We start from the raw sequence: 81,824 nt of genomic DNA, 5'->3' as shown, positions 1-81,824 counted from the left end.
AAATATCTCACCGGACAGATATGGAATGGTTCATGGAAGGTAGAGGAAAACCAGATGATTAAAAAACAAAATGCACTACTGCAAAAGGTAATCACAACCTTTGGTAAGGTATCCGGTGCATTGTCAATATGGAAGGAGTGGTTGAATGACATTAGAAGAAAGCAAAGAAGTAATTCCCATGATGGAAGCAATGATTACACAGATAGAGGAACAGCAGAATATCATGGCAGAGATGCTTCAGGAAATACAGGAAAAGGACGAGAAGCTGATGTGCTTTCAGGAGAAGGAAGAACGATTGCAGCAATTAGAGAGCGAATTATCAGAACTGCTTCAAATCTTGCCGGATACAGAAGAACTGTTGATACTTCTGGAAGAAAAGACAGACCAGATACAGAAGCTCACAGACGAAAATCAGCAATGGCAGGAATTGGCACAGAAATTAAACAGCGAGAACCGGCTATTGCAGAAACAGAACAGCGAATTACTGAACTTGAACAGCAATTAGAGAAAGGAAGGTCGATTGATGAACGAATTAAGAAACTCAAAGAGCGACGATCAACTGGAAGAGTTGCTTCTGCTGACAGAGCAGATGCAGGAAGAACTCGACCAGAAAGACAGGACTATCCGGGAACTGAAAGTGCAGCTCGACGAATCGCTGACCTTGAACGAGAGGTTAAACAGCGAGAACAGAGCAGGGAACATTCAAGCCTTAAAGAACGACTTGAGGAAAACAAAAGAATTGTTGCAGAGCGAGAAAGAGAAAACGCTTACCGCAAAGGACATGATAGAGGAATGTCGAGATAAGCTAAGGCAGGCAGAACAGGAACGGGATTATGCACTCTCCCATCAGAAAAAAATAGAGATACCGGTTGAAAAGTCGGTGCTCTATCAAAAGTGCAGGAATTGTAACCACACAGCTTATCTGAAAGCGAAGGAAAGGTATGATACGCAGAGAGAAAAAATGGCAGGCAGATATAAAGCAAAAACAGCTATGTATGAAGCATTGATGTTTCTGCTGATATGGTATTCCGCATCAACTACTCTTTTTCAGATGATACAGTCAAAGGTATTTGTTTCTGATTGCGGAATATTCTTTGATGCAATCGGAACTTTCACACAGACTATTGCTGGCTGGATTGCACTGATAGGAAAGAATGTGGCACAGATTAGTAATGGAATATCCAATCCTGTCATTGCCGGAATTATATACTGGCTGATAAGAATATTGATTTGCGGTGGATGTCTGGTGGGTGCGGGAATATTTTTGGCATTCATCGGAATAAAGATTGTAGGTCTATATAAGAAATACTGTTGGGACATGATTACCATAATGGTAATACTTATAAGCATGGCAACAGCTATCTACTTTGGGAATTGGATAAAGACAGCATTGCCAATCAATCTGCTATTTCTCTTATTATTCGTGCAACTGGTATATGTTGGAATCAGGTGGTATGTAAAGGGATGGCGGGAAGCAAGAGGATATTATTAAAAATCCGATTGTAAACACACAATTTTATGTGCTTAATCACATCTCTTTGCATTTTAATAAAATCCTACAAAATCCTTGAAAACAAAGGATTCATTGTAATGTGTTCGCTTTATCCCTTTATATGATTTCACACTATGTTCCCCTTGCCCTGACTGTTCATAATGGTAAAAGCAAGGGCTGGAAAAACGCATAACGCAATACAACAAAGTGTAGCAATTGGGATATTATGAACGAAGAAATCATCTTTTCATAAGCAGTCAATAAGGCTGAAGGAATTAATCTCTGCCGCCTTATTGACTTTCAGGTGGGCTTCAATTATAATTAAATCAGCTGATTTAAAACAAGCGATTTAGTAAAAGGAGAGATAAAGTATGCCACCAAAAGCCAAATTTACAAAAGCAGAAATTATTGAAGCCGCATTAAATATTGTCAGGGCAGACGGATATGAGGCTTTGACTTCAAGAGCGTTAGGAACATATCTCGGTAGTTCGGCAAGACCCATTTTTACTGTATTTAAAAATATGGAGGAGGTTCAGCAGGATATGATTAAATCTGCTAAAGCTCTGTATAAAGAATATGTCAATAAAGGACTAACAACAGAGCACCCGTTTAAAGGGGTGGGTACACAATATATTCTCTTCGCTGTTAATGAGCCTAAGCTTTTTCAACTCCTCTTTATGACGGAGCAAAAACAAATTCCTGACTTATCTGGTGTACTTCCGCTGATAGATGAAAGTTATGAGCAAATTCTATTGTCAATTCAAGATGATTACAAAATTTGCAAGGCAGCTGGGAAAAAACTGTATCATCATCTTTGGATATATACACACGGAATTGCAACGCTTTGTGCCACAAAAATGTGCCGATTTACAGACGAAGAAATCAGTACAATGATTACTGAGGTATGTATGAGTATTTTGAAAAAGCTGAAGGAAGGAGAAAATAATGATTAAAGCGAGAAATATAATAAAATCCTACCAAAACGGAGAAAGCCGATTCCAAGTATTAAAGGACATCAGTCTTGATATTGAGGATAATGATTTTGTGGTTATTCTCGGCGCATCTGGTTCTGGCAAGTCAACCTTTTTGAATGTAATTTCAGGTCTTGAACGCCCTGACAGCGGTAAAGTGTTTTATGACGGAAAGGATATTACAGCACTTTCTGATAATGAATTAACTTCATTTCGTAAGGAAAATGTCGGATTTATTTTTCAGCAGTATTATTTGCTACCCAATATGAGCGTTGATAAAAATGTAAAAATGGGTGCTGATTTAGCAAATAATAAAGATTATAAAAACGTCATTAGAGCGGTTGGACTCGGAGAAAAACTACATAAATATCCCAGCGAACTTTCGGGTGGCGAACAGCAAAGAGTATCTATTGCAAGAGCTTTGGCAAAAAGACCGAGAGTATTATTTCTTGACGAACCGACAGGAGCATTAGACGAACAAACAGGACGACAGGTTCTTGATTATATATGTAAACTTCAAAAGGAATATGGTTTTACGATTGTAATGGTAACGCACAATTTGAATATTGCGGAAATGGCAAACACAGTTATAAAAATGAATAGCGGAAAAATATCTGAAATTTACACAAATGAAGCACAAAAGACTGCTTATGAGATAGGGTGGTGATGGTATGCTCGTTGGAATAAAAAATGTTTCAAAACTCATCGGTATTTCCATTATAGCCTGTTGTGCTGTTCTTGTTTGTACAATGTTTCTGAACTTTTATTTTGATATTCGATTAATTGAGAGTGAAATTACATCTGAATTATCAATGTTTTTTTATAATGCTCAGGTTTCTACCGCAAAAGTCGTTTGCCTTGTAAGTGGCGGATGCTTGCTTTTAACTGCGATTGTTATGTTGTTGTTTTATATTAAGCATTATATTGACACGCATAAGAAGGAACTTGGGATATTAAAGGCGTTGGGATATTCAAATATCAAAATTGCAAAAAGCTTTTGGGTATTCGGAATTAGTATATTTATTGGAACTGTAACCGGATATGCAGGAGCATTTCTTATAATGCCGTGGTTTTACGCTCTACAAAATGAAGATAAAATGCTTCCTGAGATAACTATCAATTTTCATCCAAGCATTTTATTTTATTTTGTGGTATTGCCGACTGTGTGTTTTTCGGCACTTTCAGTTTATTATGCCTGGTACAAATTCAAAAAACCTGTGTTGCTGCTTTTGAAAGATAATATGCAAACTGCTTCTAAAACACCAAATCATAGAATCGAAAAAAGCAGTGAATTGTCGTTTGTAGAGTATTTGAAAAGGAATACCTTGAAATCTAAAAAGGCACTTGTATTCTTCATTATTTTTGCTTCGTTTTGCTTTTCAGCTATGACACAAATGTCGTTTAGTATGAAAGATTTATCAAGTGAAATGATGGGTGTGATGATGTTGGTCATCGGACTTGTATTAGCGTTTACAACTCTGTTTCTTGCTATAACTACAGTAATAAACGGAAATACAAAAACTATTGCTATGATGAGAGTATTCGGCTATTCACAGAAAGAATGTTGCAGGGCAATTTTAGGAGGATACAGACCGCTGTCCTATATTGGCTTTATAATCGGAACAGTATATCAGTATGGATTGCTTCGGCTTATGGTGGATATTGTATTTAAGGATGTCGAGGGTGTACCTACGTATAAATTTGACTTTCCTACTATGCTTATTTCTCTTGCTTGTTTTATCACGATTTATGAAATTATGATGTATATATATTCTGAAAAAATTAAGAAGATTTCTATCAAGGAAATTATGATTGAGTAACAGGGGAAAATACATACAAACAATATGGATACAGTGCCCTGTCTGGTGAAAAAAACTGAACAATGATACTGGAAAATACCAAATTTAAAAGTTTCATCTGCATTGTCAGAAGTGAAAAAATATAGAATAATAGGGACAAATAAATCTAAAAGGGTTATTTGTCCCTTATTTATCTTTGAATTAAATTTCTAAGGAATCTTCCGCATCTACCCACATTTGCATCGTTCCATCAAGATACAATCTTGCATATTCAAGTGGTTCATCAATAGCAAGTGCATTTAATGCACAATCTGATCCAGGTGTTGTTTTTAAATTCTTTTCTGCTTCCCAGCAGTCAATGCGGAGCATATAGCCAGCACTGGTATATACATCAATGCTGTTTCTGTGTGGATTGTATTCTGCAAATATCGTTCTCATCGTATCAAATCTCCTTATCGTTCAATCAATCATTTGTTAAAAAAATAGAAGCATTTCAATCAGTTCACCATGTCGTTTTAATTTTGTGTTATACTGTTTTATAGGATTTTCTTGCCCTTGTATTTGCCCTTATCAGAGTTCGTAAACACTGGTGGGACAATATAATACAAGGGAAACAATAAGGGAAAGCTCACCTGCGATAAACTTAGTGTTTTCAAGGGCTTGAGAGATATTTGATAATAAAATATAACAATTATTAAATTCCTTGGAATACATGAAATCTCAATTCCAGTTTATAGAGATATTATACATTTATTTTTACCCTATGTTTTATAAATTCTAAATTCTGAAGAAGAATCTATGCTTCAATGAATAAAGGACAACACAATACTTTTAAAAAGGTATCACCCGATTTTTTCAGTATAGAAAAGTATTTTCTTATTGTTGACTTTCTTATTGTCTTTGATTATAATATCAAATGCGACATGAGGTGAAGATCGTGAAATTTACGAAAAAAGACTTTTTAAACGCAAAAAACGGAATCATTGAAATTGATGAGTGGATTGCGGTTGAGGAGAACGATCTACTTCATCATACTCAAGTCAAGTCCATTCCAGAGGTACATGTTACAGGTACTTTACAGTTTGACCATAGATCTCTGGTTTTCTCAGATTTGGATTTGGACGGTGTGATGATCGTTCTAGATTCCATAACGATGGAAGACTTAGAGGTTGCATTTGACACAAAGTCGCAAGAAACGTATTCGTTTGATCCAATTAAGGAGAATGACGAAGATATCATCGTGGTAAAGAAAGATACAGTGGATATCAATCCGGAAATCTTTCAGGCCATTATCTATGAGGCTCCAATGAGCATTACTCGTTTGCCTCGAGATCAATATCCAAAAGGTGATGGATGGCAATTGTTATCTGATCAGGATAAAGAAGAACCAAAGATCGATCCACGATGGGAAAAGTTAAATGATTTCAAACTGGATGATGACTAGGAGGTGCTAGTATGGCTGTTCAACAGAGAAGAGGTTCAAAGACACGTAAAGCAAAACGTAGAACTCACTACAAATTAGTTAAACCAACATTAACACGTTGTCCAAACTGTGGTGAATACAAACTTGCTCATAAAATGTGTTCTTGTGGAGAATACAACGGCAAACAAATCGTTGAGAAATAAGTAAAATAACCAGGGGCACCTGGTTTTTTTCTTTAGAAAGAATAGAGGATTTAAAATGATAGAAATACTGAAGTCAATTCTTTACGGTATCGTAGAAGGAATTACAGAATGGCTTCCAATTAGTTCTACCGGTCATATGATTCTTTTAGAAGAATATATGCCAATGAATGTCAGCAAAGATTTCTGGGATATGTTTCTGGTCGTGATTCAATTAGGGGCGATTATGGCGGTAGTCTTGTTGTATTGGAACAAGATTTTTCCTTTTAGGATTCGTAAAAATGAAAAAATTAAGGTAAAGCAGGATATTTTGATCTTATGGTTAAAGATTATCGTAGCCTGTGTTCCTGCTGCAATCGTTGGTTTGTTGTTTGATGATTGGTTGAACGAACATTTATATAATGGATTTGTCGTTGCGGTTATGTTAATCGTTGTGGGGGTTGCGTTTATCATCATCGAAAACAAAAATGTGAACAAGCCTTCAAGAGTCAATACATTATCACAAATTACATATAAAGATGCGATCATTATTGGTGTTTTCCAGTTGATTGCAGCAATTTTCCCTGGGACATCACGCTCAGGAGCAACCATTGTTGGAGGCTTGATGATTGGAGTATCAAGAACCGTAGCCGCTGAATTTACATTCTTTTTGGCTATTCCTGTTATGTTTGGGGCAAGCTTGTTAAAAATTGTTCGTTTTGGATTAAGTTTTTCATTGATGGAATTTTTGATCTTGATTGTAGGAATGCTGGTTGCGTTTGTTGTTTCAATCTTAGTTATTCGTTTCTTGATGGGATATATCAAAAAACATGATTTCAAGATTTTTGGGTATTATCGTATCATTTTAGGAGCAATCGTTTTATTGACATTTATATTCTAATTAACCATGGAGCTTTCCATGGCTTTTTTAAAGGCAGCTTTTTAAGCTGCCTTATTCAGTAATGATTTGATATTTTGTGCTTCTTTTACATCGTGATGATAGATGTCAGAGTTAAAGTTTACTGGTTTTTTAGAAACATAAAGAGCAAGTTTATTGCCATCTTTCATTGTGATCTTTAATCCGACATAGAGTTGTGGTTCCATAGCTCCGCTTGAAAATGTTATACCACCTAAAACCTGGTGTAAGAATGGTTCCCCTTTTCCTTTGAAAGAAGCTTGTTCATTTAGAATGGATATAGTATCAATATCATCTAAAGAGTATTCACCAGTTGTTCCATCAATGATCTTAAATTTTCTTTCTTTAGGATCGATTACAATATTTTCAAATTCTTTAGTCATAGTTTTACCTCTTTTCAATGTTTCAATTAGTTTTCTAGCTTGTTTAACAGCGTCATGATAGTCAAGATTGTTTCGAACAACATATTCTTTATGGATAGGAAGCGTAATGGTTTCCTTTGAATTTAAGGTTATATTGATCACGACGAATACATGTTCGTCTCCATTCGCTAAACTTGAGGAAGCCATGGTTGCGATGCTGTTCAAGATAGTATCAAACGTATCTTTTTTAGCTGGTAAGATCTTTACTTCCAAATTCTTGATGTCATGGATGGCGATAGGTTTAGGCGTCATTAACTGTCCGTCTTTGATTTCATATTGGATGTAGTTCATAATAGACCTCCTTCTGGTATTATGTTTTCTTTCAATTTCATCATACGATATAATCAATTGAATCGATATTAATGTTTTATTAAGATTTATGCGTAAGAATATTCTTCTTGATATAGTTATAAATGATAAAGAAAATAAATAAATCAGCAGCTAGGATGAAGAGGAAAAAGCCAAAGTTGATCAAGGCATAATTGTATTGCCAGTATAAGAAAGAGGCAAAAGATATTATTATTACGACTAATTCTAAATAGTTTAAAAATATATCTTTATTCATATGTATGTTTTACCTCGTTTCCTTTTGTTTATTAGGTATATTATCTACTTAAATTTTATATCAAATATAAATGAAAAGATATAAGAAATGTAAAAAATTAAAATACACTTTTTAGAAAAATGGGTTACGTTCTAGAAGATGGAAAGAATGCGCCTCTAATAATTTAAATAGACTTTATAAGGCCATTCGTGTATAATTATTTTGGTTTTTACCGAAACTTGATAAGGAGGGAAGTAACATGGATTTACTTACAGTCTCTTTGTCTGGGGTCGCAGGACTTGTTATTGGGATACTTGCTATGGTGGCATATTCTAAAGCAGGATTAAATAAAGATCAGCAAAAAGCAGAACAGTTATTAAAGAAAGCCGAGACTGAAGCAGAAGCAAAGGTCAAACAAGCGGTTTTAGATGGAAAAACACAGGCGCATGATCTACGCGTCGAAGCTGAAAAAGAAATCAAAGAGAGAAAACAGGAAGCAATGGATTTAGAAAATAAATTATTGCGCCGTGAGGACAACTTGAATTTTCGTGATGAAGCTTTGACACAAAAAGAACGCCAGGTGTCAGAAAAAATGCAGAAAGCTGCTGATAAACTGTCATCTTTAGAGGCAAAAGAGAAAAAATTACAAGAAGAGATCGACAAACAGATCGAAGTGCTGGAAAATGTTGCAAAAATGTCCAGCCAGGATGCTAAGGCAGAATTATTCTCAGTCGTTGAGAAGAAAATGGAACACGAAACCATTGCTTATATCAAAGATAAAGAAGAAGAAGCAAAGGCAACGGCGCAGCAAAAAGCGCAAAATATCATTGCGTTGGCAATTGAAAGAATGTCTCAGACAGAAACACAGGAACGTACAGTGAGCGTTGTAAGTCTGCCTGGAGAAGAAATGAAGGGTCGTATCATTGGACGTGAAGGTCGTAATATTCGTTGTTTTGAACAGGCAACAGGTGTCGAGTTAAATATCGATGATACACCAGATTTAATTACGATCACATGTTTTAACCCGGTTCGCCGTGAAATTGCTCGTTTGGCATTGGAACATTTGATTCGTGATGGGCGTATTCAACCAGGGCGTATTGAAGAAGTTGTTAAAAAATACCAGCAGGAAGTTGATCAAGAAATCATCAAGGCTGGTGAAGATGCAGTATTCAAACTAGGTATTGGAAAGATTGATCGTGAGATCGTTAAGTTGATTGGTACATTAAAGTATCGTTATTCTTATGGACAAAACGCTTTGCAGCATTCAATGGAAGTTGCTTATTTGGCTGGTGCCATGGCTGCTGAATTAGGGTTGAACCAGCAAATGGCAAAACGTGCTGGTTTATTACATGATATTGGTAAAGCGTTGAATATTGAACAGCAGGATGGTTCGCATGTTGAACTTGGTTACAAATTCTGTAAAAAACATGGTGAAAAAGAAATCGTATTGAATGCGATCCAATCACATCATGGAGAAGTTGAACCTCGTTTCTTGACAAGTCATTTAGTTATTGCAGCGGATACGATCAGTGCAGCTCGTCCGGGTGCTCGTAAAGAAAGTGCACAGGCTTATATTGACCGCCTTGAAAATCTTGAGAAGATTGCTACAAGCTATGAAGGTGTTAACAGTGCATATGCGATTCAGGCAGGTCGTGAGATTCGCGTCTTGGTAAATCCAGATCAAGTAGATGATTTATCTTGTGTTAAGATTGCCAGAGAAATTCGTGATCAGATTGAGGAAGAATTAACATATCCTGGTCAGATCAAAGTCAATGTTATTCGTGAGATTCGTGCTCAGGAATTGGCTAAATAGTTTAAGAAATTGCTGTAAACAAACGATATGTTTGGATTCATAAATTAGTTGGTAAGCTAGTGCTAACTTATTGGGGTTGAAACACTTTGATTTAACGATTATACTAATATCAAGTTAAATTAAAGGAGGATTTTTAAAATGGCTGTTACTATTGATAAAGATGCTTGCATCGGTTGTGGTGCTTGTGTAGGTGGTTGTCCTGTTGGAGCTCTTTCATTGGATGACGAAGGAAAATCTGTTTGTGACGAAGGTACTTGCATTGACTGCGGTTCTTGCGTAGGTACTTGCCCAGTTGGCGCTATCTCTCAGTAATTGAAGATTCAAACAGAATACTAAAGCCAGGCCTATGTGCTTGGCTATTTTTTTTAGAAAAGGAGAAAATTATGAATAAACGTCCAGAATGGATCTTACCGAATCTTAAAAAAGCTCAGGTTCGTACAAAAAATACTATTGAACGTATTGACTCATTTATTATTCCAGAAAACGCAAAATTTATTGGAAACGGAAAGAAATATTATATTTCTACATATGGCTGTCAGGCAAACGAAAGAGACTCTGAAACATTAGCGGGCATCTTAGATTCATTGGGGTTTGAAAAATCTGAATCACCTGAAGATGTAGATGTCATATTGATCAATACATGCGCAATTCGCCAAAATGCGGAAGAAAAAGTATTGGGTGAAATTGGTAACTTTAAACGTCTTTATCGTGCCAATAAGGATTTAGTGATTGGTGTTTGTGGATGTATGGCACAAGAGGAAGGCTTGGTCAATACGTTATTAGAAAAGTATCCTCAAGTTCGTTTATTGTTTGGAACACACAATATCCATCAGTTACCAGAAATGTTATATTCTGTTATGTTTGAAAAGAAACGTGTCGTAAAGATCTATTCTAAAGAAGGGGAAGTTTATGAAAATCTTCCTGTACATCGTTTTGGCAAACATAAGGCTTGGGTAAATATCATGTATGGTTGTGATAAGTTCTGTACGTATTGTATCGTGCCATATACACGTGGTAAACAGCGCAGCCGTACCATGGATCAGATCTTATTTGAAGTAAAAGAATTATATGATCAAGGGTACAAAGAAATTACATTGTTGGGACAAAATGTGAATGCCTATGGAAAAGATATCGATCCAAATATGAATTTTGCGTGTCTTTTAGAAGAAGTTGCCAAGATTGGTATTCCTCGAATTCGTTTTACGACGAGCCATCCTTGGGATTTCAGCGATGATATGATTGATGTAATTGCCAAATACGATAATATCATGCCATTTGTCCATCTTCCTTTACAGTCAGGCGATGATGAGATATTAAAACGTATGGGACGTCGATATACAAGTGAATCGTATATGGAACTCTTTAATAAGATCGTAACGAAGATCGATCGTGTTGCAGTCTCTACAGATGTCATTGTTGGATTTCCAAATGAAAGTGATGAGCAATTTGAACATACTTTAGAAATCATGGAGAAATGTAAGTTTGATAATGCCTTTACATTTATCTTCTCTCCTCGTCCAGGAACACCGGCAGCTAGAATGGAAGATCCAATTGACTTTGAGACAAAGAAAGAACGACTTGCGAGACTAAACACATTGTGGAACAAATATGCTTTGGAAAAGAACAAGGCATATGAAGGAAAAGTTGTTAAAGTATTGGTAGATGGCTTTTCGAAAAAAGATGACCATGTATATTCTGGATATACAGATACAAATAAACTGGTTAATTTCACTGGTGAAAATATTCAGCCGGGCGATTTTGTAGATGTTCTGATCGAAACAGGTAAAACATTTTCCCTTGATGGAAGAGTAGTATGATATAATATTGAAAAACAATAAGAAAAATATAATCAATGGAGGAAATATGAAAGAAACAAAAAAAGATCTTTCACTGACAGAGAAAGTTCGCATCTTTGCCCTGGGGGGCTTGGATGAAGACGGGAAAAATATGCTCTGTATTGAAGTAGACGATCAGATCTACATCATAGAAGCTGGAATTAAATTTCCAGATGCCAAAGAATCATTAGGTATTGAGTTTATCATTCAAGACTTTTCTTATTTATTGGAAAATAAAGACCGAATCGTTGGTGTTATCATAACGCATGGTCATGATGATGTCATGGGAGCCTTACCATATTTATTAAAGCAGATCAAGGTGGATGTTTATACATCTCCACTAACTGCCAAAATGATTCAAAAGACATTAAGAAAAGAAAAAATAACAGGAATCAAGATTCATCCAATTAAGCGAAATGATCATAAACGCATTGGAAAACGCAAAGTCATCTTCTTCCCGGTAACGCATGCGTATCCAGGTACATTTGGAGTTGCAATTTCAACCACACAAGGATATATCGTTTATTCTGGTGAGTTCATTGAAGATTATGATGCATTGGATGATAAGTATCGTGGTGATTTCAGTACTATTACAGAATTAGGTAATGAAGGCGTATTTATCTTGTTGCAGGAAAGCAAGGGGGCAGAACGTACTGGTCATACATCACCAAATCATAGAATTGCCCCACGGTTGTCTCAGGTTTTAGAACAGCATGATCATTCCCGTATTTTTATTAGTGTATATACGCAAAGTGTTTATCGAATTCAGGAAATCATTGATTGTTGTATCGAATACAATCGCAGGATGTTATTCTATACAAAAGAGTTGCAGGAATTGGTCTCTTATTTAGAAGAACTTGGCTATGAGGTTCCAAAAGAATTGATCGTAGATCCAAAGAGCTTGGATAACGACATGCGAGATCTTGTTGTTATTTGCAGTGGCCAGGGTAAATCATTGTTTAAAATGATCAGCAACATTGCCAATAACGAAGTGGATGAAATTGATTTTGACTCCGATGATGTGATCGTGATTGCTTCTCCAGTCGTTCCAGGTGTGGAACAAGAATTCAAGAGCATGGAAAATGATATTTATAAAGAAGAAGGTAAGATCATCGTGCTTGATAAAAATGTATTGAGCATGCACCCATCAAAAGAAGATCTTAAGATGATGATCTTCTTGATGAAGCCAAAATATTATATTCCTGTCAAAGGTGAATATCGTTTGTTGCATATGAATTCAGAAATTGCATTGGAAATGGGATATTCTCCTAGCAAGATCTTAATTCTTGATAATGGACAGGTTGCAACATTTGAAAATGGTAAATTGAAATCTTGTTCGATGGAACTAGAACTTCACGATATCATGATTGATGGAAAAGAGAACTGGGATATGGCTGGTGTCGTATTGAAGGATCGTGAAATCTTATCTACAGATGGAGTTATGATCTTAGCAATCGGACTTGATGCCTTTACAAAGAAAATTATAAATGGTCCAGATATTCAAACTAGAGGTTTGATCTATTTACGTGATGCGGAATACATCACTAGCGATGTAGCGCAGATCATGGAAAAAACGATTGAAGAGGCGGTTGCCAATAAGACATATGATAATTTAACGACTCGTACAGAGATTCGTGATAAAGTCAGCAAATATTTGTTTAAACAGACCGCAAAGAGACCGATGGTTTTACCGGTTATCTTAGAAATCAATACAAGTAATTTAGGATAAGGGAGTGTGGTGTTCATGGCAGCTGCCAAGAAAAAAACGACAAAAAGGAAAACCACAAACAAAAATAAAAAAAGTAACACAGGCTTGATGCAATCTTATCTCTTTAAGATGTGCGCAAGCCTATGCGTTATAGCGATAAGTGTGATAGCACTATGTAAGTTAGGAATTGTCGGCAATTTTTGCTTTCAGTTCTTTTCTTATTTTTTTGGAGATGTAGTTTATGCGGTATTGATTTTGATGATCCTGGCATGTCTATATGTAATCATAAAGAAAGACATATCTTTGATTCCAAAAAAATATATTTTTGGACTTATATTTTTGCTGTTGGGATGGATGACACTAGAAGCCATTATTCAAACAAGGCCAGATCCAGTATGGAGCAATTTTTCAAATGTATTTGAAAATACCTTTGAAATCTTATTTGATTCAATGCCGGTACGCTCCGGTTTGATTGGTGGTTTGTTGTTAGGAATCTTTGGTTCGTTGTTTGACTATACAGGGACATATCTTGTAGTAGGGTTATTCTTTGTCTTGGCAATTTGTTTATTTGGTTATGATTATTTCATAAAGCGTGAAAAGAAAGAAAAACCTAAACAAAAAGAGAAGAAGAAAGAAACCAAGATTGAAGATGTACCGATTCATGAAGGAAAAACTGATTCTGTATTTGTAGATGTCGATAATGATTTTATTGATCTCGAAGAAAATAAACCTTCTTTTCAGATCATTGAAGCAGATGATCCGAAACCAAAGAAAAAAGAAACTTCAAAAAAACGTGCATCGAAACCTAAAAAAGAAGAAAAGTCAATTGAAGAGCATATTGATTCAGTGCCGGTTAGCTATGTTGATACGCAAGAGGATCCTTATGTGAATTACCGCTTACCTAGACTATCGATCTTAGATAGTGTTCAACGTAAATCACGTACATCAACAAATGCCACGGTTGCCAAACAACAAGGTCAAAAATTGATTGATATCTTGTATGAATATGGTGTAAATGCCAAGCTGGTTCAGATTCATATTGGACCGAGTGTAACCAAATTTGAGATTAAACCTGAACTTGGTGTTCGTGTCAGCAAGATCAGTAATTTAGCAAATGATATTAAAATGGCATTGGCCGCAACTGATCTTCGTATTGAAGCGCCAATTCCAGGTAAGAGTGCAGTTGGGATTGAAATTCCAAACGTGGAAAAAACACCAGTGCAGATGAAAGAATTGATGCAGTCGATCCCTAAAGAATTTGACAGCAAAAAACTGCTGTTTTGCTTGGGGAAGGATTTAACTGGAGATAATGTATATGGCGAATTGAATCGTATGCCGCACTTATTAATTGCCGGAGCTACAGGCTCAGGTAAATCGGTGTGTGTAAATTCCATTATTTGTTCTTTGTTGTTAAGAACGAAACCAGATGAAGTCAAGATGATCTTGATCGATCCGAAAAAGGTTGAATTTACACCTTATAATGATGTACCTCATTTATTAGCTCCTGTTATCACAGATGGTGATCTAGCAAATAAAGGCTTAAAAGTCGTGGTGGAGATGATGGACCATCGTTATGACCTTTTTGGAAATCTTGGGGTAAGAAATATACAGGCATATAACGAATATGTCTTAAATCATCCAGATGAGCATCTAAAACCATTGCCTCGTCTTGTTGTAATTATTGACGAGTTAGCTGATCTTATGCTTGTGGCCGCTAAAGAAGTAGAAGCCAGCATTCAAAGGATCACGCAGTTAGCTCGTGCTGCTGGTATTCATCTAGTTGTCGCAACGCAAAGACCGAGCGTGGATGTTATCACGGGTGTGATCAAAGCCAATATTCCAAGTCGAATCGCCTTTGCGGTAAGTCAGGCTGTGGATTCAAGAACGATCTTAGACCAAGCTGGCGCTGAACAGCTTCTTGGTAATGGGGATATGTTGTATCTTCCAAATGGAGAAACAAGTCCAAAACGTATCCAAGGTGTTTATATCAAAGATGAAGAAGTAAATCGAATTTGTGAATATGTAAAATCACAGGCTAAACCACATTATGATGATGCCTTCATTCAACTAAAAGATTTGCAGAATATGGGCAAAGAAGTAGCTAGTGAGTGTGCTGATCCACTTTATGAAGAAGTGAAACGATTTGTCATTACATCTAGAAGAGCCAGCACATCATTGATTCAAAGAAAATTCTCAATTGGATATGCTAGAGCGGCTCGTTTGATCGATGTTTTAGAGGAAAATCGTATTATTGGGCCGGCCAATGGTTCAAAACCTCGTGAGATCTTAGTGCAAAATACTTTGGAAGATGAAGAAGATTATGTATAATCTTTGTACAAGGAGGCAAGAGTATGAACGTATTTTTAAATTCGGGGAGTCTTCAAGAAAATGAAGATTGCGTTTCCAGCATTGTTCAATTAGGGGATTTCTTCTATTTAAGTGCTCAACTTGGAAAAGGTGATTCCATTACAGAACAGGCTGTATCGGTTTGTAATGAAATCGTGGAAGTATTGAGTGAATTTGATTTGCGATTTGATCATGTTGTTAAATTTACTGTATATCTTAAAAATCTAAAAGATAAAGAAGAGTTTTTATCTGTGTTTAAGAATTATCTTGAAAAACCATTTCCAGCGGTTTCTTTTGTGGGAGTAAACGATTTGGACGATGGTGCGATGATTGCTGTTGAAGGCCAGGGCATCAACACATTAAGACACGAACAGGCACATAAAAACTCAAGTTGTTCTCATGGCTGCTCAGGCTGTGATGGGAGCTGCGGGTAAATATTAAGTATATTTAAATAGCGATAGATTGCATGAATGCTTTCTTTGATTCGTTCAGGATTATTGCATGTAAGACATGTATCGTCATAGAAAATGATGGTACATGTTTTTTTATGGTATAGGATCTCTTTTATCGAAGAAAAATTCACCCATTTACAGGAAGGATCTTTGATAGGAGCAATGGGGAAGTAGATTCTTAATGGAGAAAGTGATATCGTTATAGGAATATATTTTTTCTTATGCACCAAATAAATAAATGAGCGTTTTCTTCCTTCTAAGGTCGATCCATTTTCTAAACATTGTTTATCGAAATATGATTTCATGCTTCTAGCATTTTCATACTCAATTTTATCTTCTTTTATTTTTGCGACTTTACTATTGGCATAGTCATAATACATATAATTTGTCATTTCATTCACCTATGTTCATTGTATATGTTTAAAGTGACAAAAACATGACATAAAAAAAGCACCCAAACGGGTGCAATCTTATAACCAGCTGACTTTGTTTTCAGTTCCTTCCTGGATACGTTTAATATTTGCGCTGTGGCGATAGATCACTAGAAGTGTCATCAACCAGCTCGCAAGGATAATGAATAAATTATTAACATCTAAAGATAACAATTGTGCTGTTATATAAAGACTTGAGCAAACAGAAGCACAGATGCTGCCTAGTGATACATACTTAAATAAATAAAGGATGATCAAGAACATAAATAATGGGACTAAGAAATAGCTGAATTCCTGAAAGATAAAAATAGATGTAGAAATCAAGAATCCAAACATGGTCGTAACAGCTTTTCCACCTTTGAAATGAGCAAAGATAGGATAACAATGTCCAATACAGCAGGCAAGACTTGTCCATATTGCAGCTGGTTCACTGACCAAGGATGCAAGACCTGCAGCTAAGACAACTTTTAAGACATCTAGAACGATAACCGAAATACCAGCTTTCTTTCCTAGAACGCGTCCTGCATTTGTTCCACCTAGATTTCCTGAACCATATTGGCGGATATCGGTCTTGTAGAAGAGTTTGCCAATTACCAGGGCAAAAGGGATAGATCCCAGTAAATAGCCTAATATAATACATAATACAGTCATCATAATCATTCACCTCGAACAGTCATATTTTAACAGAAAACAAGCGAATTATATAGTGTTTTTTATATGTCGAAGTCTAGTATACTGAAAATTCCAATAGGGATGTAAATAATTCCAATGCTAAAACAAATGATAATAATATAAGTTATAATAATAAAAAAGGAGACAGTATCATGAAACATGAATTTAGAAGTATAGTGATTGACACAGAGAATAAAACATTTGAAATACTTGATGGAACAAAAGGATCATATAATATAGCTGATATCAAAGAATGTGATGTTTTAAACGAACATGCTAATTTCAGAGGAGAAACCAAACCATTCCTCCATCAAATTGTTGAAGGTTCTACCGTAATTGGCTTATTTCAGCCTAAAATGTATGTTGGATTAAAGATTGAAATGAAAGATGACGCAATTCTTGGTGTATATGTAAGTTTAGATCCGGTTTTGATGCAAACAGATCAACAAAGTAAGGATCATAAAGAAGCATGTAAAATTAAAAAGCTTTTGGATGAAGTTCGTGGGAAAAGTGATTGATATGACGAACAATTATTATCGCAATCTGCGTATCTTTTTTGTGGTATTTGCTATTGTATTTGCACTGGGTACATTTATGAATTGGATTGATTCAAGAATAGGAATCAGTGTTGCATGGTTTTGTGTAGGGTTAAATTATTTAATTGCATATCTGTCAGAAAAAAAAGAAAAAGGATTTTTAAAATATGTTAGCTTAGTTACTTTCTTTATATGTGTTCTTTTAAGTTATTTAAGTTGGGTTTAAAAAAATAAAATAATAATTTAAATTTTCGATAAATGGAATTCAAAAAGAACTGAGTTCCATTTTTTTTGAAAACTACTAGTTTTTTCGCTATAATCTATCATTAGGTGAAAGGATTGATTTCATGCCAAAACAACAGTATAACGAAGAAAGTATCGTGATTTTAGAAGGACTGGATGCGGTAAGAAAGCGTCCAGGTATGTATATAGGTTCTACAGATTCAAAAGGTTTACATCATTTGGTCTGGGAAATTGTTGACAATGCGATTGACGAAGCATTGAATGGATATGGTAACCAGGTTCATATTACATTGAATAAGGATGGCAGTGTAACGGTTGAAGACCATGGTCGTGGAATGCCAGTAGGAAAACATAAATCCGGAATGAGCACATTGGCGGTTATTTTTACTGTGCTTCATGCCGGTGGAAAATTTACAAGCCAGGGAGGATATCGTAATGCTGGAGGTTTACATGGAGTAGGTGCCAGTGTTGTCAATGCGTTATGTACATGGTGTAAAGTAACTGTCCATGATGGAAAAGATGTTTGGTCTATGACTTTTGAGGATGGTGGACGAAAGATTGGTAAGTTGATTCGTGAAGGAAAAACAAATCGTACTGGAAGTACGGTTACATTTTTGCCGGATTCAAAGATCTTCAAAAATTGTACATTCTCTTTTTCTAAGATTTGTGAAAGAGCTCAGGAAGATGCCTTTTTATTAAAAGGTTTAAAGATGATCGTTACCGATCTTCGTAAAGAAAAACGTGAAAATGTATATCAATATGAAGACGGATTAAAAGCTTTTATTGAAGAGATCAACTCAGATCATACGCCAATGCATGATCCAGTCAGCTTTAGTGGAGAATATAACTCAATCAAAGTTGAAGGCTGTTTTCAATATACTGATGAATATCAGGAGAATGTTTTCTCTTTTACGAACATGGTTCGTACACGTGATGGAGGAAGTCATGAAACTGGAGCTAAGCTTGCGTTCACAAAGGTATTTAATGAATATGCGAGAAAAAATGGTTTCTTAAAGGAAAAAGATAAAGGATTTGAGGGAAATGATGTCAGAGAAGGTTTAACTTTGGTCATTAACTTAACAATTCCTGAAGAATATTTGCAGTTTGAAGGGCAGACAAAAGAAAAATTAGGTTCTCCAGAAGCTAAGCCGGCTACTGAATCGGTTGTCAGTGAACATTTGCGTTATTTCTTAGAAGAAAATAAAGAAACAGCGAATGCACTCGTGCGAAAGATCGTAAAGGCAGCCAGTGCTCGAAATGCAGCAAGAAAAGCTAGAGAAGAAGCTCGTAAAGGAAAAGGAAAGCAAAAAACGGAAAGAGTGCTTTCTGGAAAGTTAGCCAGCGCTCAAAGCAAAGATGCACGAAGAAAAGAATTGTATCTTGTCGAAGGGGATTCAGCTGGTGGTAGTGCTAAACAAGGAAGAGATTCTAAGTATCAGGCTATATTGCCTTTAAGAGGAAAGGTATTAAATACAGAAAAAGCTTCAATTGAATCGATTGAAAAAAATGAAGAGCTTAATACCATTATCCATGCATTGGGTGCAGGTGTTGGTCCAAGTTTTCAGGCAGAGGATTCTAATTACTACAAAGTTATCATCATGACCGATGCCGATGATGATGGGGCTCATATTCAAAATTTATTATTGACGTTTTTCTATCGCTATATGCGCGATTTGATCGAACATGAGATGTTGTATATCGCCTTGCCGCCTTTATATCGAATTGCCAAGGGAAAAGAAGAGTATTATTTATATACCGATGAAGAATTGGATGAAAAGAAACAGGAATTAAAAAATGGATATACGATCACTCGTTACAAAGGTCTTGGTGAGATGAACGCTTCTCAGTTATGGGAAACGACCATGAATCCAGAAACAAGAACTTTATTATGTGTTACGATCGAAAATGCTCGTATGGCAGAAAGACGAGTTACCGAATTAATGGGGGATAGAGCTGATCTAAGACGTAGTTGGATCGAAGATAATGTTGTATTTACTTTAGAAGATGATTATGTTAAGGAGGTGCGTTCGTGAAAAAGAAAGTAGAAGCTAAGCAGATGATCCTAAAAAATTCTTTGGAAGATATCATGGCAGATCGTTTTGCCCGCTATTCTAAATATATTATTCAAGAACGTGCTTTACCGGATGCAAGAGATGGATTAAAACCTGTGCAGCGTCGTATCTTATACGCGATGTATGAGAGTGGAAATACATATAACAAACCATATCATAAAAGTGCCAAAACAGTTGGTAATGTGATTGGTAATTATCATCCACATGGAGATAGTTCCGTTTATGATGCAATGGTACGTTTGTCTCAGCCATGGAAAATTGCCAATCCTTTAATTGATATGCAGGGAAACAATGGTTCAATTGACGATGATCCAGCAGCAGCTATGCGATATACCGAAGCTAGATTATCTAAGATCAGTAACTATCTATTGCAGGATATAGAAAAAGATACAGTTGAGTGGGCTCCAAACTTTTCGGATGAAAAGATGGAACCAACGGTTTTGCCGGCGCGATATCCAAACTTGCTGGTAAACGGAATCACAGGGATCGCAGCAGGGTATGCAACCAATATTCCACCACATAATTTAAATGAAGTTATTAAGGCAACAATTTATCGAATCAAACATCCGGGTTGTTCTTTAGATGAACTTATGAACTTTGTCAAAGGGCCAGATTTTCCAACCGGTGGAATCGTTATGGGAATTGATGGTATTCGTCAGGCATTTGAAACGGGTCGTGGTAAGGTGATGATTCGTTCAAAAGTCGATATTGAAGAAACTAGAACGATCAAGCAGATCATTGTTAAAGAAATTCCATATGAAGTCATCAAATCACAACTGGTCAAAAAGATCGATGATATTCGCTTAAACAAGAAGATAGATGGAATCTTAGATGTTCGAGATGAGAGCGATCGAACTGGTCTTCGCATTGTTATTGATATTAAAAAAGACAGTGCACATCAACAGATTTTGAATTATCTGTATAAAAATACAGATTTGCAGATTTCATATAACTACAATGTCATCGCTATCGTAAATAAAGCTCCTGTTCAGATGTCTTTAGCTATGGCATTAGATGCCTTTATTGCGCATAGAGAAGATGTTGTATTAAGAAGAAGCCGTTATGATCTAAATGCTAAACAAAAACGTGCTCATATCTTGGAAGGTTTGATCAAAGCTGTTTCGGTTATGGATGAGATCATTGCCATCATTCGAAAATCAAAAGATAAGCAGGATGCCAAGGTCAATTTGATCGAACGTTTTCAATTTACGCAGGAACAGGCAGAAGCTATTGTTGTCATGCGTTTGTATCGCTTGACCAATACAGATGTTAAAGAACTAAAAAGCGAATATAAGATCTTAAAAGAGGAAATCAAACAATTAGAAGCCATCGTATCGAATAAAGATGTTCTAGATGACTTGTTGATCAAAGAGTTGGAAGAAGTCAATCAGGAGTTTGTAACTCCTAGATTGTCTACGGTCGTTGATCAAGTTGAAGAAATCGTGATTGATGAAAAAGCGATGATTGCCAATGAACAAGTTATCGTTCCAATTACGCGCGATGGATATGTAAAACGCGTTTCTATGCGTTCTTATAATGCGTCAAATGATGTTTTAAGCATGCATAAAGACAGTGATAAACTTGTGACATATGGTTCAGCGAGCACATTAGATACTTTATTATTCTTTACCAATCGAGGTACATATGGATATTTGTCTGTGTATCAGCTTGAAGAAGCAAAATGGAAAGATTTGGGAAGTCATTTAAGCAGCTATATCAAGATGGATGCAGGTGAAAAGATCATTCAGGCATACCTTCTGTCTTCTTTTGATGAAAGTGTAGAGGTTTTGTGTGCTTCTCGCTTTGGTATGATCAAAAGAACAAATTTAAAAGAATTGCAGGTATCGCGTTCCAATAAGACCATGGTTTGCATGAAAATAGGTTCATTGGATGAGATGGTAAGCGTAGCTTTATCTTATAGTCCAGATGATGTGGTTATTTTATCTAGTGAACAAGGTTTTGCCCTTTCATATCTTGTAGATCAAGTTCCTCAGGTGTCTTGTCGTTCAAAAGGTGTTAAAGCAATTAACCTTGTTAAAGATGATCATGTAGCTGATATGATCGTAGTATCGAATCTAGATGGACAACTGGTTGTTGTTAGTGATACAGCTCAGATGAAACGCATCAAGGCAAGTGATATAGCACAGGTAAAACGACCAGCTAAAGGGAACAGGATCTGTAAACTTGTAAAATCAAATCCAGTTAAGATTGATCGTCTGTTGTCTAAACAATTGAATGATGTAATCGAATTCCAACATGATGAATTGGTTCGTTTTGCAGCTAAGGAAGTTTCTTTAATGTCATGTGATTCTACATTCTCTTCTCCTTTTGGAAAAGTGGAAGAATTTGAAATCCCATCATCTTTGGAAATGATTCATTCAGGAAGCTGGAGCAATACGGATAAAGACGAAATTGAACAGGTCAGTCTTTTTGAGGTAGAAGCATGAGCAAGCAAACCGCAAATTTGATTTGTCTATTAGTAGCTGCTATATGGGGTGGAGGTTTTCTGGCAACGGCAGGAGCTCTAGAAGCCTTTGATCCTTTCTCTGTTTTAATGATTCGTTTTATTGGAGCGGCTATCGTAAGCTGGATCGTAATTAAAGTAAAGAAATTAAAGGTAACAAAGGAAGCTTTGATCAAAGGTTCGATATCAGGTGTTTTGATGTATCTTGCCTTTGCCTTTCAAACATTTGGTCTTGATTTGACCAACACAGGACAAAATGCATTTTTAACTTCAGTGAATGTAGTTCTTGTTCCTTACATTAGCTGGTTTTTGTTTAAGCGAAAACCAATGGGAATTCAGGTGTTTGCCAGCTTTATCTGTTTAGCTGGAATTGCCTGTCTTTCCTTGTCTTCCGATGGATTTCATTTTTCCTTTGGTGATTTGTTGTCATTGATCTGTGCATTCTTCTTTGCTAGTCAGATTATCTCTTTAGAGTTTGCGACAAAGAATTGTGATTCCACAGTGATCAATACGATCCAGATGAGTGCAGCGGCAATTGTATCAATTCCTTTTGCCTTGATCTTGGAAGATTTTCCAACAAGCATTGATACTAATGTGATCTTAAGCTGTTTATATATGATTTGTATCGCAACATGGCTTGCTTTCCAGCTGCAGACATTGGCACAAAAATATACTGATGCTTCTAGTGCAAGTTTGTTATTATGTACAGAAAGCCTTTTTGCGAATATTTTTGGATATTTCTTGTTGCATGAAGAGAAAACTTTGACGATGGTATTTGGGGGCTTGTTGATTTTTATTTCTGTTATTTTAGTCGAATCTTCAGATCGTATAAAACCAGTTTTGGCAAAGTTAAAAAGAACGTAAAAGCTTTAATGAAACGATAAAAACAAGGGATAGTTAAGTTTCTAAAACTATTGCCAAAATGTAAAAATAATAGTAAAATATTCAAGTAGATAGAATGGGGTTGGCACATATGGATTTTTTACAGTCACTTATGTATACTGCTATTGGACTAGTTGTAGGTGGTGTAGCTACTTTCTTTTGGACAAAGAGAAAATTTGAAAAAGAATTGAAGGAAAACCCACCAATCAATGAGAAAATGATTCGTGCGATGTTCTTACAGATGGGGCGTAAACCAAGCGAAGCACAAATTCGTCAGATCATGAAATCAGTCAATCAGAATAGATAATTTCAAAAAGAGCAGGGGCCCCTGCTTTTTTTATTCTTACAGCATTGTAATGTTGTTTATGAGTTGTATATGATACACTTATATCAGGTGATAGAATGAAAAAATTTTTAATAAGATTAATCGTGTTCTTGTTGATTCTCCTGCTAGGCTTAGCTGGATTCTTAGGTGTTAGAGGATATTCAGGATATAGAGAAATAACTTCTCAAGCTCCAGTTGAAACCGTTGTGGAACAAGTACAGTCTAGTCCTACTTTTGTACCTTATGAAGATTTACCTTCTGATTTGATTCGCGCAACCGTATCCATTGAAGATAGACGCTTTTATGAGCACGGAGGAATTGATTATATTGGGCTTGCCCGTGGTACACTCTCTCAAGTAATTCCACAGTTAGCACAAAGTGGTGGTTCTACGATTACTCAGCAGGTAGCCAAGAACTTATATGGCATGTTTGAACAAACCCTAGATCGAAAATTAGTTGAGATGTTTATTGCCAAAGAGCTGGAATCTAAATACACGAAAAATCAAATTTTGGCTCTATATGTGAATATCATTAATTACGGTGATCATCATTTTGGAATCTATGAAGCTTCCACAGGATACTTTGGTGTTGAACCACAGTATTTGACCTTAGCACAAGCATCCTTATTAGCAGGGCTTCCACAATCTCCAGGCAATTATCAATTGTCAGATCATTTCCAACAAGCTAAAGCTAGACAGCATCAAGTTTTAGAGGCTATGGCTGAATGCAGTTACATTAATGAAAGTGATATTGAGACAATATATGCCCAGGATGTATATGCGACATATTAATTTAATGAGTTGATAGAATTCAGCTCATTTTTTTCTTGCAAAAGCGAATAATATTATATATAATAAGTAAGCAATTGCCCGGGTGGTGAAATTGGTAGACGCAGTGGACTCAAAATCCACCGGTAGCGATACCGTGCCGGTTCGAGTCCGGCCTCGGGCACCATTGCTTGAAAAAATAGAAAATATTTTGATTTTCTTAAAATATAGATTAAATTTAGTGAATCCACAAGGATTCACTTTTTTTATTTATTATCATCGATACTTAAATTTCATTTTATAAGTTGTGATTTTAGAAGTAACCATCGTTTATTGAATTGCATAAAATTTTCTTGTAAAATTAAATTAGAAAAATAATAAAAAGAAATATGCTTAATTTAGCTGAATTGAATGTTATCGCAAGTGAGAGGATTTATCTACCACTTGGTTTAAAAGATAATTTAGTAATTTAAGCCATAACTTATTATATATGGCAAAAGCTCCTGCGAGTTTTGAAGATATCGAACGTTTCTTAAATGAAATGCCATATCTTACAGCAAAACTTCATGGAAAGAAATATCGATTCATGTATCAGGCCTATTCTAGTCCTAAATATCGAGAACAAGGAAAAGAATTCTTTAAAGGCGTCAATGTCCGTTATAAAGAATATGCCAATGAACTATCAAACAAATTAGGAATGCCAGCTGATTATATTCAAGGAATGACCTATATCTTTGTTAGAGCATGTGTACATTATGCTTTATTCGAAGATGAAGAATATTTAAATCTTCAGCTAAATGCGATACGTTCATCTTTAAAAGCATACATAAAAGATAAGAAGGAGGAAAGAAAATGAAGAAACGAATATGGAACAAGGTAGTATCCATCTTTACAGCAATCCTATTAGTAGTAGGACTTGTACCTAACACTACTATCACGGCGCTGGCGGCGGCAGAAGGCGCGCCTAGTAGTCTTAATGTTGGCAATTACCAGATTACAAGCGGTGATACGCCAACCTACTTAAAAACAGGTTCAACAGATGGTAGCCTGATAGAGGGCAGTGACAACGATTGGACTGTTAAATACGACCCCAGCACCGTCACATTGACCCTAAAGAATGCGACCATTGAAGGAGTGTATAATAATGTAAACACATCTGGCGCCGGGATCTACGCGGCGAGTAGTTCAGGTCCCGTATCACTGAATATCGTTTTAGAGGAAGAAAACAAGGTTTCCGGAATGTATGGAATCGATGTTAGTAGTAGTGGGGGATCTGCTTCACTGAACATCAGTGGCTCCGGCAGTTTAACTGTGTCTGGTCACAGTGGTAATGGAATAGGAATATTTATGTCCTCCCAAAACAGTGCTAATTTGACGATTGAAGAAGCAAGTGTTACAGCGTTGGGGAGTCAGGTCGGCGGTTCTGGTGTCCGATTGATCACAAGTCAGACCGGTAGTCCGAGCCTCACCATTGAGGTCAAGGGCGGCAGTTTGCAGGCTAGTGGTGAAGCAAATGGAATTCATTTTCTTTCGAATGTAAATGATGCCACTGCAGTAGCTAATCTGAATGTCAGCGGAAACGCTATGGTCAAGGCTTCGAACATCATAACAACGAAGGACGGAACAGGCTCGGCTCCTGAATTGAAGCCTGAAGCCAGCGGGTCTGATGGCACCGGAGGCATCATTTGGGATGACAAGAGCGGCACCGTGTACGGCGATGTGACCTTGCAGGAGGACATCACCATCAGCGAGGGCGAGAGCCTGACCATCGAAGATGGAGCTAGCTTGAATACAGGAAACAATAAGGTAATTGTTAATGGCGGAACTCTCAATGGAGAGGATAAGATAACAGGTACAGTAAAATATACACCATCTATCACAACAGCATCTTTGCCAGAAGGAAAAGTAAATGAAGAATACGCTACTTCTCTTTCAGCAAATGGTTCTGAACCAATTACATGGAATGTTACTGATGGAAATTTACCTACAGGATTGAATTTATCAACAAACGGTAAAATTACTGGAACACCTACAGCTCCAGGTGAATATATCTTTACAGTAACTGCAAGCAATGATGTAGGAAGTGTAAGTAAAGAATTAACGATTACTGTTAAAGATGTAGATCCGATTTATAGTATCCAAAATAGTGGTGATATAAGCTTTGCGGATGCAATAGAAGGCTATACACCAGAAGTTAAGACTATTATGATCACAAATGATGGAAACCAACCAATTACTTTGGATCAACCATCAAGTACATCATTTGATGTTGGAACTTTATCTAAGGCGAAATTGAATGTTGGAGAAACTGCAGAATTTACAGTACAGCCTAAGAATGGTCTTTTAGCAGGTAGCTACGAAGAAGATATTGTAATCACTGGTACAAATAATGGAAAATCTGTTTCTACAAAAGTAAATGTGAAGTTCAATGTAAAACATAATGCTATCAAAGTGGAAAGAAAAGATCCTACTTGTACAGAAAAAGGTAATATCGAATATTGGTATTGTGAAGCTTGTAGAAAGTATTTCCAGGACGAAGCATTAACAAAGGAATTGAAACAAGAAGAAACGATTCTTCCAGCAACAGGGCATAACCTAACAAAAGTTGACGAGAAAAAGCCAACAGTAGATGCAGCTGGAAATGTAGAATACTGGTATTGTGAAGTATGCAATAAATATTTCAGTGATGAAAAAGCGGAACATGAAATTACTTTAGAAGATACGATCATTGCGAAACTTCCGAAATTTGTTAGTGGTGCAAACCAAGAATGGACAAAAGGAAGCAAAGAAGGATTGACTTTTAAAATTGATACGGATATCAAAGAATTCAAGAAAGTTCTTGTAGATGGAAAAGAATTAAAGGATACAGATTATGATATCAAATCTGGAAGTACGATCCTTACTTTAAAACCTTCTTTCCTAGATACTTTATCAGCAGGAAAACATAAAATTCGTTTTGAGTTTAATACCGGTAGTGTTGAAGCGTACTTTACGGTAAAAGATAAGGAAAACTCCAGTCAGACGGAATCCGCGAATACAGGGGTACAGAATAAATATGGATTATGGATCGTCTTATTACTGGTTGCTGCTGGAGGTTTAGCAGGATTTGGTATTTTATCTAAAAGAAGAAAAAATCATAAATAATGTTTAAAAGGTGGGTTATACCACCTTTTTATATAGAATTTTTTAGCGAATATATAATTTTAGGGAAAATGAAAGATTAATGTTTATGTTAATGGGTTAGATTAAATGGAAAAACATATGTTTTTGACAATTTAAATGTAAAGTTTGTTATAATACTTCGAGGAGATACAATATGAACATATTATATAAATCATTTCATTTAGTTGATGTAGATAATGAGCGTACAGTAAGAAATGATATCTCAGAAGATTTTGATAGTTTTATTAATGATTTTGTTGATTTTTCAAATCATAATGAAAAAGCCAAAGCATATGTAATCATGCATGAAGAGGATTTGATTTCAGACTGTATTCAAAGAATTGTAAACGATACGGATATAGAGTATCGTAATGAACTTTCAGATAAAATAGCTTTAAAGTTATTGGAGTCAGAAAAGTTAGCGCAGGCAAAAATTTATCCAACGGGATCAAAGGTTAAAAGAGGAAGTCTTGTACAAGCTCTTGTACAAAATTCTGATGATGAATATGAATATATCTTGACTAAAGTAGAACATAGTGAATGGTATGATGGAACAAGTCTGCATCGAAATAGTGGTTTTTCTTCGGAAAAAAAGAGTATCTGGAAATTTGCTGTTTATCATATGTATTCAATCAATGATCATGTTGTTTTTAATGATGTTTCTGTTTATACAGATACAAAGGCTAAATATTGGACTGTTTCTTTTTTAGAGCTGGAAGAAAAAAGAGATGATGCATTTAACACATATAATGCGTATAAGGCAATTGATAATGAACTAAAGAGTGCAATTAAGACTAGTTCGCCTAGGGATTATGTGGTTTTATCGAATGAAATTCAAAACACGATGAATACACCTCAAGATTTAAATTATTCAAATTATGTCGAAGAATTGATCGATCAATATGAACCGGTTTCTACTGAAATTGATAAAGAAGTCATCAAGGATTGTTTATTGGCTTTGCCTGAAAGAAAACATTTTGATACAGAATTTAAAACGGTACCATCCTCAATTGAAAATAAGCGAACCAAAAAATATAAAATTGCCGATGGTGTTGAATTGATGATCAAAAGCACATCCAATGATTTTTCAAGTCGTATTATTTCAACGATGAAGAATGGAAAAAGAGTCTTGGAAATCGTATGTGATGACGATGAGACATATAATGCCTTTATTGAAGAAAATGCTTAATTGGCATTTTCTTTTTTTCTTTCAAAAGCTATAATATGAGGCAGGAGTTGATACGTATGAAGGTACTAGTAGGATTAAGTGGTGGAGTCGATTCAGCTGTTGCGGCTTATTTGTTAAAAGAGCAGGGATATGATGTTACCTGTTGTTTTATGCGTAACTGGGATAGTTATGCCAACGGTGATATCGCAGGAAATCCTACGATTCAAGATGATACTTGTCCACAGGAGCAAGATTATCAAGATGCAAAGGCAGTGGCAGAGCATTTAAATCTTCCTTTGCAGCGAGTAGACTTTATAAAAGAATATTGGGATTATGTGTTTAAAACATTTTTATCTGAATACGAAAAGGGGCGAACACCAAACCCAGATATCTTATGTAATAAATATATTAAGTTTGATGCCTTCTTTGATTATGCGATGAAGCAGGGCTTTGATATGGTTGCCACTGGTCATTATTGTTCCAATATGACAGAAGATTCATTTACTTACCTTACTAGAGCAGCCGATACTAACAAAGATCAGACATACTTTTTATGCCAGGTTAGTCCTGCTGCATTGCATAAGACATTGTTTCCATTAGGAAAACTAACTAAGCCAGAAGTCAGAGAAATTGCTGCAAAACTAAATTTAGAAAGTGTTGCGACAAAAAAAGACAGTACGGGAATTTGTTTCATTGGGGAAAGAAATTTTAGACAATTCTTATCTAATTATTTACCAAGTCAGGATGGGAATATCGTAGATGTTGATACAGGCAAGGTTGTTGGTAGACACGTAGGTGTTCTTTATTACACGATTGGACAAAGAAAAGGTCTGAATATCGATCATGAAAAAGGGCCTTGGTTCGTAATTGGAAAAGATGTACAGAAGAATATTCTATTTGTCTGTCATCATACGCATAAAGAGTGGTTGTATTCTGACTCCTGTCTTGTCAAAGGAATTAACTGGATCGTTAAAGATAAAAACGAAATTCCTGAAAAATGCACATGTAAATTTAGATATCGTCAACCAGATCAGGACATTTATCTTAAAGTCCTTGATGAAACTACTGCACTAGTGAGATATCCGCAAAAGATTGCTAGTGTAACCATTGGTCAGGAAGCCGTATTCTATGATGGTTTTAAATGTATTGGCGGTGGTGTTATTGAAGAAGTCTATGTAGATGGACAGGATTTAAATGGAAAGATTTTGAGTACATACCAGGAGCGTATCAATGGATAGCGTTTTAGCAAAACTTGAATATATCATTTTTGAAAATAAGGAAACGCACTATGTAGTTGCCAGTTTTTCACAGACAAATACCTATCATTTATTTACTGGTGCTGGACGCATCGTTGATCCTATGGAAGATCAGGAATATGAATTAAGTGGAGAGTATATTCGTCATCCTAAATATGGTACGCAGTTTAAGATAGAATCTTATAAGAAGATATTGCCAACGCATGAAGATGCGATCATACACTTTTTATCTTCCGATGCATTTCCTACAATTGGTAAACAAACAGCCAGGCAAATTTATGAATTGTTAGGCGAAACATGTTTGGAACAAATTAAGGAAGATTATTCGATTTTGTATCAAATTCCAAAATTGAATCAAAAGCGTATCGATATCATAAAAAAAGGTATTGAAGAATTTGAAGGCTTTAATGATACCTATATTCAGTTGATGAAATTTGGTTTGGATGATCGAAAGATTCGCTTATTGGAAGATACTTATAAAGATAAGGTTTTAGATACATTAAAAGAGAATTGTTTTTTACCATATTATGAGATTTATGGATTTGGGTATAAATCGGCTTTAAAATTAGCAGATGGTTTTCAGATTGATAAAAATGATAATCGAAGGCTGGATGCCTATATTTATGAAACAGCTAGACAGCTTGCAATGATGAGCGGAAATACGTATATCACTTTAGTCAGTTTAATGGAAAGATGTAAAGGCGCCACAAATGAAGATATACAAGCTTCTTTAGAGCGGCTATCTGTTCAAAAAAGCATTCATATAGAAGAAGGGAAAGTCTATCCTTTTAGTTTGTATGATGACGAAATTTCGATAGCAAGCCATCTGTTTGAGCATATCTTTGAAGTTGAGTCAGTTGATGAAATGGAATTGGAACAAAAAATCAAAGAAGTCGAGTTTAGTTATGCGATTGAATATGATGAAGAACAAAAGAAGGCCATTCGTTTGTTCTTTGAAAAGAGTTTTTTTATTTTAAATGGAGGCCCAGGTACTGGTAAGACAACGACTGTAAAAGGAATCTTGAATATCTGTCGTTCTTTTTTTCCAGATGCAACGATTCAATTGTGTGCACCAACCGGACGTGCCAGCAAGCGTTTGGCTCAGCTGTCAAGTTGTGATTCAAGAACGATTCATTCTTTGTTGCAATGGAATAAAGATGATAATACGTTTGCCAAGAATGAGGACGATCCATTAGAAATTGATTTTTTGATTGTGGATGAGTTTAGCATGGTAGATACTCATTTATTCGCTCAGTTATTAAAAGCATTGCCACGATATTGTCGAATTCTTTTAATTGGGGATGAAGATCAGCTTGAAAGTGTAGGTCCGGGAAAGGTCTTTGAAGATCTAATTGCAAGCCATATTTGCCCAATCATTCATCTAGAGAAGATTTTCCGTCAAAGCGAAGGATCTGGAATCATAACCTTGGCAAGTCAAATTCGTAAAGAGGAAAGATGCTTCTATGAAGATGGGGTCACTTTTATTGAAAGAGATGCCAAAGATATTATGGAATGTCTGGATGAAATCGTTCGCAATAAAGATATGGATAATCTACAGATCTTGGCGCCAATGTATAAAGGTGTTGCCGGTATCGATGCGATCAATGTGTATATGCAGGCTTTATACAATCCACAATCGAATTCCAAAAGTCAGTTTCGTGTTGGAACTACAGTATTTCGTGAAGGGGATAAAGTCATGTTGTTGAAAAACTTGCCAGACGACGATGTTTACAATGGGGATATTGGATCCATTGTATCAATTGATACAGTTGATCGGGTTAATCATGTCATAAGCGTTGATTTTGGCAATACGATCGTCGACTTTTCCAGCGATTTTCTATATTATCTAAATCATGCTTATTGTATCAGTGTTCATAAGGCCCAAGGGTCTGAATATGAAAGCGTGATTTGTATTGTAGAACCAAACGCAAGATATATGTTAGAAAAACGACTTTTATATACAGCCGTATCACGAGCAAAAAAAGAATTGATCTTGATTGGAAATCAACCTTTGTTTGAAAAACAGGTAAAGTTAAAACAAAAAAGAATTCGTCAGACGACTTTAGTACAAAGAATCAAAAGTTATCAAGGAGGATTGGAAAATGCGTCGAAGAGATCGTGAAATCAAAGAATTTGATGAAATTGTAAAAATCATCAAAAAGTGCGACAGTCTGGTTTTAGGATTAAACGATGAAGGCTATCCTTATTTGGTTCCATTAAATTTTGGAATGGATATAGAAGATGGACAGCTATACCTATACTTTCATTGTGCCAAGGAAGGTAAGAAACTGGATCTGATTCAAAAAGATAATAGAGCTACATTTGAAATGGATCATGCGCATCAGCTCGTATTGAATGATGAAAAAATGTCATGTACGATGGAATATGAAAGTGTGACTGGAAAAGGATTCATTGAAATAGTAAGTGAAGATAAAAAAATAAAGGGATTAAAGATACTGATGAAACATTATCATGTTTCTGAATTTCCATTTAGTTTGAAGCCTGTTAAAAATACAACTGTATTTCGTTTAAAAGTTATAGAATTAAAAGGAAAGAGAAGGAAAGTATCCGTAAAATAGCCTTTAAACAACAGTGTTTAAAATTGAATTTAAAAGTTATAAGTGGTATATTTATTTCGATAATATGGAGGATAAAAAAAATGACAAAAAGACCGGTTATTTTAGTAGTTATGGACGGTGTTGGAATCAATGAATCCAATCTAGGAAATGCCGTAGCTTTAGCTAACAAACCAACATTAGATTATTTATGGGAAAATTGTCCTAACACATCAATTCGTGCACACGGACTTGCGGTAGGATTGCCATCAGATGGAGATATGGGTAACTCAGAAGTAGGTCATAACGCAATTGGATGTGGACAGATTTATTCTCAGGGAGCCAAATTAGTTAACGAGAATATCGAATCAAAAGAGATCTTTAATTCAAAGACTTGGAAAGAATTGGCTGAAAACGCAAAAGATCACAAGATGCATTTTATCGGATTGTTATCAGATGGTAACGTGCATTCTCACATTAATCATTTAAAAGCTTTGATTGAACAGGCAAAAGTAGAAGGAATCAAAGAAGTACGTGTTCATGCATTATTGGATGGACGTGATGTTCCAGAAACAAGTGCATTGACATATATTGATGATATTGAGAACTTCATGGCTGGATTAAATGATGATAATTTCCATGCATGCATTGCCAGCGGTGGAGGACGTATGCAGATCACCATGGACCGTTATGAAGCAAACTGGTCTATGGTAGAACAGGGATGGCATATTCATGTAATGGGTGAAGGCCGTCAGTTTGAAAGTGCAACAGAAGCGATTGAAACATATCGTAATGAACTAGGTGTTATTGACCAGGATCTTCCAGGATTTGTTATTGCCAAAGATGGTCAGCCAGTTGGAACAATTGATGACGGTGATAGTGTTATCTTGTTCAACTTTAGAGGGGATCGTGCATTAGAACTTTCTCGTGCATTTGATGGAGATGAATCATTTGATAAATTTGACCGTGTTAAGAATCCAAAAGTATTGTATGCTGGTATGTTACAGTATGATGCAGACCTTAACATTCCTCATAAATATTTGACAGAACCACCAAAGATCAAATACACATTGACTGAAGAACTTTGCAAGCACGGAATTCGTGAATATGCAATCAGCGAAACACAGAAATTTGGTCATGTTACATATTTCTGGAATGGTAACCGAAGCGAGAAATTTGATGAGAATTTAGAAACTTATGTAGAAATCAAATCAGATGTTGTTCCATTCGAACAGCGTCCTTGGATGAAATCTGCAGAAATTACAGATCAATTCTGTGCTGCAATCGAAAGTGGAGAATATGATTTCTTACGTACTAACTATCCAAACGGAGATATGGTTGGACATACAGGAAGCCTTCCTGCTACGATCATTGGTGTTGAATCTGTCGATTTAGCTCTTGCACGTGTCATCAAATCCGTTGATAAAGTAAATGGTATCTTATTGGTAACAGCTGACCACGGTAATGCGGATGAAATGTATGAAAAACCTAAGAAAGAAGGAGCTCCTTTAAAAGCTAAGACTTCTCATACTTTGAATCGTGTTCCATTCTTCGTATATGGTGCAGATGTTAAATTAAAACATGAAGACAATCTTGGTCTAAGTAACATTGCTGCAACTGTATGTGAGTTGTTAGGTGTTGAACCAAACGAACACTGGAATGAATCATTGATTGAAAAATAAGACACAAAAAAAGATAGTCACTTGATCAAACTGACTATCTTTTTATATGGAAGAAAGGTAAAATCAATCTTTAAGAAATTTAACTTCATAGAAGACGATCAATAAAACACAAATGAATAAAATAGGAAATAAAATGAAATTCTGCATCATTTCCATGGATTCATAGTTGTTATTCTGGATATAAATGAAAAGACCGACAGCTAAGATAATAAATAAGATCGAATAGATGAGCAGTTTCGTATTTTTGTTTTCAATGTTAATGAATGAAAAAATCAATGTTACGATAAAAGATGGAATAATTGAATATGTGCAGAATAATTGCGATGTTTGGATCAAAGTATCATTGCGTAATGACACACCACTTAGAATTCCAAATACGCCTAATGCATACATTAAGATAAACGTAATTGGAAGAACACGAACCATTTTACGAATGTTAAACATATAGAGACCTCCTTTAAAACATAAAATTCATTTTTTTTGTATATCCATTTCTATCATCTCCAATGTTTATATTTGTTCAAACTAAGTATGACACTAAAGCTGAATTAGTTCAATTTTTTGTCAAAAGACAGCCAATTATGCCAGAAAACTGGTAAAATTTGTCATTGCGCATCTTTTTTAGCAAATATGTAAAAAAACTAATGTAAAATAAATTTAACAATCATCAAATTTACTTAATGTTTTTGTCTATATATGTAAATCGTGTTAGAATATTTCTGCGAGTAGAAAGAGGAAGAAACATGAAATTTGTTCATTTAACAAAGGATGAATTTGATTCTTTTGAAGAAAAATGTCCTGACAGCACTTTTTGGCAAACAAGTGCAATGGGTATATATAAAGAAAAACAAGGATGTAGTTTACAATTTGTCGGTGTCAAAGAAGCAGACACGATCTTAGCGGCAAGTTGTATCATAGGTTATCCAACAATTGGAAAGATGTATATTTACCATGCTTTAAGAGGTTTCTTGATTGATTATACCAACGAAGATCTCTTACGTTTTTTTGTGACAGAGCTAAAAAAAGACCTGCAGCAGCAAAATGGTATATATCTACATTTCAATCCATATGTGCAATATGTTCAAAGAGATAAAGATGCCAACCTTGTTGAAAGTGGATTCAATAATCAAAAAATCATTGATACATTTATTGATTTGGGGTGTAGCCATAAAGGATTTAGTCGAGGCTTTGATATTACTACAGAGCCAAGATGGACAATGGTGCTGGATCTAAAAGACAAAGATGCACCGACCCTGTTAAAGGAAATGGATCAACAGACACGCTGGAGCATCAATCGATCTTTAAAATATCCAATTCATGTAAAGACACTAGAAAAGAAGGATTTCTACTTATTTAAGGACATGTTGGATGCTACATCAAAGAGAAGACATTTTGACAGTTATCCATTATCTTATTTTGAAGATATGCACGATTTGTTTGGGAAAGATACGATTGAACTGGTTATGGCATGTCTTAATGTAGAAGAATTGAAGGAAAGTCTTACAAAGGAAAGACAAGATTATATAGATGAAAAAACAGAGATTGAAAAAAAATTGGAAGAACTACCAAATTCTAAGAAATTTACAAAAAAGTTGAAGGTAGCTCAAGAAGGTATCGATCTTACAACGAAAAAGATTCAGGAAGCAAATGAGCTTAAAAAACAATATGGATCTGAATTATATTTAGCAGGCGCTATGTTTGTTTGGAAGAATAATGAAGCAATATATTTATTGAGCGCTTCAGATGAAAATCTGAAGAAATTTATGGGCCCATATGCGATCCAATGGAGACAAATACAGAAGGCTTTAGATAAGCATATGACAAGATATAACTTCTATGGAACAAGTGGCATTTTTGACAAGAGTGCCGATGATTATGGGGTTTACGAATTCAAAAAAGGATTCAACGCTCATGTCGAAGAGTTGATTGGAGATTTTGAACTTGTTCTAGACAAGAAACGAGATTTAGTATATCGGTCTATGAAAAAAGCACAGGCTGTATTAAATAAAGGTTAGGAAAGCTAAGAAGGGGAAAGTATATGACAATGAATTTATTGCAGGACATTATGTTGTTCTTTGGTGGACTTGGTATGTTCATCTATGGTATGCAGATCATGGCGGAGGGTCTTCAGAATTCGGCTGGTTCTAAGACACGTAAACTGTTAGGTCTATTAACTAATAATAGATTGTTAGGTGTCTTGGTTGGAGCGTTGATTACCGCAATCATTCAGAGTTCATCAGCAACTACGGTTATGGTAGTTGGCTTTGTTAATGCACAGATCATGAACCTATCACAGGCGGTGGGTGTAATCATGGGTGCCAATATTGGTACAACAATGACTGCATGGCTTGTTTCAATGTCTGAATGGGGAAGTTTGTTGAAACCAGATTTCTTTGCGCCAATTCTATTGGTTGTCGGTGTCGGAATGATGCTGTTTTCCAAAAAGGAAAAAGTTACAGATGGAGCAAACATCTTAGTTGGTTTTGGTATCTTATTCCTAGGTTTGAGTACGATGTCTGGTTCAATTGAACCATATGCAGATTCACCAATTTTCTCACAAGCATTTACAGTTATTGGAAATAATCCAATTTTAGGATTATTGGTTGGTGCAGGTGTTACCGGTATTATTCAAAGTTCTTCTGCTTCAATGGGTATCTTGCAGGCATTGGCAATGAACGGTATTGTAAACTGGGGTTCTGCAGTTTTCATTGCATTGGGTCAGAATATTGGTACATGTGTTACAGCCATCATTTCTTGTGTTGGTGCAAACAAAAACGCAAAACGAGCTGCTGTAATTCATTTGTTATTTAACTTTATTGGAGCTATTATTTTTGGAGCTATTTGTTGGTTTATATTTATCGCAAGACCAGATTTGGCTATGAGCAATGTGACCAGTACAGAATTGGCTATCTTTCATACTTGCTTCAATGTATGTACTACAATCATTTTATTCCCATTTGCAAATAAACTTGTTAGCCTATCTAAAGTTATCATCAAAGATAGTGTTGAAGGTGATGCAGCAAGTGAAAATGAAGGTGAAGTATTGGTTAAACTTGACGAACGTTTATTACAAACTCCTTCATTTGCATTGGTTCGTGTAAATCGTGAAATTGAAAAGATGGGCCAGTTAGCATTGGAAAGTATAGCATATACAAAAGATGCATTATTAGAAAAGAAAAATATTGACAAAATATATGATCTAGAAAAAAAGATCAATGAATATGAACGACAGCTCTCTGAATTTATTTCATTGATGGATCTTTCAACATTAAGTGAAAAAGAGCAGTTGCAGGTAAAACATGCTCTTTTAGCTGTCAGTGATGTAGAACGAATAGGTGATCATTGTCGTAATATTGCCGATATGGCAAAAGATCTTGAAGAAGATGCTTTTTCACAAAGTGCAAAAGATGATATTGAAATTATTAGCAATCAGTGTTATAAAACTTTAAGATGGGCACTTGATTTACGCGCTGATCTTGATGTCACTAAAATTGAAAAAGTTGAAAAACATGAAACGAAAGTTGACAAGATGCAAGATCAGATGCGCGAAGGTCATATTCAGCGCCTTATCGATAAAAAGTGTCAAGTTGAAGCAGGAATTATTTTCTTGGATTCTGTATCAGATTATGAACGTATCAGTGACCATGCAGAAAACTTGGCCAAGTATGTTGTAGAAGAGGAAGAAAAATTTTAAAAGGAGGCAAATAGATGCCAAAAATTTTGATTGTTGAAGATGATGAAAACATCCGTCAGTTATTAAAATTGACATTACAAAGTTATCAATATGATCTTGTAGATTTTGATAACGGTCAGGATGCTTATGATTATTTGACAAAAGAAGTGGTAGATCTTGCGATCTTGGATGTCATGTTGCCGGGAATGAACGGGTATGATATCTTAAAGTACATTCGTTCTATACCACGTCTTAAGGATATTCCTGTATTGATCTTAAGTGCAAAAGATAAAGAACTAGATAAGATCATGGGATTGGATCTAGGTGCAGATGATTATTTAACAAAACCTTTTAGCGTTTTAGAATTAGCTGCACGCATCCGCTCATTGCTAAGACGTAGTAAGAAAGATGAAAAAATCATCCAGATCGATAAGTTGTTTATCGATTTAGATAAGCGAATCGTAAAGATTGATGACAAGAGTGTTGAACTTACATTTAAAGAGTTTGAACTATTAAAATATCTTGCCAAAAATCCTGGCAGAGCTATTCCAAGAGAAGAGCTAATCAACCAGGTTTGGGGCTATGATTTTATTGGAGAGAGTCGAACATTGGATGTTCATGTCAACTCTTTAAGAAAAAAATTAGGTTCTGATTATAATAATTGTATCCAGTCTGTTCGTCAGGTAGGATATCGATTTGTAGCGGGTGAGCAAAATGCATCATAAGATCATCCGCTCTTTTTTGATTATTTTTTCTTTAAGCTTTGTGATTGGTTTTGGGATTTTATATGGCGTATTGTACTATGTTTCTTTAAATCAACAAACTTCGAATTTAAATGATGAATTGTCTATCATTGTTCAAACAAATTTCGAAGAAAGTCAACAGATTGGAGAAGAGTTATTTGATAAAGATACACGTTTGACCATGATATCATCCGATGGAGAAGTCTTATATGATAATTTTGATGATTCGATCAATGAGAATCATCTTCAACGTGAAGAAATTAAAGAAGCAAGTAAAAATGGAACTGGAAGTAGTGTTCGATATTCTGAAACGATGGAACAAAATTATCTTTATGTAGCTGAATACGATGCACAAGAACAAACTTATGTTCGATTAGCTATGCCATTTTCAGGTGTTTCTCAATCGGCGTTGATGTTATTGCCATCCTTTTTTATCGCTTTTGTGATTGCCTTTTTCTTTGTATGGCTTATGTCAAAACGTATGGCTGATTCGATTCTTAAACCATTACAGGAGATATCAGCAGTGATTCGTAAAGCTGATTTTGGAAAAGAAAAAATTGAGTTTCAAAACTATTCGTATTCTGAACTGCAGGAGATTACAGATGCTTTACAGACAATGAATAATCAAATTGCTAAAAACTTAGAAAATTTGGAGAGAGAAAAACAAATTCGACAAGAATTCTTTACCAATGCTTCACATGAATTAAAGACACCTTTAACATCAATACGAGGATATTCAGAGCTTTTAAGACAGCACGCGATTACAGATCCTGATCAAATTGATCATTGTTTAGATTGTGTCTTAAAAGAAAGTGATCATATGACCAAATTGATCAATGATATATTAACAATCTCAAAACTAGAAGCAAAAGATTACGTTGTACAAAAATCTCATATTAAATTAAAAGATTTGTTAGAAAATGTGTTGAATAGTTTAAGTGTACAGGCAAAGGCAATGAATTTAGATATTGATGCTTCCTGCGAGAATGTAACAGTATATGCTAACTTAGATCATATACAAGGAATTTTATATAATCTTATCAGCAATGCCATCAAATACAACAAGCCAAATGGAAAGATCATTATCATTATAAAAGAAAGGCTTGATAATATATTGATCAAAGTGATGGACACAGGCATAGGAATATCAAAAGAAGATCAGGAAAAAGTCTTCCAGCGATTCTATCGTGTTGATAAACAAAGATCTAAAATTGTAGCCGGAACAGGAATTGGTTTGGCTATAGTGAAACATATTGTTCAATTTTACAATGGGTCCATTTCGCTAAAATCGAAAGAAAATGAAGGAACATCTATTGAAATTTCCTTGCCTATCACGGTAAATGAGGAACCTAATAATTTAGACTAATTAAAAAAAGAAGATCACGACGATCTTCTTTTAATTTTCATCATCTTCATCTATATGAGTTGGTGATTCGATATGTAATAATGGTTTTAAACAGTAGAATAAGACACCATAACGAATCGCATCAACTAAAATAAACAGGATAAAGACTCGTAATGGATATTCTGGATCTTTGTCTACATAGTATCCAATGAATTTAGGTGCATAGAATAGAATGCAGAAGACTTCCAGGATCGCACATATCAAAACAATTCTTTTTGCATATGGGTGATCGTAATATAAATAGAATACTGGTACGGTCCATACAAGCGCAGTAAATATGCACAGCATGAACATATCCTGTGTCGCAAAGACCGTTTGTAAATCATAACTTGCAAAATAATTGGAGAATATCTGAATTAAGATAGGGAATACCATTAATGAAGCATAGATTCCAATACCTAAACGAATGGATACCTGAGGCTGCGTATAAGGTTCTTTTTCTTCCACTTCTTCCTCTTCTTCATAGATATACTCTGGTTCAGGTTGTCGAACTGGTTTTTTCTTGACTTGTTTTACTCTTATAACAGGTTGTTCAATAGTATCTTCCATTTCATCTTCATAAACATCTATCGTTAGATCAAAGAAGATGCGGGACCATTTATTGTGCTTGAGATAGGAACCAAGTTGAACTAAAAACATTGTTTTGATCAACATAAATCCAAGCATCGAAGCATATGTTAATATATGTGCCATATCCTGCATAGCAAATTGAATAGGAACATAAAACAAACATAATGTTAAGATGAATACAAGCCAGTAAAGGACACGGAAAATCTTTTTACCAAAACTCAGCAATAAAAATATGAAACCATATAGACATAATTGTGATATTGCCAAAACAATGATGACAGTATTTAAGTTGTTCGTCGTTTTCAAAAAATCTAGATTTAATACACTAAATGCGCCGATAAAATACAGGCATAATAAGATCCATGAAATGATCAAACGAGTAATAACTCGATTCTTTGCCTTTTTATATATGATTTGATCTTGATCATACATAATTGATAAGACCTCCTTTTTACAATGATATCCTTATTATAAATGATTTTTTATTTTTTTGACACTAAGTATATGTTGTATCTTTTCTGTATTTCATGATACCATTTAAAATGTGTTTGGAGGATTTTATTATGGAACAAAAAACAATAAAAATAGAACGAGTAGTAGAGAAACAACATCTTGCCTCAATCATGAAAAGTGGTTCTTTAGATGTATTGGCTACTCCACAGATGATTGCATGGATGGAAGAAGCCGCTTGTCTTTGTCTGGAATTAGAAGAAGGAAAGACAAGTGTAGGAACGTTGATGAATGTTTCTCATGATATGGCAAGTCCACTAGGAGCTACTATAGAAATTCATGCAACTCTATTAAAACAGGAAAATCGTAAACTTGTTTTTGAAGTTCAGGCTTTCCAAAATGGAAAATCAATTGGAAAAGGACAACATGAGCGTTTTATCGTTGATGCGAACAGATTTTTAGAGAAAACATACGCAAAATAGAACGTAATACATTTGTTGAAAGAGTGGATATGGCTTTTATAAGTTGTATCCGCTTTTTCTATTATTTGGCTCATTACTAATATTTCATGAAATTATAAAATGGATAGGTTTTAATGAAATTAATGATATATGAACTTAAAAAGTGAAGATTTTAATTTAATTTTGAATATCTGTGTATCAAACAAGGATGGAAGTTTTATATGGGGAAAAGAATAAAAATAGTTTTGGTTGTAATATTTATGATACCTATAGTTTTGATTTTGTTTATTATGATATCTTCTTCAAATGAGACAAAAATCAATTTTTACTGTAATGAGGACTATATAGAATTGGATTCTTTAATTCACGATAAAATTTATTTTCAAGATATTCAGGATATAAAATTATTATGTAACAATGATATGCATATTCAAAAACAAGGCATAGGATTTTTAAATAATGACTTTTTTTCAGGAGAAGCCGTAGCAGAAGATATAGGTAATTGTAGAGCATACTATTATTTATCAAATGATTCCTATATTTTGATTGATTCCAATGTAGATGTTTTATTAAATTTTAAAAGTAAAGAAGAAACAAGAGAAATATATGAAAATCTAAAAACATATTTGTTAAAAAGTAGATAATTAATTAGTATATGTTTGCAGATATCTATATTTCTAAAAATATTGGTTGAGATATTTAGGACAAATGATATTGATTTTTAGGTATTAAGTGAACGGAAAATGTTTTCTTTAGTTTCATGTTAGTTAAACCCCATAAAGATCTAGATTACCTTTTCCATCTTGATGTAGATCATGTTTATTTTGGATGGTGATTTTACAGAAGAAGATTTTAAAGAAATGATGATAACGATAAAGGTAAAAGAGTTTGATCCAAAATATTTTTATAAACAAGCTATTCAATAAAAAAGGATAATCCACTATATAACTAGGATTATCCATTCATTTTTCATTTTTTATGAAGCACTATCAATAAAACCATCTTTTCGCGGATCCAATATTTCTTGATCACCACTGCCAGCCCATACCATGTAACCTTGATAACCGGCTTTTTTAATACCGTTGATCTGGGCAACCATTTCATCAGGACCAAAGTCTCCATAGCCTTGGATCCATGTGCGATATATAGCTGGTGTTTCAATAGAATCTAGAGTTTTTTTAGTGATCAAAGAAAACTGATACAACGTTTCTTCTGGGTTGGCCGTAGGATCATCAATGCCCATGGCTCCCATAGAGAAGTGATCGGTGTAAGGCATAGGCGATACGATATCAACAACGTTGGCAATGGCTGGTAAGAATTGTCCAATGTCTTGATCATCCTGGGCAACTACAGGCCATGCGAATATGTCGGCTGCTACATAAACTTCATATTGGGATAGCTCTTCTTTAGCGTAGATTAAGAATCCTTGTAATGCGCTGGTCTTGCTTTCGTTATATGTGTTATGAAGGTCGATCGTTCCGTCTAAAGCTTTTGATAATGTGCCATCTGGGAAACGTACATAGTCAAATTGGATTTCATTGACATTGCATTGTGCGATTTCTTTAGCAATGTCTACATTATAGCTCCATGCTTTTCTTGAAAAAGCACTTGGCCAATATTCATCATTGTGTAATACTAGATTTCCGTTTTGATCGGTAAAAGAATCATCTGGATTCTGTGATGCAAAGATCGCATCTTTAAAAGTAACGACGCGCGCGATGACATAGAAACCATCATCTTGTAATTCTTTGAATAAACTAGAAAGTTCATCTTTAGACATCAGTGAACTACTGGTAGCTTCACTTGGGTTTGATAGATAATCTTCTGGAACATCACTGTCATAGAAGATGCTTCCACCATCTCCTTTGATTTCTATTGCTAAAGAATTAATGCCTGTTGTATCATTTAGATTCATATAGTAATCTTTATTATCTACTAGTTTTTCAAGTGATACATGGACGGCATTGATATCTTCCCGCAATGGATTGTTCTCATAATTAGGAACTTCTTGAGGCTTGTAGTCGATTTGATCGATATAAGCATCTTTAGAATAATTCTCTCCGTAATAGGCATCCCAATATGTAGAATAAGAAATAGAAGATGAATAGTCAGTTAGAGCCAGCTCTTTGCTGGTTTCTACATATTGACCACTAAGGTAGTATTTTTTCCCATCTTTTTCAACTTGATACCATTTCACGTTTCCTGTTGTATCAAGGTCTTGTGGATCAACTTTTAATACTTTTACTTTTTCTCCTTTGGTAACAACTTCATCACTTAACTTGCCACCTTTTTTCTCTCTTAGGTTAATTAGCCTTCTTGGATAGACATTCTCAATCTGGACACAGTTTTCTAATGAATCAACTAGATTTTCGTTTGGTATTGAAACCAGCTGTCCTTTATATTTGATCTGTGATGTTTCGGCTCCTTTTTCAGAGATATGAACTTGTGTTCCTCGTGGAATCTCAAGCGTTGTTTCATCCACTTCACCATTGATAATATAAGGAATACTTACAGTCAATGTATTTTCGCTTGAAGCAATGTATTTTATGGGGTGAATCACATTGTTGAGAAGAGGAACAAAAACAATAATAAGTGCCACGGCAATGATAAAACTAAGCCCTATTCTAATGGGTCGAGAGATCTTTCTATTGTGTTTATTCATTGTAATCACCAGACAAATCGTAGCATAATCGCCAAAACAATGTCAATTTTAGCCTGCATATGGGATAGTATCCCCCACTAAAAAGAAAAGCTGCTATTTTTTATAGAAAAAGCAGCAAGATAAAAAACTGGATATGAAAGCTCCCATAGTATCAATGAAAACGTCAAACACCTGTGGAGATCTTCCACTTGAAAATGATTGATGAAATTCATCACTGCAAGCATATAAAAAGCATAGAAGGATGCTGAATAGAAAAGCTTTACTTTTAGAATGGTCATAAGCAGAAAACATTTGAAAAGCACTAAGACCCAAAAGAAAATATATAGAAAAATGGGCTAGTTTACGTATGTAGAATTCAGCACTTTCTATATTGTTAAAAAAAGGTAACAACGAAAGGATAAAACCACTGGTTTTTGATGATTCTTCTCCACTTTGGGAAGAGAACAGGAAGATCAATATCATGATAGCAATCGTTAATGATGTATATAACTTTTTTTTCATAGGCTTTCCTGAAGTTTTAAGGCGTATCTAGCCTGATGATAATTTGCCTCATTAAAACATTGAGCAGTTTGTATGAATCGATATCCAAAATTATTACGCATATCAAAGTCATCAATAACAAGATATCTTTTTACATTATGAGTGTGTACATATTCCATGATAACATTGTTTCTAGGATTTCCATGAACTGTAAAATCGATAAAAGTATCTTTAATTCCGACAATTTCAAACATTCCTTCAATTTCTTCTTTGGTGTAATATAAGCGCCAGGAGCTTGTCAAGACAATCTTGGCTTCAAATTCTTGTGCCAGTTTTTTTATTAGTTCACAACTCTTTTTATCAAAGCCATAGTAAACTTGATTGACAAAATAGATGTTTAATTTCTTGATTGATGGATTATTTAGTTTTGCGGCTAACTTATCACTAAGTGCAAAATCAAGTTCATATTGAGGGCAGATAGGTGGATTTAAGACCCCGTCTATATCAAGAAAAAGTATTGGATTCATAATGATCCCTCCCTTATTTTTAATTTTATCAAAAAACAGGATGTATGTGATATAATTTGAAAAAGATTTTAAGCATGGTATTTTATAGAATCTTTTTTGATCATTGTAGAATAGGAAAATCTTATCTATTCTATGATATATAGTGTTATGATAAATATATATTGAATAAAGAAGGTGAACTAAATGAATGAAAATATCGTATTGGTAACTGGTATGTCAGGAGCAGGGAAATCCAGTGCAATGAATGCATTGGAAGATCTAGGATATTATTGCATCGATAATTTTCCTAAAGAATTATTGTCTGAATTAGAGAAATTGTTAGAAACCGAATCTCGTTATAAGAATATTGCGTTTGCGATCAGTGCCGTTGACTATGTTTATTTTGTGAATTACTTTCAGAATATATCAAAACACATGCAGATAATTTTTCTAGACTGCAGTGATGAAGAATTGTTGTTGCGATATCGCTTTACTCGTCGTCAGCATCCAATGATTTCAAACAAAATGGCAACAACGCTTGAAGAAGCTATTGAGATAGAACGAGACTATTTTGATCACTTACAAGAAAATGCCAAGAGCACGATTCATATTGATACAACAAAATTAACTACAGCTGCGCTTGCCAGCAAAGTAAGATACCGTTTTAAAAATATGGATGTTGGCAGTGAGTTCTCTATTACGTTTCAATCGTTTGGATTTAAACGTGGTGTTCCAATGGATGCAGATAGTGTGATTGATGTGCGCTTTTTGCCTAATCCTTTTTATGATCCACAGTTAAGAAATAAAACGGGAAACAATAAAGAAGTCTATGACTATGTCATGGAAAAAGAAGAAACGCAGCAGTTTATCAAATATTTGAAAGATTATTTAGATTATGTATTTAAGTGTTATGATGAACAGAATAAATCGCATATGATCGTTTCAATAGGTTGTACAGGGGGACAGCATCGGTCCGTTTCTATCTGTAATTGGTTGTTTGATCAATATAAAGATCAATACCAATGTTTTAAATCCCATCGTGATATCGGAGATGAAGAAGCATGAAAAATATCGTAGTTATTGGTGGAGGTACAGGTCTTTCCAGCATGTTGATGGGGATGAAAAAACTGGATGATGTCGATCTGACGGCCATTGTAACCGTGGCTGATGATGGGGGCAGTACCGGAAGAATTCGCGATATTTATAATGTACCGGCAGTTGGAGATATACGTCATGTGCTTTGTGCGATGGCAGCGGATGAAAATGAACATCTGTTTCGTGATATGATGAGCTATCGCTTTGAAGGAAGCAAAGATATCGGAGGACATAATTTAGGAAATTTGATCTTTCTATCTTTGATGGATATAACAGGTTCTTTTATGGGGGCTATTCAGGCAATCAGTCGAATTTTAAAAGTGAAGGGAACTATTTTGCCAAGTACTTTAGATACAGTGACTCTATATGCTATGATGGAAGATGGAACTTTAGTGCGTGGAGAAAACAATATACCAACTCTAAATAACTCTATTGATCATGTGTTTTATCAAAAGAGAGTGGAACCGCAAAAGGATGCACTAAAGGCAATTCGTAAAGCCGATCTAATTATTTATGGAATCGGTTCGCTTTATACATCAATCATGCCAAATTTGATCATTCCGGAAATTGTAGATGAAATCAAACGGAATCCATGCCAGAAAATTTATTTTTGCAATGCAATGTCTCAACCTGGAGAAACCGATGATTTTAGCGTGGAAGATCATATTCGTGCAATTGAAAAACATTCATTTAAAAATGCGGTCGATCTGGCGATCGTAAATGATTCTTATATTCCACAAAACATATTGGAAGCTTATGCAAAACAAGGAAGTTATCCTGTGAAGATCAAGGAACACGAACATTCTTATCGAATTATCGTTCGTAAATTGATCATGTTTGATGAAAAAGGTCGAATTCGTCATAATCCTGATGCAGTAAAGAAAGTGATCGAAGAAGTGATACAAACAATATAGAAGGAGGAATTGCATGTCATTTACAAGTGAAGTAAAAAATCAAATATGTAAAGATGAAGTCGATGCCAATGCCTCCAAGGCACAGTTATGTGCGCTTTTTCAAATACGTGCTAGTTTGCATATGAACTGGCAGGGTATGTATTTGTCTTTTCAAAGTGAAAATGCGACGATTGCCAAACACGTATTTCAACTTTTGAAACAAAATTATCATGTCGATCCACGATTAGCGGTATTAAAAAAAATGCAGTTAAAAAAGAACAATATCTATCGTATTCAAGTTTATGAAAAAGCTGAAGAGATATTGCAGGATCTTCAGATCATGACAGATACTGGACTTCATACAACACCTCGTTCCAAGATGATTCGCTCTGAAAAAATGGCAAGAGCCTATCTTCAAGGCTGTTTTTTAGCTAGTGGATCAATCAATGATCCCAAGACGACAAACTACCATATGGAAATTACTTGTACAGATGAAGACCTTGCCAAAACGATTCAAAAGCTCATGGAACGTTTTTATCTTCCAGCCAAGATCATTAAACGCAAAAATCAATTTGTCGTGTATATGAAGGCGGGAGAAAAAATTGCTGATTTTTTACGTTTGTGTAATGCATCGGATGCTTTATTTGAATTTGAAGATTCACGTATTCAAAGAGATTTCTACAATCAAATTACACGTTTGGATAATTGTGAAGTGGCCAATGAAATGAAGGCTATGAAAGCCGCTAAAAAACAATTGGAATATATCGAGATTATCGAAAAAAATGCATCGAAGCTTAAAATTTCGAAGAAGATCCAAAATGTGATTACGATTCGTAAGAAATTTCCAGAAGCAAGTATGAATGAGTTATGCGATGAAGTATATCGTGAATATGGAGATATTATTTCAAAATCCGGAATGAAGCATCGTTTGGCAAAAATCAAAGAATTGGCTATGGAAGTAATGGAGGATCCAAATGCGTAAATTATGGATTATATTAATTTGTTTGTTGGTCTGTACAGGATGTTCGAGCCAAATTGAACTTCAAAAACAGACATTTACGATTGAATTGGGAAAAGATGTCTATGCTAATCCAGCTCTATATGTAAAAGAAGATAAAAACTATGATACATCCAATATGAGTGTTCAAGCTGTTTCCAGTGGGATTCGAAAGATGGATAATCGATTCATTACAGGTGGTATGGATTATCTAGTTGTAGGGGAATATGATTTTAAGATCGTTGATGGGGATAAAGAGTATCCGTTTAAGATCAAGATCAAAGACACTCAACCACCAACAATAAACAATGCACCAACTGAAATCAGTGTTGCCAGAGAATCGATTATTGACTGGTCACAGTATTTTGATGCCAGTGATTTAAGTGGTGTTTCCTATAGTGTGAATCAAAATTTCAGTACTGCCCAGGCAGGCAGTGTGGATATCGTATTGAAGATTTCCGATCGCTATGGCAATGCGGTTGAGAAAAATGTACATGTGAATATTACTTAGAAAGGGTATTATGGACTTTAATGTGATGATTGGGGTCGTGGCTCCGTTTTTAGGTACGGTTTTAGGAAGTGCCATGGTATTTTTATTAAAAAAAGATTTTCCGGAAATTGTCGAGAAAGCTCTACTTGGATTTGCCGGTGGTGTTATGATGGCAGCTAGTGTATTTAGTCTTTTACTACCTAGTATTGAACAGGCAGACAATGATGGAAATATTGGATGGATGATCGCAAGTTTAGGATTTCTTGGTGGTATTGGTTTTTTGTTGCTGCTGGATGTTGTCATTCCGCATGTTCATGTGAACAGCGATGAAGAAGAAGGAATTAAAACTTCCTGGACGAAAACAACTAAATTATTTCTAGCGATGACATTACACAATATTCCTGAAGGAATGGCTTTAGGTATCGTGTTTGCATCAATCGTAGATCAAAGTGTTGCCATGAGTACGGGTGCAGCTTTTGCCTTGGCTCTAGGAATTGCGATTCAAAATATCCCTGAAGGTGCGGTTCTCTCTATGCCTTTGCATCAGGCAGGCATGAGTCGTTTTAAAGCTTTTTTATATGGTAGTGCTTCAGGAATCGTTGAACCAATTGGTGCGATCATAACGATATTTGCCAGTCATTTGATCAGGCCTTTGCTTCCCTGGTTATTGGCTTTTGCGGCAGGTGCAATGGTTTATTGCGTGGTAGAAGAGTTGATTCCTTCTAGTCAGCATGGCAAACACTCCAATATAGGAACGATCTTATTTGCTCTTGGATTTGTCTGCATGATGATTTTAGATAGTACGTTGGGTTAATTTGTTGTATAATTCATTTATGACAAAGGCAGATAAGGTTTTGATCGTTGTTATGATGATAGCTTCGATCTTATTATTCATACCTATCTTGAATAATGCTCCAGCTTCTAATACAGCGGTTGTTACCGTTAAGAATGAAGAAGTATTACGCATTGATCTAAGTCAAGATGAAGAGTATGAAGTTGATGGCACAAATGGAAAAGTACATATCGAAGTCAAAGATAATCAAATTCGCGTAACACAGGAAAACAGTCCGCAGCATATTTGTTCTAAACAGGGATTTGTCTCAGATCCAAACGTTCCTATTGTTTGCCTGCCAAATGATACGGTCGTTACCATAGAAGCGGATAATCTAGAAGAGGATCTGTTGATACAATGAAAAGCACTCGTAAGATTATTTTTCTAGCCTTGATGGTTGGATGTGGAATCATGCTGCAAATTATCGAGAGTTTTGTGCCTGTTGTCATCTTTGTGCCTGGGTTTAAGATCGGTTTTGCGAATATCGTTTCTTTATTGACATTAATGTTATGGGATATACCATCTATGTGGTGTGTCGCTTTGCTTCGTATCGTATTAGCTTCTTTGATGATGGGAACGATTTTTTCGGTCAGTTTCTGGTTGTCCTTATCCGGGGGATTCTTGTCTTTGATCATGATGACCATATTTAAAAAGGCAAAAGTTTTTTCAATTTATGGAATTAGTGTTATAGGTGCCTGCTTTCACAGCGTTGGCCAGGTTATTATGATAACATTGATATACCAGCAATATTTTATGCAGTTATTTTTGCCGATATTATTGGCTTTATCTATTGTAAGTGGCTTGTTGATTGCGATCATCAGCAATCAGGTTTATATAAGAGTACAGAAAGGAATGGTAAAATATGGAGAAGTTTAATTATCAGCCAAGCGGGGTATGTTCAAGATTGTTTGAATTTGAAGTAGAGGATGATAAGATCAACAATCTAAATGTCATTGGAGGATGTCATGGAAATCTTCAAGGAATCTCAGCATTATTAAAAGGAATGCCAATTGATGAGGCAATCGAAAAACTTGAAGGAATTCGTTGTCACAATAAACCGACTTCCTGCCCAGATCAAATTGCGAAGGCATTGAAGGCTTATAAAAAAGCGTAATTATGGCAGATCATTTTTTAGGAGCATTAAAAGAGATCGAACGACGCTCTCGAGATAATACTTTGATTTTTAGCGATGTATTGAGCGAGCGCCTTGATGGGATTGCTGAATCCATGATTTCTACAAAATTATCCGACAATGATTATATGAAACTGTTGGAGCTTTATTATCAAAAATATCACAAACAGGAAAAGAAAAAGGCTATGATGTATTGCATACTACGTATTCAACAAATGGCCGAATGCAAGAAAATGAAAAAATTCAACAAGAACATCAAAAATATTGAATTTAGTGATAGTTTTGATGAATATACATTGACATTCTTAAATAAAAAAAGACCATATTATAAAAATATGGCTTTAGATTTTAAGAAAAAAGCTTTGTTTATATCATTATTTATATCGATCATTTTTTTAGCTTTGATCGTTTTGGTTTGTAATGTTAGCTTTGTATTAAGTTGGATCCTTTCTTTGATCATGTATGTGGGTTCTTATATTACTTTGATTCGAGTAGGGTATCCTTATGTTTTTGAAAATCGATTAATGGTATTGCAGGAAGAGCTTGACCCATTGTGTTTAGCAGTCGATCTTTCTGTTCATCCAAACTCACATGAATAGTCATCGCAGGATGACTTTTTATTTGTTCACTATTTCACAAATATAAAAAAAGTGATAGAATAGGAATAGAACAGATGGAGATGTATTTATGACAACAAATAATGTACCTAAAGCCACTCTTCAACGTTATCCAGTTTATCTTAAGGCGCTTCGTCGCTTACAAAAAAACGGTGTTGAGAGAATTATGTCAAAGGAACTTTCAAGTTTTGTTGATATTGAACCAACAACGATTCGTCGTGATTTTTCTTTTCTGGGAAATCTTGGTAAACAAGGATATGGCTATGATGTGGACAAACTTATCGAAATTTTTAATGGTCAGCTTGGTGTAAATTTTGATGAAAAGATCATTTTAGTAGGAGCCGGAAACCTGGGCCGTGCCTTGATGAATTATAATAAATGGGATTATGTCGTTGGTGAAATTGAGTGCGCATTTGATATTGATAAAGCTAAATGCGGTACTCAGTTTGGTGTAGAGGTCTATTCTATGGATCTATTAGAGGAAAAAATTCCTAAGGGATGTCGTATAGCGATCTTAACGATTTCGCATAATGTTCAAGAGACTGTGGATCGTTTAGTCGATTGTGGAATTACAGGTATCGTAGATTTTACACATCAGCATTTTTTGGCACCTAAGGGGGTTGTCATTAAAAGTATTGATGTGGTATCATCTATTCAAGAACTGGTTTTTATGACCAATTCACTGGAATCAAAGACAAAGAAGCAGAAGTCTGGTAAATAAAGGCGTTACAGAGAATCTATCGTTGGTGAAAGATAGATCGTACTTGTTTTCTAAGGTAACAGCTGCTGAGTTAAACTGGAGAAATTAAGTAGACAGTTTCGGTTGAAGACCGTTATCTTTTCATTAAAGAGCATACTTTTTGTATGAAATCGGATGGCACCGCGGTTATTATCGTTCCTGATACAGGGACGTTTTTTTTATGGAAAGGAAAGGTATTATGTTAGTTAAAAAATTAAAAGAAACATTTGAGCAGTATGATCAAAAAGAAGTTGTATTACAAGGATGGGTAAGAACGAATCGAAAATCAAAAGCTTTAGGATTTATTGAATTAAACGATGGATCTTGTTTTTCTAATGTACAAATTGTATATACAGATGCTTTGAATAATTTTGATGAAGTATCTAAGATTACACTTGGCTCCGCTTTGGAAGTAAAAGGTACAGTGGTATTAACACCAGAGGCAAAGCAGCCTTTTGAAATTCAGGCAACGAGTGTTGAAGTTTTGGGATTGTGTGATCACGATTATCCGCTTCAGAAAAAACGTCACAGTTTTGAATATATGAGAGAAATTCCTCATATTCGTCCTAGAGCTAACACATATTATGCTATGTTCCGTTTAAGAAGTGTTTTAAGCATGGCAATCCACACGTTCTTCCAGGATCGTGGATTTGTGTATGTGCATACACCAGAAATCACTGGAAATGATGCAGAAGGTGCAGGAGAATGCTTTACAGTAACATGTCGTCAAGATGATGAATACGAAAAAGACTTCTTTGGCAAACATGCTCAGTTAACAGTTTCCGGTCAGCTTCATGTAGAACCTTTTGCCCAGACATATCGTAATGTTTATACATTTGGACCTACATTCCGTGCAGAAAATTCAAACACAACTCGTCATGCCAGTGAGTTTTGGATGATCGAACCGGAATTGGCATTTGCCGATCTTTCTGACAATATGGACTGCATTGAAGAGATGATCAAATACTGTATTAAATATTGTCTAGAACATGCTAAAGAAGAAATGGAATTCTTTGAAAAAATGATCGATAAAGACTGTATCAAACGTATTACAGAAGTAGCTAATTCGAGCTTTAAACGCATGACATATACTGAAGCTATCAAAGAATTAGAGAAGGTAAAAGATACTTTCGAAAATAAAGATATCTTCTGGGGCATGGATCTTCAAAGTGAGCATGAACGTTATATCTGTGAAAAAGTCGTTAAAGGACCTGTATTCTTGATTGACTATCCAAAAGAAATCAAAGCTTTCTATATGCGTGTTAACGATGATCAAAAGACCGTTGCAGCATGTGATTTGCTTGTTCCATATGTAGGAGAACTTGTAGGTGGATCACAACGTGAAGAACGTTATGATGTTTTAGAAGCTAAGATCAAAGAAATGGGCATTGCTCAGGAAACGCTACAGTGGTACTTGGATCTTCGCCGTTTTGGAGGATGCAAGCATAGTGGTTTTGGTTTAGGATTTGACCGTATGTTAATGTACTTAAGTGGTGTACAGAACATTCGTGATGTTCAACCATACCCAAGAACACCAAGAAACTTGATTTTCTAATCTATAAAAAAGTAGTGCCAGGCAGCTCTAAGTTAGAGTTACCTGGCATTTTTTAATGGCTTAATTTAGCTTGTTTCAGCAGTTGTTTTGTCACACTTTTAAAGCCTAGGATCATTTCATCTGTATATCCTTTTTCTAGCATTTCCTGAATAAATTGAAGAATTTGTTTTCTTTCGCCTTTTAACCTTCCTTCATTTCTTGCCTGTTTGCTGATTTCTTCTTCCCATTCCTCAATGGCCTTGCACATATCTATCTCATCTCCTTCTTCTTTGCTTATGATCAATTCCAGTCGTCTGGATCCTGTCAGGGCACATATCATCATCACGACTTCCTTGTCGATCTTTTGTCTGTATCTCTTCTTGATCGTTTCCAGATCCTTTTGAAACATCAGCTGAGCAATGTCGATGCACATCTGGATATCCCTGTTTCTATATCGTCTTGGATCATCTTTGCAGATCTGGACCAGGTTCATTCTGCTTTCCAGCATATTCGCATCGTTTATTTGTTTGTATCCGAACATATCCTTCAGGCTTTTATGATGCTTCCATTCTTCCTGCCCGTAATAGATCACAAATGTGATGCAGGGGATCAGCCTATCTTCTTTCTTGATCCTGGATATGGTTTCAAGAGGATCTTCAAGATCCCTGGTTTCCCTGTGGTTTCTTTTTAGTCTCCTTATCTGGGATTCATAGCTTTTCATATCATACATGGCATTGCGATACGGCATGGTCAGATCCTCGACCAGCTGGTTTTCAATGGCAAGATACATTTCCTGTTTGTCTGTTGTCCATTTCATGATGACATCACGGGTATAGTGATCATATCTGCGATCAACAGGAACAAGATCATCAGACTGTATGATATCTTTGCCTGCATATGGATTGGCGTTCATGAAAGAGGCAAAGCGAGCAGGATCATACCAGAAGCGGTTGGAAACGGTATCGAATCGATTCATAGGCAGGATCCATCCTTATCCTCAAGTGTACGATAGCACAGAATGAAACGGTTGTCATTGAACTGCTTATTTAAGATTACTGTATTCATCTTATAGTCCTCCTAATTATCTATCACACCTCAAATGATAAAAAGGACAAAAAAAATTTTAAAAAAATGTAATAATACCGTTATGGATGTTAGCTAAGCTATTTCCTGTCTTGTTTTTTTTTAGAGGCTTTGATATAAATATCGTATGAAAAAATTTGTGCGAGGAATTAGAAGATTTATTCAATTGTTACGTTCTTTTGGTCGAGCATTACATAATCCAAGAACCTGTATCTTATTTGTGATCGTGATTGCCTTAAGCTGCGTTTCTGTTTTTTTGTATGTCACAAGACCAACACAATTAGATAAACTGGGTATATCATATTTAGAACTTTTAGATAGAAGTGTTGTTCAAGAAAATGTTTCAGAGAAATTCAAGAATGCATATGAAGCCAATGATTATTTGATTTATGGTGAGAATATGATGTTCTATGCCAATAAATACGATGGCAATGTAGATCCAATGCAGGGGATGAATGTACTTCTTAGAAATGTAGAGACAGAAGAAGAAATCAGCTATACTTTTTCTGGTGGTGTAGATTCTGGGATTGGTTTAGCTTCTCTTTCACAAGGCTTGTATGAAGTCTATGTATATGATAACTATGTCAAAAAAAGATTATATTTCCAGGATGAAGAAGAATCTTTAAATTTTTCTACTATGCGCCGTAATGAAATGGTTAAAAATATTCAGGTTCATGCTTCTAAAGATTATTTAAAAGACTTTGGAGTCAATATGGATAAAAACTATGTTTTTATTTCTGTAGTGGATAATATACCGATGGTCAGGACCATTGACGTTTTGATCGATCCAGGTGGAAATGTATACAATGAAGCAGATAACTCCATTGATTATGGCGTTGGCAACGACTTGATCAATGAGGCATCGGCAAGTTTGGAATTAGCTGAGATGTTAAAAGAAAAATTAGAGGCCAAGGGTTTACGTGTGGAATTAACACGAGATGCAGAGTCAACACCTAGCTATTATGGAAAGAGCGGCAGAGCAGGTATTGGTTATGAGAAACAGGCTAAAGTATTTATTTCTTTAGGCATGTTTGTGGATGAAACACAAACTCGACCAATTATGATGATATCACCATATACAAGTGGCTTGCTGGCGAATGAAGTTTCATATACTTTGTTGCAGAATGGAATAGAATTGCCAGATATCAGTGCACAGGAGAATTTAAATCTAGGTATCTTATATGATTCACTTCGTGTGGATGAAGAAGGAAATAGTACGAAATTTGAATTATATCCTCAGTTAAGAGAAACAGGAGGAAAAGCTACGTTTGCTGGACAAGCAGAAAGCTCTAAGTCGAATCAAGCATATGCGGATTATTATGGAATGAATTCGATATATTTTCAGTTTGCCAATTTAGCCAGTACCGACAGCATTAATTATTATTTAGAAAACAAAGAAACGATCGCAACAAGTATTGCGGATGCGATCACAAATTATTATGAGATAGAAGGGGAAACGGATGAAACTACAACTGAATGATGTTGTGAAATCCTATGGAGCTGATGTCGTGCTCGATAGGGTGAACATTCAGATCAAAGATAATGAAAAAATTGCGCTTGTAGGGCGTAATGGGTGTGGAAAGACGACTCTATTAAAGATCATATGCGAAAAAGAGCCTATGGATTCAGGCTCAAGGTTTGTAGCCAATGGAACAAAGATTGGTTATCTTTCTCAAATTACCTTCTTAGATGAGACAAAAACGGTATATGAAGAACTGTTGGATGCCTTTAAAGAAGTTCGTTCTTTAGAAAAACAATTATTAGAACAGGCAAATCGCTTAGAATTTGATGCCAATGAGAAAGAATTAGAAAGGTATGATAAGCTTCAACAGCGTTTCGAAGCTTTAAATGGATATCAGTATGAAGTAGAACTTCAAAGTGTATTCTTTCATTTTCAATTTACAAAAGAAGATCTAGATAAACCATTAAACCAGTTCAGCTCAGGGCAAAAAACACGAATTGCATTAGTAAAACTTCTTTTAAGCAAGCCAGATATTTTACTGTTGGATGAGCCGACAAACCATTTGGATATGGATTCGATCGAATGGTTGGAAAACTATATCAAACATTATCCATTTGCGGTTATTCTGGTAAGCCATGATCGTATGTTCTTAGATAATGTTGTCGATGAGATCGTAGAAATAGAATTTGGCAAGAGCATGCGTTATGTGGGAAATTATACGCACTATATCAAAGCCAAAGAAGAATATTTAAAGAAAAATCATGAAGCTTATATTCGTCAGCAGCAGGAAATTCAACGATTGGAAACACTGATCGATAAATTTCGCTATAAGAAAAACAAGGCTGCTTTTGCCAAGAGCAAACAAAAATATTTGGATCGTATGGAACGTATCGAAGATTCTAAACAAGATTCTTCCAGGATCAAGGCCAATTTTTCATCGTATCGAAAAGGCGGAAAACGTGTTTTGAGCGTTGAAGATTTAAAGATTGGTTATGGTGATAACGTGTTATCAACTGTCTCTTTTGAATTGCTTCAGAAGCAGCGAATGGGTATCATTGGTCCAAATGGAATTGGAAAATCTACTTTGATCAAAACCTTGGTGGGACAGATTGAAAAAATATCTGGTGAATTTAAATTTGGTCATCAGATTGACGTTGGGTATTTCAATCAGGAAAGTGCTCAGATGGTCTCAAACAAGAACGTTTTGGATGAACTATGGGATGAAGATCCAAATGCGACACAAACGGAGATTCGTAATATTCTGGCAAGCTTTCTTTTTACGCAGGAAGAAGTTTTTAAGGATGTTTCTTCACTTTCAGGTGGAGAAAGAGTGCGTCTGGCTTTGGCAAAGTTAATGTTGGATCATGATAATTTATTATTGTTGGATGAGCCGACAAATCACTTGGATATTCCGGCTAAGGAAGCACTGGAAGAAGCTTTGATGAAATACGATGGTACGATCCTTTTTGTAAGTCACGATCGTATGTTCTTGAAAAAGATGGCTAATCGCATCTTGAAAATGGAAGCGGATAAAAGTTCTGTATATAATCTGACTTATGAAGAATATCTTGAAAAGGCCAAAAATGATGAATTGGTAGAAAGCGTACAGAAAGTTAAAGAACAACCGGCAACAAAAGTTTCTTTCCAGGATTCTAAAGCTCTAAAAAATCGTGTGGCTAAGTTAGAAAAAATGTTGGAAGAAGCTGAACTTGATTTAGAGTCATTGCGAGAACTGCGTTATGAACCTGAGTATTATCAAGATTATCAGAAAATGGAAGAATTAGATCAACAAATTGATGATAAACATAATGAAATCAATGCCCTAATGAATGAATGGGAAGAAAAAATGGCATTAATAGAAAAGGCAACCGCATAATGGTTGCCTTTTAGCTTAGATAGCTGATTTCACTAAGTGGCCATAATACAAGAAAATCCTTTGCGAGGATCTGTTCTCTTTTGACAGGACCAAAATCACGTGAATCTTGTGATAAGGGACGATTATCACCCATGAGGAAGTATTCATCTTCACCGAGTTTTACTTCACTGAAATTTTTTGTGAAGTAATAATTCTTAGAGACCCAATCATCTTTATACGAAGTGTTCAAATAAGGTTCGTCCAAGGGTTCGCCGTTAATGTAAATAACTTCATCTTTACAGGAAATTGTATCATTGGGCATTCCAATTACACGTTTGATGACTTCGGATGTTTCATTGTTTTCAATGATCTTTGCGACTACGATATCATAACGTTGAATGCCATTGATATTGGCATTTAACACATTTGTGACACCTTTTTGGTGATTCTGCAATGTTGGATGCATGCTTCGCCCAGAAACTTGTTTTGGTGAAAATAAAAAAGTATTGATAAAGATCACAATCAAAGAGCAGATTAGAAATGTTTTTATAAAATCTAATATATCTTCAATGAGAAGACGGTCATCTTCATCATTATATCTATATGTATTTGTTTTTTTCATGTCCCTAGTCTAGCACCAAAAGGATCAAATGTCTATTTGACAGAGTTTTGTTTATTTACAATTGCAATTTACATTCTCTTACATTTTCTTTCTTGACAAATGAATTTTGTTTCATTATGATTAAAACATAAATTTATGAAAGCGTTGATAAGGAAAAAATAAACATGAGCGTTCTATAGCGAGCTGTTGGTTGGTGGAAAACAGTGAACCTGTGTTTATGAACTCACCTTTGAGCTGATAGAGTGAAATCAAAGTAAGTCTATCCGGTTGCCTTCCGTTAACAAGGCAACGATTCGCAATATTGCCGATCGTACTGAGGGGTCGTGTTACGACAATAAGAGTGGTACCGCGGGTTTATTCTCGTCTCTTAAGGAATTTTTTACCTTGAGAGACGTTTTTTTTATCTCTTGAGGTTCTTGGCAAAAAGGAGGAAATAGAAATGATGGATGCCAGTAAATATTCAATCGGTTATTATGCACCGCCAGTCAATGAATACCGTTGGGTCAAAAAAGATCATATAGAAAAAGCGCCCATATGGTGTTCGGTCGATCTAAGAGATGGTAATCAGTCTCTTGTGATTCCAATGAGTTTGTCAGAAAAACTTAAGTTTTATCAACTGTTGTTGGAAATTGGTTTTAAAGAAATTGAAGTTGGGTTTCCAGCTGCCAGTGAAACCGAATATGAATTTTTACGAACAATCATTGAAAATGACATGATTCCTAGTGATGTGACTGTTCAAGTTTTGACCCAGTGTCGAGATCATATCATTCGTAAAACGTTTGAAGCCGTAAAAGGGGCTCCTAGAGCTATCATTCATTTTTATAACTCTACATCGGTTGCCCAAAGAGAACAGGTCTTTAAAAAATCAAAAGAAGAAATAAAACAGATAGCAGTGGAAGGTGCTAAGTTAGTCAAGAAACTATCAGAGGAGTATGAAGGCAATTTCTTATTCGAATATTCACCTGAATCCTTTACCGGTACGGAACCGGAATATGCATTGGAAGTATGTAATGCGGTTCTTGATGTCATGCAGCCAACGATTGATAGACCAATGATCATCAATTTACCGGTAACTGTTGAAATGAGCATGCCACATATTTATGCCAATCAGATCGAATACTGCAGCGATCGACTTCATTATCGTGATGCGGTGATCTTGTCGACACACCCACATAATGATCGTGGAACTGGTGTGGCCGATACAGAACTTGCCTTATTGGCAGGAGCACAGCGCGTGGAATGTTGTTTATTTGGAAATGGAGAAAGAACAGGAAATGTGGATGCGATCACTTTGGCTATGAACATGTATTCACATGGAGTGGACCCAAAACTTGATTTTTCAAATATGCCACATATTTGTGAAGTATATGAAGAAGTGACACGTATGAATGTGTCTTGTCGTCAGCCATATGCTGGATCTTTGGTCTTTGCCGCTTTCTCTGGTTCGCATCAGGATGCCATTGCCAAAGGTATGAATTATCGAGAAGGAAATCATTTGCATAAATGGAATGTTCCGTATTTGCCTATTGATCCTCATGATGTATCACGTGAATATGATGCCGATGTCATTCGTATCAATTCACAATCTGGAAAAGGCGGTATTGGTTATATTTTAGAAAAGAGTTATGGCTATGTCATGCCAGCCAAGATGCGAGAGGATTTTGGTTATCGCGTAAAAGACGTATCCGATAAATCACATGCAGAATTAAAACCGGATGAAATCTACTCGATCTTTAAAGAGGAATATTTAAATGTAAGTCGTCCAGTCGAAGTCCTGGAAGCTCACTTTGTGCAGGGCGATGAAATTGAAGCCCATGTGATAGCTCGTTTTGGCAATCAGGTGCATCAAATATATGATAAAGGGAATGGGCGCTTGGATGCAGTATCCAATGCCTTAAAACAAATGCTTCCAAACAGTTTCAGTCTAGAGACATATTCAGAACACTCTTTAGATGATGGTTCACATTCTAGAGCCGCAAGTTATGTAGGAATTGTTTGTGAAGATGGGCATAGAGCCTGGGGAGCAGGAGAAGATACTGACATTATTCGTGCTGGTATCAAAGCGCTGGTCTCGGCAATTAATAATCAGTAGGGAGGAAATGTATATGGCAATGACAATGACCCAAAAGATCCTGGCAGCTCATGCCGGATTGGAAAGTGTTAAACCAGGCCAGTTGATCATGGCTGATTTGGATGAAGTCTTAGGAAATGATATCACGACTCCAGTTGCGATCAATGAATTTGAAAAAGCTGGATTTGATTCAGTGTATGATAATGAAAAGATCAATATCGTGCTAGATCACTTTGTTCCTAATAAAGATATAAAGGCTGCGATGCAGTCAAAGGCGTGTCGTGATTTCTCGAAAAAACATGATATCAAAAATTTCTTTGATGTTGGGAAAATGGGGATCGAACATGCATTACTACCTGAACAGGGAATCGTTACAGCAGGTGATTGTATTATTGGTGCAGATTCTCATACTTGTACTTATGGTGCTTTGGGTGCATTTTCAACAGGTGTTGGTAGTACGGATATGGCAGCAGGAATGGCAACAGGAAAAGCATGGTTTAAAGTTCCAAGTGCCATAAAAGTTAATTTGATTGGAAAGCTTCAGCCATATGTTAGTGGTAAAGATGTTATCTTACATCTAATTGGAATGATTGGTGTCGATGGAGCTTTATATAAATCTCTTGAATTTAGTGGAGAAGGTGTTTCATCTTTAAGCATGGATGATCGTTTATGCATATGTAATATGGTGATCGAAGCGGGAGCCAAGAATGGAATCTTTGAAGTGGATGATATTACGATTGATTATTTAAAAAATCGCTCACAAAGAGAATATACCATTTATAAAGCAGATGAAGATGCTGAGTATGAAAAGGAAATTACAATTGATCTAAGTCGTTTAGTTCCAACTGTATCGTATCCGCATCTTCCTGAAAATACACATCCGGCAAGTGAAAATAAGATCAAGGTCGATCAAGTTGTCATTGGAAGCTGTACAAATGGACGTATGGAAGATATGAAAGCAGCTTACCAAATCTTAAAAGGAAGACAGATTGCTTCAGATGTTCGTGTGATCATCATTCCAGCCACGATGCAGATTTATAAAGAGTGTATTCAAAAAGGATATACGGAAGCCTTTATTGATGCCGGTTGTGTTGTTTCAACACCAACTTGTGGACCTTGTTTAGGCGGTTACATGGGGATCTTGGCAGAAAATGAAGTATGTATTTCAACGACAAATCGTAACTTTGTTGGACGTATGGGACATATTAGCTCTAGCATTTATTTGGCAAGTCCATATACAGCGGCAGCCAGTGCCCTTACAGGTTATATAACAGATCCAAGAAGTATAGGAGAATGAATATGAAAAACGTACAAGGAAAAGTATTTAAATATGGAGACAATGTGGATACAGATGTGATCATTCCGGCCCGTTATCTAAATACCCCGGATGCCAATGCACTGGCAGCACATTGTATGGAAGATATTGACAAGGATTTTGTCAAGCAGGTCAAACCAGGAGATATTATCGTAGCTGGTTATAACTTTGGATGTGGATCAAGTCGTGAACATGCACCACTTGCGATCAAGACTTGTCAAGTTGGCTGTGTGATTGCGAAAAGCTTTGCCCGAATCTTTTATCGTAATGCGATCAATATCGGTATGCCAATCTTAGAATGTGAAGAAGCCTGTGACAAGATCCAGGCTGGAGATGAAGTTCATGTCGATTTTAAAACAGGTGTCATCCATGATATTACACAAGATCTGCAGTGGCAGGCAGAACCATTTCCTGAGTTTATCCAGGATATCATCGATAAAGGTGGCTTAATGGCCTCATTACGTTCAAGGAGCAAATAAGATGAAAAAGAACATAGGTGTTATTTGGGGAGACTGTTCCAGTCCAGAAATAGTAAGAGAAGCATTGCGCATCTTAAATAAAATTGCCTTAAAGTATGATCACGAATTTGTGTATACAGATATTGCGATGGGAGGTGAAGCCATTGACAAGTATGGCGAACCACTTCCTGAACATGAACTTGAAAAATGTTTAAACTGTGACAGCGTACTGTTAGGTGCCATAGGAGGGCCTAAATGGGAAGGAATGCCAGGACATTTACGTCCTGAAAAAGGATTGTTAAAGCTGCGCAGCAAAATGAAATTGTATTCCAATCTTCGACCTGCCAAGATCTGGCCACAATTACAAGATGCATCTCCTTTAAAGAAATCCATTGTGGAAAAAGGAATTGATTTTGTGATCGTTCGTGAATTAATTGGTGGTGTGTATTTTGGAAACCATGAAACTAATGAAGTAAATGGTCAGCTTGTTGCCAAAGATACAATGTCTTATAGCGAGGAAGAGATTTATAGGATTGGCCGTATCGGCTTTGAAACGGCAATGAAGCGAAACAAAAAACTTTGTATGGTAGATAAAGCAAATGTATTGGATACTTCAAGATTATGGCGAAAAGTCATGGATGAATTGAAAAAAGAATATCCAGAAGTGATGTATTCAACAATGTTTGTCGATAATGCTGCCATGCAGATATGTAAAGATCCTTCACAGTTCGATGTCATTGTAACGGAAAACATGTTTGGCGATATCTTAAGTGATGAAGCGAGTGAAATCACCGGCAGCATTGGTATGATTGCCAGTTCAAGTCTTGGCAAGGGCAGCTGTGGTTTATATGAACCAATTCATGGTTCTGCTCCAGATATTGCCGGTAAGAATATCGTGAATCCAATTGCCTGTATCTTAAGTGCGGCTATGATGTTACGCTATAGTTTTGATATGGCTGATGAAGCAGATGATATAGAAAATGCAGTTTCTATGGCATTAGATCAAGGATATCGAACAGCAGACATCATGACAGAGGGCATGAAATTAGTATCTACCAGTGAGATGGGGGATGCGATATTAAAAAATATTTAATAATGTAAATTCTTTTCAAATAATGAAAATACTTTCAAAAATTACGGTGAAAGTCTTGATTTTATATTGAACAAGTGCTATAAAAATCTTATACACTATTGCGATAAAGAAGAAAAGGGTGAGAATATGTTACTGACGGGTGCACAGATCACGATTGAAACGCTGATCGAGCAGGGATGTAAAGTTCTTTTTGGATATCCGGGAGGGCAGGTCATCGATTTGTATGATGCTTTGTATGAGCGTGAAGACAGGATCAAGCATGTTTTGACAGCTCATGAGCAGGGGGCATGTCATGCCGCTGATGGTTATGCTCGAGCAAGTGGTCAAGTCGGTGTTGTCATGGCAACCAGTGGACCAGGTGCTACCAATCTTGTTACGGGGATTGCGACAGCTTACTTGGACTCTATTCCTTTGGTTGCGATCACAGGAAACGTTCCGAATTCATTAATTGGGCGAGACAGTTTTCAGGAAGTGGACATCACCGGAATTACTTTACCAATCACAAAACATAATTTTATCGTGAAGAACATTGAAGATCTTGCGGATACGATTCGTGAAGCTTTCAAAATTGCAAAATCAGGAAGGCCGGGCCCAGTACTCGTCGATATTCCAAAAGATGTTCAACAAAGCAGATTTGAATATACACCACATGATGTGGTCGAAAAAATTGAACAAAGACCGGCCAAGGAATATAAAATTGAAAAAGCAGCCAAGATGCTTATGGAAGCAAACCGACCATATATTTATGTGGGAGGTGGAGCCATTACAGCCGATGCGACTGAAGAAATCATTCAGCTTGCCAATACGATCGATGCGGTTATAGGATCGACCCTTATGGGGCTTTCAGTCATTCCTGGAAACAATGAGAGATTTCTAGGAATGGAAGGAATGCATGGGGATTATGCATCCAGCATCGCTCAGGATGAAGCTGATTTGATCCTAACGATAGGAGCTCGATTTAGTGATCGTGCTACTGGCAATGTCAGCAAATATGCAACGAAAGCTAAGATCATTCATATTGATATAGATCGTGCTGAAGTTGATAAAAATGTATCGGTCGATCTAGGTGTTGGCGGTGATCTTAAACAGGCTTTAAATGAAATATTGAAACTTGTCAAACCGAAAGAGAATATTGAATGGCAAAATAGGATCAAAGAATTAAAAGCGTTTAGTAAAAAATCCATTGATCAAAATATGCCAAAAGACGAATTGAACCCATATACTTTGATCAAGGAAGTATCTAAGCATACAAGTGATGATACAAAGATCGTAACCGATGTTGGTCAACATCAAATGTGGGTTGCCCAATATTATGAATTCAAAAAACCACGTACATTTATTACCAGTGGTGGTTTAGGTACGATGGGCTTTGGCCTTGGGGCAGCTATCGGTTCTGCTATGTATACCAACGAGCGAACCGTATTGTTTACTGGAGATGGAAGTTTTGGAATGAACTTAAATGAGCTTGCTACAGTGGCGACGCAAAATCTTCCAATTGTGATCATCTTAATGAACAATGGTGTTCTTGGTATGGTAAGACAATGGCAGAATTTATTCTTTGATAAACATTATTCGCAGACCGTTCTTGAACGTAAAACGGATTTTGTAAAATTGGCAGAAGCCTTTGGTATCAAAGGGTATCGAATCAGCGATGTGTCTCAAATGAAAGATGTCATAGATCAGGCGTTTAAGGAAAAGGGTCCAGTATTGGTTGATTGTTACATAGATAAAGACGAATTTGTTCTTCCAATGCTTCCGCCGGGAGGATCTTTTGAAGATATTATTACGATCAAGGAGGACGCATGATGGAAAAATTTGTAATAGCGATCTTAGTTGACAACCAGCCGGGTGTCTTAACACGTATTTCCAGCATGTTTACTCGACGTGGTTTTAACATCGATAGCTTGACTGTTGGAGAAACCGAAGATCCTAATCTTTCAAGGATCACGATCGTTACACATGGAGATGATTCGGTTCGCAAACAGATCATTAAACAATGTAAAAAGCTATACAATGTTATGGAAGTAAAAGTAATGGACGAAGAACAAAGCGTTAAACGCGAACTGGCGTTGATCAAATTAAGAAATCGTCCAGAAACAAGACAGGATATCTTATCAGCGGTCGATATATTCCGCTCTAAGATCATTGACTATTCTCCAAACACTCTATGTGTTGAAATAACCGGTGAAACATCAAAAATCAATGCATTTATTGCCGCGGTACAACCGATAGGGATTTTGGAGATGTGTCGAACGGGTATCGTTTCTTTAGATAGAGGATGTACGTATCTAAATCGAAATACCCGTACTACAGAAGATCAAAAGGTAGAATAGAAAAGAGGAGTATTATGTCAAAAATTTATTACCAGCAAGATTGTGATATTCAGAAATTGGATGGAAAAAAAGTAGCGATTATTGGATATGGTTCTCAAGGACATGCACATGCCTTGAACTTGAAAGATTCAGGTGTGGACGTTGTTGTTGGACTTTATGAAGGAAGTAAATCCGCTGCCAAGGCAAAAGCACAGGGACTTGAAGTATACAGCGTTGCCGAAGCTACTAAGATGAGCGATATCATCATGATCTTGATTCCGGATGAAAAACAAAAAGCTGTATATGAAAGTGAAATTGCACCAAATCTAAGCGAAGGGAAAACATTGGCTTTTGCCCATGGTTTCAATATCCACTTTGGATGCATCGTTCCACCAAAAAATGTCAATGTTATTATGATCGCACCAAAAGGACCGGGACATACTGTTCGTAGCGAATACGAAGCCCAAAAAGGTGTACCTTGTCTAATTGCGGTTGAACAGGATGCGACAGGAGATGCATGGGATATCGGTTTAGCATATGCAGCTGGTATTGGAGGAAGCCGTGCTGGTGTGCTTGAAACAACATTCCGTACCGAAACAGAAACCGATTTATTTGGTGAACAGGCAGTTCTTTGCGGTGGTGTTGTAGCCTTGATGCAGGCAGGATATGAAACTTTGACAGAAGCCGGATATGATCCAGTAAATGCATATTTTGAATGTATTCATGAAATGAAGTTGATCGTCGACTTGATTTATCAATCTGGATTTGCAGGAATGCGTTATTCAATTTCCAATACAGCTGAATATGGAGATTACATTTCTGGACCAAAAATCATCACAGAAGATACGAAAAAGGCAATGCGTAAGATCTTGAGCGATATTCAGGATGGAACATTTGCCAAAGACTTCCTATTGGATATGTCACAAGCTGGTAACCAAGTTCACTTTAAGGCAATGCGCAAGCTGGCTGCCGAACATCCATGTGAAAAAGTTGGTGAAGATGTACGTAAGCTATATAGCTGGTCTGATGAAGATAAACTGATCAATAACTAAAAAAATAAGGCAATCCTTTGGGATTGTCTTAATGTTTAGAAGTGAGAGGAATAATTATGGATAGCAAAGTAATGAAATCAGGGTTTGATAAAGCACCGCAGCGCTCTTTATTACATGCGCTTGGTCTAACAGAAGAAGAAATTGAGCGACCTTTGGTTGGAATCGTAAGTTCCTATAATGAAATCGTTCCAGGGCATATGAATCTGGATAAGATTTGTGAAGCTGTTAAGATGGGTGTCTCTATGGCTGGAGGAACACCTATAGTATTCCCGGCTATTGCGGTATGCGATGGGATTGCGATGGGACATAAGGGCATGAAGTATTCGTTGGTAACACGTGATCTGATTGCCGATTCAACTGAAGCCATGGCTTTAGCCCATGCGTTTGATGCCCTTGTTATGATTCCTAACTGTGATAAGAATGTGCCAGGTTTATTAATGGCAGCTGCAAGGATCAATGTACCAACGATCTTTGTTTCAGGGGGGCCAATGTTGGCAGGACATGTAAAAGGACATAAGACATCTTTATCCAGCATGTTTGAAGCTGTGGGTGCCTATCAGGCTGGTAAGATCAGTAAAGAAGAATTAAAAGAATATGAATTAAATACTTGCCCTACCTGTGGTTCCTGCTCGGGTATGTATACAGCGAATTCACACAACTGTTTAACGGAAGTTCTTGGTATGGGACTTGCCGGAAATGGTACAATTCCTGCTGTATATTCAAAACGTATTGAACTTGCCAAACATGCAGGTATGCAAGTTATGGAATTGTATCGCAAAAATATTCGACCACGAGATATCATGACAAAAGAAGCGTTTGAAAATGCTTTAACGGCAGATATGGCTTTAGGATGTTCAACCAATTCTATGTTGCATCTTCCTGCAATTGCCAATGAATGTGGTATTGAGATCAATTTGGATATTGCCAATGAAATCAGTGCAAGAACACCAAATCTATGCCACTTAGCTCCGGCAGGACCTACATATATTGAAGAGCTGGATGCAGCTGGTGGTGTCTATGCGGTATTAAATGAATTGGTAAAAAAGGATTTGATCCATACCGATGTTATGACTGTTACCGGTAAAACTTTAAAAGAAAATTTAGTAGGACATGTCAATAAAGATCTAAATGTCATTCGTCCAATTGATAATCCATATTCACAAACCGGTGGTATTGCGGTATTAAAAGGAAATTTAGCAGAAGATGGCTGTGTTGTTAAGCGTTCTGCCGTGGCAAAAGAGATGTTGGTTCATGAAGGACCAGCGAAGGTCTTTGATTCGGAGGAAGAAGCTATTCAAGGAATATTTGGTGGAAAGATAAAAGCAGGAGATGTTGTCGTGATTCGTTATGAAGGACCTTCTGGAGGTCCTGGAATGCGTGAAATGTTATCACCAACAAGTGCGATTGCTGGAATGGGATTGGATAAAGAAGTTGCCTTGATAACAGATGGGCGATTCTCTGGAGCTACAAGAGGAGCGGCTATTGGACACATTTCACCGGAAGCCGTTCAAGGTGGACTGATTGCCTATGTCAAAGATGGCGATATGATCTCTATTAATATTCCAGAACATAAAATTGAACTAAAAGTTTCAAATGAAATAATTGAAAAACGTAAACAAGAGATGCCAATCAAGGTCAAAACGGATGTGACTGGATATTTGGCTCGTTATGCAAAGATGGTTTCCAGTGCCGATAAAGGAGCTATCATTAATAAATGAATCACCAGTTTGTCATCTTCAGGGATCTTTTCGAAGATGAAGTAATTCAACGATTCTATAAGCTGATAAAGCATCCTTCGGAAACCAGGTATGCAAAATTTGTCAGTGCTTTATATCAACAAGATACGACTGATTGGACGCAATATTTGACAGATTGTATCTTGTCTTTAGAAAATTGTATGACGCGAATTGCCAGTTCAGGAAAAGATGTTCCTGAACTGATGATTCAAAGTGCTAAACATGAACTATCCATATTATCTTCATACGCAAAGATGAAACCAGATGATTTCTTCGAAGGCATGCATGCTTTATGGCAAAGTCATGAAGTAGATCTGGAAACAATTTACTTTGAAAGATTATCTCATATCGATCAATATGGGTTTGGTGATTTTGCTCGTTATACGATGTTTCAAATTCAGGAAAGTACAGACCATGATTTTTGTTTGGAACCAGTCAAATATCCAGATCCAATTCGCTTAAGTGATTTGATCGGATATGATTTACAAAAACAAAAAATCATTGCGAATACAGAAGTATTATTAAATGATCATCTTGCCAGCAACGTATTATTGTATGGAGATGCAGGAACTGGAAAATCGGCAACGGTAAAAGCCATTGCCAATGAATATTCGAATAAAGGATTGCGTTTGATCGAACTTGGTAAAAAACAATTGTATCTATTACCAAGATTGTTGGATCTTCTTTCCAGTAATCCATTAAAATTTATCTTATTTATAGATGATCTATCGTTTCAAGATAATGATGATGAATTTAGTGCTTTAAAGGCTGTGTTGGAAGGAAGTGTTTCCGTTCGTTGTCATAATACGGTGATCTATGCCACCAGCAATCGTCGTCATTTAGTAAAAGAAACTTTCCAGGCTCGCGAAGGAGATGAGATCCATCGTCAGGATACGATGCAGGAAACCATTTCTTTATCTGAACGATTTGGTATCAAGGTATATTTTGAAAAACCAAAGAAAGATTTGTATTTAGATATTGTTTATGGTTTAGCTAAACAGTACAATGTAAAGATGGATGAAAAGGAATTATCCTTAAAAGCAGAGCAGTTTGCCTTAAGAAAGAGCGGGCGCTCAGCCAGAGCCGCAAGACAATTGATCGAACAATTGGCGGCTTTATCAAAGGAGGATGAAAATGCTTAGTCTAGATAAGATCTATCATGCTCGTTTTGTATTGAAAGACGTTGCCAGAAAGACCGATTTGATTTATGCACCAAAGATCGATCCAGAATCCAATGTCTATCTAAAAACGGAAAATCTTCAAAATACAGGATCTTTTAAACTAAGAGGAGCTTATTATAAGATTTCTCAATTATCAAAGGAAGAAAAAGAACGTGGTGTCATTGCCTGTTCAGCTGGTAATCATGCCCAGGGAGTCGCATTGGCGGCTACTAAAAATAATATTCCTTCGATCATTTGTCTACCAGATGGAGCACCTATCTCAAAAGTTGAGGCAACTAAGGAATATGGGGCGAAAGTCTGCCTGGTTCCTGGAGTGTATGATGATGCCTACAATAAAGCCATTGAATTAAGAGACAAAGAAGGATATACATTTATTCATCCTTTTGATGATGAAGATGTCATTGCCGGCCAAGGAACGATTGGTCTGGAAATCTTAGATCAGCTTCCTGATGTTGAAGCTGTTGTCGTACCAGTTGGTGGCGGTGGCTTGATTTCAGGAATTGCCTATGCTTTAAAGTCTTTAAATCCAGCCATCAAAGTGTATGGAGTACAGGCTCAAGGTGCTGCCAGCATGGTTACATCTTTAAAGGAAGATGAGATTATCAAGCTTGAAGAAGTAGGAACGATTGCCGATGGAATCAAAGTTAAAGAACCAGGTGTAAATACTTTTGACATCTGTAAAAAATATGTCGATGATATCGTTACGGTTTCTGATGATGAGGTAGCCAGTGCTATCTTAGCTTTGATCGAACAGCATAAATTGATCACAGAGGGAGCTGGTGCAGTTTCTGTAGCGGCTGTCATGTTCAACAAGGTGCCTGTAAAAGGTAAAAATGTTGTCTGTTTATTATCAGGAGGGAATATCGATGTTACGATCCTTTCCAAGGTAATAGAGCGAGGTCTTTTGAAATCCGGAAGGTCAGATACACTTATGATACAGCTTGAAGATAAACCAGGACAGCTTCAGGGTGTATCAAGTACAATTGCCAAGTATGGAGCAAATGTAACAGGTGTATTCTATGAAAAAGCCAGTGAAGGCAGTAATATTACAGACTGTGTATTACGAATTAATGTGGAAACACGCAATTTTGATCACATTCATTCATTGCGTGAAGGTTTAAAATTAGAAGGATTTAAAATTATTGAGTGAAGGGAGACAGAACAATGATTACAGTACATACTAATAAAGCACCAGCTGCCATTGGACCTTATTCACAGGCGATTATTAACCAGGGGTTGGTTTATACTTCAGGACAGATTGCCATTAATCCTGAGACATCAAATATCGAGGCAACTACGATTGAAGATCAGACTCGTCAAGTGATGATCAATTTATCTGAAATCTTAAAGGAAGCAAATTCAAGTATGAAAAATATCATCAAAACAACATGTTTTTTGGCTGATATCAAAGATTTTGCCGCTTTTAATGAAGTGTATGCAGAATACATCACGACCAATCCAGCTAGAAGCTGCGTAGCTGTTAAAGATTTACCAAAAGCTGTTTTGGTTGAAGTCGAAGTTATCGCAACGATCAATGAATAAAGGGGTACGATCATGTACTCTTTTATTATCTTAGGGATTTAAAATATGATGAAAACCTGGTGTATTTCAACGATTCTTTCATTGGGATTGTTTTGTATTTCGCCAAAATCAGGCAATGTTTGTTCGTTGCTGGTTATTCTTTATTTATTCATAAGTATGTTGACTTTGATGTATTTAAAAAAATTGGAAAATCAAACAGATAAGGCAATAAAGATAATCATGATTAGCGCGATCATAGAATCGATCCTTATGTTATTTCTAGTGATCTCTTTTATTGCCATGGAAATATATCTTTGGAATGGACAGAATATCCTTGATACAGGTAGTGCACTTTTAGCCATTATTCCAAGTTCTCTTTACAATTCAGTAGGTGTATTGGTTGATGTATTGGGACTTATCTGTCTGATCGTTTCTTTTATAAACTTGATTCATATCTATGAAAATAAGGCAAATCTAGCCATTGAAAGGAACGAACTTATATAAAAAAGGGAAGGGATTTGTATGTCTTCATTAAAAGTTCTATATGCATATTCAAAAGGGTTGAGAAAGTATTTTGTCGCAGCCATATTATTTGTGATCATAGAAACATCTTTTGAAGTGATCATTCCGCTTTTGATGAGCGATATTATCGATATTGGAATTGTCCAGAAGGATACATCCGTTTTTATTGAAAAAGGGATCCAGATGATGATATGCGCACTTCTATCTTTGATTTGTGGGCTGTTATACGCACGTTATGCTTCAAAAGCTATTACGCTTTATGGAGAAAAGTTAAGATCGATTCAGTACGCAAAGATTCAGGAGTATGCTTTTATCAATCTTGATCATTTTGAAACGAGTTCTTTGATCACAAGACTTACAAGCGATGTTACGGTGATCCAAAATTCTTTGATCAATGGGATACGACCTTTTGCCAGAGGCCCTGTGATCTTATTGCTGGGTCTTGTGATGTCATTTATTATCAATAAAGAATTATCTATTATCTTCTTGTTTACAACACCTGTTTTAGGGATCATTCTATTCTTTATCGTTCGCAAAGTAGCACCTATGTATAAGTATCTACAAAAAGCTGTTGATCGTGTCAATCAGATCATTCAGGAAAATTTAACAGCTATTCGTGCTATCAAAGCCTTTGTGCGAGATGAATATGAAGAAGATAAATTTGAAAAAGTCAATCATGATCTGGCAAAGATCTCTCAGGATACATTTCACTATGCATCTTTTAATACGCCGGCTTTTCAGTTCACGATGTATGCGGCCATTGTTGGTTTGATGGTCCTTGGTGTGCAGATGATCCAGGCCCAAACAATGCAGGTAGGTGAATTGACGGGTGTCTTGAGTTATGTCTTACAAATCATGAATTCTTTGATGATGATCTCCAATGTATTTCTATTGATGACAAGATCGATTGCTTCCTGCAACCGTGTGGTTGAAGTCATTCAAGAGCCAATTGAATTAAAATCACCATCCCTTCCATTAACACCGAAAGATGCATCCATTGATTTTAATCATGTATATTTTAAATATGATCAAAATGCCAAAGAAAATGTTTTAACCAATATAGACTGGCATATTCCTTCAGGTTCAAAAGTAGGTGTCATGGGGGCTACAGGAAGTGCTAAATCGAGTTTGGTTCAATTAATTTGTCGTTTATATGATGTTAGCGATGGTAACATCAAAATTGGTCAAGTGGATGTCAGAGATATTGATTTGGAGCAGTTACGTGATATGGTGGGTATCGTTTTACAGAAGAATACATTGTTTTCTGGAACAATCAAAGAAAACTTGCGTTGGGGCAATCCCCATGCGACAGATGAACAAATCAAAGAAGCTTGTAAGATTGCTTGTGCAGATGAGTTTATTGAGCAAATGCCAGATAAATACGATACGTATATTGAACAAGGAGGAAACAATATCTCAGGAGGTCAAAAACAAAGGCTTTGTATTGCGCGTGCCTTGTTAAAAGAACCAAAGATCTTAATTTTAGATGATTCAACCAGTGCGGTTGACACCAATACAGATCATAAGATCAAGGAAGGTTTGGCTAATATGAAATCATTGACCCAGATCATTATTGCCCAAAGAGTCAGTTCAATTATTCACTGTGATCAAATACTGGTATTGGAAGATGGAAAAATTTCAGCAGTCGGTACGCATGAGGAATTGCTGGCTAATAGTGAATTTTATCGTGGCTTATATCTTTCACAACAGAAAGGGGCAAACTTATGAGACCTCAAAATTTAGGACAAACCATTCAAAGGTTAATGCATTACATGGGCAATCACGCGATCTTTTTTGTATTTGTAGGAATTTTGGTTGCGACTAGTGCTCTAGGAAATTTATTTGGAACGTATATGATAAGGCCTATTGTCAACGATGTTTTAAATACCGGATTAGATCAGGCATACATACAGATCGGTATCATGGCTTTGATTTTTTTGGTGGGTGTATTATCGACACTGGGCTATACGCAACTTATGGCTGTAGCAGCTCAAAAAGTAGTTCAGGATATTCGTCGTGATTTGTTTCATATCATGCAGCAGCTTCCCTTGCAGTTTTTTGATACGCATTCGCATGGGGAATTGATGTCACGCTTTACCAATGATGTGGATACTGTATCAGATGCTTTGAATAATTCATTTGCGATGATGATCCAGAGTTTCATACAAGTAACTGGTACGTTGATTCTTTTATTTATATTAAGCTGGCGCTTATCACTGGTGGTTTTGATTTTCTATGTGTTCATGTTTGCCTATATACGATTCTCCAGTGCAAAGAGTAAATCCTACTTCTCTTTGCAGCAGAAAAACATCGGTTTGATCAATGGGTTTATTGAAGAGATGATTTCAGGACAGAAAGTCGTAAAAGTTTTCAATCATGAAAACGCCAATCAAACTCAATTTGAGCATTTCAATAGGAAATTGCAAAAGAGCTCTCAAAAAGCCCAGGGTTATTCTCAAACTATCGTACCTATGGTGGTCTCGTTATCATATATCAATTATGCGATCGTATCTGTTGTAGGCGGGTATATGTGTTTGCAGCAAACGATGGATGTTGGTTCTTTGGCAAGCTATCTTGTCTTTGTTCGTCAAGCTGCAATGCCGATCAATCAATTCACCATGCAATTGAATTTATTACTAACTTCTTTATCTGGTGCTGAGCGAATTTTTGAATTAATGGATATGGATCCTGAAGTGGATGAAGGTAGAGTTACTTTGGTCAATGTTCGAAAAGAAAATGATCAATATATTGAAACTAAAGAAAACACGGGGCTATGGGCTTGGCGTCATCCTCGTGAGAATGGAATTGAATATGTGGAATTAAAAGGAGATGTTCGTTTTCATCATGTTGATTTTGGCTATACCCCAAAGAAAACGATCCTTCATGATATCAATTTATTTGCCAAACCGGGACAGAAGATTGCCTTTGTTGGGGCTACAGGAGCTGGGAAAACAACGATTACGAATTTGATCAACCGTTTCTATGACATTCAAAATGGTTCAATTACATATGATGGAATCGATGTCAAGTTGATCAAAAAAGCGGATTTGAGAAGATCGTTAGGAATGGTTTTGCAGGATACGCATTTATTTAGCGGCACAATTATGGATAATATACGTTTTGGTAATTTAGAAGCCAGTGATGAACAATGCATCGAAGCAGCAAAGCTAGCCAATGCGGATTCATTTATTCGAAGACTTCCACAAGGGTATGATACTCCTGTTTATAACGATGGAGGTAACTTATCGGCTGGTCAAAGACAATTGTTGGCTATTGCCAGAGCTGCCGTTGCTGATCCACCTGTATTGATCTTGGATGAAGCAACCAGTTCAGTTGATACGCATACAGAAAGCTTGATTGAAAAGGGTATGGATCAATTGATGGAAGGAAGAACGGTCTTTGTCATTGCGCATCGTTTATCAACTGTTCGAAATGCGGATGTGATCCTTGTTCTAGATCATGGAGATGTCAAAGAACGTGGTAGTCATGATGATTTGATCGAACAAAAAGGAATGTATTATAAGCTGTATACAGGAATGTTTGAGTTATCTTAAACACAAACGTTCCTTTTTTTTATAATTTTCTATTGTAAATTATAAAAAAAAATAATATAATATCTAAGCGCATTGGGGTATAGCCAAGCGGTAAGGCACCAGACTCTGAATCTGGCATTTCCCTGGTTCGAATCCAGGTACCCCAGCCAATATAAACATAACGTCATTCAAAGGAATGGCGTTTTTTTGTATATTTCGGTAATCCTGGATATTACCTGTATATTATAAGTATGTTGCTTATTTGTAAAGTGTGGGTCATGGATCATAAAAATAAAGTACTAGTAAATGAAGAGAAATATTATTTATTCAAATATATATATTTTTTTTATTGTTATGCTCCTTAGCAATTCTTTTGTTAGGGAAATATTGCTTGTTCCAATAACATAGATTTTTGAATTTGCGATGTAGTCAAAAACAACGGCTGGAGTGTATAATTATTAAAAGGAGGAAAAATGATTAAAATATTAATTTGTGAAGATGATTTAAAAGATAGAAAAATTTTAATAGAGTATTTACAATCTTATTTTAAAAAAAATAAAATCGATATTGAAATTAATATATTAAATAATTATGAATCATCTGATTATTATGAAGAATATGATTTTATTTTCCTAGATATTCAGTTGGAGAATACAAATGGAATTGATTTTGCAAGAAGATTCAGAGAAAAGAATCGTGATTCTATAATTGTTATAACTTCTAATTATCAAAAATATTTGATAGAAGGATATACAATAGAAGCACAGAGGTATTTTTTGAAACCTATTGAAAAAGAAATTTTTGAAGAAGAAATGGATAAGCTCTTATTTAGATATAAAGATAGACTTTCTGGATTTTATGATGAAAAATTATCTCGTAAAAGAATTTATTATAAAGATATTTTATATATTGAATTCCTGGATAGGCATTCTGTTTTAAACTTTACTAACGGAAATAAAATTCATACTAAATATACCCTAAAATATTGGATGGAGAAAATGGAAGGATATACATTCTGTCAATCTTATAAATCTTTTTATGTTAATTTAGATTATGTAACAGGTTTTTCAAAAGATTGGAAAGATATTTTTATTTCTAATGGAGAAAAAATTCCACTTTCAAAAAAATATAAAAAAGAATTCACTAATGAATATTTTATTCATTTACACAAAAGTCTATGATTTATGTTGCTACAATCTTAAACATAATTTTCCTTATATATTTTTTATGTAAATATTTATCATTAAGGAATAATGATAAATGGTTTATTTGTTTAACATTTTTTGTTTCTTGTTTTATAGTTCTAATTTTTAATCAAAACGGTTTAAATCCATTAAATAAACTATTAATGTTCTTTTTACTGTATATTGAAGTATTAATTGTGTTTTATGATGATTGGAAGAAAAAGACTTTATTTTTCTTGTTATATTACTTGATTATTGGGATTGGGGAACCATTGTCTGTATTTTTAATACAGAATTTTCGGATAGATCAATGGATAGAAAACCCTTTAATACTGATGTTAATGATAATTACTTTGTCTCAAGTAATATATTATACATCAGCGGCCGTAATAAATTATGCTTACAAATCAATCGAATCTAATTTATCGAAAAGGTTTTATTTTCTTTTTATACCTCTCCTCATCGTGCTAGTGTTTTTATTTTATTTTGGAGATTACAATACATTATTTATAGGAGATCATATTCTTTTGAATATTTTTTTGTTCTGTTTGCCAGTGATTTTCTTGATTTGTTTAATACAATACTATGTCATTAAAGTCTCAAATTTGAAAAAAAATTTAGAAATTTCAAAATTAAATCAAGAACTTCTTGAATCAAGATATCAATACCTTTTGAATCAGTATAATACAAATTTTAATTTTCTTCACGACTTGCTAAAAACCTGCACAAATTTAACAGTTTTAATAAATAACAAAAAATATAAAGAATTAGAAGAAGAAATATATATCCTATCAGATGAAACTTATAAAAAATTCAATACAATTTATAGTAATTCTTTATCATTGTCTATTGTTTTAAATGAAAAGCAGCAAGAATTAACTGAGAATGATATATATGTAACCACAACATTATTAGACGGAGACTTAAAATGCTTATCTTCTAATCAACAAGTATATTTGTTCAATGAAATGATCTCTGCAGCAATCAATTCATGTAAAAACTTTAACCATAGAAGATATATTATTGTTAAGTCACTTATGAAAGAAAAATCTACGATAATCCAATTTATTTTTTCAAATAATTCTATTGAAATTCTTTCAAAAGTAAAAACTATAACGGATGAAATTGATAAAAGAATAAGTTCTATATCTAATGTTAAATTTGACGAATCAAATCAAACTATAGAAGTAATATTTAGTCTTAATAATGCAAGTAATGAATTTTAACCTAAGTTTGAAAGATAAAGAAATTGCTTCATATGATTTAGTTTTATAAAAAATGTTCTTGGTAAACGATTTAGATACGATTTTTACACAAAAGTATATAATATGAATTACCTTTTTCACACAAGAAGATGCTATTCTAGTGCATATCTAAACTATTCTTTTTCATCAAAGCGTATGGTATGCGATAAACAAAATGAAACTAAGAAAATTGCTTTAATACTTTAGATAATATGCTCTAAGTTAATGATCGATTAATTTTTCGACTCTAAAATGAAATGTTGTTTTATATCTAATTTACCTATATATCAAACGAACTCTTCATTTTTAACCTTTTAAGCATTTTTTTGCCCTGATAAACATAATTAATTGTTTCATTCTATAAAGGCAATATATAATTTAGATGGGTTCAAAAAGCATTTCAGGAATTATAAGAATTTAAAAAGATAATCAAGTGTTGGAATTAAGAAAAACCTCATTCAATAGAAAGGACGAATATAATGAAGAAAAGATTATTATGTTTATCTGTTTTACTAGGTGGAATGATATTATCTTCATTATCTACAGCTTTAGCATCTGAAACACAATATGATTCAGCGTTTGAAGCGCAATATGATTTATTTGCTGGTTATTCTGAAGATGAAAAAGTTTTAGAATTGCCAAATGGAGGATATCTGATTGGTGAAGTTGAACTTGTTGATGCAACAAGTTTTAACGAATTAACACAGGATTATGACATTGTGTATGAATCGTATAATAGTAAAACGAATCCTAATTCTATTACTGTTGCTGAAGCAAAAGAAAATATACTTAAAGAGCTCACCGATAATGAAAATGCAGTAGAACCTCGTCATGGTGGATATTATTAATTCCACCTTTTTGATTATATATTACCGTATTGAAGAAACTTTAATACTGTTTGTATTGCCCAATCTACAAGAAAATGCATAACAGGATTTACATTCACGTATATAAGAATCAAAATTTTAGATATCTTCTTTTTGCATTACTTAATAAAATGCGTGTCTGACCATAATTTTAAAATTGGTTTAATTTTGTGCTTAAAACAGCACTAGATAGGAGCTTAATATGAAAAAATCAATCAAAGTGCTCTTAGTAGGTTTTATGTGTATTAGCTTATTTGGATGCAGCAATCAAAGTCCAAGTCAAGCTGCAATGAATAACACGTCTACTGTATCCAATGGATCGACTTCAGATTCTGTACCTGAGAAAACTGATAAAAATGTATTTCATCGATCAGAAACTACAGATAAAGAAGAATTCTATCTTAATGCGATAAGTGTTCCATCTTATTCACCATTTGAAGTTTCGTTTGATAAAAACTATAGTAAACTAACTTGTAAAATATACCAGTTGGACAATCAATCATGGAAAAATCTTCAAGAGTTTGATCTAGAACTCAGCGGCGATACATTCTGGTTCCTTGTAAAGGATAGTTTACTCGAAGCAACGATACTTTATAAAAATGTAAATGCTGAACAAGGCTATTCATTAATAAGTGGTGGCAGACCTTTTGAAACGATAGAACCATCGTTTGGAATTCATGGGGTAACATCTCATTATGCAACAACAGATAAAGTTAGTGTAGAAGATGGTGTGGAATTCCCGGTAATCTCCAATATTTATTGGAAAAGTTCAGACGATTCCCTATTTGCGAATACAGAAGACTTTTATAATCCAGAGAAATTAGATCTAGGTAAAAAAGAAGCTTATTATATGCTTACATTTACTTTCTTTGAGTAGTTTTAAATCCGCAAATAAATTTTTCTATTGCAACGTTGATTAAATTAATTCTGATAATAATTATTTGACTATATTAGATTATTAATAGTACAAGCCAATTATTATTTATATATATGAGAATATGGAGACCAGTTTAAAATGAAGAAAACATTTAAAAAGAAAGTAATTGTAGTGCTGTTGTTGATACTGGGAGTATTGTTATTAGCTCTATATTTTTTCTTGAATCAAGTTTCGAATCAAGTACGTGAAGATTTTTGGAATCTAACGGCGCAAGCTTTAGATTATAAAGATCATGAAGATGGAAAGTGGCATATAACGGTAGAAGAAAATGTAAAAGATCATCCGGAAATATTTATTCAAAATATAGAAGAAAATGCAACCGTTTCTTACAGTTTTAGTGAAAATGGAATTTCTTATATTTATGATCTGCAGAGCACTGAAGATGACTACACCATTAATAATGAAAAAATGACTATTACATCTACTGATTCAGACTATAAAAAATATTCTGTAGACTATATGAATGTTATCTATCATGGGCCTTTATATTTTGACACAATCACAGCTTCAGGAAATATAACAGTTCAAAATGACGGTTCGGTTATTTTTGATGATACACCGTTTTTAAAAGAAATGATGGAAAGAGAAAGAACTTTGATTCAAGAATTTGAAGAGAAGTTTGATCTAGATTACTCAAAGACAGATTTTGTAAATCTTCCTGAATTGTTCAAAGATGTACAGTTTGATGGAAATACAAATTACAATGAATCATTAAATGCAATACAGTATTTCAGTAATGCTGATATCAATGCGAAAGGATATCAAATCCAAACATTTTTAGAATTAGATAAAAATGGAAACACAGGTATTCTTGGTACATATGTAGCTGAGCAAAAAATGTATGGATCTCAAGTTAATGTCACTCTTCAACCTAGAAGTATTGAGAATTGTTATGATCTGATTCCAGTTTATGATTATGAAAAGGAATATACAGCATATATATCTGAAAATATGATTTATCTTTATCCAATCGATATTACAGATGAAGCATTGAACCAGGAAATACATAACAATTTCCCGAATAGTGTAAACCAACTTAGTTCGGATATTAAACCAATAGAAATGTGGTAGAAAAATTTTCTAAAGAAAAGAGGTCTAACATGATTGAAATTGAAGGAATTATTACTAAAGATATATTAAAAGAAGTATATTATGAAGGAGGGATTTTTCCTAATTTAAAAAAAAGAAATTATTTTTGCCTTTTTCTTATTGTTATCATGCTTTGCCTTACTCCTATGTTGAAAGAGTATAAAATTTTTGGATATATATTGCTATTTCTCGGGGGTATGAGTGTTATCTTTGTGAATCTCCTCGCTTGTTACGCTAAGAAAAAAAGTTTCTCTGTATCGTGGAATAGATATCAATTGTTATATAAAAAAAATCAAATTCCTTATAAAATAACATTTGAGGATAGTCAATTTACTCTTATTATTGATTATTCAAAAAAATGTTTTCATTACGAAGATGTTTTAGGATATAAGAAATTAAAAAATCAAATTATAATTTTATTCAAAAATAAAATGTTTGTGATGGTTGTTATTGATCCAAATTCTGAAAAAGCGAAAAATTTATTAATATTCTTACAAAACAAGAATATACCAAATAAAAGTTAGTTGAAGTTCATGCTTTACTATGGTTTTATCAATTTTTTAAAACTTTAAACTTAGGACAATTTATATTAATAATAGATAAAAAGGATAGGCTTTCAACTTATTTAAAAGTCTATCCCTCTTTAAATTTTATCAGTGAGGCTCTGTAATTAGCTCCAGAAAGCATTACGTTGAGAATTAATATATTATCCAAAAAATAAATTTTGTTGATTTATAAATTCAAACTTTTTCATTTATTTTTTCATTCATTCTCAATTCTAATTTGCCGAAATATTTTTATAACTTTCCCTATTTTACAGGCTTTTTAGCCTATTCATTAGTGAAATGATATGTATTTTCCCTTATTTTTGCCCTTATGAGATAATCGTAAGGGAAATAAGGGAAAGTTTTATTTAGTCGTTGCCTACCACTTTATCAAGTAACTTTGCGGATTCCCGTTTGGCTTTTCTCGTGGAGTGGGCGTAGACATTCATTGTGGTACTGACATCTGAGTGTCCTAACAGTTCCTGCACATCCTTTGGTGCTGCTCCGTTTGCCAGAAGGTTGCTTGTATAGGTGTGTCGCAGCTGGTGAAAATGAAATCCTTCAAATCCATCCAGTTTCTGAGCAATCTTCCTACAAATAGTTCCTAACGTGCTTGGCAGTTCCAAACTTCCATCCGGTCTTAAGCAGACAAAGGATATTTCCTTATAATCCTCTGGAACATTCTCTGTTCCGTCCAGATGATAGAACTCATAGTAAACTCTGTTTTTGTCTTTTACTTCTCTGTAGTA

At 35.3% G+C, this 81,824-nt stretch carries 79 protein-coding genes, 2 tRNA genes and 2 other annotated features; of the genes, 69 read left to right on the top strand and 12 right to left on the bottom strand.

The annotated features are described in order from the left end of the window. The first annotated feature begins 141 nt into the window (after positions 1–141). The 5 genes from PND65_RS05510 (at position 142) to PND65_RS05490 (ending at position 4,283) form a co-directional block, all read left to right on the top strand. Positions 142–804, top strand: a complete 663-nt coding sequence (locus tag PND65_RS05510) for a hypothetical protein (RefSeq protein WP_456298744.1) — start codon at positions 142–144, stop codon at positions 802–804. Then, positions 722–1,492 carry a DUF6040 family protein gene (locus PND65_RS05505; protein WP_456298745.1) on the top strand — a complete coding sequence of 257 codons (771 nt, stop codon included), beginning with the start codon at positions 722–724 and terminating at the stop codon, positions 1,490–1,492. Before PND65_RS05510 ends, PND65_RS05505 begins: the two co-directional genes overlap by 83 nt. A gap of 371 nt (positions 1,493–1,863) precedes the next feature. Continuing rightward, on the top strand, positions 1,864–2,445 hold the full coding sequence (locus PND65_RS05500) for a TetR/AcrR family transcriptional regulator (RefSeq protein WP_055214599.1): 582 nt from the start codon (positions 1,864–1,866) through the stop codon (positions 2,443–2,445). Then, the gene (locus PND65_RS05495; RefSeq protein ID WP_015517697.1) at positions 2,438–3,130 is read left to right on the top strand and encodes an ABC transporter ATP-binding protein; all 693 of its coding nucleotides are present in this window, start codon (positions 2,438–2,440) and stop codon (positions 3,128–3,130) included. The genes PND65_RS05500 and PND65_RS05495 overlap by 8 nt, the downstream gene beginning before the upstream one ends. Positions 3,131–3,134: 4 nt before the next feature. Continuing rightward, the gene (locus tag PND65_RS05490) at positions 3,135–4,283 is read left to right on the top strand and encodes an FtsX-like permease family protein (protein ID WP_015541486.1); all 1,149 of its coding nucleotides are present in this window, start codon (positions 3,135–3,137) and stop codon (positions 4,281–4,283) included. A 180-nt stretch (positions 4,284–4,463) separates the two neighbouring features. Here PND65_RS05490 and PND65_RS05485 read toward each other — a convergent pair whose 3' ends face one another. Beyond that, on the bottom strand, positions 4,464–4,700 hold the full coding sequence (locus PND65_RS05485; RefSeq protein ID WP_008373065.1) for a DUF6061 family protein: 237 nt from the start codon (positions 4,698–4,700) through the stop codon (positions 4,464–4,466). A 499-nt stretch (positions 4,701–5,199) separates the two neighbouring features. Here PND65_RS05485 and PND65_RS05480 point away from each other — a divergent pair, with 499 nt between their 5' ends. Genes PND65_RS05480 through PND65_RS05470 form a run of 3 tightly spaced genes read left to right on the top strand, consistent with a single transcriptional unit; the run spans position 5,200 to position 6,765 of the window. Further along, positions 5,200–5,706 carry a YceD family protein gene (locus PND65_RS05480; protein WP_022356396.1) on the top strand — a complete coding sequence of 169 codons (507 nt, stop codon included), beginning with the start codon at positions 5,200–5,202 and terminating at the stop codon, positions 5,704–5,706. An 11-nt stretch (positions 5,707–5,717) separates the two neighbouring features. After that, positions 5,718–5,888 carry a 50S ribosomal protein L32 gene (gene rpmF / locus PND65_RS05475; RefSeq protein WP_015536125.1) on the top strand — a complete coding sequence of 57 codons (171 nt, stop codon included), beginning with the start codon at positions 5,718–5,720 and terminating at the stop codon, positions 5,886–5,888. 55 nt (positions 5,889–5,943) lie between these two features. Then, positions 5,944–6,765, top strand: coding sequence for an undecaprenyl-diphosphate phosphatase (locus tag PND65_RS05470; protein WP_015536124.1), 822 nt, complete (start codon positions 5,944–5,946; stop codon positions 6,763–6,765). A 41-nt stretch (positions 6,766–6,806) separates the two neighbouring features. On the opposite strand, the gene PND65_RS05465 is transcribed toward PND65_RS05470, so the two are convergent. Continuing rightward, positions 6,807–7,493 carry a hypothetical protein gene (locus tag PND65_RS05465; protein ID WP_271991136.1) on the bottom strand — a complete coding sequence of 229 codons (687 nt, stop codon included), beginning with the start codon at positions 7,491–7,493 and terminating at the stop codon, positions 6,807–6,809. A gap of 512 nt (positions 7,494–8,005) precedes the next feature. Here PND65_RS05465 and rny point away from each other — a divergent pair. The 6 genes from rny to PND65_RS05435 all read left to right on the top strand — a co-directional run bounded on the left by rny (position 8,006) and on the right by PND65_RS05435 (position 15,882). After that, entirely contained in the window at positions 8,006–9,559 is a 1,554-nt protein-coding gene (gene rny / locus PND65_RS05460) for a ribonuclease Y (protein WP_022356398.1), read from the top strand. Between the two features lie 138 nt (positions 9,560–9,697). Next, positions 9,698–9,871 (top strand): 4Fe-4S binding protein, encoded by a 174-nt coding sequence (locus tag PND65_RS05455; protein WP_022356399.1) that lies wholly within the window; start codon positions 9,698–9,700, stop codon positions 9,869–9,871. A 71-nt stretch (positions 9,872–9,942) separates the two neighbouring features. Then, a complete protein-coding gene (miaB, locus tag PND65_RS05450; protein WP_015536121.1) occupies positions 9,943–11,376 on the top strand; it encodes a tRNA (N6-isopentenyl adenosine(37)-C2)-methylthiotransferase MiaB in 1,434 nt (477 codons plus the stop codon). A gap of 46 nt (positions 11,377–11,422) precedes the next feature. Beyond that, positions 11,423–13,123, top strand: a complete 1,701-nt coding sequence (locus PND65_RS05445; RefSeq protein ID WP_271991134.1) for a ribonuclease J — start codon at positions 11,423–11,425, stop codon at positions 13,121–13,123. Positions 13,124–13,138: 15 nt separating this feature from the next. After that, positions 13,139–15,430: a DNA translocase FtsK gene (locus tag PND65_RS05440; RefSeq protein ID WP_271991131.1), complete on the top strand. Its 2,292-nt coding sequence runs from the start codon at positions 13,139–13,141 to the stop codon at positions 15,428–15,430. A gap of 23 nt (positions 15,431–15,453) precedes the next feature. Continuing rightward, positions 15,454–15,882 carry a RidA family protein gene (locus PND65_RS05435; RefSeq protein ID WP_195294364.1) on the top strand — a complete coding sequence of 143 codons (429 nt, stop codon included), beginning with the start codon at positions 15,454–15,456 and terminating at the stop codon, positions 15,880–15,882. Here the strand turns inward: PND65_RS05435 and PND65_RS05430 are convergent. Both PND65_RS05430 and plsY read right to left on the bottom strand, forming a co-directional pair. Further along, positions 15,846–16,292, bottom strand: coding sequence for a competence protein ComK (locus PND65_RS05430; RefSeq protein ID WP_087320459.1), 447 nt, complete (start codon positions 16,290–16,292; stop codon positions 15,846–15,848). The genes PND65_RS05435 and PND65_RS05430 overlap by 37 nt on opposite strands. Before the next feature lie 78 nt (positions 16,293–16,370). Continuing rightward, positions 16,371–16,991, bottom strand: a complete 621-nt coding sequence (plsY, locus tag PND65_RS05425; RefSeq protein ID WP_035401212.1) for a glycerol-3-phosphate 1-O-acyltransferase PlsY — start codon at positions 16,989–16,991, stop codon at positions 16,371–16,373. 164 nt (positions 16,992–17,155) lie between these two features. On the opposite strand from plsY, the gene PND65_RS05420 reads away from it, so the two are divergent. From PND65_RS05420 to gpmI, 15 genes are all read left to right on the top strand, one after another. After that, positions 17,156–17,521 (top strand): hypothetical protein, encoded by a 366-nt coding sequence (locus PND65_RS05420; RefSeq protein WP_271991128.1) that lies wholly within the window; start codon positions 17,156–17,158, stop codon positions 17,519–17,521. A gap of 1 nt (position 17,522) precedes the next feature. Continuing rightward, positions 17,523–17,765 carry a hypothetical protein gene (locus PND65_RS05415; RefSeq protein ID WP_271991126.1) on the top strand — a complete coding sequence of 81 codons (243 nt, stop codon included), beginning with the start codon at positions 17,523–17,525 and terminating at the stop codon, positions 17,763–17,765. 121 nt (positions 17,766–17,886) lie between these two features. After that, on the top strand, positions 17,887–19,815 hold the full coding sequence (gene parE, locus PND65_RS05410; RefSeq protein WP_022356366.1) for a DNA topoisomerase IV subunit B: 1,929 nt from the start codon (positions 17,887–17,889) through the stop codon (positions 19,813–19,815). A 23-nt stretch (positions 19,816–19,838) separates the two neighbouring features. Continuing rightward, complete coding sequence (gene parC / locus PND65_RS05405; protein ID WP_271991137.1) at positions 19,839–22,301, top strand: DNA topoisomerase IV subunit A; 2,463 nt, start codon at positions 19,839–19,841, stop codon at positions 22,299–22,301. Continuing rightward, positions 22,298–23,182 (top strand): DMT family transporter, encoded by an 885-nt coding sequence (locus PND65_RS05400; RefSeq protein WP_271991125.1) that lies wholly within the window; start codon positions 22,298–22,300, stop codon positions 23,180–23,182. Before parC ends, PND65_RS05400 begins: the two co-directional genes overlap by 4 nt. Before the next feature lie 109 nt (positions 23,183–23,291). Next, entirely contained in the window at positions 23,292–23,507 is a 216-nt protein-coding gene (locus PND65_RS05395; RefSeq protein WP_015536109.1) for a YneF family protein, read from the top strand. Between the two features lie 95 nt (positions 23,508–23,602). Further along, positions 23,603–24,316: a biosynthetic peptidoglycan transglycosylase gene (locus tag PND65_RS05390; RefSeq protein ID WP_271991123.1), complete on the top strand. Its 714-nt coding sequence runs from the start codon at positions 23,603–23,605 to the stop codon at positions 24,314–24,316. A 76-nt stretch (positions 24,317–24,392) separates the two neighbouring features. Further along, positions 24,393–24,479, top strand: a tRNA-Leu gene (locus PND65_RS05385). A gap of 303 nt (positions 24,480–24,782) precedes the next feature. Further along, positions 24,783–25,148, top strand: a complete 366-nt coding sequence (locus tag PND65_RS05380) for a hypothetical protein (protein ID WP_271991121.1) — start codon at positions 24,783–24,785, stop codon at positions 25,146–25,148. Next, positions 25,145–27,436: a PKD domain-containing protein gene (locus PND65_RS05375; RefSeq protein WP_271991117.1), complete on the top strand. Its 2,292-nt coding sequence runs from the start codon at positions 25,145–25,147 to the stop codon at positions 27,434–27,436. Before PND65_RS05380 ends, PND65_RS05375 begins: the two co-directional genes overlap by 4 nt. A gap of 172 nt (positions 27,437–27,608) precedes the next feature. Beyond that, the gene (locus tag PND65_RS05370; protein WP_271991114.1) at positions 27,609–28,643 is read left to right on the top strand and encodes a hypothetical protein; all 1,035 of its coding nucleotides are present in this window, start codon (positions 27,609–27,611) and stop codon (positions 28,641–28,643) included. A gap of 56 nt (positions 28,644–28,699) precedes the next feature. Beyond that, complete coding sequence (gene mnmA / locus PND65_RS05365) at positions 28,700–29,860, top strand: tRNA 2-thiouridine(34) synthase MnmA (RefSeq protein ID WP_271991111.1); 1,161 nt, start codon at positions 28,700–28,702, stop codon at positions 29,858–29,860. Next, on the top strand, positions 29,853–32,000 hold the full coding sequence (gene recD2, locus PND65_RS05360) for an SF1B family DNA helicase RecD2 (protein WP_271991109.1): 2,148 nt from the start codon (positions 29,853–29,855) through the stop codon (positions 31,998–32,000). Before mnmA ends, recD2 begins: the two co-directional genes overlap by 8 nt. Continuing rightward, positions 31,981–32,457: a pyridoxamine 5'-phosphate oxidase family protein gene (locus PND65_RS05355; RefSeq protein WP_087158780.1), complete on the top strand. Its 477-nt coding sequence runs from the start codon at positions 31,981–31,983 to the stop codon at positions 32,455–32,457. The genes recD2 and PND65_RS05355 overlap by 20 nt, the downstream gene beginning before the upstream one ends. A gap of 80 nt (positions 32,458–32,537) precedes the next feature. Beyond that, positions 32,538–34,115 (top strand): 2,3-bisphosphoglycerate-independent phosphoglycerate mutase, encoded by a 1,578-nt coding sequence (gene gpmI, locus PND65_RS05350; RefSeq protein ID WP_271991107.1) that lies wholly within the window; start codon positions 32,538–32,540, stop codon positions 34,113–34,115. 63 nt (positions 34,116–34,178) lie between these two features. Here gpmI and PND65_RS05345 read toward each other — a convergent pair whose 3' ends face one another. Further along, positions 34,179–34,559, bottom strand: coding sequence for a hypothetical protein (locus PND65_RS05345; protein ID WP_271991105.1), 381 nt, complete (start codon positions 34,557–34,559; stop codon positions 34,179–34,181). A 299-nt stretch (positions 34,560–34,858) separates the two neighbouring features. Here PND65_RS05345 and PND65_RS05340 point away from each other — a divergent pair, with 299 nt between their 5' ends. From PND65_RS05340 to PND65_RS05325, 4 genes are read left to right on the top strand one after another with little or no spacing between them, the layout of a single operon-like run. Then, complete coding sequence (locus PND65_RS05340; RefSeq protein WP_162610469.1) at positions 34,859–36,130, top strand: peptidoglycan bridge formation glycyltransferase FemA/FemB family protein; 1,272 nt, start codon at positions 34,859–34,861, stop codon at positions 36,128–36,130. 23 nt (positions 36,131–36,153) lie between these two features. Continuing rightward, complete coding sequence (locus tag PND65_RS05335; RefSeq protein WP_271991103.1) at positions 36,154–37,809, top strand: Na/Pi cotransporter family protein; 1,656 nt, start codon at positions 36,154–36,156, stop codon at positions 37,807–37,809. 14 nt (positions 37,810–37,823) lie between these two features. After that, positions 37,824–38,513 carry a response regulator transcription factor gene (locus PND65_RS05330; RefSeq protein ID WP_195190624.1) on the top strand — a complete coding sequence of 230 codons (690 nt, stop codon included), beginning with the start codon at positions 37,824–37,826 and terminating at the stop codon, positions 38,511–38,513. Beyond that, entirely contained in the window at positions 38,503–39,897 is a 1,395-nt protein-coding gene (locus PND65_RS05325) for a sensor histidine kinase (RefSeq protein WP_271991101.1), read from the top strand. The genes PND65_RS05330 and PND65_RS05325 overlap by 11 nt, the downstream gene beginning before the upstream one ends. Before the next feature lie 30 nt (positions 39,898–39,927). Here the strand turns inward: PND65_RS05325 and PND65_RS05320 are convergent, their stop codons facing one another. Next, the gene (locus PND65_RS05320; protein WP_271991099.1) at positions 39,928–40,938 is read right to left on the bottom strand and encodes a hypothetical protein; all 1,011 of its coding nucleotides are present in this window, start codon (positions 40,936–40,938) and stop codon (positions 39,928–39,930) included. 131 nt (positions 40,939–41,069) lie between these two features. Between PND65_RS05320 and PND65_RS05315 the strand changes: the two genes are divergently transcribed. Further along, entirely contained in the window at positions 41,070–41,438 is a 369-nt protein-coding gene (locus PND65_RS05315; protein ID WP_022356016.1) for a thioesterase family protein, read from the top strand. A 200-nt stretch (positions 41,439–41,638) separates the two neighbouring features. Further along, positions 41,639–42,061 carry a hypothetical protein gene (locus PND65_RS05310; RefSeq protein ID WP_271991097.1) on the top strand — a complete coding sequence of 141 codons (423 nt, stop codon included), beginning with the start codon at positions 41,639–41,641 and terminating at the stop codon, positions 42,059–42,061. Between the two features lie 332 nt (positions 42,062–42,393). On the opposite strand, the gene PND65_RS05305 is transcribed toward PND65_RS05310, so the two are convergent. From PND65_RS05305 to PND65_RS05300, 3 genes are all read right to left on the bottom strand, one after another. Continuing rightward, complete coding sequence (locus PND65_RS05305) at positions 42,394–44,079, bottom strand: putative glycoside hydrolase (RefSeq protein WP_271991096.1); 1,686 nt, start codon at positions 44,077–44,079, stop codon at positions 42,394–42,396. Positions 44,080–44,172: 93 nt separating this feature from the next. Then, positions 44,173–44,580 carry a VanZ family protein gene (locus PND65_RS09645; protein ID WP_035401319.1) on the bottom strand — a complete coding sequence of 136 codons (408 nt, stop codon included), beginning with the start codon at positions 44,578–44,580 and terminating at the stop codon, positions 44,173–44,175. Next, positions 44,577–45,086, bottom strand: a complete 510-nt coding sequence (locus PND65_RS05300) for an HAD domain-containing protein (RefSeq protein ID WP_035401321.1) — start codon at positions 45,084–45,086, stop codon at positions 44,577–44,579. Before PND65_RS05300 ends, PND65_RS09645 begins: the two co-directional genes overlap by 4 nt. A 183-nt stretch (positions 45,087–45,269) precedes the next feature. Between PND65_RS05300 and rapZ the strand changes: the two genes are divergently transcribed. From rapZ to asnS, 11 genes are all read left to right on the top strand, one after another. Continuing rightward, on the top strand, positions 45,270–46,130 hold the full coding sequence (rapZ, locus tag PND65_RS05295) for an RNase adapter RapZ (protein ID WP_271991093.1): 861 nt from the start codon (positions 45,270–45,272) through the stop codon (positions 46,128–46,130). Beyond that, on the top strand, positions 46,127–47,074 hold the full coding sequence (locus PND65_RS05290; protein WP_022356022.1) for a gluconeogenesis factor YvcK family protein: 948 nt from the start codon (positions 46,127–46,129) through the stop codon (positions 47,072–47,074). The genes rapZ and PND65_RS05290 overlap by 4 nt, the downstream gene beginning before the upstream one ends. Before the next feature lie 13 nt (positions 47,075–47,087). Further along, positions 47,088–48,035: a DNA-binding protein WhiA gene (gene whiA / locus PND65_RS05285; RefSeq protein WP_015536095.1), complete on the top strand. Its 948-nt coding sequence runs from the start codon at positions 47,088–47,090 to the stop codon at positions 48,033–48,035. After that, positions 48,028–48,561, top strand: a complete 534-nt coding sequence (locus tag PND65_RS05280) for a hypothetical protein (RefSeq protein WP_271991091.1) — start codon at positions 48,028–48,030, stop codon at positions 48,559–48,561. The genes whiA and PND65_RS05280 overlap by 8 nt, the downstream gene beginning before the upstream one ends. Positions 48,562–48,571: 10 nt before the next feature. Next, entirely contained in the window at positions 48,572–49,354 is a 783-nt protein-coding gene (locus tag PND65_RS05275; RefSeq protein WP_015536093.1) for a ZIP family metal transporter, read from the top strand. A gap of 19 nt (positions 49,355–49,373) precedes the next feature. Beyond that, positions 49,374–49,733, top strand: coding sequence for a NusG domain II-containing protein (locus PND65_RS05270; RefSeq protein ID WP_271991090.1), 360 nt, complete (start codon positions 49,374–49,376; stop codon positions 49,731–49,733). Further along, positions 49,730–50,248: a Gx transporter family protein gene (locus PND65_RS05265; protein WP_195294301.1), complete on the top strand. Its 519-nt coding sequence runs from the start codon at positions 49,730–49,732 to the stop codon at positions 50,246–50,248. Before PND65_RS05270 ends, PND65_RS05265 begins: the two co-directional genes overlap by 4 nt. Continuing rightward, positions 50,235–50,486 (top strand): TIGR03905 family TSCPD domain-containing protein, encoded by a 252-nt coding sequence (locus PND65_RS05260; protein ID WP_015536090.1) that lies wholly within the window; start codon positions 50,235–50,237, stop codon positions 50,484–50,486. The genes PND65_RS05265 and PND65_RS05260 overlap by 14 nt, the downstream gene beginning before the upstream one ends. 2 nt (positions 50,487–50,488) lie before the next feature. Then, positions 50,489–51,103, top strand: coding sequence for a hypothetical protein (locus tag PND65_RS05255; RefSeq protein WP_271991088.1), 615 nt, complete (start codon positions 50,489–50,491; stop codon positions 51,101–51,103). A gap of 88 nt (positions 51,104–51,191) precedes the next feature. Continuing rightward, a complete protein-coding gene (locus PND65_RS05250) occupies positions 51,192–51,842 on the top strand; it encodes a redox-sensing transcriptional repressor Rex (protein ID WP_022356026.1) in 651 nt (216 codons plus the stop codon). Continuing rightward, positions 51,810–52,024, top strand: a binding site (T-box leader). (Overlaps the previous gene by 33 nt.) A gap of 35 nt (positions 52,025–52,059) precedes the next feature. After that, positions 52,060–53,415 (top strand): asparagine--tRNA ligase, encoded by a 1,356-nt coding sequence (asnS, locus tag PND65_RS05245; protein WP_195294297.1) that lies wholly within the window; start codon positions 52,060–52,062, stop codon positions 53,413–53,415. A gap of 52 nt (positions 53,416–53,467) precedes the next feature. Here asnS and PND65_RS05240 read toward each other — a convergent pair whose 3' ends face one another. Further along, positions 53,468–54,370: an Rpn family recombination-promoting nuclease/putative transposase gene (locus PND65_RS05240; protein WP_271991087.1), complete on the bottom strand. Its 903-nt coding sequence runs from the start codon at positions 54,368–54,370 to the stop codon at positions 53,468–53,470. A 234-nt stretch (positions 54,371–54,604) separates the two neighbouring features. Between PND65_RS05240 and PND65_RS05235 the strand changes: the two genes are divergently transcribed. Beyond that, positions 54,605–55,957, top strand: coding sequence for an N-acetylmuramoyl-L-alanine amidase (locus PND65_RS05235; protein WP_271991086.1), 1,353 nt, complete (start codon positions 54,605–54,607; stop codon positions 55,955–55,957). After that, the gene (locus PND65_RS05230) at positions 55,938–57,815 is read left to right on the top strand and encodes an ABC-F family ATP-binding cassette domain-containing protein (RefSeq protein WP_271994345.1); all 1,878 of its coding nucleotides are present in this window, start codon (positions 55,938–55,940) and stop codon (positions 57,813–57,815) included. The genes PND65_RS05235 and PND65_RS05230 overlap by 20 nt, the downstream gene beginning before the upstream one ends. A 10-nt stretch (positions 57,816–57,825) precedes the next feature. On the opposite strand, the gene lepB is transcribed toward PND65_RS05230, so the two are convergent. After that, positions 57,826–58,416: a signal peptidase I gene (gene lepB / locus PND65_RS05225; RefSeq protein WP_015536084.1), complete on the bottom strand. Its 591-nt coding sequence runs from the start codon at positions 58,414–58,416 to the stop codon at positions 57,826–57,828. Between the two features lie 135 nt (positions 58,417–58,551). Then, positions 58,552–58,787: a binding site (T-box leader), on the top strand. Positions 58,788–58,855: 68 nt separating this feature from the next. Here lepB and PND65_RS05220 point away from each other — a divergent pair. The 21 genes from PND65_RS05220 (at position 58,856) to PND65_RS05120 (ending at position 81,054) form a co-directional block, all read left to right on the top strand. Next, entirely contained in the window at positions 58,856–60,508 is a 1,653-nt protein-coding gene (locus PND65_RS05220; protein WP_271991082.1) for a 2-isopropylmalate synthase, read from the top strand. Positions 60,509–60,521: 13 nt separating this feature from the next. After that, the gene (gene leuC, locus PND65_RS05215) at positions 60,522–61,784 is read left to right on the top strand and encodes a 3-isopropylmalate dehydratase large subunit (RefSeq protein ID WP_271991080.1); all 1,263 of its coding nucleotides are present in this window, start codon (positions 60,522–60,524) and stop codon (positions 61,782–61,784) included. Between the two features lie 2 nt (positions 61,785–61,786). Beyond that, on the top strand, positions 61,787–62,281 hold the full coding sequence (leuD, locus tag PND65_RS05210; RefSeq protein WP_195190636.1) for a 3-isopropylmalate dehydratase small subunit: 495 nt from the start codon (positions 61,787–61,789) through the stop codon (positions 62,279–62,281). A gap of 1 nt (position 62,282) precedes the next feature. Then, positions 62,283–63,353, top strand: coding sequence for a 3-isopropylmalate dehydrogenase (gene leuB / locus PND65_RS05205; RefSeq protein ID WP_271991078.1), 1,071 nt, complete (start codon positions 62,283–62,285; stop codon positions 63,351–63,353). Between the two features lie 126 nt (positions 63,354–63,479). After that, the gene (ilvB, locus tag PND65_RS05200) at positions 63,480–65,159 is read left to right on the top strand and encodes a biosynthetic-type acetolactate synthase large subunit (RefSeq protein WP_271991076.1); all 1,680 of its coding nucleotides are present in this window, start codon (positions 63,480–63,482) and stop codon (positions 65,157–65,159) included. Further along, positions 65,159–65,686 (top strand): acetolactate synthase small subunit, encoded by a 528-nt coding sequence (ilvN, locus tag PND65_RS05195; protein ID WP_015536080.1) that lies wholly within the window; start codon positions 65,159–65,161, stop codon positions 65,684–65,686. Before ilvB ends, ilvN begins: the two co-directional genes overlap by 1 nt. A gap of 14 nt (positions 65,687–65,700) precedes the next feature. Then, positions 65,701–66,717: a ketol-acid reductoisomerase gene (gene ilvC / locus PND65_RS05190; RefSeq protein ID WP_022355430.1), complete on the top strand. Its 1,017-nt coding sequence runs from the start codon at positions 65,701–65,703 to the stop codon at positions 66,715–66,717. A gap of 56 nt (positions 66,718–66,773) precedes the next feature. Beyond that, a complete protein-coding gene (ilvD, locus tag PND65_RS05185) occupies positions 66,774–68,435 on the top strand; it encodes a dihydroxy-acid dehydratase (protein WP_087159131.1) in 1,662 nt (553 codons plus the stop codon). Beyond that, positions 68,432–69,595, top strand: coding sequence for an ATP-binding protein (locus tag PND65_RS05180; RefSeq protein ID WP_271991074.1), 1,164 nt, complete (start codon positions 68,432–68,434; stop codon positions 69,593–69,595). Before ilvD ends, PND65_RS05180 begins: the two co-directional genes overlap by 4 nt. Next, on the top strand, positions 69,588–70,784 hold the full coding sequence (ilvA, locus tag PND65_RS05175) for a threonine ammonia-lyase (RefSeq protein WP_271991072.1): 1,197 nt from the start codon (positions 69,588–69,590) through the stop codon (positions 70,782–70,784). Before PND65_RS05180 ends, ilvA begins: the two co-directional genes overlap by 8 nt. A gap of 14 nt (positions 70,785–70,798) precedes the next feature. Further along, positions 70,799–71,176: a Rid family detoxifying hydrolase gene (locus PND65_RS05170; RefSeq protein WP_015536075.1), complete on the top strand. Its 378-nt coding sequence runs from the start codon at positions 70,799–70,801 to the stop codon at positions 71,174–71,176. Between the two features lie 45 nt (positions 71,177–71,221). After that, positions 71,222–71,659, top strand: a complete 438-nt coding sequence (locus PND65_RS05165) for a hypothetical protein (protein WP_271991070.1) — start codon at positions 71,222–71,224, stop codon at positions 71,657–71,659. Positions 71,660–71,677: 18 nt separating this feature from the next. Then, entirely contained in the window at positions 71,678–73,405 is a 1,728-nt protein-coding gene (locus tag PND65_RS05160; RefSeq protein ID WP_271991068.1) for an ABC transporter ATP-binding protein, read from the top strand. Continuing rightward, positions 73,402–75,231: an ABC transporter ATP-binding protein gene (locus PND65_RS05155; protein ID WP_271991066.1), complete on the top strand. Its 1,830-nt coding sequence runs from the start codon at positions 73,402–73,404 to the stop codon at positions 75,229–75,231. The genes PND65_RS05160 and PND65_RS05155 overlap by 4 nt, the downstream gene beginning before the upstream one ends. Before the next feature lie 73 nt (positions 75,232–75,304). Continuing rightward, a tRNA-Gln gene (locus PND65_RS05150) sits at positions 75,305–75,380 on the top strand. A gap of 303 nt (positions 75,381–75,683) precedes the next feature. Continuing rightward, positions 75,684–76,391: a LytR/AlgR family response regulator transcription factor gene (locus tag PND65_RS05145; RefSeq protein ID WP_271991065.1), complete on the top strand. Its 708-nt coding sequence runs from the start codon at positions 75,684–75,686 to the stop codon at positions 76,389–76,391. 530 nt (positions 76,392–76,921) lie between these two features. After that, positions 76,922–77,620 carry a hypothetical protein gene (locus tag PND65_RS05140; protein ID WP_271991063.1) on the top strand — a complete coding sequence of 233 codons (699 nt, stop codon included), beginning with the start codon at positions 76,922–76,924 and terminating at the stop codon, positions 77,618–77,620. A 497-nt stretch (positions 77,621–78,117) separates the two neighbouring features. Continuing rightward, positions 78,118–78,486, top strand: coding sequence for a hypothetical protein (locus tag PND65_RS05135; RefSeq protein ID WP_035403619.1), 369 nt, complete (start codon positions 78,118–78,120; stop codon positions 78,484–78,486). Positions 78,487–78,706: 220 nt separating this feature from the next. Then, positions 78,707–79,381 carry a hypothetical protein gene (locus PND65_RS05130; protein ID WP_035403621.1) on the top strand — a complete coding sequence of 225 codons (675 nt, stop codon included), beginning with the start codon at positions 78,707–78,709 and terminating at the stop codon, positions 79,379–79,381. A 138-nt stretch (positions 79,382–79,519) separates the two neighbouring features. Further along, on the top strand, positions 79,520–80,512 hold the full coding sequence (locus PND65_RS05125) for a hypothetical protein (protein ID WP_035403624.1): 993 nt from the start codon (positions 79,520–79,522) through the stop codon (positions 80,510–80,512). A 29-nt stretch (positions 80,513–80,541) separates the two neighbouring features. Then, positions 80,542–81,054 carry a hypothetical protein gene (locus tag PND65_RS05120; protein WP_271991062.1) on the top strand — a complete coding sequence of 171 codons (513 nt, stop codon included), beginning with the start codon at positions 80,542–80,544 and terminating at the stop codon, positions 81,052–81,054. Between the two features lie 389 nt (positions 81,055–81,443). Here PND65_RS05120 and PND65_RS05115 read toward each other — a convergent pair. Further along, a partial coding sequence (locus PND65_RS05115; protein WP_271991059.1) for a tyrosine-type recombinase/integrase occupies positions 81,444–81,824 on the bottom strand: 381 nt, incomplete at its 5' end.

The sequence above is a fragment of the Faecalitalea cylindroides genome (assembly GCF_028321995.1).
GTDB classification, from domain to species: domain Bacteria; phylum Bacillota_I; class Bacilli_A; order Erysipelotrichales; family Erysipelotrichaceae; genus Faecalitalea; species Faecalitalea cylindroides.
The sequence above is the reverse complement of the archived record's forward strand: the minus strand, read 5'-3'. Positions and strand labels throughout refer to the sequence as shown.

Coding starts and splice junctions, on each gene's coding strand:
- PND65_RS05500 (WP_055214599.1), top strand. CDS start 1,864: ATGCCACCAAAAGCCAAATTTACAAAAGCAGAAATTATTGAAGCCGCA.
- PND65_RS05495 (WP_015517697.1), top strand. CDS start 2,438: ATGATTAAAGCGAGAAATATAATAAAATCCTACCAAAACGGAGAAAGC.
- PND65_RS05490 (WP_015541486.1), top strand. CDS start 3,135: ATGCTCGTTGGAATAAAAAATGTTTCAAAACTCATCGGTATTTCCATT.
- PND65_RS05485 (WP_008373065.1), bottom strand. CDS start 4,700: ATGAGAACGATATTTGCAGAATACAATCCACACAGAAACAGCATTGAT.
- rpmF (WP_015536125.1), top strand. CDS start 5,718: ATGGCTGTTCAACAGAGAAGAGGTTCAAAGACACGTAAAGCAAAACGT.
- PND65_RS05470 (WP_015536124.1), top strand. CDS start 5,944: ATGATAGAAATACTGAAGTCAATTCTTTACGGTATCGTAGAAGGAATT.
- PND65_RS05465 (WP_271991136.1), bottom strand. CDS start 7,493: ATGAACTACATCCAATATGAAATCAAAGACGGACAGTTAATGACGCCT.
- rny (WP_022356398.1), top strand. CDS start 8,006: ATGGATTTACTTACAGTCTCTTTGTCTGGGGTCGCAGGACTTGTTATT.
- PND65_RS05455 (WP_022356399.1), top strand. CDS start 9,698: ATGGCTGTTACTATTGATAAAGATGCTTGCATCGGTTGTGGTGCTTGT.
- miaB (WP_015536121.1), top strand. CDS start 9,943: ATGAATAAACGTCCAGAATGGATCTTACCGAATCTTAAAAAAGCTCAG.
- PND65_RS05445 (WP_271991134.1), top strand. CDS start 11,423: ATGAAAGAAACAAAAAAAGATCTTTCACTGACAGAGAAAGTTCGCATC.
- PND65_RS05440 (WP_271991131.1), top strand. CDS start 13,139: ATGGCAGCTGCCAAGAAAAAAACGACAAAAAGGAAAACCACAAACAAA.
- PND65_RS05435 (WP_195294364.1), top strand. CDS start 15,454: ATGAACGTATTTTTAAATTCGGGGAGTCTTCAAGAAAATGAAGATTGC.
- PND65_RS05430 (WP_087320459.1), bottom strand. CDS start 16,292: ATGACAAATTATATGTATTATGACTATGCCAATAGTAAAGTCGCAAAA.
- plsY (WP_035401212.1), bottom strand. CDS start 16,991: ATGATTATGATGACTGTATTATGTATTATATTAGGCTATTTACTGGGA.
- PND65_RS05420 (WP_271991128.1), top strand. CDS start 17,156: ATGAAACATGAATTTAGAAGTATAGTGATTGACACAGAGAATAAAACA.
- PND65_RS05415 (WP_271991126.1), top strand. CDS start 17,523: ATGACGAACAATTATTATCGCAATCTGCGTATCTTTTTTGTGGTATTT.
- parE (WP_022356366.1), top strand. CDS start 17,887: ATGCCAAAACAACAGTATAACGAAGAAAGTATCGTGATTTTAGAAGGA.
- parC (WP_271991137.1), top strand. CDS start 19,839: ATGATCCTAAAAAATTCTTTGGAAGATATCATGGCAGATCGTTTTGCC.
- PND65_RS05400 (WP_271991125.1), top strand. CDS start 22,298: ATGAGCAAGCAAACCGCAAATTTGATTTGTCTATTAGTAGCTGCTATA.
- PND65_RS05395 (WP_015536109.1), top strand. CDS start 23,292: ATGGATTTTTTACAGTCACTTATGTATACTGCTATTGGACTAGTTGTA.
- PND65_RS05390 (WP_271991123.1), top strand. CDS start 23,603: ATGAAAAAATTTTTAATAAGATTAATCGTGTTCTTGTTGATTCTCCTG.
- PND65_RS05380 (WP_271991121.1), top strand. CDS start 24,783: ATGGCAAAAGCTCCTGCGAGTTTTGAAGATATCGAACGTTTCTTAAAT.
- PND65_RS05375 (WP_271991117.1), top strand. CDS start 25,145: ATGAAGAAACGAATATGGAACAAGGTAGTATCCATCTTTACAGCAATC.
- PND65_RS05370 (WP_271991114.1), top strand. CDS start 27,609: ATGAACATATTATATAAATCATTTCATTTAGTTGATGTAGATAATGAG.
- mnmA (WP_271991111.1), top strand. CDS start 28,700: ATGAAGGTACTAGTAGGATTAAGTGGTGGAGTCGATTCAGCTGTTGCG.
- recD2 (WP_271991109.1), top strand. CDS start 29,853: ATGGATAGCGTTTTAGCAAAACTTGAATATATCATTTTTGAAAATAAG.
- PND65_RS05355 (WP_087158780.1), top strand. CDS start 31,981: ATGCGTCGAAGAGATCGTGAAATCAAAGAATTTGATGAAATTGTAAAA.
- gpmI (WP_271991107.1), top strand. CDS start 32,538: ATGACAAAAAGACCGGTTATTTTAGTAGTTATGGACGGTGTTGGAATC.
- PND65_RS05345 (WP_271991105.1), bottom strand. CDS start 34,559: ATGTTTAACATTCGTAAAATGGTTCGTGTTCTTCCAATTACGTTTATC.
- PND65_RS05340 (WP_162610469.1), top strand. CDS start 34,859: ATGAAATTTGTTCATTTAACAAAGGATGAATTTGATTCTTTTGAAGAA.
- PND65_RS05335 (WP_271991103.1), top strand. CDS start 36,154: ATGACAATGAATTTATTGCAGGACATTATGTTGTTCTTTGGTGGACTT.
- PND65_RS05330 (WP_195190624.1), top strand. CDS start 37,824: ATGCCAAAAATTTTGATTGTTGAAGATGATGAAAACATCCGTCAGTTA.
- PND65_RS05325 (WP_271991101.1), top strand. CDS start 38,503: ATGCATCATAAGATCATCCGCTCTTTTTTGATTATTTTTTCTTTAAGC.
- PND65_RS05320 (WP_271991099.1), bottom strand. CDS start 40,938: ATGTATGATCAAGATCAAATCATATATAAAAAGGCAAAGAATCGAGTT.
- PND65_RS05315 (WP_022356016.1), top strand. CDS start 41,070: ATGGAACAAAAAACAATAAAAATAGAACGAGTAGTAGAGAAACAACAT.
- PND65_RS05310 (WP_271991097.1), top strand. CDS start 41,639: ATGGGGAAAAGAATAAAAATAGTTTTGGTTGTAATATTTATGATACCT.
- PND65_RS05305 (WP_271991096.1), bottom strand. CDS start 44,079: ATGAATAAACACAATAGAAAGATCTCTCGACCCATTAGAATAGGGCTT.
- PND65_RS09645 (WP_035401319.1), bottom strand. CDS start 44,580: ATGAAAAAAAAGTTATATACATCATTAACGATTGCTATCATGATATTG.
- PND65_RS05300 (WP_035401321.1), bottom strand. CDS start 45,086: ATGAATCCAATACTTTTTCTTGATATAGACGGGGTCTTAAATCCACCT.
- rapZ (WP_271991093.1), top strand. CDS start 45,270: ATGAATGAAAATATCGTATTGGTAACTGGTATGTCAGGAGCAGGGAAA.
- PND65_RS05290 (WP_022356022.1), top strand. CDS start 46,127: ATGAAAAATATCGTAGTTATTGGTGGAGGTACAGGTCTTTCCAGCATG.
- whiA (WP_015536095.1), top strand. CDS start 47,088: ATGTCATTTACAAGTGAAGTAAAAAATCAAATATGTAAAGATGAAGTC.
- PND65_RS05280 (WP_271991091.1), top strand. CDS start 48,028: ATGCGTAAATTATGGATTATATTAATTTGTTTGTTGGTCTGTACAGGA.
- PND65_RS05275 (WP_015536093.1), top strand. CDS start 48,572: ATGGACTTTAATGTGATGATTGGGGTCGTGGCTCCGTTTTTAGGTACG.
- PND65_RS05270 (WP_271991090.1), top strand. CDS start 49,374: ATGACAAAGGCAGATAAGGTTTTGATCGTTGTTATGATGATAGCTTCG.
- PND65_RS05265 (WP_195294301.1), top strand. CDS start 49,730: ATGAAAAGCACTCGTAAGATTATTTTTCTAGCCTTGATGGTTGGATGT.
- PND65_RS05260 (WP_015536090.1), top strand. CDS start 50,235: ATGGAGAAGTTTAATTATCAGCCAAGCGGGGTATGTTCAAGATTGTTT.
- PND65_RS05255 (WP_271991088.1), top strand. CDS start 50,489: ATGGCAGATCATTTTTTAGGAGCATTAAAAGAGATCGAACGACGCTCT.
- PND65_RS05250 (WP_022356026.1), top strand. CDS start 51,192: ATGACAACAAATAATGTACCTAAAGCCACTCTTCAACGTTATCCAGTT.
- asnS (WP_195294297.1), top strand. CDS start 52,060: ATGTTAGTTAAAAAATTAAAAGAAACATTTGAGCAGTATGATCAAAAA.
- PND65_RS05240 (WP_271991087.1), bottom strand. CDS start 54,370: ATGAATCGATTCGATACCGTTTCCAACCGCTTCTGGTATGATCCTGCT.
- PND65_RS05235 (WP_271991086.1), top strand. CDS start 54,605: ATGAAAAAATTTGTGCGAGGAATTAGAAGATTTATTCAATTGTTACGT.
- PND65_RS05230 (WP_271994345.1), top strand. CDS start 55,938: ATGAAACTACAACTGAATGATGTTGTGAAATCCTATGGAGCTGATGTC.
- lepB (WP_015536084.1), bottom strand. CDS start 58,416: ATGAAAAAAACAAATACATATAGATATAATGATGAAGATGACCGTCTT.
- PND65_RS05220 (WP_271991082.1), top strand. CDS start 58,856: ATGATGGATGCCAGTAAATATTCAATCGGTTATTATGCACCGCCAGTC.
- leuC (WP_271991080.1), top strand. CDS start 60,522: ATGGCAATGACAATGACCCAAAAGATCCTGGCAGCTCATGCCGGATTG.
- leuD (WP_195190636.1), top strand. CDS start 61,787: ATGAAAAACGTACAAGGAAAAGTATTTAAATATGGAGACAATGTGGAT.
- leuB (WP_271991078.1), top strand. CDS start 62,283: ATGAAAAAGAACATAGGTGTTATTTGGGGAGACTGTTCCAGTCCAGAA.
- ilvB (WP_271991076.1), top strand. CDS start 63,480: ATGTTACTGACGGGTGCACAGATCACGATTGAAACGCTGATCGAGCAG.
- ilvN (WP_015536080.1), top strand. CDS start 65,159: ATGGAAAAATTTGTAATAGCGATCTTAGTTGACAACCAGCCGGGTGTC.
- ilvC (WP_022355430.1), top strand. CDS start 65,701: ATGTCAAAAATTTATTACCAGCAAGATTGTGATATTCAGAAATTGGAT.
- ilvD (WP_087159131.1), top strand. CDS start 66,774: ATGGATAGCAAAGTAATGAAATCAGGGTTTGATAAAGCACCGCAGCGC.
- PND65_RS05180 (WP_271991074.1), top strand. CDS start 68,432: ATGAATCACCAGTTTGTCATCTTCAGGGATCTTTTCGAAGATGAAGTA.
- ilvA (WP_271991072.1), top strand. CDS start 69,588: ATGCTTAGTCTAGATAAGATCTATCATGCTCGTTTTGTATTGAAAGAC.
- PND65_RS05170 (WP_015536075.1), top strand. CDS start 70,799: ATGATTACAGTACATACTAATAAAGCACCAGCTGCCATTGGACCTTAT.
- PND65_RS05165 (WP_271991070.1), top strand. CDS start 71,222: ATGATGAAAACCTGGTGTATTTCAACGATTCTTTCATTGGGATTGTTT.
- PND65_RS05160 (WP_271991068.1), top strand. CDS start 71,678: ATGTCTTCATTAAAAGTTCTATATGCATATTCAAAAGGGTTGAGAAAG.
- PND65_RS05155 (WP_271991066.1), top strand. CDS start 73,402: ATGAGACCTCAAAATTTAGGACAAACCATTCAAAGGTTAATGCATTAC.
- PND65_RS05145 (WP_271991065.1), top strand. CDS start 75,684: ATGATTAAAATATTAATTTGTGAAGATGATTTAAAAGATAGAAAAATT.
- PND65_RS05135 (WP_035403619.1), top strand. CDS start 78,118: ATGAAGAAAAGATTATTATGTTTATCTGTTTTACTAGGTGGAATGATA.
- PND65_RS05130 (WP_035403621.1), top strand. CDS start 78,707: ATGAAAAAATCAATCAAAGTGCTCTTAGTAGGTTTTATGTGTATTAGC.
- PND65_RS05125 (WP_035403624.1), top strand. CDS start 79,520: ATGAAGAAAACATTTAAAAAGAAAGTAATTGTAGTGCTGTTGTTGATA.
- PND65_RS05120 (WP_271991062.1), top strand. CDS start 80,542: ATGATTGAAATTGAAGGAATTATTACTAAAGATATATTAAAAGAAGTA.